General features: G+C 61.1%; 91 protein-coding genes, 1 other RNA gene and 3 pseudogenes (2 of these 95 running past the window's edge). 45 read left to right on the forward strand and 50 right to left on the reverse strand.

The genetic code is table 11. The features are described from left to right. Positions 1 to 330: the 5' end (the start) of a lipoprotein-releasing ABC transporter permease subunit gene (locus KI237_RS20390; RefSeq protein ID WP_212796793.1), read on the reverse strand. Its footprint begins 921 nt before the window's first position; 330 of the gene's 1,251 nt are visible here — the first part of the coding sequence; it begins with the start codon at positions 328 to 330; its stop codon lies beyond the left edge, outside the window. A gap of 94 nt (positions 331 to 424) precedes the next feature. Here KI237_RS20390 and KI237_RS20395 point away from each other — a divergent pair, with 94 nt between their 5' ends. Together KI237_RS20395 and KI237_RS20400 are read left to right on the forward strand one after the other, a co-directional pair. After that, entirely contained in the window at positions 425 to 1,021 is a 597-nt protein-coding gene (locus KI237_RS20395) for a PilZ domain-containing protein (protein ID WP_212796794.1), read from the forward strand. After that, positions 1,018 to 1,740 (forward strand): glycerophosphodiester phosphodiesterase, encoded by a 723-nt coding sequence (locus KI237_RS20400; RefSeq protein WP_212796795.1) that lies wholly within the window; start codon positions 1,018 to 1,020, stop codon positions 1,738 to 1,740. The genes KI237_RS20395 and KI237_RS20400 overlap by 4 nt, the downstream gene beginning before the upstream one ends. Before the next feature lie 42 nt (positions 1,741 to 1,782). On the opposite strand, the gene sthA is transcribed toward KI237_RS20400, so the two are convergent. Together sthA and KI237_RS20410 are read right to left on the reverse strand one after the other, a co-directional pair. After that, on the reverse strand, positions 1,783 to 3,177 hold the full coding sequence (gene sthA / locus KI237_RS20405; RefSeq protein ID WP_003183399.1) for a Si-specific NAD(P)(+) transhydrogenase: 1,395 nt from the start codon (positions 3,175 to 3,177) through the stop codon (positions 1,783 to 1,785). A 210-nt stretch (positions 3,178 to 3,387) separates the two neighbouring features. Next, a complete protein-coding gene (locus tag KI237_RS20410; RefSeq protein WP_249410648.1) occupies positions 3,388 to 4,437 on the reverse strand; it encodes an FAD:protein FMN transferase in 1,050 nt (349 codons plus the stop codon). A 233-nt stretch (positions 4,438 to 4,670) separates the two neighbouring features. Here KI237_RS20410 and KI237_RS20415 point away from each other — a divergent pair, with 233 nt between their 5' ends. Continuing rightward, positions 4,671 to 5,969 (forward strand): MFS transporter, encoded by a 1,299-nt coding sequence (locus KI237_RS20415; protein WP_212796797.1) that lies wholly within the window; start codon positions 4,671 to 4,673, stop codon positions 5,967 to 5,969. A gap of 152 nt (positions 5,970 to 6,121) precedes the next feature. Here KI237_RS20415 and KI237_RS20420 read toward each other — a convergent pair whose 3' ends face one another. Further along, positions 6,122 to 7,585: a glyceraldehyde-3-phosphate dehydrogenase gene (locus KI237_RS20420; RefSeq protein WP_135844535.1), complete on the reverse strand. Its 1,464-nt coding sequence runs from the start codon at positions 7,583 to 7,585 to the stop codon at positions 6,122 to 6,124. Between the two features lie 168 nt (positions 7,586 to 7,753). On the opposite strand from KI237_RS20420, the gene mfd reads away from it, so the two are divergent. The 3 genes from mfd to KI237_RS20435 are packed head-to-tail and all read left to right on the forward strand — an operon-like array spanning position 7,754 to position 14,485. Then, positions 7,754 to 11,203 (forward strand): transcription-repair coupling factor, encoded by a 3,450-nt coding sequence (mfd, locus tag KI237_RS20425; RefSeq protein ID WP_212796798.1) that lies wholly within the window; start codon positions 7,754 to 7,756, stop codon positions 11,201 to 11,203. Between the two features lie 10 nt (positions 11,204 to 11,213). Continuing rightward, a complete protein-coding gene (locus KI237_RS20430; RefSeq protein WP_212796799.1) occupies positions 11,214 to 11,780 on the forward strand; it encodes a CsiV family protein in 567 nt (188 codons plus the stop codon). Positions 11,781 to 11,791: 11 nt separating this feature from the next. Further along, on the forward strand, positions 11,792 to 14,485 hold the full coding sequence (locus KI237_RS20435; protein WP_212796800.1) for a DEAD/DEAH box helicase: 2,694 nt from the start codon (positions 11,792 to 11,794) through the stop codon (positions 14,483 to 14,485). A 78-nt stretch (positions 14,486 to 14,563) separates the two neighbouring features. Here KI237_RS20435 and KI237_RS20440 read toward each other — a convergent pair. The 3 genes and pseudogenes from KI237_RS20440 to KI237_RS20450 form a co-directional block, all read right to left on the reverse strand. Continuing rightward, positions 14,564 to 17,854, reverse strand: a pseudogene (locus KI237_RS20440) (DEAD/DEAH box helicase). Between the two features lie 37 nt (positions 17,855 to 17,891). Further along, the gene (gene nagZ / locus KI237_RS20445) at positions 17,892 to 18,890 is read right to left on the reverse strand and encodes a beta-N-acetylhexosaminidase (RefSeq protein WP_212800667.1); all 999 of its coding nucleotides are present in this window, start codon (positions 18,888 to 18,890) and stop codon (positions 17,892 to 17,894) included. A gap of 183 nt (positions 18,891 to 19,073) precedes the next feature. After that, the gene (locus tag KI237_RS20450) at positions 19,074 to 19,781 is read right to left on the reverse strand and encodes a TetR/AcrR family transcriptional regulator (protein ID WP_212796801.1); all 708 of its coding nucleotides are present in this window, start codon (positions 19,779 to 19,781) and stop codon (positions 19,074 to 19,076) included. 241 nt (positions 19,782 to 20,022) lie between these two features. On the opposite strand from KI237_RS20450, the gene lexA reads away from it, so the two are divergent. Both lexA and sulA read left to right on the forward strand, forming a co-directional pair. Beyond that, positions 20,023 to 20,631: a transcriptional repressor LexA gene (gene lexA, locus KI237_RS20455; protein ID WP_003199651.1), complete on the forward strand. Its 609-nt coding sequence runs from the start codon at positions 20,023 to 20,025 to the stop codon at positions 20,629 to 20,631. A 10-nt stretch (positions 20,632 to 20,641) separates the two neighbouring features. After that, complete coding sequence (gene sulA, locus KI237_RS20460) at positions 20,642 to 21,115, forward strand: SOS-induced cell division inhibitor SulA (RefSeq protein WP_014339358.1); 474 nt, start codon at positions 20,642 to 20,644, stop codon at positions 21,113 to 21,115. Positions 21,116 to 21,186: 71 nt separating this feature from the next. Here the strand turns inward: sulA and KI237_RS20465 are convergent, their stop codons facing one another. The 7 genes from KI237_RS20465 to KI237_RS20495 form a co-directional block, all read right to left on the reverse strand. Next, positions 21,187 to 21,423 carry a hypothetical protein gene (locus KI237_RS20465; RefSeq protein WP_212796802.1) on the reverse strand — a complete coding sequence of 79 codons (237 nt, stop codon included), beginning with the start codon at positions 21,421 to 21,423 and terminating at the stop codon, positions 21,187 to 21,189. 106 nt (positions 21,424 to 21,529) lie between these two features. Then, positions 21,530 to 22,054, reverse strand: a complete 525-nt coding sequence (locus tag KI237_RS20470; protein WP_212796803.1) for a DUF6586 family protein — start codon at positions 22,052 to 22,054, stop codon at positions 21,530 to 21,532. A gap of 238 nt (positions 22,055 to 22,292) precedes the next feature. Further along, entirely contained in the window at positions 22,293 to 24,905 is a 2,613-nt protein-coding gene (gene topA, locus KI237_RS20475; protein WP_212796804.1) for a type I DNA topoisomerase, read from the reverse strand. A 115-nt stretch (positions 24,906 to 25,020) separates the two neighbouring features. Next, complete coding sequence (locus KI237_RS20480; protein ID WP_025212748.1) at positions 25,021 to 25,257, reverse strand: DUF1653 domain-containing protein; 237 nt, start codon at positions 25,255 to 25,257, stop codon at positions 25,021 to 25,023. A gap of 109 nt (positions 25,258 to 25,366) precedes the next feature. Further along, positions 25,367 to 26,542: an acetyl-CoA C-acyltransferase FadA gene (gene fadA, locus KI237_RS20485; RefSeq protein WP_024618393.1), complete on the reverse strand. Its 1,176-nt coding sequence runs from the start codon at positions 26,540 to 26,542 to the stop codon at positions 25,367 to 25,369. Between the two features lie 30 nt (positions 26,543 to 26,572). Further along, positions 26,573 to 28,720, reverse strand: coding sequence for a fatty acid oxidation complex subunit alpha FadB (gene fadB, locus KI237_RS20490; RefSeq protein ID WP_212796805.1), 2,148 nt, complete (start codon positions 28,718 to 28,720; stop codon positions 26,573 to 26,575). Positions 28,721 to 29,206: 486 nt separating this feature from the next. Then, a complete protein-coding gene (locus KI237_RS20495; protein WP_212796806.1) occupies positions 29,207 to 29,644 on the reverse strand; it encodes a hypothetical protein in 438 nt (145 codons plus the stop codon). A 102-nt stretch (positions 29,645 to 29,746) separates the two neighbouring features. Between KI237_RS20495 and KI237_RS20500 the strand changes: the two genes are divergently transcribed. Then, on the forward strand, positions 29,747 to 30,187 hold the full coding sequence (locus tag KI237_RS20500) for a universal stress protein (protein ID WP_003199636.1): 441 nt from the start codon (positions 29,747 to 29,749) through the stop codon (positions 30,185 to 30,187). A 166-nt stretch (positions 30,188 to 30,353) separates the two neighbouring features. On the opposite strand, the gene KI237_RS20505 is transcribed toward KI237_RS20500, so the two are convergent. Next, on the reverse strand, positions 30,354 to 32,270 hold the full coding sequence (locus tag KI237_RS20505) for an ATP-binding cassette domain-containing protein (protein ID WP_212796807.1): 1,917 nt from the start codon (positions 32,268 to 32,270) through the stop codon (positions 30,354 to 30,356). Between the two features lie 213 nt (positions 32,271 to 32,483). On the opposite strand from KI237_RS20505, the gene KI237_RS20510 reads away from it, so the two are divergent. Then, entirely contained in the window at positions 32,484 to 34,412 is a 1,929-nt protein-coding gene (locus KI237_RS20510; RefSeq protein ID WP_212796808.1) for a transglycosylase SLT domain-containing protein, read from the forward strand. Between the two features lie 59 nt (positions 34,413 to 34,471). Here KI237_RS20510 and KI237_RS20515 read toward each other — a convergent pair whose 3' ends face one another. Continuing rightward, on the reverse strand, positions 34,472 to 35,488 hold the full coding sequence (locus tag KI237_RS20515; protein ID WP_212796809.1) for a Fic family protein: 1,017 nt from the start codon (positions 35,486 to 35,488) through the stop codon (positions 34,472 to 34,474). A 58-nt stretch (positions 35,489 to 35,546) separates the two neighbouring features. Next, positions 35,547 to 37,325 carry an ABC transporter transmembrane domain-containing protein gene (locus KI237_RS20520; protein WP_212796810.1) on the reverse strand — a complete coding sequence of 593 codons (1,779 nt, stop codon included), beginning with the start codon at positions 37,323 to 37,325 and terminating at the stop codon, positions 35,547 to 35,549. A gap of 249 nt (positions 37,326 to 37,574) precedes the next feature. Between KI237_RS20520 and KI237_RS20525 the strand changes: the two genes are divergently transcribed. Beyond that, positions 37,575 to 37,754, forward strand: a complete 180-nt coding sequence (locus KI237_RS20525; RefSeq protein WP_003199629.1) for a PA1571 family protein — start codon at positions 37,575 to 37,577, stop codon at positions 37,752 to 37,754. A 100-nt stretch (positions 37,755 to 37,854) separates the two neighbouring features. Here KI237_RS20525 and pdxB read toward each other — a convergent pair whose 3' ends face one another. After that, positions 37,855 to 38,997 carry a 4-phosphoerythronate dehydrogenase PdxB gene (gene pdxB, locus KI237_RS20530; protein WP_212796811.1) on the reverse strand — a complete coding sequence of 381 codons (1,143 nt, stop codon included), beginning with the start codon at positions 38,995 to 38,997 and terminating at the stop codon, positions 37,855 to 37,857. A 294-nt stretch (positions 38,998 to 39,291) separates the two neighbouring features. On the opposite strand from pdxB, the gene KI237_RS20535 reads away from it, so the two are divergent. Further along, complete coding sequence (locus tag KI237_RS20535) at positions 39,292 to 40,695, forward strand: MATE family efflux transporter (protein ID WP_212796812.1); 1,404 nt, start codon at positions 39,292 to 39,294, stop codon at positions 40,693 to 40,695. Here KI237_RS20535 and tusA read toward each other — a convergent pair. Both tusA and rlmM read right to left on the reverse strand, forming a co-directional pair. Then, on the reverse strand, positions 40,692 to 40,943 hold the full coding sequence (gene tusA, locus KI237_RS20540) for a sulfurtransferase TusA (protein WP_212796813.1): 252 nt from the start codon (positions 40,941 to 40,943) through the stop codon (positions 40,692 to 40,694). The genes KI237_RS20535 and tusA overlap by 4 nt on opposite strands. 144 nt (positions 40,944 to 41,087) lie before the next feature. Beyond that, positions 41,088 to 42,175, reverse strand: a pseudogene (rlmM, locus tag KI237_RS20545) (23S rRNA (cytidine(2498)-2'-O)-methyltransferase RlmM). A gap of 172 nt (positions 42,176 to 42,347) precedes the next feature. Here rlmM and acnA point away from each other — a divergent pair. The 3 genes from acnA to KI237_RS20560 all read left to right on the forward strand — a co-directional run bounded on the left by acnA (position 42,348) and on the right by KI237_RS20560 (position 47,834). After that, complete coding sequence (gene acnA, locus KI237_RS20550; protein ID WP_212796814.1) at positions 42,348 to 45,089, forward strand: aconitate hydratase AcnA; 2,742 nt, start codon at positions 42,348 to 42,350, stop codon at positions 45,087 to 45,089. Between the two features lie 313 nt (positions 45,090 to 45,402). Then, positions 45,403 to 46,191 carry a CPBP family intramembrane glutamic endopeptidase gene (locus tag KI237_RS20555; protein ID WP_212796815.1) on the forward strand — a complete coding sequence of 263 codons (789 nt, stop codon included), beginning with the start codon at positions 45,403 to 45,405 and terminating at the stop codon, positions 46,189 to 46,191. A 77-nt stretch (positions 46,192 to 46,268) separates the two neighbouring features. Then, positions 46,269 to 47,834: a methyl-accepting chemotaxis protein gene (locus KI237_RS20560; RefSeq protein WP_212796816.1), complete on the forward strand. Its 1,566-nt coding sequence runs from the start codon at positions 46,269 to 46,271 to the stop codon at positions 47,832 to 47,834. 149 nt (positions 47,835 to 47,983) lie between these two features. On the opposite strand, the gene KI237_RS20565 is transcribed toward KI237_RS20560, so the two are convergent. Next, complete coding sequence (locus KI237_RS20565) at positions 47,984 to 48,676, reverse strand: alpha/beta family hydrolase (RefSeq protein WP_249410649.1); 693 nt, start codon at positions 48,674 to 48,676, stop codon at positions 47,984 to 47,986. 96 nt (positions 48,677 to 48,772) lie between these two features. Between KI237_RS20565 and ccoN (KI237_RS20570) the strand changes: the two genes are divergently transcribed. From ccoN (KI237_RS20570) to KI237_RS20625, 12 genes are all read left to right on the forward strand, one after another. Continuing rightward, positions 48,773 to 50,197 (forward strand): cytochrome-c oxidase, cbb3-type subunit I, encoded by a 1,425-nt coding sequence (ccoN, locus tag KI237_RS20570; protein WP_212796817.1) that lies wholly within the window; start codon positions 48,773 to 48,775, stop codon positions 50,195 to 50,197. A gap of 10 nt (positions 50,198 to 50,207) precedes the next feature. Then, the gene (gene ccoO / locus KI237_RS20575; RefSeq protein WP_212796818.1) at positions 50,208 to 50,816 is read left to right on the forward strand and encodes a cytochrome-c oxidase, cbb3-type subunit II; all 609 of its coding nucleotides are present in this window, start codon (positions 50,208 to 50,210) and stop codon (positions 50,814 to 50,816) included. Positions 50,817 to 50,819: 3 nt separating this feature from the next. Next, positions 50,820 to 51,023: a cbb3-type cytochrome oxidase subunit 3 gene (locus tag KI237_RS20580; RefSeq protein ID WP_212796819.1), complete on the forward strand. Its 204-nt coding sequence runs from the start codon at positions 50,820 to 50,822 to the stop codon at positions 51,021 to 51,023. Further along, positions 51,020 to 51,973: a cytochrome-c oxidase, cbb3-type subunit III gene (gene ccoP / locus KI237_RS20585; RefSeq protein ID WP_212796820.1), complete on the forward strand. Its 954-nt coding sequence runs from the start codon at positions 51,020 to 51,022 to the stop codon at positions 51,971 to 51,973. Before KI237_RS20580 ends, ccoP (KI237_RS20585) begins: the two co-directional genes overlap by 4 nt. 480 nt (positions 51,974 to 52,453) lie before the next feature. After that, positions 52,454 to 53,896 carry a cytochrome-c oxidase, cbb3-type subunit I gene (ccoN, locus tag KI237_RS20590; protein ID WP_212796821.1) on the forward strand — a complete coding sequence of 481 codons (1,443 nt, stop codon included), beginning with the start codon at positions 52,454 to 52,456 and terminating at the stop codon, positions 53,894 to 53,896. Next, on the forward strand, positions 53,896 to 54,504 hold the full coding sequence (gene ccoO / locus KI237_RS20595; protein ID WP_003199605.1) for a cytochrome-c oxidase, cbb3-type subunit II: 609 nt from the start codon (positions 53,896 to 53,898) through the stop codon (positions 54,502 to 54,504). The genes ccoN (KI237_RS20590) and ccoO (KI237_RS20595) overlap by 1 nt, the downstream gene beginning before the upstream one ends. A gap of 6 nt (positions 54,505 to 54,510) precedes the next feature. Continuing rightward, positions 54,511 to 54,696, forward strand: a complete 186-nt coding sequence (locus tag KI237_RS20600; RefSeq protein WP_003183474.1) for a CcoQ/FixQ family Cbb3-type cytochrome c oxidase assembly chaperone — start codon at positions 54,511 to 54,513, stop codon at positions 54,694 to 54,696. Then, positions 54,693 to 55,676 carry a cytochrome-c oxidase, cbb3-type subunit III gene (gene ccoP / locus KI237_RS20605; protein WP_003199603.1) on the forward strand — a complete coding sequence of 328 codons (984 nt, stop codon included), beginning with the start codon at positions 54,693 to 54,695 and terminating at the stop codon, positions 55,674 to 55,676. The genes KI237_RS20600 and ccoP (KI237_RS20605) overlap by 4 nt, the downstream gene beginning before the upstream one ends. Positions 55,677 to 55,826: 150 nt before the next feature. After that, complete coding sequence (locus tag KI237_RS20610) at positions 55,827 to 56,081, forward strand: type II toxin-antitoxin system Phd/YefM family antitoxin (RefSeq protein ID WP_212796822.1); 255 nt, start codon at positions 55,827 to 55,829, stop codon at positions 56,079 to 56,081. Then, positions 56,082 to 56,492, forward strand: a complete 411-nt coding sequence (locus tag KI237_RS20615; protein ID WP_212796823.1) for a type II toxin-antitoxin system VapC family toxin — start codon at positions 56,082 to 56,084, stop codon at positions 56,490 to 56,492. Positions 56,493 to 56,676: 184 nt separating this feature from the next. Then, the gene (locus KI237_RS20620) at positions 56,677 to 61,074 is read left to right on the forward strand and encodes an RHS repeat-associated core domain-containing protein (protein ID WP_249410650.1); all 4,398 of its coding nucleotides are present in this window, start codon (positions 56,677 to 56,679) and stop codon (positions 61,072 to 61,074) included. Positions 61,075 to 61,080: 6 nt separating this feature from the next. Then, positions 61,081 to 62,091: a hypothetical protein gene (locus KI237_RS20625; protein ID WP_212796824.1), complete on the forward strand. Its 1,011-nt coding sequence runs from the start codon at positions 61,081 to 61,083 to the stop codon at positions 62,089 to 62,091. Between the two features lie 192 nt (positions 62,092 to 62,283). Here KI237_RS20625 and KI237_RS30600 read toward each other — a convergent pair whose 3' ends face one another. Then, complete coding sequence (locus KI237_RS30600; protein ID WP_249410651.1) at positions 62,284 to 62,526, reverse strand: hypothetical protein; 243 nt, start codon at positions 62,524 to 62,526, stop codon at positions 62,284 to 62,286. Positions 62,527 to 62,571: 45 nt separating this feature from the next. Between KI237_RS30600 and KI237_RS20630 the strand changes: the two genes are divergently transcribed. The 9 genes from KI237_RS20630 (at position 62,572) to KI237_RS20670 (ending at position 72,055) form a co-directional block, all read left to right on the forward strand. Then, a complete protein-coding gene (locus tag KI237_RS20630; RefSeq protein WP_249410652.1) occupies positions 62,572 to 63,303 on the forward strand; it encodes a metallophosphoesterase family protein in 732 nt (243 codons plus the stop codon). Positions 63,304 to 63,560: 257 nt separating this feature from the next. Further along, positions 63,561 to 64,976: a cytochrome c oxidase accessory protein CcoG gene (gene ccoG / locus KI237_RS20635; protein WP_212796825.1), complete on the forward strand. Its 1,416-nt coding sequence runs from the start codon at positions 63,561 to 63,563 to the stop codon at positions 64,974 to 64,976. An 11-nt stretch (positions 64,977 to 64,987) separates the two neighbouring features. Beyond that, on the forward strand, positions 64,988 to 65,527 hold the full coding sequence (locus KI237_RS20640; protein WP_212796826.1) for a FixH family protein: 540 nt from the start codon (positions 64,988 to 64,990) through the stop codon (positions 65,525 to 65,527). A gap of 141 nt (positions 65,528 to 65,668) precedes the next feature. Next, a complete protein-coding gene (locus KI237_RS20645) occupies positions 65,669 to 68,119 on the forward strand; it encodes a heavy metal translocating P-type ATPase (RefSeq protein ID WP_212796827.1) in 2,451 nt (816 codons plus the stop codon). Positions 68,120 to 68,143: 24 nt separating this feature from the next. Next, on the forward strand, positions 68,144 to 68,362 hold the full coding sequence (ccoS, locus tag KI237_RS20650) for a cbb3-type cytochrome oxidase assembly protein CcoS (RefSeq protein ID WP_212796828.1): 219 nt from the start codon (positions 68,144 to 68,146) through the stop codon (positions 68,360 to 68,362). Next, positions 68,355 to 69,038 carry a sulfite exporter TauE/SafE family protein gene (locus KI237_RS20655; RefSeq protein ID WP_072407868.1) on the forward strand — a complete coding sequence of 228 codons (684 nt, stop codon included), beginning with the start codon at positions 68,355 to 68,357 and terminating at the stop codon, positions 69,036 to 69,038. Before ccoS ends, KI237_RS20655 begins: the two co-directional genes overlap by 8 nt. 180 nt (positions 69,039 to 69,218) lie before the next feature. Next, entirely contained in the window at positions 69,219 to 70,601 is a 1,383-nt protein-coding gene (gene hemN / locus KI237_RS20660) for an oxygen-independent coproporphyrinogen III oxidase (RefSeq protein WP_212796829.1), read from the forward strand. Between the two features lie 94 nt (positions 70,602 to 70,695). Beyond that, positions 70,696 to 71,430 (forward strand): fumarate/nitrate reduction transcriptional regulator Fnr, encoded by a 735-nt coding sequence (gene fnr, locus KI237_RS20665; protein ID WP_079302138.1) that lies wholly within the window; start codon positions 70,696 to 70,698, stop codon positions 71,428 to 71,430. A 76-nt stretch (positions 71,431 to 71,506) separates the two neighbouring features. Next, entirely contained in the window at positions 71,507 to 72,055 is a 549-nt protein-coding gene (locus tag KI237_RS20670) for an adenine phosphoribosyltransferase (RefSeq protein ID WP_003199587.1), read from the forward strand. Positions 72,056 to 72,184: 129 nt separating this feature from the next. On the opposite strand, the gene recR is transcribed toward KI237_RS20670, so the two are convergent. The 4 genes from recR to dnaX all read right to left on the reverse strand — a co-directional run bounded on the left by recR (position 72,185) and on the right by dnaX (position 76,659). After that, on the reverse strand, positions 72,185 to 72,787 hold the full coding sequence (gene recR, locus KI237_RS20675; protein ID WP_003199585.1) for a recombination mediator RecR: 603 nt from the start codon (positions 72,785 to 72,787) through the stop codon (positions 72,185 to 72,187). 66 nt (positions 72,788 to 72,853) lie between these two features. Then, positions 72,854 to 73,888 (reverse strand): NADPH-dependent curcumin/dihydrocurcumin reductase, encoded by a 1,035-nt coding sequence (gene curA, locus KI237_RS20680; protein ID WP_212796830.1) that lies wholly within the window; start codon positions 73,886 to 73,888, stop codon positions 72,854 to 72,856. A gap of 292 nt (positions 73,889 to 74,180) precedes the next feature. Beyond that, positions 74,181 to 74,519 (reverse strand): YbaB/EbfC family nucleoid-associated protein, encoded by a 339-nt coding sequence (locus tag KI237_RS20685; protein WP_003183512.1) that lies wholly within the window; start codon positions 74,517 to 74,519, stop codon positions 74,181 to 74,183. Between the two features lie 64 nt (positions 74,520 to 74,583). Next, the gene (gene dnaX / locus KI237_RS20690) at positions 74,584 to 76,659 is read right to left on the reverse strand and encodes a DNA polymerase III subunit gamma/tau (protein WP_212796831.1); all 2,076 of its coding nucleotides are present in this window, start codon (positions 76,657 to 76,659) and stop codon (positions 74,584 to 74,586) included. 143 nt (positions 76,660 to 76,802) lie between these two features. Between dnaX and KI237_RS20695 the strand changes: the two genes are divergently transcribed. Continuing rightward, positions 76,803 to 77,573, forward strand: coding sequence for a substrate-binding periplasmic protein (locus tag KI237_RS20695; RefSeq protein WP_212796832.1), 771 nt, complete (start codon positions 76,803 to 76,805; stop codon positions 77,571 to 77,573). Here the strand turns inward: KI237_RS20695 and KI237_RS20700 are convergent. Beyond that, on the reverse strand, positions 77,519 to 79,267 hold the full coding sequence (locus KI237_RS20700; protein ID WP_212796833.1) for a putative bifunctional diguanylate cyclase/phosphodiesterase: 1,749 nt from the start codon (positions 79,265 to 79,267) through the stop codon (positions 77,519 to 77,521). The genes KI237_RS20695 and KI237_RS20700 overlap by 55 nt on opposite strands. 338 nt (positions 79,268 to 79,605) lie before the next feature. Between KI237_RS20700 and KI237_RS20705 the strand changes: the two genes are divergently transcribed. After that, a complete protein-coding gene (locus KI237_RS20705; protein WP_212796834.1) occupies positions 79,606 to 79,920 on the forward strand; it encodes a helix-turn-helix domain-containing protein in 315 nt (104 codons plus the stop codon). Between the two features lie 187 nt (positions 79,921 to 80,107). Here the strand turns inward: KI237_RS20705 and ffs are convergent. The 7 genes from ffs to KI237_RS20740 all read right to left on the reverse strand — a co-directional run bounded on the left by ffs (position 80,108) and on the right by KI237_RS20740 (position 90,672). Beyond that, positions 80,108 to 80,204, reverse strand: an RNA gene (gene ffs / locus KI237_RS20710) — signal recognition particle sRNA small type. A 365-nt stretch (positions 80,205 to 80,569) separates the two neighbouring features. Beyond that, positions 80,570 to 80,920, reverse strand: coding sequence for a hypothetical protein (locus tag KI237_RS20715; RefSeq protein WP_212796835.1), 351 nt, complete (start codon positions 80,918 to 80,920; stop codon positions 80,570 to 80,572). Between the two features lie 671 nt (positions 80,921 to 81,591). After that, complete coding sequence (locus KI237_RS20720; protein ID WP_212796836.1) at positions 81,592 to 82,752, reverse strand: zinc-binding metallopeptidase family protein; 1,161 nt, start codon at positions 82,750 to 82,752, stop codon at positions 81,592 to 81,594. A 112-nt stretch (positions 82,753 to 82,864) separates the two neighbouring features. Beyond that, positions 82,865 to 85,222: an NAD-dependent DNA ligase LigA gene (ligA, locus tag KI237_RS20725; protein WP_212796837.1), complete on the reverse strand. Its 2,358-nt coding sequence runs from the start codon at positions 85,220 to 85,222 to the stop codon at positions 82,865 to 82,867. Positions 85,223 to 85,418: 196 nt separating this feature from the next. Further along, on the reverse strand, positions 85,419 to 86,264 hold the full coding sequence (zipA, locus tag KI237_RS20730; RefSeq protein WP_212796838.1) for a cell division protein ZipA: 846 nt from the start codon (positions 86,262 to 86,264) through the stop codon (positions 85,419 to 85,421). 257 nt (positions 86,265 to 86,521) lie between these two features. Continuing rightward, entirely contained in the window at positions 86,522 to 90,010 is a 3,489-nt protein-coding gene (smc, locus tag KI237_RS20735) for a chromosome segregation protein SMC (RefSeq protein ID WP_212796839.1), read from the reverse strand. Between the two features lie 2 nt (positions 90,011 to 90,012). Further along, entirely contained in the window at positions 90,013 to 90,672 is a 660-nt protein-coding gene (locus KI237_RS20740; RefSeq protein ID WP_212796840.1) for a GntR family transcriptional regulator, read from the reverse strand. 382 nt (positions 90,673 to 91,054) lie between these two features. On the opposite strand from KI237_RS20740, the gene xdhA reads away from it, so the two are divergent. The 4 genes from xdhA (at position 91,055) to guaD (ending at position 97,247) form a co-directional block, all read left to right on the forward strand. Next, on the forward strand, positions 91,055 to 92,509 hold the full coding sequence (xdhA, locus tag KI237_RS20745; RefSeq protein ID WP_212796841.1) for a xanthine dehydrogenase small subunit: 1,455 nt from the start codon (positions 91,055 to 91,057) through the stop codon (positions 92,507 to 92,509). After that, positions 92,502 to 94,901: a xanthine dehydrogenase molybdopterin binding subunit gene (gene xdhB, locus KI237_RS20750; RefSeq protein ID WP_212796842.1), complete on the forward strand. Its 2,400-nt coding sequence runs from the start codon at positions 92,502 to 92,504 to the stop codon at positions 94,899 to 94,901. Before xdhA ends, xdhB begins: the two co-directional genes overlap by 8 nt. A 179-nt stretch (positions 94,902 to 95,080) precedes the next feature. Next, positions 95,081 to 95,923, forward strand: coding sequence for a xanthine dehydrogenase accessory protein XdhC (gene xdhC / locus KI237_RS20755; RefSeq protein ID WP_212796843.1), 843 nt, complete (start codon positions 95,081 to 95,083; stop codon positions 95,921 to 95,923). Between the two features lie 19 nt (positions 95,924 to 95,942). Further along, on the forward strand, positions 95,943 to 97,247 hold the full coding sequence (gene guaD / locus KI237_RS20760) for a guanine deaminase (protein ID WP_212796844.1): 1,305 nt from the start codon (positions 95,943 to 95,945) through the stop codon (positions 97,245 to 97,247). A gap of 123 nt (positions 97,248 to 97,370) precedes the next feature. On the opposite strand, the gene KI237_RS20765 is transcribed toward guaD, so the two are convergent. After that, positions 97,371 to 98,135, reverse strand: coding sequence for a GntR family transcriptional regulator (locus KI237_RS20765; protein WP_212796845.1), 765 nt, complete (start codon positions 98,133 to 98,135; stop codon positions 97,371 to 97,373). A 244-nt stretch (positions 98,136 to 98,379) separates the two neighbouring features. On the opposite strand from KI237_RS20765, the gene KI237_RS20770 reads away from it, so the two are divergent. After that, complete coding sequence (locus tag KI237_RS20770; RefSeq protein ID WP_212796846.1) at positions 98,380 to 99,570, forward strand: benzoate/H(+) symporter BenE family transporter; 1,191 nt, start codon at positions 98,380 to 98,382, stop codon at positions 99,568 to 99,570. Positions 99,571 to 99,730: 160 nt separating this feature from the next. On the opposite strand, the gene KI237_RS20775 is transcribed toward KI237_RS20770, so the two are convergent. Both KI237_RS20775 and KI237_RS20780 read right to left on the reverse strand, forming a co-directional pair. Then, the gene (locus tag KI237_RS20775; protein ID WP_212796847.1) at positions 99,731 to 100,075 is read right to left on the reverse strand and encodes a YggL family protein; all 345 of its coding nucleotides are present in this window, start codon (positions 100,073 to 100,075) and stop codon (positions 99,731 to 99,733) included. Further along, a complete protein-coding gene (locus KI237_RS20780) occupies positions 100,065 to 100,265 on the reverse strand; it encodes a hypothetical protein (protein WP_212796848.1) in 201 nt (66 codons plus the stop codon). Before KI237_RS20780 ends, KI237_RS20775 begins: the two co-directional genes overlap by 11 nt. A gap of 41 nt (positions 100,266 to 100,306) precedes the next feature. Between KI237_RS20780 and dacB the strand changes: the two genes are divergently transcribed. Continuing rightward, a complete protein-coding gene (gene dacB, locus KI237_RS20785) occupies positions 100,307 to 101,773 on the forward strand; it encodes a D-alanyl-D-alanine carboxypeptidase/D-alanyl-D-alanine endopeptidase (protein ID WP_212796849.1) in 1,467 nt (488 codons plus the stop codon). Positions 101,774 to 102,016: 243 nt separating this feature from the next. On the opposite strand, the pseudogene KI237_RS20790 reads toward dacB, so the two are convergent. Together KI237_RS20790 and rlmKL are read right to left on the reverse strand one after the other, a co-directional pair. Beyond that, positions 102,017 to 104,400, reverse strand: a pseudogene (locus tag KI237_RS20790) (sensor domain-containing diguanylate cyclase). Between the two features lie 143 nt (positions 104,401 to 104,543). Next, positions 104,544 to 106,814 (reverse strand): bifunctional 23S rRNA (guanine(2069)-N(7))-methyltransferase RlmK/23S rRNA (guanine(2445)-N(2))-methyltransferase RlmL, encoded by a 2,271-nt coding sequence (gene rlmKL, locus KI237_RS20795; RefSeq protein ID WP_122567895.1) that lies wholly within the window; start codon positions 106,812 to 106,814, stop codon positions 104,544 to 104,546. Between the two features lie 531 nt (positions 106,815 to 107,345). Between rlmKL and rmf the strand changes: the two genes are divergently transcribed. Further along, entirely contained in the window at positions 107,346 to 107,561 is a 216-nt protein-coding gene (gene rmf / locus KI237_RS20800; protein WP_003223300.1) for a ribosome modulation factor, read from the forward strand. A gap of 310 nt (positions 107,562 to 107,871) precedes the next feature. On the opposite strand, the gene KI237_RS20805 is transcribed toward rmf, so the two are convergent. The 11 genes from KI237_RS20805 to KI237_RS20855 all read right to left on the reverse strand — a co-directional run. After that, entirely contained in the window at positions 107,872 to 108,891 is a 1,020-nt protein-coding gene (locus KI237_RS20805; protein WP_212796850.1) for a quinone-dependent dihydroorotate dehydrogenase, read from the reverse strand. Between the two features lie 97 nt (positions 108,892 to 108,988). Continuing rightward, positions 108,989 to 110,368 (reverse strand): hypothetical protein, encoded by a 1,380-nt coding sequence (locus KI237_RS20810; protein WP_212796851.1) that lies wholly within the window; start codon positions 110,366 to 110,368, stop codon positions 108,989 to 108,991. Between the two features lie 45 nt (positions 110,369 to 110,413). Next, on the reverse strand, positions 110,414 to 110,839 hold the full coding sequence (locus KI237_RS20815) for a hypothetical protein (protein WP_212796852.1): 426 nt from the start codon (positions 110,837 to 110,839) through the stop codon (positions 110,414 to 110,416). Then, entirely contained in the window at positions 110,829 to 111,536 is a 708-nt protein-coding gene (locus KI237_RS20820) for an oxygen-regulated invasion protein OrgB (protein ID WP_212796853.1), read from the reverse strand. Before KI237_RS20820 ends, KI237_RS20815 begins: the two co-directional genes overlap by 11 nt. Further along, the gene (locus KI237_RS20825; RefSeq protein WP_212796854.1) at positions 111,508 to 112,074 is read right to left on the reverse strand and encodes an OrgA/MxiK family T3SS sorting platform protein; all 567 of its coding nucleotides are present in this window, start codon (positions 112,072 to 112,074) and stop codon (positions 111,508 to 111,510) included. Before KI237_RS20825 ends, KI237_RS20820 begins: the two co-directional genes overlap by 29 nt. Next, the gene (locus KI237_RS20830; protein ID WP_212796855.1) at positions 112,061 to 112,780 is read right to left on the reverse strand and encodes an EscJ/YscJ/HrcJ family type III secretion inner membrane ring protein; all 720 of its coding nucleotides are present in this window, start codon (positions 112,778 to 112,780) and stop codon (positions 112,061 to 112,063) included. The genes KI237_RS20825 and KI237_RS20830 overlap by 14 nt, the downstream gene beginning before the upstream one ends. Continuing rightward, entirely contained in the window at positions 112,777 to 113,085 is a 309-nt protein-coding gene (sctI, locus tag KI237_RS20835) for a type III secretion system inner rod subunit SctI (protein ID WP_212796856.1), read from the reverse strand. Before sctI ends, KI237_RS20830 begins: the two co-directional genes overlap by 4 nt. 59 nt (positions 113,086 to 113,144) lie before the next feature. After that, positions 113,145 to 113,405: a type III secretion system needle filament subunit SctF gene (gene sctF / locus KI237_RS20840; protein ID WP_212796857.1), complete on the reverse strand. Its 261-nt coding sequence runs from the start codon at positions 113,403 to 113,405 to the stop codon at positions 113,145 to 113,147. Positions 113,406 to 113,412: 7 nt separating this feature from the next. After that, on the reverse strand, positions 113,413 to 114,588 hold the full coding sequence (locus tag KI237_RS20845; RefSeq protein WP_212796858.1) for a PrgH/EprH family type III secretion apparatus protein: 1,176 nt from the start codon (positions 114,586 to 114,588) through the stop codon (positions 113,413 to 113,415). A gap of 119 nt (positions 114,589 to 114,707) precedes the next feature. Next, positions 114,708 to 115,181 carry a transglycosylase SLT domain-containing protein gene (locus KI237_RS20850; RefSeq protein ID WP_212796859.1) on the reverse strand — a complete coding sequence of 158 codons (474 nt, stop codon included), beginning with the start codon at positions 115,179 to 115,181 and terminating at the stop codon, positions 114,708 to 114,710. Next, positions 115,178 to 115,343, reverse strand: the 3' end of a protein-coding gene (locus KI237_RS20855; protein WP_212796860.1) for a winged helix-turn-helix domain-containing protein. Its footprint extends 1,094 nt past the window's final position; the window shows 166 of its 1,260 coding nt (coding positions 1,095-1,260); the start codon falls outside the window, past its right edge; it ends in the stop codon at positions 115,178 to 115,180. The genes KI237_RS20850 and KI237_RS20855 overlap by 4 nt, the downstream gene beginning before the upstream one ends.

The raw sequence follows: 115,343 nt of genomic DNA on the forward strand, positions 1-115,343 counted from the left end.
GGATACCTTGCCATCGTTGGTGAGCAGCCCCTGCATCTGGGTGAACGGCGCGACGGCCAGCACCTGCGGGTTCTGCTTGACCTTGGCGGCCAGGCTCGGCCAGTCACTGATGGCTTCGCCGGATTCGAGTGTCGCGTGGGGCACCATGCCCAGCACGCGGGTGCGCATCTCATGGTCGAAGCCGTTCATCACCGAGAGCACGACGATCATCACGACCACGCCAAGGGCCAGCCCGATGATGGACGTCAGGGAAATGAACGATACGAAATGATTGCGACGCTTTGCACGGGTATAACGCGTGCCGATAAATACGAAGAGAGGTCTGAACATGTCGGGGCTTGTTCGGAGGGAAAAGGAACGTCCTTGTGGCGGGGGTCACAAACCAGCTTTACACTCAGACCACCGCCGCTACCATGGGTTCGCCATGTCGACATTAGATGAAGAAGATCGCCGCGAATACTACCGTATCGAGGACACGATCGCACTGGAAATTCGGCCCCTGTCCATTCCTGAAGCTGCTGGCCAGGAAGTGTTGCAGGATGCTTCTCCATTGTTCAATCTGCTCAGTGAATTACACCTGAGCGAATTCGAGTCACAGCACCTGCTGCGCCAGATCAGCGAGCGCGAACGCAGCATCGCGGCGTACCTCAAGGCAATGAACAAACGCATCGACCTGCTCAGCCAGGTCATTGCCCTGACGGTGCTCGGCGAAATCGGCGAACCGCAACCGGTGATCATTTCCGAAGGCGGCGTCGACTTCCAACACCCCACGCCGATAGCGGTCGGCACCCACTTGTCGATCAAACTGGTGCTGATGCCCCAAGCCCTCGGCTTGTTGCTGCGGGCGCGGGTCACCCACTGCGACCCCAAGGGCGACGACTTCGACGTGGGCACTGAGTTCGAACGCCCGACCGACGCCCAGCGCCAGTTGCTGGCCCGCTACATCCTGCAGAAACAGGCGCAAGAACGACGCCTGGCCCGGGAACAGAACGACTCAGGTATCAATAAGGAAGAACCGTGACCCTCATTTATGGCCACCGCGGCGCCAAGGGCGAAGCACCGGAAAATACCCTGACCGGCTTTCAGGAGTGCCTCAAGCACGGCGTACGCCGTTGCGAGCTGGACCTGCATCTTTCGATGGACGGCGAGTTGATGGTGATCCACGACCCGACCCTCAAGCGCACCACCGACCGGCGCGGCAAGGTGGTGGAGCATTCCGCCGACGAACTGGTGACCTACGATGCGCGCAAGGGCGGCCCGGGCTGGATCAAGCCGTGCCCGATCCCGCGCCTGGAAGAGTTGTTCGAAAAGTGTGATTTCGAGCATTGGCAACTGGAGGTCAAGAGCGCCTCGCGCACCCGCGCCGCAGCCACCGTGCTGGGCATCCGCGAAATGGCCCAGCGTTTCGGGCTGCTGGACAAAATCACTATCACGTCCAGCTCCCGGGAAGTGCTAAAAGCGGCCGTGGACCTGACCCCGGACATCTCCCGCGGACTGGTGGCCGAATACGCCTGGCTCGACCCGTTGAAGGTCGCCCAGAGTTACGGCTGCGAGATTCTGGCGCTGAACTGGACCCTGTGCACGCCGGAACGCCTGATCAAGGCGCAGCGCCAGGGGCTGCATGTGTCGGTGTGGACCGTCAACGAGCCCGCGCTGATGCGCAGGCTCGCCGATTTTGGCGCTGACAGCCTGATTACAGACTTTCCCGGTTTGGCCACTGCCACCCTTGGGAAGGGCTGAAATCGGTCTCCCCGGCCGGCTCAGGCCACCGGCCGGAGCCGCTCAAAAAAGCCGGTTTAGCCCGTCATAGGCCGCTACCCGATAGGCTTCGGCCATGGTCGGGTAGTTGAACGTGGTGTTGACGAAGTACTTCAACGTGTTCAGTTCGCCCGGCTGGTTCATGATCGCCTGGCCGATGTGCACGATCTCAGACGCCTGGTAGCCGAAGCAGTGCACGCCCAGCACTTCCAGGGTCTCGCGGTGGAACAGGATCTTCAGCATGCCTTGCGGCTCGCCGGCAATCTGCGCGCGCGCCATGCTCTTGAAGAAAGCCTTGCCCACTTCGTATGGCACCTTGGCCTGGGTCAGCTCCTGTTCGTTCTTTCCGATCGAACTGATCTCCGGGATGGTGTAGATGCCGGTCGGCACGTCGTTGACGAAGCGCCAGCTGCCGTTGTCGACAATGCTGCCGGCGGCCGAACGGCCCTGGTCGTGGGCGGCACTGGCCAGGCTTGGCCAGCCAATCACGTCACCGGCACCGTAGATGTTCGGTACGCAAGTGCGGTAGTTCTCGTCGACTTCGATCTGGCCGCGGCTGTTGACCTTCACGCCGATGTTTTCCAGGCCCAGGGTGTCGGTGTTGCCGGTACGGCCGTTACACCAGAGCAAGGCGTCGGCCTTGATCTTCTTGCCGGACTTGAGGTGCAGGATCACGCCATTATCGACGCCTTCGACGCGGTCGTAGTCTTCGTTGTGGCGCACGGTAATGTTGTTGTTGCTGAAGTGATAGCTCAGGGCCTGGGAGATTTCCGAGTCCAGGAAGCTCAGCAACTGGCCGCGGTTATCCACCAGCTCCACCAGCACACCCAGGCCGCTGAAGATCGAGGCGTATTCGCAACCGATCACGCCAGCACCGTAGACGATGAGCTTACGCGGGGTGTGACCCAGGCTCAGGATGGTGTCGCTATCGTAGATGCGCGCGTGGTTGAAATCGATATCGGCCGGACGATACGGGCGCGAACCGGTGGCGATGATGATGTGCTTGGCCACCAGCTTCTCGACCACGCCATTGCCGCAGACCACTTCAACCGTCTGCTCGTCGGCAAAGCTGCCGGTGCCGAAGAACACATCAACGCGATTACGGGCGTAGTAGCCCGTACGCGAGGCCACTTGCTTGGAAATGACCTTCTCGGCGCTCTTGAGCACGTCCGGGAAGGAGAACCAGCGCGGCTCGCCGATGGCCCGGAACATCGGGTTGGTGTTGAACTGCATGATCTGCCGGACCGAGTGACGCAAGGCCTTGGACGGGATGGTACCCAAGTGGGTGCAGTTGCCGCCGACCTGCCGACGGCTGTCGACCATCGCCACCTTGCGCCCTGCCTTGGCCGCGTTCATTGCCGCGCCTTCCCCCGCCGGGCCGGAGCCCAGTACCACCACGTCGTAGTTGTAGACAGCCATGCGTACTCCTCAGAACAGGCCGCGGTACCACACTGGCACCGACGGCTAAATCATGCCGGCCTGCGGCATGAAGGAACAATTTGGGGCCGGTTCACGCGCCCGGCCACAGTCTATAGAAGCGTCAACGCCGCGCACATTACCCCTTGGTCGCGTCGTAGGCTAGTTTTGCCTGCGCTATTTCGCCACAGGTAGCCTTTCATGACGCTGTCATCATTGGGTTTTTCCGCCAGTCATCCGTTCAAAGGCTTCATTGGTGCGAACGACGAAACGCTCCCCGTCCCGCAACACGAAAAATACCCCGACGCCGTGTTTCTCGGCATAGTCCCAACCCCGCTCAGGACCGAGAATAAGCAACAGCGTCGATAGTCCATCGGCCATTAGCGCCGAAGGATGAATCACCGTGACTGACGCCAGGTTATGCAGGACCGGTGTACCAGTGCGCGCATCAAAGGTGTGGGAATAACGCTTGCCGCCCTGCTCGAAATATTTACGGTAGTCGCCCGAGGTGGAAACCCCGTAGCCGTTGACCTCGATGACACGCTCGGCCACTTGCCGGTCATCCCGCGGCTCTTCCAGGGCAATCCGCCAGGCCGAACCATCGGGTTTGTGCCCGACGGCCTTGAGTTCGCCGGTGGCTTCGGCCAGGTAGCTGTCGATGCCCAGGGCCTGGAGCCTGGCGGCGATGCGGTCGACGGCATAGCCTGCGGCGATACTGTTGAAGTCGACTTCCGCCGCAGCGTCTTTGCACAGCCGGTCGCCGTCGATGCGCAAATGACCATGACCGACGCGCTGGCGCACCAAGGCCAAGGCTTCGACGGTCGGTACTTTTTCTTCGCGAGACTGGGGGCCGAAGCCCCACAGGTTCAGCAGCGGCTCCACGGTCAGGTCAAAGGAGCCGTCGCTTTGAACCGACAACTGCTCACCCACTCGGACCAACTCCAGGACCGAGCCAGGCATGACCTGACAGCTATTGGCCGGCAGTGCATTGAAACGCTCGATGTCCGAGTCGCTGCGATAAGTCGAGAATTGCTGGTCCACTTCGGCGAGGATGCTTTCCACCTCGGCCTGCACCGTTTTCGCAGTGGGCCCGGCGGAATGTCTGACGTACTGAATCGAATAATGACTGCCCATGGTCGGGCCGTCGAAGCGCTCCAGGGTGTCGCCGTTGCCGCAACCCGACAACACGCCGGCCAGCACCACAAGCCCAATCCATCGTCCAGTTAACAAATCTTCATCTCCCCTCAAAACCGCGCCCGCCATTATGAACTCCAGCGCACGCAAAAAACCTGCGGGAGCCAATGGAGCCCTGAGGGAGCAAAGCTTGCTCGCGATGCAGGCGACACGGTTCAACTGCTAAGACCGAGTCATCGTTCATCGCGAGCAAGCTTTGCTCCCTCAGGCCCCAAGGCCCTCATATTCCCACAAGGTTCCTGCAAGGCTCCCACCGGGGCGCAGCGCTTCCATACAAGATTTGCCAGAGTGAGTACCTACACATGTCTTCCCAAACGAGCAACGGCAAGGCGATTTTTCGCGTTGTCAGCGGCAACTTCCTGGAGATGTTCGACTTCATGGTCTATGGCTTTTACGCCACGGCCATCGCCAAGACGTTCTTCCCGACCGACAGCGCGTTCGCCTCGCTGATGCTGTCCCTGGCCACGTTTGGTGCCGGGTTCCTGATGCGTCCCCTCGGAGCGATTTTTCTCGGTGCCTACATCGACCGCCACAGCCGTCGCAAAGGCTTGATCATCACCCTGGCGCTGATGGCCATGGGCACCATACTGATCGCCTGCGTGCCGGGCTACGCCGTCCTGGGCGTGGCGGCACCGCTGCTGGTGTTGCTGGGTCGCTTGCTGCAAGGCTTCTCCGCCGGTGTCGAACTGGGCGGTGTGTCGGTGTACCTGGCGGAAATCTCCACGCCGGGGCGCAAGGGCTTCTTTGTCAGTTGGCAATCGGCCAGCCAACAAGCTGCCGTGGTGTTTGCCGGCCTGCTGGGGGTGGGTCTCAATCACTGGCTGAGCCCCCAGGAAATGGGCGAATGGGGCTGGCGCGTACCGTTCCTGGTGGGGTGCATGATTGTGCCAGCCATATTCGTGATCCGTCGTTCACTGGAAGAAACACCTGAGTTCCAAGCGAGAAAACATCGTCCCAGCCTGTCGGAGATTGTCCGTTCCATCGGTCAGAACTTCGGCATTGTCTTGGCCGGCATGGCGCTGGTGGTGATGACCACGGTGTCGTTCTATCTGATCACCGCCTACACGCCGACTTTTGGCAAGGCCGAGCTAAACCTGTCGGACCTCGACGCGCTGCTGGTCACGGTGTGCATCGGCTTGTCGAACTTCTTCTGGCTGCCGGTGATGGGGGCGCTTTCAGACAAGATCGGACGCAAGCCGCTGCTGCTCGCCGCCACGATCCTGGCCATCCTGACCGCCTATCCGGCGCTGTCCTGGTTGGTGGCGAACCCTAGCTTCAGCCATTTGCTGATCGTCGAATTGTGGCTGTCGTTCCTGTACGGATCGTACAACGGCGCCATGGTGGTGGCCTTGACGGAAATCATGCCGGTTGAAGTGCGTACCACCGGGTTCTCCCTGGCCTACAGCCTGGCGACCGCGACGTTCGGCGGGTTTACCCCGGCGGCTTGTACCTATTTGATTCATGTATTGGATAACAAGGCGGCGCCTGGGATCTGGCTCAGCGGCGCGGCCATATTGGGGCTGATTGCTACCTTGGTGTTGTTCAGGGGTAATCGTCATGAGCTGCGGACTGCGCAAGCTTCAGTCGTCGGCGGCGCCTGACACATCGCTATCGCGAGCAAGCTCGCTCCCACAGGTGACCGCGTATACCCTGTGGGAGCGAGCTTGCTCGCGATGAGGGCAGCCCAGTCGACACAAACTCCAGACAAAAAAACGCCCCGACAAGTCGGGGCGTTTTCACAAGCAGCTAAGGCTTAGCGTGGGAATGCAGGCGGGTTCACACCGGCCATGTCTTCCATCACGCGAACCACCTGGCAGCTGTAGCCGAATTCGTTGTCGTACCAGACGTACAGAACAACGCGGTTGTCTTGGCTGATGGTCGCTTCAGCATCCACGACACCGGCGTGGCGCGAGCCGACGAAGTCGGTGGACACCACTTCCTGGGAATTGACGAAGTCGATCTGCTTGTGCAGGTCGGAGTGCAGCGCCATGTAGCGCAGGTACTCGTTCATCTCTTCACGGGTGGCGGCTTTCTCAAGGTTCAGGTTGAGAATGGCCATCGACACGTTCGGCGTCGGCACACGGATCGCGTTGCCGGTCAGCTTGCCAGCCAGCTCAGGCAGGGCCTTGGCAGCGGCGGTGGCAGCACCGGTCTCGGTGATGACCATGTTCAGCGCGGCGCTGCGGCCACGGCGGTCGCCCTTGTGGAAGTTGTCGATCAGGTTCTGGTCGTTGGTGTACGAGTGAACCGTTTCGACGTGACCGTTGACGATGCCGAACTTGTCGTTCACCGCCTTGAGCACCGGCACGATGGCGTTGGTGGTGCAAGAAGCAGCGGAGACGATCTTGTCGTCAGCGGTGATTTCGCCGTGGTTGATGCCGTGAACGATGTTCTTCAGCTTGCCCTTGCCAGGCGCAGTCAGCACGACGCGGTCGATACCCGGGCAGGTCAGATGCTGGCCCAGGCCGTCGGCGTCACGCCATACACCGGTGTTGTCCACCAGCAGTGCGTCCTTGATGCCGTACTGGGTGTAGTCCACCTCTGTCGGGTTCTTCGCGTAGATCACCTGGATCAGGTTACCGTTGGCGGTGATGGTGTTGTTTTCTTCGTCGATGGTGATGGTGCCGTTGAACGAACCATGCACCGAATCGCGACGCAGCAGGCTGGCGCGCTTGGTCAGGTCGTTCTCGGCGCCCTTGCGCACCACGATGGCCCGCAGGCGCAGGCCGTCGCCGCCACCGGTTTTTTCGATCAGGATGCGCGCCAGCAGACGGCCGATACGACCGAAGCCGTACAGGACCACGTCGGTGCCTTTGCGAGCCGAAACGTTCTGCTGGCCAACTACATCAGCCATCTCTTCACGCACGAACTGCTCGGCGCTACGGCCATTGCCTTCGTTGCGGAACTTGAACGCCAACTTGCCCAGGTCCACCGAAGCCGCGCCGAGCTTGAGCTCGCTCATGGCTTTGAGCAGGGGGAATGTTTCGTGGACGGAGAGTTCGCTGTCGTCGGAAGAACGGTGGCGAGCAAAGCGGTGGGCTTTGAGGATCGCGATGACAGACTGGTTGATCAGGCTGCGGCCATAGATCGAGCTCACCACGTTGTTATTGCGGTAGAGCTGACCGATGAGAGGGATCATCGCTTCGGCAAGCGCTTCACGATCAATCCATTCACCAAGACACTGGTCGGGCTTCTGAGTCACGGTAACCTTCCACATGTAGGGGCTGAAAAAAGGGGCTACATTATGCCGCCGAGTCCTCGGCGGAGCAATGCGCGCCTGTCGCACCGTGGTTTTCCTGTCGGCCTGGGTAGTCTGCGACTGACAGCAGCCCCCTTCCCCCGCTACACTTGTCGACTTTGTCGCAACGCTGGAGCTCAACCTTCCGTGCCCGTTCTGCGTCTTCCGCTTCTCCCTGCCGCGGCAGGTAAACAGCACTGGGGCAACCTGCCCGGTGCCGCCCTGAGCCTCGCCATCGCCGAGGCTGCCAGCGCTGCAAAGCGTTTCACCCTGCTATTGACCGCCGACAGCCAAAGCGCCGAGCGGCTGGAACAGGAGCTGAGTTTCTTCGCTCCAGATTTGCCGGTCTTGCATTTCCCGGACTGGGAAACCCTGCCCTACGATCTGTTTTCGCCGCACCAGGACATCATTTCCCAGCGAATCGCCAGCCTTTATCGGCTGCCGGAACTCAGTCATGGCGTTTTGGTAGTGCCGATCACCACGGCCCTACATCGCCTGGCACCGACCCAATTCCTGCTTGGCAGCAGCCTGGTACTGGACATCGGCCAGAAGCTCGATGTCGAGCAAATGCGCACTCGCCTTGAGGCCAGTGGCTATCGCTGCGTCGACACAGTGTACGAGCACGGCGAGTTCGCGGTACGCGGCGCCTTGATCGACCTGTTCCCGATGGGCAGCAAGCTGCCTTATCGCATCGACCTGTTCGATGACGAAATCGAGACCCTGCGCACCTTCGATCCGGAAAACCAGCGTTCCATCGACAAAGTGCAGTCGATCCGCCTGTTGCCGGCCAAGGAGTTCCCGCTGCAGAAAGACGCCGTGACCCGCTTCAAGGCCCGCTTTCGCGAGCGCTTCGATGTGGATTTCCGGCGCTGCCCGATCTTTCAGGACCTGAGCAGCGGAATCACCCCCGCCGGCATCGAGTATTACCTGCCGCTGTTTTTCGAAGAAACCTCAACCCTGTTCGATTACCTGCCCCAGGACACCCAGGTATTTTCCCTGCCGGGCATCGAGCAGGCCGCGGAAAACTTCTGGAACGACGTGCGCAACCGCTACGAAGAGCGTCGCGTCGATCCTTCCCGGCCTCTATTACCGCCGGCCGAACTGTTTTTGCCGGTGGAAGACTGTTTTGCCCGCCTCAAGAGCTGGCCACGGGTGGTGGCGAGCCAGCAGGACGTCGAAACCGGCGTCGGCCGCGAACGTTTCCCGGCCAAGGCATTGCCGGACCTGGCCATCGAAGCCAAGGCCACGCAACCCCTGGCGGCACTGGCTGGCTTTCTCGATGCATTCCCCGGTCGCGTGTTGTTCACCGCCGAATCCGCGGGTCGTCGCGAAGTCCTGTTGGAGCTGCTTGAGCGGTTGAAGCTGAGACCGAAGACGGTGGACAGCTGGCCGGACTTCGTCGCCGGCAAGGATCGCCTGGCGATTACCATCGCGCCGCTGAACGACGGCATGGTCCTGGATGACCCGGCCCTGGCCCTGGTCGCCGAAAGTCCTTTGTTCGGCCAGCGCGTCATGCAGCGCCGCCGTCGCGAGAAACGCGCCGACGCCGCCAACGACGCCGTCATCAAGAACCTCACCGAACTGCGCGAAGGCGCCCCCGTGGTGCACATCGACCACGGCGTGGGCCGCTACCTGGGCCTGGCAACCCTGGAAATCGACAACCAGGCCGCCGAATTCCTGACCCTGGAATACGCCGAAGGCGCCAAGCTCTACGTGCCGGTGGCGAACCTGCACCTGATCGCCCGCTACACCGGCAGCGACGACGCCCTGGCCCCGCTGCATCGCCTGGGCTCGGAAACCTGGCAGAAAGCCAAGCGCAAGGCGGCCGAACAGGTGCGCGACGTGGCCGCCGAGCTGCTGGACATCTATGCCCGTCGCGCGGCCCGCGAAGGCTATGCCTTTGCCGATCCGAAAGTCGACTACGAAACCTTCAGCGCCGGTTTCCCGTTCGAAGAAACCGTCGACCAGCAGACCACCATCGAAGCCGTGCGCGCCGACATGCTCGCCCCCAAACCCATGGACCGGCTGGTGTGTGGCGATGTGGGCTTCGGCAAGACCGAAGTGGCGATGCGCGCCGCGTTCATTGCCGTGCACGGTGGCAAGCAAGTGGCGATCCTGGTGCCGACCACCCTGCTCGCCCAGCAGCACTACAACAGTTTCCGCGACCGTTTTGCCGACTGGCCGGTGACCGTGGAGGTGATGAGCCGTTTCAAATCGACCAAGGAAGTGAACGCCGCCGTGGCCGACCTGGCCGAGGGCAAGATCGACATCGTCATCGGTACGCACAAGCTGCTGCAGGACGACGTGAAGATCAAGAACCTGGGGCTGGTGATCATCGACGAAGAGCACCGCTTTGGCGTGCGCCAGAAAGAACAGCTCAAGGCCCTGCGCAGCGAAGTCGACATCCTCACCCTGACCGCCACGCCGATCCCGCGCACACTGAACATGGCCGTGTCGGGCATGCGCGACCTGTCGATCATCGCCACGCCGCCGGCCCGCCGCCTGTCGGTGCGCACCTTTGTCATGGAGCAGAACAAAAGCACGGTCAAGGAAGCCTTGCTGCGTGAGTTGCTGCGTGGCGGCCAGGTCTATTACCTGCACAACGACGTGAAGACCATCGAGAAATGCGCCGCCGACCTGGCCGAACTGGTGCCGGAAGCGCGGATTGGCATCGGCCACGGGCAAATGCGCGAGCGTGAACTCGAACAGGTGATGAGCGACTTCTACCACAAGCGCTTCAACGTGCTGATCGCCTCGACCATCATCGAGACCGGCATCGACGTGCCGAGCGCCAACACCATCATCATCGAGCGCGCCGACAAATTCGGCCTGGCCCAGCTGCACCAGTTGCGCGGCCGGGTCGGTCGTAGCCACCACCAGGCCTATGCCTACCTGTTGACGCCACCGCGCCAGCAGATCACCCCGGATGCGGAAAAACGCCTGGAAGCCATCGCCAATACCCAGGACCTGGGCGCCGGCTTCGTGCTGGCCACCAACGACCTGGAAATCCGCGGTGCCGGCGAATTGCTCGGCGACGGCCAGAGCGGCCAGATCCAGGCCGTCGGCTTCACCCTGTACATGGAAATGCTCGAACGGGCGGTCAAGTCGATCCGCAAGGGCGAACAACCGAACCTCGATCAACCCCTGGGCGGCGGGCCGGAAATCAACCTGAGGGTGCCGGCGTTGATCCCGGAAGACTACCTGCCGGACGTCCACGCGCGACTGATCCTCTACAAACGCATTGCCTCGGCCAGCGACGAAGAAGGCCTCAAGGACCTGCAAGTGGAGATGATCGACCGCTTCGGCCTGCTGCCGGAACCGACCAAGAACCTGGTGCGCACCACGCAGCTCAAGCTCAAGGCCGAGCAACTGGGCATCAAGAAAGTCGACGGCGGCCCCAACGGCGGCCGGATCGAGTTCGAAGCCCAGACGCCGGTCGATCCACTGGTGCTGATCAAGTTGATCCAGGGCCAGCCCAAACGCTACAAGTTCGAAGGTGCCACGATGTTCAAGTTCATGGTGCCCATGGAGCGCGCGGAAGAGCGCTTCAATACCGTAGAAGCGCTGTTCGAGCGCCTCACTCCGACCACTGCTTGAAGGACGCCACATGCGCCTGTTTCGCTCACTGACCTTGTTGTTGACCCTGGTCGCTCCCCTGGCGTTTGCCGACGACCTGTATCAGGTTGAAATGATTCTGGTGCGCCAGAATGCCGAGCCGGCGATTGTCAGCCGCGCTGCACCGGAAGACTGGGACGCCGGCGCGCAACGCCTGGGCGCGGATAGCCAGCGCACACCGGCTATGGGCAATATCGTCGAGAAACTCACCGCCAGCGGCCAATACACGGTATTGATGCACAAGGCTTGGCAGCAGACGCTCGGTGAACAGGGGCGCAAAGTTGCCATCAGCGACGGTACCGAACAGTTCGGGCAATTCCCCATCGAGGGCACCCTGGAGCTGAAGCTGGGCCGCTTCACCGACGTGGATGCCGATTTCTGGATCAACCAGATCAACGCCAACGGCCTGGTCACCGCCAGCGAGCGCCTCAAGCAGCAGAGCCATACCAAGAATGGCCAACTGAATTTCCTCGACAACGGGCATCTTGGCCTGCTGATCAAGATCACCTCGTTGACCGCGCCCGCGCCACGGCAGGCACCTGAAGTCATTCCGGACTGATTGGCGCGCCTATGCCCTCGCCCCTGAGCAAACCCCTGGCACCTTCCTGGGTCAATCGATTCAAGGAACAGAGCCTGGAGCGCGGGCGCCGTTATGCGCTGGAAAACCGCGCCAGGATCGTCGAGGCCGGCGACAGCACCATCACCGCCAGCTGCGAAGGCTCTGGCGGTAACGTCTACCGTCAGACCATTCGCCTTAAAGAGTCAGCCAAGGGCACGCTGATTCTGCTCGAAGCCGCGTGCTCATGCCCGGTGCGCATCAACTGCAAGCACTGCGCGGCAGTGTTGCTGCAAGTCCAGGAAACCCTAGCCTACCCGGCCGCCGAAAAAGACGCGCAGTTGCTGGAAAAACTCCAGGCGGTGCTGGACAACCGCAGCCCCAAGGCCCCGCCACAAGTGCTGGTGGACAACGTGCAACCGGTGCCGCGCCTGTGGCTGGCCAGTATCGAGTTCAGCGCCTTCGAGCCGCGCAATGGCAAAATGCAGCGCTACATTCAACACCGCGCAGCCCTGTCCTTCAGCTATCTGGACGAATATGTCAGCGGCCAGCGCAACACCGACGTACTGATTCGCCAGGAAACCCAGACACTGCGGATAAAACGCCACACCGATGTGGAACAGTCCTACCGCGAACAACTACGGATCCTCGGCTTCAAGGTCGCGACCCGACAAAGTAAGGCCCTGCCGGAAAGCGCAGGGGAACTGTACGAAATGGTCAACGACAGCGCCTGGCTGACCTTCACCCTCAACGACCTGCCGAAACTGCGTAGCCAGGGTTGGGAATTGCAAATCGACGAGGATTTCGGCTTCGATCTGACGGCGGTGGACGAGTGGTACGCCACTGTCGAGGAAACACCAGAGCGGGACTGGTTCGACCTGGAGCTGGGGATCATCGTCAACGGTGAGCGCCTGAGCCTGCTGCCAATCCTGCTGAACCTGATGCGTTCGCACATCGAACTGTTCAACCCGGAACGCCTGGCCCGGCGCCGTGACGACGAACTTATCCTGGTCAACCTGCCCAACCGCCCGAACTCGGAGTTTGGCCCGCAGCAAGTGGCGCTGCCCTATGGCCGGCTGAAACCGGTGCTGGCGACCCTGGGCGAGTTTTACCTGCAAGAGCCCGGCACCACCAAACTGCGCCTCAACAGCGCGGACGCCCTGCGCCTGAACCCGCTGCAGGACATGCCGTTGACCTGGGAAGGTGGCGAACACATTCGTGGCCTGGCGCAACGCCTGCGGGACATCAAGGATTACACCACCACCGCGCCAGAGGGCCTGAACGCGACGCTGCGGCCTTATCAACTCGAAGGCTTGAGCTGGATGCAATCGCTCAGGCAGCTGGAAGTCGGCGGCATTCTCGCGGACGACATGGGCCTGGGTAAAACCCTACAGACCCTGGCGCACATTCTCAGCGAAAAAAACGCCGGACGCCTGGACCGGCCGTGCATGGTAGTGATGCCCACCAGCCTGATCCCCAACTGGCTCGACGAGGCCGCTCACTTCACGCCGCAACTCAAGGTATTGGCGCTTTACGGCCCGGGGCGCAAGAAGCATTTCGACCGACTGGCCGATTACGACCTGGTCCTCACCACCTACGCCCTGCTGCCCAAGGATGTCGAGCGTCTGGCCGCGCAGCCGTTGCACGTGCTGATCCTCGATGAAGCCCAGTACATCAAGAACCCCACCAGCAAAGCCGCCCAGGCCGCCCGCGAGCTCAATGCCCGCCAGCGGCTGTGCCTGTCCGGCACGCCCCTGGAAAATCACCTGGGCGAACTCTGGTCGCTGTTTCACTTCCTGCTGCCGGGCTGGCTTGGGGACGTCAAGAGTTTCAACCGCGACTACCGAGTACCTATCGAAAAACGTGGCAGCGATGTACGACTGCAGCACCTCAACGGTCGGATAAAACCTTTTTTGCTACGCAGGACCAAGGAGCAGGTGGCGACGGAACTGCCACCCAAGACCGAGATCATCCATTGGGTCGAACTCAGCGACGCCCAGCGGGACGTCTACGAAACCATGCGCCTGGCGATGGACAAGAAGGTCCGCGACGAGATCACCCGCAAAGGCGTGGCCCGCAGCCAGATCATCATTCTTGAGGCGCTGCTCAAACTGCGCCAGGTCTGTTGCGATTTGCGCCTGATCAACGACGCCGCCCCGCCTGCCCGAGGCAGCACCTCGGGCAAGCTCGACAGCCTGATGGAAATGCTCGAAGAGCTGTTTGAGGAAGGCCGTCGGGTACTGCTGTTTTCCCAGTTCACATCCATGTTGGCGCTGATCGAAGATGAGCTGAAAAAACGCAATGTCGACTACGCAATCCTGACCGGCCAGACCCGAGACCGACGCACGCCGGTCAAGGAATTCCAGAGCGGCAAGCGTCAGATCTTTCTGATCAGCCTGAAGGCCGGGGGCGTAGGCCTGAACCTGACCGAGGCCGACACGGTGATTCATTACGACCCGTGGTGGAACCCGGCCACCGAGAATCAGGCAACCGACCGTGCGTACCGCATCGGCCAGGAAAAGCCGGTGTTCGTCTACAAGCTGATTGCCCGAGGCACCGTGGAAGAGAAAATCCAGCTACTGCAAAAGGAAAAGTCCGACCTCGCCGCCGGTGTGCTGGACGGACGCGTGGCCGGCGACTGGAAACTGCAAAGCGACGATATCGAGGCCCTGTTCGCACCGCTGCCGGACAAACTGGAAAAACGCTAACCCCCAATCCTTGTGGGAGCCGAGCTTGCTCGCGATAGCTGACTATCAGGCGACATAGCCCGTGAATGTGTCGGTGAATCAGGTCTTGGGCAACGGTGCAAACAACGCTTCGATATCGCTCTGCTCAAGCTTCCACCCCCCCATTGTTCCACCGTCCAGCACACTGCCAGCCAACGCAGCCTTATCCTGCTGAAGGGCTTGTATCTTCTCTTCCACGGTGCCTCGGGCAATCAGTTTATAGACGAACACAGGGTTGTTTTGCCCAATCCGGTAAGCTCGGTCGGTGGCCTGGTTTTCCACCGCCGGATTCCACCAAGGATCAAAATGAATCACCGTGTCGGCAGCCGTCAGATTGAGCCCTGTACCGCCCGCCTTCAGACTGATCAGGAAAAGCGACACCTTGCCGCTTTGAAAGTCCCTCACCGGGGTGCGGCGATCCGTGGTGGAGCCGGTCAATAACGAATAGGTAAGGCTTCGCTTTTGCAGCTCCTCTTCAATCAAGGCCAACATCGAGGTGAATTGGGAAAACAGTAGAATCTTGCGCCCCTCGCTGAGCAACTCATCGACCATTTCCATCAAACTGGCCAGCTTGCCACTGCCGGAACGCAACGCTTTGGCCGTCTGCACCGTATTGAGCAACCTCAGGTCGCAGCAAACCTGACGCAACTTGAGCAATGCATCCAGAATGATGATTTGGCTACGCGCCACGCCGCTGCGGGCGATTTCGTCGCGGACCTTCTTGTCCATGGCTACGCGCACGGTTTCATAGACATCCCGCTGCCCCTCACTGAGTTCGACCCAATGCACTACTTCAGTCTTAGGTGGCAGCTCAGTGGCGACTTGCTCCTTTTTGCGCCGTAGCAGAAACGGTTTTATCCTCGCCGTCAGATGGCGCATTCGCTCGCTATTACCGTGCTTTTCGATCGGCGTTCGATAGTCCCTATTGAAGCTTTTGCTATCCCCCAACCAGCCTGGCAGCAGGAAATGAAACAGCGACCAGAGTTCGCCCAAATGATTTTCCAGGGGCGTACCGGACAGGCACAGGCGCTGCCGGGCATTGAGTTCGCGGGCAGCCTGGGCGGCCTTACTGGTGGGGTTCTTGATGTTCTGTGCTTCATCGAGAATCAGCACACTCCAGGCCTGGGGCTTTAACACCTCCAGATCCCGTGGCAACAAGGCATAAGTCGTCAATACCAGATCGTACTGTGCAAGACTGGCGAAATCTTTTTGCCGGGCTGCGCCATGCAGCGCCACGACGTTGAGCTGCGGTGCAAAGCGCGCGGCTTCGTCAAGCCAGTTGGGAATAAGACTGGTGGGCATGACCGCAAGCGCAGGGACATCCAGGCGTCCGGCTTGCTTCTCGCAGAGCAGGTGAGCCAGGGTCTGCAAGGTTTTACCCAAGCCCATGTCATCGCCCAGGATGCCGCCGACTTCCAGCTCGCGCAGCGTCTGCATCCAGTTGAGCCCTTGGAGTTGATAAGGTCGCAGCGTGGCTTTGAGCCCTGCTGGCGCAGGAACATGCGCGTGAGTCGACTCATGCAATCGCTTAGCGAACGTGCGCAATCGCTCCCCGCCCTGCCAGGTCAACGGCACGCCTTCCAGCACATTCAACCTGGCCGCATCAAAGGCGCTCAGCCGTATCGAGTCCCCCCGATGCTCCTTCATGTACAACTCGCCAAGCGTTGCCATCAACGGCTTGACCCGCCCATACGGCAACGCGACCTTCACGCCAGGACCCGCGGTGAGTTTTCCACCGTTGAGATCAATCAACATCAACTGATCATCACTGCGCTGATCGAGATTGCCCGGATCCATCATCTCGGGGCTTGAGCGAAGCAAGTCAAGCAAGATCGGCAGCAGACTGTGCCGTTTGCCATTCACGACGATGCCCAGTTGTAAGTCGAACCACTCTCGGCCGGGAGACTCCTCGATGTCGGCGTACAACTGCTCCACCGGTTGCAGATCGAAATGAAAGCCCGCTTCGATATCGACCTGCCAATTGGCAGCATGCAATTGCGGCAGGCCTTTATCCATGAATGCCAACCAGGCCGCGTCATCCGCCATTCGGAACAGCTCACCACCGCTACCCGCCAGCGCAAGACTTTTGCGATTGGCTTTCTTGAAACCTAACTTACGCAGAACGGTGCGAAAGGCTTGCTCGACATCCGGCTTACGCTCAATGCGCAAGATTTCGGTCCTGGACAGGACCAGCAGTTCGCTGGGTGCTTTATCGTCCGCCACATGACCATCATAAATAAAGGTCAATGCCGCGCGATGTTCCGGAACAGAGTTCCAGTGCCGGAACTCGAGCGCACTTCCCAACGTCAACACCGCTCGCGGCTCAACACCTTCGATGAGGCGCTCAGTCAGTTCTTTAGGAGGCGGGATTGAGTGGTCAATAGCGTTGATCCGGTGACTGAAGAGCACGACATCTCGAACGGGCACCTCCGGAGCACGGCATAAATGGCACGCCAATTAGTCGTCCATTTCATAGGACAGCCGGCCAAGCTCCCTGCGCGACAAATCCAGATAATGAAGCGGCTCAAGCACCAGAACGTTTTCAAGCACCTGATCGCCACTTCGCCACCGAGGCCGATAATTGCCGTTGGCCTGCTCTTCCCAGACGAACTGCGCATTTTTTTGCGGCCCTGCGCCCAATGGCTGCGGCGGGTCGAAATCCAGGAACAGGCGTGAGGACTGTAATGCCAGCGCCAGCACCTCGGCGCCACTGCGCTCTTGCAACGGGAAACTGTTCTGATTGGGATAATGCTGATTGCTGATAAGCGACTGACCAATCTGCTTGTCGACGTCGGACATATAATTCGGAAAACGATTCAGCATGTCCGTCAGTTGGCCAAACGCTTTCAGATCCTTCAGGGAACCATCATCGAGTTGGCGCCCCTTGAAGAGCTCCAAAATCCATTGCCCTATGTACGTCTTCTTGAGTTTGTAGAAGATCCGGACATCGGCGTCTTTTTTGCTGGGTAGCGAATCGGCGCCCCGCTCGGGAATACCCTTGATCCAGGTTTCAAGTTCAGAATTCAGGCGCTCGCTGACGGATCCGTCCCCCAATGCTTGGGGATTCGCAATTAAATGGAACATGACGGCAGCGCAGTGCTTGCAGCTGTCACCGACCGGGCACGAGCATTCGTAACGAACGCCGTCGTATCCCCGATAACGAGTGAGCTCGATCACCTGCTGATAGACATTATCGTCGCCACCCGCGCATTCGGCGTGAATCGACTGCTCGTCTATCCGCAGTATTCGTACTCGCTCTCTGTCGGCGTAGTCGAACCCGCGCTCAAGGGAACGCTGATGGAAGCATTCGCCCCAATCTGTCTCAAGCAGTGCTTCAATTGATTGGGTCATGGGAACTACCAATCTTACGCATACCGTCACACCCTCCTCAATCAATCAGTTGGGCAGCCCTAAGCACGCTGATCGCCGTCAGCCAGCGTGGATCCTGACGGTATTGGGTGGAGGCAAAGGCCCGGCCGCGCATGCGGGCGATCCGCGCCGACGGCTTGACCTTCAGGCGTTGGGCGGCACTCAGGGCGAGCTCCGCGGCAGCGCGATCGTTGCACACAAGGCCCATGTCGCAACCCGCCGTCAACGCCGCCTCGATACGACTGGCAGCATCACCGACCACATGAGCACCGGCCATCGACAGGTCATCGCTGAAGATCACACCCTCGAATTGCAACTCACCGCGCAGGATGTCCTGCAGCCAGCGGCGGGAAAATCCAGCGGGATTGGCGTCAACCTGCGGGTAGATGACATGGGCCGGCATGACCGCGGCCAGTTGCTTGCTCAGCCTGGCAAACGGTACCAGGTCGTTGGCGCGAATCTGCTCCAGGCTACGCTCATCGTTCGGAATCGCCACGTGGGAGTCAGCCTCGGCCCAGCCATGCCCCGGGAAATGCTTTCCAGTGGCGGCCATTCCGGCGGCGCTCATGCCGCGGATGAAGGCACCGGCCAACAACGCAGCGCGCTCGGGGTCGCCTTCGAAGGAACGACTGCCGACGACGGCGCTGCGCTGGTAATCGAGGTCCAGCACCGGGGCGAAACTCAAGTCGAGACCAACCGCCAACACTTCGGTGGCCATGATCCAGCCGCACTGTTCGGCCAGGTATTCGGCATTCGGGTTGTCGGCTATCGCCCGCATCGCCGGTAACCGCACAAAACCCTGGCGCAGGCGCTGGACGCGGCCGCCTTCCTGGTCCACCGCCAAAAGAAGGTCGGGACGGATGGCGCGAATCGACGCACTCAGCTCGCGCACCTGACGCGGATGCTCGATATTGCGGGCAAAGATGATCAGGCCGCCTACCTCGGGCTGGCGCAACAGGTGGCGATCTTCGGCCGTCAGCCAGGTACCGGCGACGTCCACCATCAACGAGCCTTGCAGGCCAGCAGTCATAGCAATTCCTTAATAACGATGAACCGGCAGGATGACACAGACACGGCCACGCCGCAGGGCCCAGGGCCCGACAGGTCGCGGTCATGCAATGAATGATAGAGCGGGTTCGAAACGAGAGTCGGCATGGGCGGCTAGCTTAGCGGATGTAGGCAGTCGCGCCCACCCGTGCACTTACGCCTTGGCCAGCGCCGGCGTCGATTTACTACGCGGACGCAATTGCGCGGCAGCCATGGCTTCATCGGTGACGCCACTTTCGGCACGCATGCCGGCTGCCAGGAACGGCACCATCAGGCGCATGACCTGTTCGATCGAGGTGTTCACGCCAAAATCGGTTTCAGCAATGGCGCGCAACGCCTTGATACCGGACATGCTGAACGCCGCGGCGCCGAGCATGAAGTGCACCCGCCAGAACAACTCGATGGGCGGAATCCGCGGTGCGGCCTCATTGACCAGCAGCATGTAGCGACGGAAAACCTTGCCGTACATGTCTTCCAGGTAGCGTCGCAGGTGGCCCTGGCTCTGACTGAATGCCAAGCCTAGCAAGCGCATGAAAATGGAAAGATCGTTACCACTGCGTGGCTGTACGGCAAGCGCTTGCTCGACCAGCATTTCCAGCAGTTCTTCAAGAGTCGGCTTGACGTCAGGCTTGGCCTGCCGGCGCTCCAGCTCGCGATCGAGACTGAGGCAGAAAGGCCCGAGGAACCGCGAGAATACCGCCTGGATCAGGGCCTTTTTCGAGCCGAAATGATAGTTCACCGCCGCCAGGTTCACCCCGGCCTTGCTGGTGATCAGACGCAACGAGGTTTCAGCGAAACCTTTTTCCGCGAACAACTGCTCGGCAGCATCGAGAATGCGTTCAACGGTTTCCGACTGGGCCATGGTTACTCCGCCTGACAAACACTTGTTTGAAACATACGTTTCAGCCCAGGGGTTGTCAAGCCTGCCGGGGCGTATTGCGAACGCCCGGTCACGTATTTAACCACACCTTTTCACGGGTGGTAGCCATGTCGAATCCAACAGCCCGACCGACCGTCCAGCGGCCGGTGAAAAAAGGAGGATTGCCAAGCGGCGTCCACTGTATATAATCCCAGTCACTGTATAAAAAGACAGAGCGATCAATATGCTAAAGCTGACGCCACGCCAAGCAGAGATTCTGGCCTTCATCAAACGCTGCCTCGAAGACAACGGCTACCCGCCAACCCGCGCGGAAATCGCCCAGGAACTGGGTTTCAAGTCGCCCAACGCGGCTGAAGAACACCTCAAGGCGCTGGCGCGCAAGGGAGCTATCGAAATGACCCCGGGCGCATCCCGAGGCATTCGCATCCCCGGCTTCGAAGCCAAGGCCGACGAAACCACGCTGCCGATCATCGGCCGGGTAGCGGCAGGCGCACCGATCCTGGCCCAGCAGCATGTCGAGGAGTCCTGCAACATCAATCCTTCGTTCTTCCATCCTCGCGCCGACTACCTGCTTCGCGTACACGGCATGAGCATGAAGGACATTGGCATCTTCGACGGTGACCTCCTGGCCGTCCACACTACTCGCGAAGCCCGCAATGGCCAGATCGTGGTGGCGCGAATCGGCGACGAAGTGACCGTCAAGCGCTTCAAGCGAGACGGCAGCAAGGTCTGGCTCATCGCCGAGAACCCGGAGTTCGCGCCCATCGAAGTGAACCTGAAAGATCAGGACCTGGTCATCGAAGGCTTGAGCGTCGGCGTCATTCGCCGCTAAAGGAGGCTTTATGCAGTTCCCTCACACACCACAACACACACAACTTCCGCTGTTCGAGGCATTCATGGCCCAACCGCTGGCTCCAGTCCTGAAAGAGGTCATCGAGTCGCCCTGGGGCGTCGAGCCCGAGGCTTTCAGCGAACTGTCGTTACGTGGTGCAGCCGGAAACTGCCTGAACCTGCTGGCGCCGATTCTGCGAGAACTCAGCCAGGACCAGGATGCTCGCTGGCTGACGCTGATCGCACCACCGGCCAGCGTCACCCAGGCTTGGCTGCGGGATGCCGGCCTGAACCGCGAACGCATCCTCTTGTTGCAGCCGCGGGGCACCCAAAGCGCTCAACAGTTGACCTGCGAGGCCTTGCGCCTGGGCCGTAGCCACACCGTGGTCAGTTGGCTCAATCCGCTGACCGCGACCGCACGGCAACAGTTGATCAGCGCCGCCCGTACCGGGGACGCACAAAGTCTGAATATTCGATTGGGCTAAGACAAGCGCGGGGCTTCTCCAAGGCAGAGAAGCCGGCCCGTCACATTATCCAAAAAAGCCGATACACGGGATCAATGAAGAACCCGTGGCCCCTCTTCTTCCTTGTTGAATTCGCCTTCAACCAGGCGACCTGCCATCTGAACGCCCACGCTCAGCATCGCCTTGGCGACTTCGACGTGTTGGCCCTGGAGGAATACCTTGGCATCTTCGGAGAAGTTCAGGGTAACCAGAGACCCCTCGTCCTCAGCCCTGCGCAGCTCGATGCGGCCATCAGGAAGTTCGACAATTTCTAGAAAGGACGTAGGCATAAAAGTCTGTTCTCCACGAAAGGCGAGGATTATATAGTCATCGGCCAGGCTCCGCTCGGGATCTTGACCAAGCGTCATCAACGAACGTAACAGGCCGAGGGAAAACTCAGCACTCGTTCAAACCATCACGAAAACGTATCGCCAGGCTCTTGAGGTTTTGACGCCAGCTCTCCAACTCCTCCCGGCTCAACTCCTGCTCGGGTTCTTGTTCATCCAGATTGACCGCCACGATCAAAGGCTGGGTCACGTCCCCCTTGGGCTTGCGTGGGGCCCGCGGCGGCTCGAACAGCGCCGCATGGGCCGCCAATAGTTTCGCCAGCCAGGTTTGCGGGTTATGCGCCAGCTCGACCATTTCGGCCAATTCCGGGATAGCAATGGTTTCCAGCACTTCGCGGGTCAACAACAACTCGGCCCGCGGCGCATTCGCTTGCGGCAGGCGATAGTAACCGGCTATTTCATGGCACAACCCCAACAATGCACCGTACAGGTGAAACAGCGCGGATTCGCGCCCGGCCTGGAGCAACGCCGGGGAATTCATCGCACGCCCGTCTTCGGCCCTGGTGAGCGCTTCGAGCGACAGACCGGCGAAATAGATTTTCTGATTGGTGCGGGTATAGAGTTCGTGGGCCATGGCGGCATCTCCCCAACGAAATGAAAACGTCACGCAAGTGCGACAGTGTCGTGGATCAACCGAGGCCACTGCAAGCCAAAAACAAAAGGCCGCATGAAAACCTATGGGTTGTCATGCGGCCTTTTGTTCAGTCGGGCCCTGTTGGGACGGCTGCTTCCGAAACGTCGGACCGGTCCCGCGGGAGCAAGCTCCCTCGCCACAGGGAGCCTCCCTTGGCCTCTTAAACAGGCGCCATCAATCAGCGCTTGTCTTCAACCGTCCACTTACCGCCGTCGTAGTACGCCTTCCAACCGGTCGGCTTGCCGTCGACTTCGGTCTGCACGTACTGCTCCTTGGTCTTGCGGCTGTAGCGAATGACCGCCGGGCGCCCTTCCGGATCCTTCTGCGGCGCTTCGCAGAGGAAATGGTACTTCGGATCGATTTCGTCCTTGTGCGGCACGATCTCCATCACCAACGGTGCACGGGTCTCGCGGTTTTTCGGGAACTGGCTGGCCGCCAGGAACAGGCCGGAAGCGCCATCGCGCAGGATGTAGGTGTCGTTGACCTTCTCGCACTTGAGCTCAGGCATCTTCACCGGGTCCATCTTCGGCGGTGCCGCGTCACCGCTCTTGAGCAGTTTGCGGGTGTTCTTGCAGGTCGGGTTGGTGCAACCGAAGAACTTGCCGAAACGACCGGTCTTGAGCTGCATCTCACTGCCGCACTTGTCGCACTCCAGGCTTGGACCTTCGTAGCCCTTGATGCGATAAGTGCCCTCTTCGATCTCGTAGCCGGCACAGTCCGGATTGTTACCGCAGATGTGCAGCTTGCGCTTTTCATCCAGCAGGTAGGCGTCCATCGCCGTACTGCAGATCGGGCAGCGATGCTTGCCGCGCAGCACCAGGGATTCCGATTCACCCTCGTCGTCCGCGGCAATTTCGTCGCCCGGCACCAGGTTGACCGTCGCCTTGCAGCGCTCCTTGGGTGGCAGGCTGTAACCCGAGCAACCAAGGAACACGCCAGTCGAGGCGGTACGGATTTGCATCGGGCGACCGCAGGTCAGGCACGGGATATCGGTCATGACCGGCTGGTTGGCGCGCATGCCGCTGTCAGGGCTTTCGGCCACTTCAAGCTTTTTCTTGAAGTCGCCGTAGAACTCGTCGAGAACGCTTTTCCAGTCGCGCTCGCCCTGGGCCACATCGTCGAGGTTCTCTTCCATACCGGCAGTGAAGCCGTAGTCCATCAGGTTCGAGAAGCTTTCGGACAAACGCTCGGTAACGATGTCACCCATCTTTTCCGAATAGAAACGACGGTTGTGCAGCGCCACATAGCCGCGGTCCTGGATGGTGGAGATGATCGCTGCGTAGGTCGAAGGACGACCGATGCCGCGCTTTTCCATTTCCTTGACCAGGCTGGCTTCGGAGTAACGGGCCGGTGGCTTGGTGAAGTGCTGGGTAGGATCAAGCTTGATCAGCTTCATCACGTCGCCCTGGGCCATGTCCGGCAGCACATCGTCATCCCCTGGCTTGGCGATTTGCGGCATGACGCGGGTGTAGCCGTCGAACTTCAGGATGCGGCCCTTGGCGCGCAGCTCGAAGTCGCCGGCACCGACGCTGACCGTGGTCGACAGGTATTGCGCCGGCAGCATCTGGCAGGCCAGGAACTGGCGCCAGATCAGCTCGTAGAGACGCTCAGCATCGCGCTCCATGCCCGACAGCTTGCTTGGCTCGGTATTGGCGTCGGATGGACGAATCGCTTCGTGAGCCTCCTGCGCGCCTTCCTTGCTGCTGTAGACGTTCGGCGTGTCCGGCAGGTACTTCTTGCCGAACTCGCCTTCTATATAAGTACGCGCCATCGCCACGGCATCGGCCGAAAGGTTGGTCGAGTCGGTACGCATGTAGGTGATGTAGCCGGCTTCGTAGAGACGCTGGGCCATCATCATGGTTTTCTTCACGCCAAAGCCCAGGCGATTACTCGCGGCCTGCTGCAACGTGGAGGTGATGAACGGCGCCGACGGCTTGCTGCTGGTCGGCTTGTCTTCGCGCTTGACGATGCTGTAGCTGGAAGCCTTGAGTTTCTCCAGCGCAGCCATGGCCTGGGCTTCGTTGAGCGGCTTGAAGGCCTCGCCCTTCTCGCGGGCCACGTCGAAGCGCACGGTGGCGCCCTTGGCAGTGCCGAGGTCGGCGTGGACTTCCCAGTACTCTTCAGGGATGAACGCACGGATCTCCCGCTCGCGCTCCACCACCAGCTTCACGGCGACCGACTGCACACGACCGGCCGACAGTCCGCGGGCGATCTTGGCCCACAGCAGCGGCGAGACCATATAGCCCACCACGCGGTCGAGGAAGCGACGCGCCTGTTGGGCGTTGACCCGATCGATGTCCAGCTCGCCCGGCTGGGAGAAGGCTTCCTGGATGGCCTTCTTGGTAATTTCGTTGAACACCACGCGCTTGTAGCGGCTGTCATCCCCACCAATGGCTTCGCGCAGGTGCCAGGCAATGGCTTCCCCTTCGCGGTCCAAGTCCGTCGCGAGATAGATGGTGTCGGCATCCTTGGCGAGCCGGCGCAGCTCTTCAATGACTTTTTCCTTGCCCGGGAGGATCTCGTACTTGGCTTTCCAGCCGTGTTCCGGATCGACCCCCATGCGCGAGACCAGCTGCTTGCGCGCCTTGTCTTTGGGCGACAGCGCCGGCGCTTCACCGGCAGCAGCCTTGCCGCGCTTGGCGGCTGGCTCCTTGCTGGCGCTAGCCGAACCGCTGGTGGGCAGGTCTCGGATATGGCCGATACTCGACTTCACCACGTACTGGTTGCCCAGATACTTGTTGATGGTCTTGGCCTTAGCCGGGGATTCCACAATGACCAGCGATTTGCCCATGGATCAGAAAATTCCTGAATTCTAAAAAGTGAAAGGCGGTTGGCGCCTGACGCGGCACCGCTATATATAGTGGCTGCAAGGTGAGGTCAAGCGCAGGGTTGCCCGAATACCGGCCTCAAGGCTTGGAAAAAATGCTCTCCTCGGCCTGCACCAAAGCAAAGCGTGGCACCTGTTCGCCGTCAACCTCGACGGACTCCTGGAACATGCTCAAGGGACGCACCCAAAAGCCGTAATCGCCATACAGGGCTTGATAGAAGACCACTTCTTCCTCGGTCTCGGAATGCCGCGCAATGCTGAATACGCGGTACTGCGGACCTTTGTAATGCTGGTAGAGCCCAGGTTGTATCGGCATGCTTTGGCCCTCGCTGAAATCTTTTAAAAATAAAAACAAAATCTTTTTTTACCAAGCCCGAAAAAACAAAAACCGGGGCACTTGGCCCCGGCTTCCATCGACGCAACGCTTAGACGCGTTCGAAGACAGTGGCGATGCCTTGGCCGAGGCCAATGCACATGGTGGACACACCAAAGGTGCCGCCATTCTGCTTCATGACGTTGAGCAGCGTGCCGGAGATACGCGCACCGGAGCAACCGAACGGGTGACCCAGGGCGATCGCGCCGCCGTGCAGGTTAACCTTCTCGTTCATCTTGTCGAGCACTTTCAAATCTTTCAGCACCGGCAGGGCCTGTGCGGCGAAAGCTTCGTTGAGCTCGAAGAAGTCGATATCGGCAATGCCCAGGCCCGCACGCTTCAAGGCTTTCTGCGTAGCCGGTACTGGACCATAGCCCATGATCGCCGGGTCCACACCCGCCACGGCCATCGAACGAATCACCGCCATCGGCTGGATACCCAGGTCCTGGGCACGCTGGGCCGACATCACGATCATGCACGAGGCACCGTCGGTGATCTGCGACGAGGTACCGGCTGTCACGGTGCCGCCCTTCGGATTGAATGCCGGCTTGAGGGCCGCCAGGCTTTCCAGGGTGGTTTCCGGACGAATGGTTTCGTCGTAGTCGAACAGCTTCAGGAAGCCGTTCTCGTCATAGCCCTGCATCGGGATGATCTCATCCTTGAACTTGCCTTCCACGGTCGCCTTGTGGGCGAGCTGGTGGGAGCGCACGCCAAAGGCGTCCTGCTGTTCGCGGGTGATGCCGTGCATTTTGCCAAGCATTTCTGCGGTCAGGCCCATCATGCCCGAGGCTTTCGCCGCGTACAGCGACATGTGCGGGTTCGGATCGACGCCGTGCATCATGCTCACGTGGCCCATGTGCTCGACACCACCGACGACGAACACGTCACCGTTGCCGGTCATGATCGCCTGGGCGGCGGTGTGCAGTGCGCTCATGGACGAACCGCACAGGCGGCTGACGGTCTGGCCCGCCGCCGTGTGAGGGATCTGGGTCATCAGCGAGGCCATGCGGGCGATGTTCCAGCCCTGCTCCAGGGTCTGGTTCACACAGCCCCAGATCACGTCTTCGACTTCGTTGGGGTCGACCTTGACGTTGCGTTCCAGCAGCTTGCTGATCAGGTGCGCCGACATGTCCTCGGCGCGGGTGTTGCGGTGCATGCCGCCCTTGGAGCGGCCCATCGGCGTACGACCGAAGTCGACAATCACGACGTCTCTAGGATTCAAGCTCATAAATGTTCTCTCGCTCTAGTCGTTGGGCGCTTAACCGAAGAAGCGCTGGCCGTTCTTGGCCATTTCACGCAGCTTCGCGGTCGGGTGGTACAGCGCGCCCAAATCAGCGTACTGGTCAGCCAGGGCAACGAACTCGGCCACACCGATCGAGTCGATGTAGCGCAGCGCACCGCCACGGAATGGAGGGAAACCGATACCGTAGACCAGGCCCATGTCGGCTTCGGCGGCGGTTTCGACAATGCCGTCTTCCAGGCAACGCACGGTTTCGAGGCACAGCGGGATCATCATCCAGTTGATGATGTCCTCGTCGGTGACTTCGCGCTGCTCGTAGACGATCGGCTTGAGCACTTCCAGCACCGACGAATCGGCGACTTTCTTCTGCTTGCCGCGCTTGTCGGTCTCATAGGCGTAGAAGCCCTTGCCGTTCTTCTGGCCCAGGCGCTTGGCTTCGTAGAGCACGTCAACGGCCGAACGACGGTCGTCCTTCATGCGGTCCGGGAAGCCTTCAGCCATGACGTCGCGACCGTGGTGGCCGGTGTCGATGCCGACCACGTCCATCAGGTACGCCGGGCCCATCGGCCAGCCGAATTTTTCCATGATCTTGTCGATGCGAACGAAGTCCACGCCGGCGCTGACCAGCTTGGCGAAACCGCCAAAGTACGGGAACAGCACGCGATTGACCAGGAAGCCCGGGCAGTCGTTGACGACGATCGGGTTCTTGCCCATTTTCTTGGCGTAGGCCACGGTGGTGGCAACGGCATGTTCACTGGACTTCTCGCCACGGATCACTTCCACCAGCGGCATCATGTGCACCGGGTTGAAGAAGTGCATGCCGACGAAGTTTTCCGGACGCTTGAGGGCCTTGGCCAGCAGCGAAATGGAGATGGTCGAGGTGTTCGAGGCCAGGATGGTGTCCTCTTTGACCTTGTCTTCGACTTCAGCCAGTACCGCCTGCTTGACCTTCGGGTTCTCGACAACGGCTTCGACCACCAGATCGACATGGCCGAAATCGCCGTAGGACAGGGTCGGACGAATGCCGTTGAGCACTTCGGCCATCTTCGCAGCGGTCATGCGACCTTTGTCGACTCGGCCGACCAGCAGCTTGGCGGCTTCGGCCAGGCCTTGCTCGAGACCGTGTTCGTTGATGTCCTTCATCAGGATCGGCGTGCCTTTGGACGCCGACTGGTAGGCGATACCGCCCCCCATGATGCCGGCGCCGAGCACGGCGGCCTGCTTCACGTCACGGGCGATTTCGTCGTATGCCTTGGCCTTTTTCTTCAGTTCCTGGTCATTGAGAAACAGACCGATAAGGCTTTGCGCCGCCGAGGTCTTGGCCAGCTTGACGAAGCCGGCAGCCTCGACTTCCAGAGCCTTGTCGCGACCGAAGCTCGCGGCTTTCTGAATGGTCTTGATCGCTTCGACCGGCGCCGGGTAGTTCGGGCCTGCCTGGCCGGCGACGAAACCCTTGGCGGTTTCGAAGGCCATCATTTGTTCGATGGCGTTGAGCTTGAGCTTTTCCAGCTTCGGCTGGCGCTTGGCCTTGTAGTCGAACTCGCCGCTGATGGCGCGCTTGATCGTTTCAAGGGCCGCTTCCTGGAGCTTGCCAGGTTCGACCACGGCATCCACGGCACCGACCTTCAGCGCGTCTTCAGCACGGTTTTCCTTGCCGGCGGCAATCCACTCGATGGCGTTGTCGGCACCGATCAGGCGGGGCAGGCGCACGGTGCCGCCGAAGCCTGGGTAGATGCCCAGCTTGACTTCCGGCAGGCCAATCTTGGCCGTGGTGGACATGACGCGGTAATCCGCCGCCAGGCACATTTCCAGGCCGCCACCCAGGGCGATGCCGTTGATGGCCACGACGGTCGGTACGTTGAGGTCTTCGAAGTCGCTGAAAATACGGTTGGCTTCGAGGTTGCCAGCGATCAGTTCGGCATCGGGCAGCTTGAAGTTGTCGACGAATTCGGTGATGTCGGCGCCGACGATGAACACGTCCTTGCCGCTGCTGACGATCACACCCTTGATCGAAGCATCTGCCTTGATAGTGTCCACGGCCTGACGCAATTCATTCAGGGTTAGACGGTTGAACTTGTTGACGGACTCACCCTTGAGGTCGAATTTCAATTCGACGATGCCACTTTCAAGAGCCTTAACCGTGATGGCTTTACCTTCGTAAATCATCAACTGATCTCCACGATATGGAAGCTGAACAGTACACGTTGAACGCTGACCGCAGGTGTGGCATTGACGTTACCGTCGATGCTACGCCAATCCGCCAGGCACACCCGTCAACGCGATAGTCGGGGTCTGTAGGAGCATTCTGAAAATACAAACGCTCAATTCATACGCCCGTTTGATTTGGGTACGTCACCTTCACGGAATTTCCGACAATTGTCAATCGCCCTAAACACAGGCGTGAACGCGACTTCACGGTCATTTCCGTACCGTACGGATCCGCAACACGGCGCCGCATGAGCAGCTATTCATAGGATCAATAATTAGAAAAATCGCCCTAATTCCAGACAGACCGGATCCAGCCGTCTACGCTGTCGGGACGCGATTGAAGATTGGAAGCAAAGGACGATACGAACGCACGCCCTGGCATGGGATTGATTACCGGCCTGCCTGGCCAACCCGCCCGATGAGACTGTCGGGCTTTTTTATGCCTCAGGCCAACGCCTTGAGCACATCGGTAATGGCCAGTAATACACTGGCCTCGCCTTTTTCGCCCCAGTACAAGGCGATCATTTGCTGATCGGCCTCGACCTTGTAGACATTAGCCGGCAATTTTTCGAAATGATTGAGCAGGGACTCATCCTGGCAGACTTCCCGCCACTGATTGACCCAGACGCCCGGCGCCGTTTGCCAGTAGCTCCAACAGGCCGGCTGGCGGCCCCGCCGAGGCCGATGGTACTGGGCGCAGGGGTTTGGCGGCTGCTGGCCGAGCCAGTGCGGCCACTCCTGCGGCGCCAGCTGCATGGCCAAGCCCAGTCGTCGCGCCTCCATGCGCAGGGCCATGCGACCGCTCTGAACACGGGACGGCCGCAACCATGCCAGCGGACTTAACACCACCAACAGGATTGACACCACTATCCAGACCGTCATATTCGTACTCCCGAATTCTGATGAGTGCATTGACCCAGGTTGCCGTCAATGCGCTTGAAACCAGCCATACTTACCGTATCGCAATTCTCTGGAGTGCCTTCCATGTACTACGAACACGTTCTGGTCGCCGTCGACCTCACTGAAGAATGCGATCCGGTCGTCAAACGCGCCCTCGCCCTTTGCGAAAGCCGGGACACCAAGCTGTCGCTGGTGCATATCGTCGAACCGATGGCCATGGCCTTCGGCGGCGACGTGCCCATGGACCTTTCCCAGTTGCAGCAGCAGCAATTCGACCAGGCCAAGGAACGCCTTGATCGACTGATCGTGAAATACCCTGCCCTGAAGAAGGAGTTCAGCCACCTGACCTACGGCCAGCCGCGCCAGGAAATCCATCACCTGGCCAAGGAACAGGGTTGCGACCTGATTGTGGTCGGCAGCCATGGTCGCCACGGCTTGGCACTGTTGCTGGGCTCGACCGCCAACGACGTGCTGCATGGCGCGCCTTGCGATGTGCTGGCAGTGCACCTGGTCAAGCGCACCTAAAACCTGGACTGTGGGAGCGAGCTTGCTCGCGATAGCGGTGTGACAGTCAGCATCAATGCTGCTGATCTACCGCTATCGCGAGCAAGCTCGCTTCCACAGGGGATGGTATTTCAAATAAAAATCCCGGCGTTCATTGCTGAACTCCGGGATTTTTTTCAACAGCGGATCAAGCGTCCAGCTCAGCCCAGCGCTCGACCAGGGCATCCAGCTCGGCCTGCAACTGCTCCAGGCGCGCAATGACCTTCGCGGTTTCAGCCGCAGGTCGCTGGTAGAAGCCGGCGTCAGCCATCTCGGCCTCCACGGCGGCGATCTGCTGCTCCTTCGCATCGATCTCCCCCGGCAGGGCTTCCAGCTCGCGCTGCAGCTTGTAGCTGAGCTTTTTCTTCGCCGGAGCCGCAGCCGCTGCGGCAACTGGCGCGGCCTCGGCCTTGACCACCGCCGAATTCAGGTCGGCCTTGCCGGACTTGCTCTCGGTCACGCCCAGAAGACGCGGCGAGCCGCCCTGGCGCAGCCAGTCCTGATAACCACCGACGTATTCGCGAACCAGGCCTTCGCCTTCGAACACCAGGGTGCTGGTGACCACGTTGTCGAGGAATGCCCGGTCGTGGCTGACCATCAGCACCGTGCCGTTGAAGGTCAGCAACACCTCTTCCAGCAATTCCAGGGTTTCCACGTCCAGGTCGTTGGTCGGTTCGTCGAGCACCAACAGGTTCGCCGGCTTGCTGAACAACTTGGCCAGCAACAGACGGGCACGCTCGCCACCCGACAGCGCCTTGACCGGCGTGCGGGCACGCTGGGGACTGAACAGGAAATCGCCGAGGTAGCTCAGCACATGGCGGCTCTGGCCATCGATGTCGATGAAATCGCGACCTTCGGCGACGTTGTCGATCACGGTCTTTTCCAGGTCCAACTGATGGCGCAACTGGTCAAAGTAGGCGACGTCGATCTTCGTGCCCTCCTCCACCTTGCCATTGGTCGGCACCAGGCCGCCGAGCATCAGCTTGAGCAAGGTGGTCTTGCCGGTGCCGTTGGCACCCAACAGACCGATGCGATCGCCACGTTGCAGGACCATGGAGAAGTCCTTGATCAGGAACGGGCCGCCCGGATGCGCGAAACTCACGTTCTCAAGGACCATCACCTGTTTGCCGGACTTGTCGGCGGTATCCAACTGAATGTTGGCCTTGCCGGTACGCTCGCGACGTTCACTGCGCTCCATGCGCAAGGCCTTGAGCGCCCGCACACGGCCTTCGTTGCGGGTGCGACGCGCCTTGATGCCCTGGCGAATCCAGACTTCTTCCTGGGCCAGTTTCTTATCGAACAATGCGTTAGCGGTTTCTTCCGCTGCCAGCGCCGCTTCCTTGTGCACCAGGAAGCTGGCGTAGTCGCCATTCCAGTCGATCAGGCCGCCACGGTCCAGTTCAAGGATGCGGGTCGCCAGGTTTTGCAGGAAGGAACGGTCGTGGGTGATGAACAGCACCGCCCCCTGGAAGTCCTTCAAGGCTTCTTCAAGCCAGGCGATGGCGCCGATGTCCAGGTGGTTGGTCGGTTCGTCGAGCAGCAGCAGGTCCGGCTCGGAGACCAGGGCCTGGGCCAGCAGGACGCGGCGACGCCAACCACCGGACAACTCGGCCAGGGTCTTGTCGGCCGGCAATTGCAGGCGGCTCAGGGTGCTATCGACCAGTTGCTGCAGACGCCAGCCGTCACGGGCTTCAAGGTCGTGCTGCACGTGCATCAACTTGTCCAGGTCGGCATCGGTGACGATGTTCTGGCTCAGGTGGTGATACTCGGCCAACAGCGCGCCGACACCGTCCAGGCCTTCGGCGACCACGTCGAATACGGTCCGCTCGTCGGCCACCGGCAGTTCCTGGGGCAACTCGCCGATTTTCAGGCCGGGCGCGCGCCAGACCGAGCCGTCATCGGGCTTTTGATCGCCCTTGACCAGCTTCATCATGCTGGACTTGCCAGTGCCGTTGCGGCCGATGATGCACACCCGCTCACCACGGGCGATCTGCCAGGACACCTTGTCCAACAACGGCATAGCGCCGAAAGCAAGGGACACATCGCTGAATTTGAGCAGGGTCATGAGCTTCTCCAAAAACCGGGCGCGCATTCTACCTGAGATGAGGCCTCAGGGGTCCGCCAATTTCGCCACCGAAGCACTCTGCATAACAAATGTTGCGAACTTGCACCGACGGCCCTGCAAAGCTTTCGCCCGCTGCTGGCAAAAGGCTAAGCTACAGACAGTTTCCCTGGGTTACCCCTTGGGCTTGTCATGTTTTTTATGCCCGGACGTCTCATGCGCAGTCGCCTTTTCAGTGTTTTATCGTGTCTTTTTGTATGTGCCACTGCCGTTCAATCCGCGCAGGCGGTGGATATCTCCACTCAACGCCAATATTACGACGAGGCCAAGCGCGCCTTGGCCAAGGGTGATTCCGGCCCTTACTTTCGCTACAGCCAGGCCCTGCGTGATTATCCGCTGGAGCCCTACCTGGCCTACGACGAATTGACCGCTCGCCTCAAGAGCGCCAGCAACGCCGAAATCGAGAAGTTCCTCGCCGAACACGGTGACTTGCCACAGGCCAACTGGATGAAGTTGCGCTGGCTGCGTTGGCTGACCGAGCGCGGCGACTGGGAGACCTTCGTCAAGTATTACGACCCCAAGCTCAACTTCACCGAACTGGACTGCCTTAACGCCCAGTACCAGCTCAGCCATGGCTTGAAGGCCGAAGGCTATGCCAATACCGAAAAGCTGTGGCTCTCCGGCAAAACCCAGCCCCAGGCGTGCGATACATTGTTCGGCCTATGGGCCTCCCAGGGCCAGTTGACCGAACAGAAACGCTGGGAACGCACAAAACTGGCGGCCCAGGCCCGCAACTACCCGCTGGCCAACAGCCTGGTCAGCGGCCTGACCACCCTCGCCCCCCGCGGCAAGTTGCTGGTGGACGTGGCGCAAAAGCCCGAGTTGCTCAACCAGCCCTCGCGCTTCACCCCGGCCGATGAACCGATGTCCGATATCGTCAGCCTCGGCCTGCGTCGCCTGGCCCGCCAGGATCCGGAAAAAGCCATGGCGCTGTTGGATGACTACGCCAGCACCATGCATTTTTCCCGCGATGAAAAAGTCGCGATTGCCCGGGAAATCGGCCTGACCCTGGCCAAGCGCTTCGACAGCCGGGCCTTGGATGTGATGACGAAATACGACCCGGAACTGCGCGATGACACCGTTTCGGAATGGCGCTTGCGCCTGCTGCTGCGCCTGGCCCGCTGGGACGATGCCTACCAGCTGACCCGTCGCCTGCCCGAGTCGCTGTCCAGCACCAATCGCTGGCGATACTGGCAAGCCCGTACGCTGGAACTGGCGCAACCGCAGAACCCCGAGGCGCTGGTGCTCTACAAGCACTTGGCCCGTGAACGGGATTTCTATGGTTTCCTGGCTGCCGACCGTTCCCAGTCGCCGTACTCGCTCATCAACAAGCCGCTGGTGATGAGCCAGGCGCTGATCAACAAAGTGCGCAACACCCCCGGCGTGCGTCGGGCGCTGGAATTTCATGCCCGCGGGGACATCGTCGACGGACGCCGCGAGTGGTATCACGTCAGCCGCCATTTCAACCGGGACGAAATGGTCGCCCAGGCCAAACTGGCTTATGACCTCAAGTGGTATTTCCCGGCCATTCGCACCATCAGCCAGGCCAAGTATTGGGACGACCTGGACATCCGCTTCCCGATGGCCCACCGCGATACCCTGGTGCGCGAAGCCAAGATCCGCGGCCTGCATCCAAGCTGGGCATTCGCCATTACCCGCCAGGAAAGTGCCTTCATGGACGATGCCCGCTCCGGCGTCGGTGCCGCCGGCCTGATGCAACTGATGCCGGGCACCGCCAAGGAAACCGCACGCAAGTTCAGCATTCCCCTGGCGTCACCACAGCAAGTGCTGAACCCGGACAAGAACATCCAGTTGGGCGCGGCCTACCTGAGCCAGGTTCACAGCCAGTTCAACGGCAACCGCGTCCTGGCCTCGGCGGCCTACAACGCCGGCCCCGGTCGCGTGCGCCAGTGGCTGCGCGGCGCCGACCACTTGAGCTTCGACGTCTGGGTCGAAAGCATTCCTTTCGACGAAACCCGCCAATACGTGCAGAACGTGTTGTCGTACTCGGTGATCTACGGCCAGAAACTCAACTCGCCGCAACCGCTGGTGGATTGGCATGAGCGGTATTTCGATGATCAGTGAGTAAAAGATGCTTATGTGGGAGCACGTTAGCGCCACATTGTTTTGTGTACGGACAAGCCTCAGCGAGGCTGCACCAGTGCTTGTTTACCTTGCGAGGTGAGACGATACCGCTGCACCGGGCTATTGGGCGATTGGGGGTTGGTCATTTCGATCAATCCGGCCACCAATGCCGGCTTGAGGTAATTAGCCCGGAACGTCGCTCTATGAGCCGATCCCAACTGAACCATCAGTTCATTGACCTTTAACGAATGGCCATCACGTAGCGCCTGAAGCAGTCTTGCTACTTGGTCGGTTACTTGGTCGGTAGCCGGCTCGTTACGGATCGCCTCGCCAAGTGCGATGCTCAGCGACTGCAACATGAACTCGACAAAAGGTGTCGCCTCAGCCAACCGGTCGGCCGCTGATAATGCAGCGTAATAGGCATCCTGCTGATCACGTATGACGGCCTCGACTGGCAGATAGGCCAGTACAGGTCGCCATCGACTGAGGATCAAGGTTTGCCACAGACGCCCCATTCGCCCATTGCCGCCCGCAAAGGGATGGATAAATTCAAATTCGTAATGAAAAACACAGCTGATGATCAAAGGGTGCCAATCACACGTTCCGGCCCACTCCAACAAATCGTCAATCAAATCCGTCACCCGACTGGGCGGCGGCGCCATATGTACCAGCTGATCACAGCGATAAATGCCCACGCCGGCACGGCGTAACTGCCCGGCATCGTCAATCAGGCCGTGCATCAATAGTTCATGCCCCTCAAGCAGGTCGATACGGCTATCAGGCTGCCAGCCAGGCATGGCTTCGTAGGCGGCAAAGGCATTGCGCACCTCCTGGATTTCACGGGGCAACCCTAGTACTCGTTGCCCAGCAAGAACCGCAGTTACCTGTTCGACACTCAAGGTATTGTTTTCGATTGCCAGGGAAGCATGAATCGTGCGAATCCGATTTCCTCGGCGCAGTTGCGGGGTCTGCTGATTATCACTTACAGCCGAAAGCTGGCCGATCTGCTCGCTGATGTCAGCGATCAATCCCAGCATTCGGGTTGTCAGGGTTAACGGTGGCGAATAACGACTCATTCCCTCATTTCTACCAGAGGCTGGCCGACATAATGCCCCAACGTGCTGGCGCCAACACTCATCGAACATCCTGGCCATGCTGATTGAACTGCAACGCCGCCAACCGCGCGTACAACGCATTGCTGGCAACCAGTTCCTGATGCGTACCCACGGCCACCACCTTACCCTGATCCATCACCGCGATCCGGTCAGCGTTTTTCACCGTGGCCAGGCGGTGAGCGATGACCAGGGTCGTGCGGTTTTTCATCAGGTTGGGCAGGGCCTGCTGGATCAGGTGTTCGCTTTGCGCATCGAGGGCACTGGTGGCTTCGTCCAGCAGCAGGATCGGCGCGTCCACCAGCAACGCCCGGGCGATGGCCAGGCGTTGGCGTTGGCCGCCGGACAGGCCCAGGCCACCGTCGCCCAGGTGGGTCTGGTAGCCGTCGGGCATTTTTTCGATGAAGTCGTGGGCGTGGGCAATCTGCGCAGCCTCACGCACCTGCTCGGACGTTGCGCCAGGGTTGCCATAGCGGATGTTCTCTTCGACCGTGCCGAAAAACAGTGCCGGGTTTTGTGAAACCAGGGCGAAGTGACGGCGCAGGTCCAGCGGATCGAGTCGAGTCAACGGCACATCGTCGATCAGGATCTGCCCTTGCACCGGATCGTAGAAGCGCAGCAGCAGGTCGTAGACCGTCGACTTGCCCGCACCGGAAGGCCCGACCAGGGCCAGGGTCTCGCCGGCCTTGATGCTCAGGTCGAGGCCGTCGACTGCGTAACTGTCCGGTCGGGACGGATAGGAAAACCGCACGCCTTCGAGACGCAAATCGCCCCGGACCCGCTCCGGCAAGGTGACAAGGCCAGAAGCCGGCGGCTGGATGATATTCTGCGAACGCAGTAGCTCGGCAATGCGCTCTGCCGCACCCGCCGCCCGTTGCAACTCGCCGATCACTTCGCTCAACGTGCCGAAGGCACTGCCGACGATCAGGCTGTAGAACACGAACGCTGCCAGCTCACCGCCGGAAATCCGCCCGGCGATCACATCCATGCCGCCGACCCAGAGCATCACCCCCACCGCGCCCAATACCAGCACGATGACCAGGGTGATCAGCCAGGCCCGCTGGGCGATGCGCTTGCGAGCAGTGTCGAAAGCCTGCTCTACCGTCACGGAGAATCGTTGTTCGTCCTGGACCTGGTGGTTGTAGGCCTGCACGGTCTTGATCTGGCCAAGGGTTTCGGAGACGTAGCTGCCGACGTCGGCAATACGGTCCTGGCTCTGGCGCGACAAACTGCGCACCCGGCGACCAAAGACCAGGATCGGTGCCAAGACCAGCGGCAGGGCAATCACCACGATGCTGGTCAACTTGGGATTGGTGATGAACAGCAGCACGATGCCGCCCACCACCATCAAGGCGTTGCGCAAAAACAACGACAGCGACGAGCCGATCACCGATTGCAGCAAGGTCGTATCGGCCGTGAGCCGCGACTGGATTTCCGAACTGCGGTTGTTTTCGTAGAAACCCGGGTGCAAGTACACCAGATGGTTGAAGACCTGCCGCCGGATATCGGCCACCACCCGCTCGCCGATCCAGGACACCAGGTAGAAACGTGAAAACGTACCAATCGCCAGCCCCACCACCAGCACCATGAACAGGCCGATGGATTGATTGAGCAGGTGCGGCGAGCGAGTCATGAAGCCCTGGTCCACCAGCAACCGGATGCCTTGCCCCATGGACAAGGTAATACCGGCGGTGACAATCAGGGCCAGCAAAGCGCCGGCGACCTGTTTGCGGTAAGGGGCGATGAAGCCGCTGGCCAGGCGTATGGCACGGCGATGTCGGGAAGAAAGCATCAAGGGCATCCGTTAATGCAGCAGGGAAAAGACCGGCCAGCGCCGCCAAAGCGTAGCGGAACCAAATTGAATCAGAATGAGTCAGGTTAAATATGACCACAACGACTAGGGGCTAGATGTTATCGGTCTAAAGTCTGGCTGGAAACGCAACTGTGTTTCTGATTGAGTGGAGGTGTCGCCATGAACCTACAAGGAGTGTCATGGCTCGGTCACCTGGCGACATTAAAGTAGGCACACAACCTGATGAGGAGACAGGCAATGTCCTTGCAACACAGCAGCGACGACAAGATTCAAGTAATCCGCACGCAACCGGACCAGTCCCTGGGCTGCTCGTTCATCGATGCCCAAGGGCGCGAAGTACCGATCACCGAAGACATGATCCAGAAAGCCTGCAGCGAGCTGGAAAAACGACTGGTCAAGCCTGCCGAACAAAAGTGATACAGCCCGTCTCGATTGAACCCGACCTTGATGTCGGGTTTTTTATGCCTGCAAGAGCAAGGCTGCCGCTGATCCCCTCGCCACAGCACAAAGGCGGCGGCTAGATTGCGGTGGCGCCCAGCGCGGTCACGAGCTGTTGCAAAGCCGCCGACTGTCCTTCGATACGAACTTTCAGGCTGTCGATTTCCCGCCGTGGCGGATAATGCTTGCGCAAGGCGTCGAACGCGCTGCGTTGCTCGCCGATCGTGCCCACCAGGCTGCGGCGAAAGCTCGCATCGTCGCCACGCGGGTCGTACACGCTTCGGCACAACGCCGCCAAGGCCCAGGCCGGGTCGGTTTCGGCATCCAGGGTGATGCCACCCAGCCAGGGCCGAGGCAACAGGTCGCTGAGGCTGACTTCAACCGGCTGTTCCAGGAAAGCGCACAAGGCCTGGTAGATCTGGGCAGTGCCACGTTGGCGGCCATCGAGACTGTAACCGGCTATATGCGGGGTGGCGATCACGCACAAATCGGCCAGGTCCACATCCACGGTGGGCTCCTGCTCCCAGACATCCAGCACCGCTTGCAGGTCTTCGCGCTCCAGCAACACTTCGCGTAGCGCGGTGTTGTCGATCACCGGGCCGCGGGCCGCGTTGATCAGCCAGGTCCCGGGCTTGAGTTGGTTCAGCCGTGCTTCGTCGAACAGGTGCCACGTCGGTTGCTCACCGTCGCGGGTCAACGGTGTGTGCAGGCTGATCACATCGCACTGCTCGATGATCTGCTCCAGGCTCACATAGTCGCCCCCCTCCGCGGCCTGACGTGGCGGATCGCAGACCTTCACGGCCCAGCCAAGCCCCTTGAGCACCTCGATCAACCGCCCACCCACCTGGCCCGCACCGACCACGCCGAAGGTCCGCTGCTCAAGCTGCGCGCCTTCGATTTCTGCCAGGGTCATCAGGCTGCCCAGCACATAGTCCACCACGCCACGGGCATTGCAGCCCGGCGCGCTGGCCCAGCGGATACCCGCCTCGGCAAGATAGTCCAGGTCCAGGTGATCGGTGCCGATGGTGCACGTGCCGACGAAGCGCACCTTGCTGCCCTCCAGCAGGGCCCGATTGACCTGGCTGACCGAACGCACCAGCAGCACATCGGCTTGCTCGACCATCGTCCGGTCGATCCCCCGGCCCGGTACTCGGCGGATTTCGCCGAATCCTTGGAAAAATGCATCAAGCAGGGGGATGTTTTCGTCGGCGACGATCAGCATGGCAGAGCTCCTTTGGCGGGGATGGGCAGTGTAGGTGTTCCGAGGGTTCTGCGCATTAATAGGAGCGAATGACGTTGTGGCGAGGGGATTTATGTGGGAGCAAAGCTTGCTCGCGATGCAGGCACCTCGGTTCCTAGGGAGACCGCATCATCTTCATCGCGGGCAAGCCTTGCTCCCACAGGTGCTCGAAAATTGAAAAAGCGCTTACAAATCCCCAACACAGGTTTTTTCCTGACCACTGTGTCAAGGCGTAGAATGCGCCGCCTTGCGCTTAATCTTTCGGACGCTTGCCCTGTGAACCCTGTAACCGCTACCCCCACCACCCTCTCCCGCCCGGCCCGCGTTCGCCTTGAACTCAGGACCTTGCTGGCCCTGGCCTTGCCGATCATGGTGGCGCAACTGGCAACCACCGCCATGGGGTTTGTCGATGCGGTGATGGCCGGGCGCGTCGGCCCGCGGGACCTGGCAGCCGTGGCCCTGGGCAACTCGATCTGGGTGCCGGTGTTCCTGTTGATGACCGGCACGCTGTTGGCGACCACGCCGAAAGTTGCCCAGCGCTTCGGTGCCGGCACGTTCGACGAGATCGGGCCGCTGGTGCGCCAGGCGCTGTGGCTGGCCTTGGTGGTGGGGTTGATCGCCACACTGGTGCTGTTCAGCGCCGAACCGATCCTGCACATCATGAAGGTCGACCCTGAACTGATTGGCCCATGCATGGAATACCTGCGGGGCATCGGCACGGGCCTGCCGGCCGTGGCGCTGTATCACGTACTGCGCTGCTTCAGCGACGGCCTGGGGCGCACGAGGCCGGCGATGGTGCTGGGGCTGTGCGGGTTGGCGCTGAACATTCCGCTCAATTACATCTTCATCTATGGACACCTCGGCGTGCCTGCCATGGGCGGCGTCGGTTGTGGCTGGGCCACGGCCATCGTGATGTGGGTCATGGCCCTGGGCATGGCCGGTTGGGCCCGCTGGGCACCGGCCTATCAGTCGAGCCGATTGTTCAGCCGTTTCGACTGGCCGCAATGGGCGGTCATCAAGCGCCTGCTGGGCATCGGTTTGCCGATTGGCATAGCGGTGTTCGCCGAATCGAGCATTTTCGCGGTGATCGCGCTGCTGATCGGCAGCCTCGGCGCCACAGTGGTGGCCGGGCACCAGATCGCGCTGAACTTCAGCTCCCTGGTGTTCATGATCCCCTACTCCCTGGGCATGGCCGTCACGGTGCGGGTCGGCCAGGCCCTGGGCCGCCGTCAGCCTCGCGAAGCGCGCTTCGCTGCCGGGGTGGGCATGGGCACGGCCCTGGCGTACGCCTGCCTGTCGGCGAGCCTGATGTTCGCGCTGCGCGGGCCTATCGCGGCGATCTATACCGCCGATCCGGTGGTGATCGAGGTGGCCTCGATGCTGATCGTCTACGCGGCGCTGTTCCAGTTTTCCGATGCGATCCAGGTCACGGCGGCAGGCGCGTTACGAGGCTTGCAGGACACCCGGGTAACGATGATCCTGACCCTGTTCGCCTATTGGGGCATCGGCCTGCCGGTGGGTTACGCCCTGGGCCTGACCGACTGGCTCGGTGCCGCCAGCGGCCCGAGCGGGTTATGGCAAGGCCTGATCGTGGGCTTGAGCTGCGCGGCGCTGATGCTGTCGATCCGCCTGGCACGCAGCGCGCGCAAACAGATCCGCCTCAGCCGCTCGACGGATTAAGCGAGTTTCTTGCGGATCCAGTAGAAGTAAGTGCCCGCTTCCTCTTGCTGGGCCACCAGTTCGTGGTCCAGGAACACGCAAAACTTGGGGATGTCGCGGCGAGTCGAGGGATCGGTGGCGATCACTTTCAGCAGCCCTCCGGGAACCAGGTCGCGGATGTGCTGGTGCAGCATCATCACCGGTTCCGGGCAATTGAGACCCGAGGCATCCAGCGTGCCGTCCACCGGCGTATCGTTCATTTCACTCATGTTCTACTCCTGAAACTGGCCGGCATTGTCGCGCAATGTCGGTCCTGAGCAAAGCCTGTGGGGTAGCAAACATGTGAGAGCAAGACTGTGGGAGCAAGGCTTGCCCGCGATGCAGGCACCTCGGTCTCCTGACCGCGTCATCGTTCATCGCGAGCAAGCTTTGCTCCCACGGGGCTTTTTGGTGTCCAGCCGGCGCAAATGGCAGGTCACTTCCTCGCGGTCGTGGTACAGCTGCTTGCAACCGATCTCGACCTTGATCCCCCGAGCCTTGAAACCCTCGGCGATGCGTTCGAGCAGGCGCTTGACCTCGGCATAACGCTGTTTCATCGGCAGCTTGAGATTGACCACCGCCTCGCGACAGTGCCCTTCGCCAATCCACTCTTCGAGCATCGCCGCATTGCGCGCCGGTTTCTCGACGATGTCGCAGACCATCCAGTCCACCGGCTGCTTGGGCTTGAACGTAAAACCGTCCGCCATCAGGTGCTGAACCAGGCCGGTATCCATCAGACTTTCAGCCATCGGGCCGTTGTCGATAGCGGTCACCAGCATGCCGCGGTTGACCAACTGCCAGGTCCAGCCGCCCGGCGCGGCGCCGAGGTCCACGCCGGTCATGTCGCTGTGCAGGCGCTCGTCCCACTGGTCCCGGGGATGAAATGGTGCCAGGCCTCTTCAAGCTTGAGGGTGGAACGGCTCGGGGCTTCCCGGGGAAACTTCAGGCGGGGAATGCCCATGGGCCACATCGCCGAGTTATCGGATTCGGCCAGGCCCAGGAACACTTCGCGGCCACTCTTGAAGGTCAGCAGCAGGCGCGGCTTGTGCGGGTCGTCCACCAGCTTGCCGGCGCCGACCAGTGCCTTGCGCAAGGGGCCTTCGAACTTTTTGCAGAAGTTCGACAGTTCCTTGCCGTCGTTGGTATCCACCACTTCCAGCCACAGGCTGCCACAGGTCGGGAAAGCGGCCATGTGAGCCAGGATGACGCTGATGCGATCGGTTTCCGGCAAATCGATGAAGGTGCCGCGCGCCCACTGGCGCGGAAAAATCAGTTCGGCGAAACGCTGGCCGCCCATCAGCCGCTCGGCGCCGTCGTCTTCAGTGCAGACAAATTCAGCGCAGGCACTGGCCGGTTTGGCCTTGGCGTAGCCGGCCACGTTGAGCCGGGCCGCGTGTTCGGCGATCTCGGAACAGACCTCGCCTTCGAAGCCCGGCCGGCAGTGCATGAAAAGCGTGTTCATTGAAACTCCGTAGCAAAGCCTGTCACGAAAACCGCCGCATGATAGCGGACTTCGGAACCGCGAACCTGCCCATAGAGTCCAGTGATTAGTCATACGCTCAAAACAGGGCTAGGTTAAAGGCTCTGTCCGTCCCGTCAGTCCGTAGCCGTGCGGACTCAAAGGAGTCATTTCAATGCCGTCCCTCGATAGCCTGAAAACCCTTAAAACACTGCAAGTCGACGCCAGGACCTACCATTACTTCAGCCTGCCGGATGCCGCCCGAAGCCTGGGCGACCTGGACAAGCTGCCCATGTCGTTGAAGGTACTGCTGGAAAACCTGCTGCGCTGGGAAGATGAAAAAACCGTCACCGGCACCGACCTCAAGGCCCTGGCCGGGTGGCTCAAGGAGCGCCGCTCCGACCGCGAGATCCAATACCGCCCCGCTCGGGTGTTGATGCAAGACTTCACCGGCGTCCCCGCCGTGGTCGACCTGGCCGCCATGCGCGCCGCCGTGGAAAAGGCCGGCGGCGATCCCCAGCGAATCAACCCGCTGTCGCCGGTGGACCTGGTGATCGACCACTCGGTGATGGTGGACAAATTCGCCAGCAGCCAGGCGTTCGAGCAGAACGTCGACATCGAAATGCAACGCAACGGTGAACGCTACGCCTTCCTGCGCTGGGGCCAGAGCGCCTTCGACAACTTCAGCGTGGTGCCACCGGGCACCGGCATCTGCCATCAGGTCAACCTTGAGTACCTGGGCCGCACCGTGTGGACTAAAGAAGAAGACGGCCGCACCTACGCGTTCCCGGACACCCTGGTGGGCACCGACTCCCACACCACCATGATCAACGGCCTCGGCGTACTGGGCTGGGGCGTCGGCGGGATCGAGGCGGAAGCCGCCATGCTCGGCCAACCGGTGTCGATGCTGATTCCCGAGGTCATCGGCTTCAAACTCATCGGCAAGCTGCGCGAAGGCATCACCGCCACCGACCTGGTGCTGACCGTCACGCAGATGCTGCGCAAGAAAGGTGTGGTGGGCAAATTTGTCGAATTCTATGGCGATGGCCTTGCCGACCTGCCCCTGGCCGACCGCGCCACCATCGCCAACATGGCCCCGGAATACGGCGCCACCTGCGGTTTCTTCCCGGTGGACGATGTGACCCTGGACTACCTGCGCTTGTCCGGGCGTCCGGCAGAAACCGTGAAGCTGGTCGAGGCTTACTGCAAGGCCCAGGGCCTGTGGCGCCTGCCCGGCCAGGAACCGGTGTTCAGCGACACCCTGGAGCTGGACATGGGCAGCGTCGAGGCCAGTCTCGCCGGACCGAAACGCCCGCAGGATCGGGTTTCGCTGCCGAATGTCGGCCAGGCTTTCAGCGATTTCCTGGGATTGCAGGTCAAACCCACCAGCAAAGAAGAAGGTCGCCTGGAAAGTGAAGGTGGCGGTGGCGTCGCGGTGGGCAATGCCGATCAGGTGGGTGAAGCCGAATACGAATTCGAAGGCCACACCCATCGCCTGAAAAACGGCGCGGTGGTGATTGCCGCGATCACCTCGTGCACCAACACCTCCAACCCCAGCGTAATGATGGCCGCCGGGCTGCTGGCAAAAAAAGCCGTGGAAAAAGGCCTGGTCCGCAAGCCTTGGGTCAAGAGTTCCCTGGCGCCGGGTTCCAAGGTCGTCACCGACTACTACAAGGCGGCCGGCCTGACCGAGTACCTGGATAAACTCGGTTTCGACCTGGTGGGCTATGGTTGCACCACCTGCATCGGCAACTCCGGGCCGTTGCCGGAGCCCATCGAAAAAGCCATCCAGAAAGCCGACCTGACCGTGGCCTCGGTATTGTCGGGCAACCGCAACTTCGAAGGCCGGGTGCACCCACTGGTGAAGACCAACTGGCTGGCCTCACCGCCGTTGGTGGTCGCCTATGCCCTGGCCGGCACGGTGCGCATCGACATCAGCAGCGAGCCGCTGGGCAACGACCGGGACGGCAAGCCGGTGTACCTGCGGGACATCTGGCCCAGCAGCCAGGAAGTGGCCGCAGCGGTGGCCCAGGTCAACACCAGCATGTTCCACAAGGAATACGCCGCCGTGTTTGCCGGTGACGAGCAATGGCAGGCCATTGAAGTGCCGCAAGCGGCGACCTATGTCTGGCAGGACGATTCGACCTATATCCAGCACCCACCTTTCTTCGATGGCATTGGCGGGCCGCCACCGGTCATCAAGAACGTCGAAGGCGCCCGGGTCCTGGCGCTGCTCGGCGATTCGGTCACCACCGACCACATCTCCCCGGCCGGCAACATCAAGACCGACAGCCCGGCCGGTCGCTATCTGCGCGAACAGGGCGTGGAACCACGGGACTTCAACTCCTACGGTTCAAGGCGCGGCAACCACCAGGTGATGATGCGCGGCACTTTCGCCAACATCCGCATTCGCAACGAGATGCTCGATGGCGAGGAAGGCGGCAACACGATCTACATCCCCAGCGGCGAGAAAATGCCGATCTACGATGCCGCCATGCTCTACCAAACCACGGGGACACCCCTGGTGGTGATCGCCGGCCAGGAATATGGCACCGGATCGAGCCGTGACTGGGCGGCCAAAGGCACCAACCTGCTGGGGGTCAAGGCGGTGATCGCCGAAAGCTTCGAGCGCATCCACCGCTCCAACCTGGTAGGCATGGGCGTGCTGCCGTTGCAGTTCAAGCTCGACCAGAACCGCAAGAGCCTGAACCTCACGGGCAAGGAAACCTTGGATATCCTCGGACTGGATGGCGTCGAGCTGACCCCGCGGATGAACCTGCCCCTGGTGATTACCCGCGAGGACGGGCGCCAGGAGCGGATCGAGGTGTTGTGCCGGATCGATACGCTCAATGAAGTGGAATACTTCAAGGCGGGCGGGATCCTGCACTACGTCCTGCGGCAGTTGATTGCCGGATAAACGCAATCCCGTGGGAGTGGGCCTGTCCGCGAATACCATCGGTCACTCATGAAGGGTTGACGGATAAACAGCATTCGCGAACAGGCTCCACGCACCAGCCTGTCCTTGAAGGACGGTATCCATCACCGTTTTTGTATCAGCCTGCCTATAATCCCCTCCCACTGACGCTCAAGGAACGGCGTCAGCCCGCGAAGTGCCCACCCCTGCCCATGAGTCGGCGTGGACACAAATTGTGCTCTTTGCGCGACATGCCAGCGTCGTAGACCCGGCGGCCACGTTCGCCCAAAGCTCCACCGCCTAATAAGGATGTTGTATGCCTGCTCTCCCCTGGCCGTACCTGGCCCTCCTCTCCCTTGGCTATGCCTTGGCCCTGGCCTACGGGCAACTGGCTTGGACGGCCGCCATTACGGTTGCCTTGCTGCTGTTCGCCGGTTATGCCGTGCGCCAGCAACCGATGCCGATCGGCCGGTTTCTCGGCCACGCCCTGTTCGTGGTGATGGCCCTGGCATTGGCGATGCATTGGATGCCCGGCTTTTTCAACGGGCGGGCGATCCCGCCACAGCGCCTGACCGACGATGCCGCGCGATTCGCCATGTACCTGAACCAGGACAAACCCTTGATCGGCTTCTGGCTGCTCCTGGCCTGCCCCTGGATCGTCGGCCGCCGCTCGTTTCGCCTGTCGGTCTATGCCACGGTCCTGGGCCTGGCGCTGAGCGCGGTGCTGGCCCTCGGCGGGGCGATGCTGCTAGGCATGATCCACTGGGCACCAAAATGGCCAGATCACGCCTGGTTGTGGGCCCTGAATAATCTTTTATTGGTGACCCTGGTAGAGGAAGCGCTGTTTCGTGGCTACATTCAAGGAGGCCTGAGCCGGCGCTTCAAACAGTTGTCCTACGGCGACAATCTCGCCCTGCTCCTGGCCTCGCTGCTGTTCGGCCTGGTACACGCCGGCGCGGGGTGGCAATGGGTACTGCTATCGGGCCTGGCGGGGATCGGTTATGGCCTGGCATATCGTTTTGGCGGCCTGAGCGCAGCGATTGCCACCCATTTTGGCCTCAACCTGCTTCATTTCGCCCTATTTACCTACCCGATGCTGGCGTGATAGCGACAGGCAAAAATAACCTCAATTAAAACCTGACACCGCCGACAACCTTTCAAAGCCTTGCGGATCTAGACACCATGCGTAACAACCAACCCGTCACACAACGCGAAAGGACCTTCCCGGCCCAGCAACGACTGATTTCTACCACCGACGCCAAGGGCGTAATCACCTACTGCAACGACGCTTTCGTTGAGATCAGCGGGTACTCGAAGGAAGAACTGATCCGTTCGCCGCACAACCTGGTGCGCCATCCCGATGTCCCCTCAGCCGTGTTCGCGCACATGTGGGGCACGCTCAAACAAGGCTTGCCATGGATGGGCATCGTCAAGAACCGCAGCAAGAACGGTGACCATTACTGGGTCAACGCCTATGTCACGCCCGTGTTCGAAGGCAATCAGGTGGTCGGCTACGAATCAGTGCGGGTCAAACCTTCCGCCGAGCAGATCAGCCGCGCCGAAGCGCTTTACCAACGCATCAACCAAGGCAAGTCCGCGGTGCCGGGCAGCGACAAATGGCTACCAATGCTGCAGGACTGGCTGCCGTTTATCCTGGTCAGCCAACTGAGCTTCGTCGTGGGCGCATTCCTCAACTCCCACTGGGGCTTTGCCCTGGCGGCGGTGCTGTCGGTGCCCTTGGGCCTGATGGGACTGCAATGGCAGCAACGCGGGATCAAGCGCCTGCTGCGCCTGGCCGAGCAAACCACCTCTGACCCGCTGATTGCCCGGATGTACACCGACAGCCGCGGCGTCCAGGCACGCCTGGAGATGTCGATCCTCAGCCAGGAGGCGCGCCTGAAGACCTGCCTGACCCGTCTGCAGGACACCGCCGAGCACCTTAACGAACAGGCTCGCCAATCCAACACCCTGGCCCATGACAGTTCCAGTGGCCTGGAGCGCCAGCGGGTGGAAACCGAACAGGTCGCCACAGCCGTCAACCAGATGGCAGCAACGACCCAGGAAGTCGCCAGCCACGTACAGCGCACCGCCGATGCCACCCAGGAAGCCAACCGTCTGACCAGCCGCGGCCGCGACATCGCCGGCGAAACCCGAGACGCCATCGAGCGCCTGTCGGTGGTGGTCGGCGAGACCGGCCAGACCGTGACCCAGTTGGCCAAGGACAGCGACGAGATCGGCGGCGTGGTGGACGTGATCAAGGGCATCGCCGACCAGACCAACCTGCTGGCCCTGAACGCCGCCATCGAAGCGGCCCGTGCTGGTGAGATGGGCCGCGGCTTTGCCGTGGTGGCCGACGAAGTGCGGCAATTGGCACAACGCACCAGCGAATCCACCGGGCAGATCCACGCCCTGATCGCCAAGCTCCAGCAGACCGCCACCAACGCCGTGCACACCATGGACGCCGGCCATCGCCAGGCCGAAGAAGGCGTGGCACGGGTCATGGAGGCCGACCAGGCGCTGGTGGGGATCAGCGAAGCGGTGGCCCACATCACCGACATGACCACCCAGATCGCCGCCGCCACCGAGGAACAAAGCTCGGTCGCCGAGGAGATCAGCCGCAACATCAGCAACATCTCGGAGCTGGCCGACCAGACCTCGGGACAGGCCCACAGCTCGGCGCTGCTGAGCGAAGAACTGACCCGCACGGCCAATTCGCAGTATTCGTTGGTGGAGCGCTTCAACCGCTGACTTCAATTGGCAAACCAAAAACCCGGACAGTGAAAGCTCCCGGGTTTTTTATTGCCTGACAGGCCGCTATCGCGAGCAAGCTCGCCCACATTGGAATGCGCGCCCCTGTGGGAGCGAGCTTGCTCGCGATGAGGCCGGCACAGCCCCCCTTACCTCTGAACAAGAAACCCGGCAACTTTTTGCGCCGCGGCCTCCAGATGCTGCTCATGGCTGAACCCCGAAGCCTTCAGCGGCTTGAGGTCATGATCCCCCGCCACCAACCACGACACCTCGATGCTGGGTGACAAGCTATAGCCCTGCACCGCCTGCCGATTGCCCAGCGCGTCCCGCTCACCCTGGACGATCAAGGTCCGGGTCTTCAATGCCGCCAGGTGCTCGACCCGCGGTTTCTCCGGCTTGCCCACCGCATAGAAGGGATACCCCAGGCACACCAGCGCATCCGCGCCCAATTCATCGGCGAGCAGACTCGCCATGCGCCCGCCCATGGACTTGCCGCCAATGGCCAGCCTTCCAGCGACATAAGGCCGCACCGTGGCATACACCTCGCGCCAGCACTCCAGTAGCTTCGGTGCGGGGTTGGGTGGGCGCTTGCCCCCGTCCACCCGCCGCTGGGCCATGTAGGGAAACTCGAAACGCAACACGTTGACGCCCCGTGCGGCAAGGCGCGCGGCCATTTCCTCCATGAAGCCGCTGTCCATCGGCGCACCGGCGCCGTGGGCCAGGATCAAGGTCGCAGGCGTGGCTTCGACGCCCGGTTGCGCGGCCGTCCACAGCCAGCCATGTTGAGCCACGCACCGCGCCCATTGATCCCCGTCAATACTGGCCTTGTGCTGTTTGTCCATGCTTGCCTCGCTTTTAGTCTGCCTATAACTCCAGGCGAAGAACACCGCCCTGCCTTACGCAGGCGCTCACTTCGGCTGAACCGTGGATGGGGAACCATGAACACTTCTATCAGTACCGCCTACAACTACAAGGTGGTCCGCCAATTCGCCATTATGACGGTGGTGTGGGGCATCGTCGGCATGGGGCTCGGGGTTTTTCTCGCCGCCCAATTGGTCTGGCCGCAGCTCAACTTCGATTTGCCCTGGACCAGCTTCGGCCGCCTGCGCCCGCTGCACACCAACGCAGTAATCTTCGCTTTCGGCGGCTGCGCCCTGTTCGCCAGTTCGTTCTACTCGGTGCAACGTACCTGCCAGACTCAGTTGTTCGCGCCGAAAATCGCCGCGTTCTGCTTCTGGGGCTGGCAACTGGTGATCCTGCTGGCGGCCATCAGCCTGCCACTGGGCTACACCAGTTCCAAGGAATACGCCGAGCTGGAATGGCCGATCGACATCCTGATCACCATCGTCTGGGTTGCCTACGCCATCGTGTTCTTCGGCACCGTGGCCAAGCGCAACACCAAGCACATCTACGTCGGTAACTGGTTCTTCGGCGGGTTCATCCTGACCGTGGCGATCCTGCACATCGTCAACAACCTGGAACTGCCGGTGAGCTTCACCAAATCCTACTCGGTGTACGCCGGGGCTACCGATGCGATGGTGCAATGGTGGTACGGCCACAACGCCGTAGGCTTTTTCCTCACCGCAGGCTTTTTGGGGATGATGTACTACTTCGTGCCGAAACAGGCCGAGCGTCCGGTGTATTCCTATCGCTTGTCCATCGTGCACTTCTGGGCGCTGATCACCCTGTACATCTGGGCCGGCCCTCACCACCTGCACTACACCGCGCTGCCGGACTGGGCACAATCCCTGGGCATGGTGATGTCGCTGATCCTGTTGGCACCGAGCTGGGGCGGCATGATCAACGGCATGATGACCCTCTCGGGTGCCTGGCATAAGTTGCGCAGCGACCCGATCCTGCGGTTCCTGGTGGTATCCCTGGCGTTCTACGGCATGTCGACCTTCGAAGGCCCGATGATGGCCATCAAGACCGTCAACGCCCTCTCCCACTACACCGACTGGACCATCGGCCACGTCCATGCCGGCGCGCTCGGCTGGGTGGCGATGATTTCCATCGGCGCGCTGTACCACATGATCCCGAAAGTCTTCGGCCGGCCACAGATGCACAGCATCGGCCTGATCAACGCGCACTTCTGGCTCGCGACCATCGGCACCGTGCTCTACATCGCCTCGATGTGGGTCAACGGCATCGCCCAGGGCCTGATGTGGCGTGCAGTGAACGAGGACGGCACGCTCACCTACTCCTTCGTCGAAACCCTGGTGGCCAGCCATCCGGGCTTCGTCGTGCGGCTGGTGGGCGGGGCAGTCTTCCTCACCGGCATGCTGCTGATGGCCTACAACACCTGGCGCACCGTGCGGGCCTACCAGCCTGCCGAAGCCGCCGCTGCCGCGCAGATGGCTTGAGGAGTCCGCCATGAAACACGAAACAATCGAAAAAAACGTCGGCCTGCTGATGCTGCTGATGGTCCTGGCCGTGAGCATTGGCGGCCTGACCCAGATCGTGCCGCTGTTCTTCCAGGATGTGACCAATAAACCGGTGGACGGCATGAAGCCCTACACCGCCCTGCAATTGGAAGGCCGTGACATCTACATCCGTGAAGGCTGTGTCGGCTGCCACTCGCAGATGATCCGTCCGTTCCGCGCCGAGACCGAGCGCTACGGCCACTACTCCGTCGCTGGCGAAAGCGTCTGGGACCACCCATTCCTGTGGGGCTCCAAGCGTACCGGGCCGGACCTGGCACGGGTCGGCGCGCGCTACTCCGATGATTGGCACCGCGCCCACTTGTACAACCCGCGCAACGTCGTGCCGGAGTCGAAAATGCCGGCCTACCCGTGGCTGGTGACCCAAGCGGTGGACAGCAGCCATACCGAAGGCAAGCTGCGCGCCATGCGCACCCTCGGCGTGCCATACACCGACGACGACATCGCAGGCGCGACGGCATCGCTCAAGGGCAAGACCGAAATGGACGCACTGGTGGCCTACCTGCAAGTGCTCGGCACTGCCATCAAGAGCAAGAGGTGAGCCATGGTTCTTGAAATGAGTACTGGAATGATCCGCGGCCTGGGCACGGTCGTGGTGTTCATCGCCTTCATCGGCCTGACCCTGTGGGTATTCAGCAGCAAGCGTCGTCCAGAGTTCGCCGAAGCGCGCCTGCTGCCGTTCGCCGACGAGCCGTCTGCCGACATCGTCACCCCCCAAGACCCTGCAACAAGGAGTACCCGGCCATGACCACCTTCTGGAGTACGTGGATCTGCGTACTGACCATCGGCAGCCTCATCGGCCTGACGTGGCTGCTGATCGGCACCCGCAAGGGCGAGACCAAGGGTAGCGTCGACCAGACCATGGGCCACAGCTTCGACGGCATCGAGGAGTATGACAACCCGCTGCCGCAGTGGTGGTTCCTGTTGTTTGCCGGCACCCTGGTGTTTTCCGTCGGCTACCTGGTGCTCTATCCGGGCCTGGGCAACTGGAAAGGCATCCTGCCCGGCTACGAGAACGGCTGGACCGGTGCCCATGAATGGGAGAAGGAGATGGCCAAGGCCGACGCCAAGTTCGGGCCGATCTTCGCCAAATTCGCCGCCATGCCCGTGGAAGAAGTCGCCAAGGACCCACAAGCCTTGAAGATGGGTGGCCGTTTGTTCGCCTCCAACTGCTCGGTCTGCCACGGCTCGGACGCCAAGGGCGCCTTCGGCTTCCCGAACCTGGCCGACAGCAACTGGCGCTGGGGCGGCGCGGCCGACACCATCAAGACCACCATCATGGGCGGCCGCATGGCGGCAATGCCGGCCTGGGGCGAAATCCTCGGGGAAACCGGGGTCAAGAACGTGGCCGCGTATGTTCGCCACGACCTGGCCGGCCTGCCGCTGCCAGCGGACAGCGGTGCCGACCTGCAAGCGGGCCAGCAAACATTCAGCACCACCTGTGTCGCCTGCCACGGCGCCAACGGCCAGGGGACCGAAGCCATGGGCGCGCCGAACCTGACGCAACCGGCCGGCTTCATCTACGGCACCAGCCTGGCACAACTGCAACAGACCATTCGCCATGGTCGCCAGGGCCATATGCCGGCCCAGAGCGAACTGCTCGGCAATGACAAGGTGCAACTGCTTGCCGCCTACGTTTACAGCCTGTCCCACACCGCCGGTGCAGAGCGCCTGCAAGCCGAACACAAAAGCGAATAAATCTTGACCGCGTGAACAGCCGCATCCATCTGGATGCGGCTGCTTTGTGTCCCTGCGCGACGCATTGTCGCACCCTTCCATAGTCTTCCTTTCGGTTCCCCGCAATCGGGTCTAAGCTTGCCTTTGCGTGCGCTGGCGACTGCCGGTTTCAGGTCGACCCGACCCGATGCGTTCGACAATCGTTCGTCAAAAAGGCCGCAAAGGCCGGTGAATACCGGCTGTTGCGACAGTTGCCTGGCATCACCCGAACGCTGCGTTTGAACACACCCCGTTACAACCGACCTGCCCCCTCGCCTCGTTCCTTCGTAGCGACATTTTGCCGTGGGCCATTTTTGCCCCTACACAGAACATGGAAAGGCCGCAGAATCAGCTTTGGAAAGCATTGACCCAGGTCATGGCGCGTTGCAATGACCCCCCGCTTTCTCCATACTTGCGACCGATTTTTATCCTAATAAAACACCCAAACCGTGGAACCTTAGAATGAGCACAGCAATCAGTCCGACTGCTTATAACTATAAGGTAGTCCGCCAGTTCGCCATCATGACGGTGGTCTGGGGGATCCTTGGCATGGGGCTCGGTGTCTTCATCGCCTCGCAACTGGTCTGGCCGGAGTTGAACTTCGATCTGCCATGGACGACATTTGGACGCCTGCGCCCGCTGCACACCAACCTGGTGATCTTCGCCTTCGGTGGTTGTGCATTGTTTGCCACTTCTTACTACGTCGTGCAGCGAACCTGCCAAACGCGACTGATTTCCGACAGCCTCGCCGCCTTCACCTTCTGGGGCTGGCAAGCGGTCATCGTCGGTGCGATCGTGACCCTGCCACTGGGTTACACCACCACCAAGGAATACGCTGAGCTGGAATGGCCCCTGGCTATTCTGCTGGCCATCGTCTGGGTGACCTACGGTCTGGTGTTCTTCGGCACCATCGTCAAACGCAAGACCAAGCACATCTACGTCGGTAACTGGTTCTACGGTGCGTTCATCGTCGTGACAGCCATGCTGCACATCGTCAACCACGCCTCCCTGCCGGTCAGCTTCTTCAAGTCGTACTCGGCCTACTCGGGCGCGACGGATGCGATGATCCAGTGGTGGTACGGCCACAACGCCGTAGGCTTCTTCCTGACCACGGGCTTTCTGGGGATGATGTACTACTTCGTGCCGAAACAGGCCGAGCGTCCGATCTACTCCTATCGCCTGTCCATCGTGCACTTCTGGGCGCTGATCACCCTGTACATCTGGGCCGGTCCCCACCACCTGCACTACACCGCACTGCCAGACTGGGCGCAGTCCCTGGGCATGGCGATGTCGATCATCCTGCTGGCGCCAAGCTGGGGCGGCATGATCAACGGCATGATGACCCTGTCGGGCGCCTGGCATAAGCTGCGCACCGACCCGATCCTGCGGTTTTTGGTGGTGTCGCTGGCGTTCTACGGCATGTCGACCTTCGAAGGCCCGATGATGGCCATCAAGACCGTCAACTCCCTGAGCCACTACACAGACTGGACCATCGGCCACGTACACGCCGGTGCACTCGGCTGGGTTGCGATGATTTCCATCGGCGCCATCTACCACATGATCCCGAAACTGTTCGGTCGTGCGCAGATGCACAGCACCGGCCTGATCAACACGCACTTCTGGCTCGCGACCATCGGCACCGTGCTCTACATCGCCTCGATGTGGGTCAACGGCATCACCCAAGGCCTGATGTGGCGTGCGATCAACGACGACGGCACCCTGACCTACTCGTTCGTCGAAGCCCTGCAAGCCAGCCACCCGGGTTATATCGTCCGTGCCCTGGGCGGCGCGTTCTTCGCCAGCGGCATGCTGTTCATGGCCTACAACGTGTACCGCACCGTTCGTGCCTCTGACCCGGCTGAAGCTGAAGCCGCCGCCAAGATCGCCGTAGTTGGAGCTCACTGATGAAGCACGAAGCAGTAGAGAAGAATATCGGCCTGCTGGCCTTCTTCATGGTCATCGCCGTGAGCATCGGCGGCCTGACCCAGATCGTTCCGCTGTTCTTCCAGGACGTGACCAACAAGCCGGTCGAAGGCATGAAGCCACGTACCGCCCTTGAACTGGAAGGCCGTGACATCTATATCGCCAACGGTTGTGTCGGCTGCCACTCGCAGATGATCCGTCCGTTCCGCGCCGAAACCGAACGCTACGGCCACTATTCGGTCGCGGGTGAAAGCGTCTGGGACCACCCGTTCCTGTGGGGTTCCAAGCGTACCGGTCCGGACCTGGCCCGCGTTGGCGGCCGCTACTCCGATGACTGGCACCGTGCGCACTTGTACAACCCGCGCAACGTGGTGCCGGAGTCGAAAATGCCGGCCTACCCGTTCCTCGTAGAAAACAAGCTCGACGGCAAAGACACCGCCAAGAAAATGGAAGTCCTGCGCACCCTGGGCGTGCCTTACACCGACGAAGACATCGCCGGTGCCAAGGATGCCGTCAAGGGCAAGACTGAAATGGACGCGCTGGTGGCCTATCTGCAAGGCCTGGGCACCATCATCAAAAGCAAACGGTGATTCTTTATGGATATCGGGATGATTCGCGGCCTGGGCACCGTCGTCGTGATGGTGGCCTTCATCGGTCTGGCCCTGTGGGTGTTCAGCCCCAAGCGCAAGTCGGAGTTTGACGACGCGACCTTGCTGCCGTTCGCGGATGATCCCGAAGCCATCAAGCACGTCGAGCAAGCTTCTAGGAGTAACAAAGAATGACTACATTCTGGAGTCTGTACGTCACAGTCCTCAGCCTGGGAACGATCTTCTCCCTGACCTGGCTGCTGCTGTCGACCCGCAAGGGCCAGCGCGCCGAGCAGACGGACGAGACCGTCGGCCACTCGTTCGACGGGATCGAGGAGTACGACAACCCGCTGCCGAAATGGTGGTTCATGCTGTTCGTGGGCACCATCGTGTTCGCCCTCGGTTACCTGGTGCTCTACCCTGGCCTGGGCAACTGGAAAGGCCTGCTGCCCGGCTATAACTACCTGGACACAGAAAAGCAGACCGCCTTCGCCAACGGCCAGACCGGCTGGACAGGCGTTCACGAGTGGGAAAAGGAAATGGCTCGCTCGGACGCCAAGTTCGGTCCGATCTTCGCCAAGTTCGCCTCCATGCCGATTGAAGAAGTCGCCAAGGACCCGCAAGCCCTGAAGATGGGTGGCCGCCTGTTCGCCTCCAACTGCTCGGTCTGCCACGGTTCCGACGCCAAGGGTGCCTATGGCTTCCCCAACCTGACCGACGCCGACTGGCGCTGGGGCGGCGAGCCGGAAACCATCAAGACCACCATCATGGGCGGCCGTCACGCCGTGATGCCGGGTTGGGCTGCCGTGGTGGGCGAACAAGGCGTGGCCGACGTGGCTTCCTACCTGGTGACCAGCCTGCACGGCCGCAAGTTGCCGGAAGGCGCCAAGGCCGACCCGGCCAACGGCCAGAAACTGTTCGCGGCCAACTGCGTGGCCTGCCACGGTCCGGCCGGCAAGGGCACCCCTGCCATGGGCGCACCTGACCTGACCCACCCTGCTGCGTTCATCTACGGTTCGAGCTTCGCCCAACTGCAACAGACCATCCGCTACGGTCGCCAGGGCCAGATGCCGGCCCAGGCCGACCTGCAAGGCAACGACAAGGTCCACCTGCTGGCGGCCTATGTCTACAGCCTGTCCCACGGCGAAAAGGCTCCGGCCGCTGACGCCCAGTAAGGCAGCAGCCGAGACACAAAAGGCCCCGCCAATCTGATTGGCGGGGCCTTTTTGTTGCCGACCGAAAAACTGGGGTAAATCTGTTCCGCTTGCCGGCCACCCACCCAAGTAGTAACGTGCCTACATTAAAGCTCATACGAGGACGCCTTCATGTCCATCACCACCATCTCCAGCCGCGAATTCAACCACGACACAAGTGGTGCCAAAAAAGCCACTCGTGAAGGGCCGGTGATCATCACCGACCGTGGCAAGCCGGCCCATGTACTGCTAAGCATTGAGGAGTACCAAAAACTGACCGGCATTGGCACCAGCATTGTCGAATTGCTGGTCATGCCCGATGCGCCGGATATCGACTTCGATCCCGAGCGTGCCGTCATCGCCCCCCGCTCGGTGGACCTGTCCTGAATGTATTTACTCGATACCAATGTCATCTCGGAGCTGCGCAAGCCCCAGGCAGACAAAAACGTCCAAGCCTGGGCACGCAGCATCCCTGCTCCCAGCCTGTATGTCTCGGCGATCACCGTCCTGGAACTGGAAACCGGTGTGTTGCGCTTTGAACGCAAGGACCCGACGCAGGGCAGTCACCTGCGGGCCTGGCTGGATAATCACGTGATGCCTGCCTTTGCCGGCAGGGTCCTGGCCGTGGACCGTGCCGTCGCACTGCGTTGCGCTCGCCTGCATGTGCCTGACCGCAGCAATGAATGCGATGCGCTGATTGCCGCCACCGCACTGGTCCATGGCCTGACCGTGGTCACCCGCAACGTCGCGGACTTCGAGGCCAGCGGGGTTACGCTGCTCAACCCGTGGGTCGCCTGACACGGCGCGGCTACGTCTGCCCAGAATGATTGACCGAGCGATTGCCTGATGCGTCGCAAGCTGGTCCAATGCCCGCTCGAACGGATACGCAAGCCACAATTGCCAAGGAGACAAGGCGCAATGGAAGGCATCAAATTGCTTGAACCCACGGCCCCCAGTCACTCTGCCAGCCTGAGCACCCTGCATGTCTGACGCGCTCTGGGCCGCTCGGCTGGGCGATGCACTGAACCACACCTCGATGATGGCCGACATCCTTGGCGGCGTATTGGAGGTGGCGGCCAACATTGCGATCACCGCCCTGGCGACCGCCGCCGTGGTCGCGGCCACGGGCATCACCGTCGTCACCGGCGGCCTGGGCTGCTTCGTCCTCGGCCTGGTGGTGGGCACCGTCGTCGGCCTGGCGATGAGCAAGACCGGGGCCGACAAAGGCCTGAGCAATTTATGCGAGGGCATCGGCAACGCCCTCTTTCCGCCCACGGTGCAGGCCAACATCCTCACCGGCTCCAAGGACACCCTCACCAACAACATCCCCGCGGCCCGCGCCGCCGGGGCGATTGAATCCCACGTTGCCCCGGCCGGCACCGAGCTGGAGGCACCCACGCCTGAAGAAGAACCCAGCTACCTGGACATGGCCGGGAATTTTTTCTCGCAGATGTGGCGCCCCACCGTCGCCGTGCCCGCCCCTGGCGCCGTGCCCAAGCCGGAAGACCTGGTGATCTGCACCAAGCATCCACCGATGCCACCGCAGTTCATGGCCGAAGGTTCGGACAAAGTCACCATCAACGGCCAGCCCGCCGTACGCAGCGGCGACCGCAGCACCTGCGATGCGACGGTGGTGTCGGCCGGGCTGATCTCCCCCAACGTGACCATTGGCGGCGGCTCGGTGGTGGTGCGCGAGATCCGCAGCGGCAAGACCCCAGGCGTCGGCCTGGCGGTCACCGCACTGCTGATGCTCAAGGGTGGCAAGGGCAAGTTCTTCAGCAAGTTGCCGTGCATGCTGGTGGGCGGCGCGGTGTCCATGGCCGCCAGCAGCGCGGCGAACGCGGCCGCCAACGCCGCCATGGGTTCGTCGAACCCGGTGCATGCCGCCACGGGCGCCAAGGTACTGGGCGGTGACGAGGACCTGGATTTCGTTTTGCCCGGCCTCCTGCCGATTGACTGGCAGCGCGTGTACAACAGCCGCGACGAACGCCGCGACACTTTGTTCGGCGCCGGCTGGAGCGTGGCCTACGAAGTCTGCGTCGAGATCCTGCCCCACCCGGAGGGCGGCGAAACCCTGGTCTACACCGACGAACAGGGCCGGCCCATCGACATGGGTTCCATCCCCTTGGGCGGCGCGGTGTTCAGCGCCGGCGAAGGTTTGGCCGTGCGCCGCCATGTGAGCGGGCAATTGCTGATCGAGAGCGACGACGGCCTGTACCGTTTGTTCGAACCGTCGCCCGCCAACCCATCACACCTGCGCCTGAGCCAACTGGGTGACCGCAACGACAACCGCATCCACCTCGACTACGACGACGCCGGACGCCTGGTGCGGCTGCGCGACACGTTCTATCTGGTGCAGGTCGAGCTGGTGCGCGAACAGGGACGCGTCACCCAGATCGAACGCCTCTACCCCGACCAATCCCGGGAAGTGCTGGTCAGCTACACCTACGACGCGGCGAATACCCTCGCCGAAGTACGCGACGCCACCGGCCAGGTGCAACGGCGCTTCCGCTATGACGCCGGGCAAAGGATGGTCGAGCACCAGTTGCCCACCGGCCTGCACTGCTTCTACGAATGGGCCTTGATCGACGACCAGGAATGGCGCGTGGTGCGGCATTGGACCGACGAAGGCGACGCCTACCAGTTCGACTATGACCTCACCGCCGGCACCACCCGCATCACTGACAGCCTGCAGCGGGTCAGCACCCGGCAGTGGAACAGCCAACACCAGATCACCCAATTCAGCGACAACCTCGGCCAGACGTGGCTGTTCCAGTGGAACGATGAGCGCCAGTTGCTCAGTGCCACCGATCCACAGGGCGGCCAGTACCAGTTCAGCTACGACGAAACCGGCAACCTCATCAGCGAAACCGACCCGTTGGGCCGCAGCGAAACCACCCTCTGGCTCGAACACTGGGCCCTGCCGCTGGCGGACACCGACGCCGCCGGCAACAGTTGGAAGTACCGCTACGATCAGCGCGGCAACTGCATCGCCGAAACCGACCCGCTGGGGCATGTCACCCGCTACCGCTACGACGCCCACGGCCAGGTCGTAGAAATCATCGACGCCACCGGCAAGAGCAAAAAACTGCGCTGGAACCCGTTCGGCCAATTGGTGGAACACGTCGATTGCTCGGGTTACCCGACGCGCTTCAGCTATGACACGCGCGGTTACCTGCACACCATCACCGACGCCCTCGGCGAGCGCACCCAGTTCAGCTACGACGCCCAAGGGCGCTTGCTCGGCAGCCAATTGCCGGACGGCCGCACCGAGCACTACCAGCGCGACATCGCCGGCCAGTTGACCGGTTACACCGACCCGGCCGGACACACCACGCTCTACCAACACAACCGCCGCGGTCAGGTCCGCCAACGCACCGACGCCCAGGGCCGGCAGGTGCAATTCGCCTACGACAGCTTTGGCAGGCTGCAAACGCTGGTCAACGAGAATGGCGAAAGCTACCGGTTTGCCTGGGATGCCGGGGATCGGTTGACTGAACAACAAAACCTGGATGGCAGCGCCAAAGGCTATACGTACGACGCCCTCAACAACGTAAAACGAGTCGAAACCGTCGCAGCGCCGCGAGGTGATCATCAGCCCAGTGAAAAGACCATTGTTCATCATCTGGAACGTGATGCCATTGGCCGGCTGACCACCCGAATTACACCTGATGGACAGTCCCGGTATAGCTATAGCCCGTTGAATCAGCTAATCGAAGCCACCGTCATCGATAACGACGGCAACGAACAACGACTGGGCTTTGCTTATGACGCGCTGGGTTATCTGATTGAGGAGCAGAGTTCAGCAGGCGTTCTGAAGCATCACTACGACGAACTCGGCAACCTGATCCAGACCCAACTGCACGATGGTCGTTGGATCAACCGCCTGTACTACGGCAGTGGTCATCTGCACCAAATCAACCTCGACGGCCACGTCATCAGCGACTTCGAACGCGATCGGCTGCATCGAGAGGTGCTGCGCACCCAAGGCCAAATCAGCACACGGAGTGAGTATGACCGTAGCGGGCGCTTACGCAGCCGCCACCGTCGGCACACCAGCCAGCCGTCGTTGATGCCTGCCGCAGATCAAACCCATTTTGAGTTTGATCCTGGCGACCATTTGGTGGGGCGTCTTGAACGGCTGCCACAGGGCCAACAACGCCAATTGCTGCACTACGATGTGACAGGTCGGGTCCTGGCAAGCCAGGGAACTCGACAAGGCCAGAATGAAACATTTTCCTTCGATGCCGCAGCCAATCTCCTCGACAGTTCACCCGGTACGGGTGGGCGGGTTACGCACAACCAACTCAAGCGCTATCAGGATAAGCACTACCGCTACGATGGCTTTGGCCGAATGATTGAAAAGCGCAGCAGGCGGCATGGCCTGCAGCGCTTCAGTTACGACTCGGATCATCGGCTGGTTGAAGTTCGAACGCACAAATCCGACGGTGAAAACATTGTCAGGATGCGCTATGACCCTTTGGGCCGAAGAATTGAAAAAACCCAACATGACCACAACGGGCGGCTCATCGCCTGCACGCGTTTCGACTGGGACGGCCTGCAATTACTCAAGGAACATAAAAATAGCCTGACCAGCCTGTACCTCTACATTGGCGACAGTCACGAACCCTTGGCCCGGGTCGACGGCATCGGTGAGCATCAACGCATCCGCTATTACCACAACGACTCCAATGGTCTACCACAAGTCTTGACGGAAAGTGACGGCCACCCGCTATGGCATGCTCACTATCAGGTATGGGGCAACAGCCTTGATGAAGTCCGTGAACCGTACTACATCGAAGAACAGAACCTGCGCTTTCAGGGACAATACCTGGACCGGGAAACAGGCCTGCACTACAACACCTTCCGCTTCTACGATCCCGACATAGGCCGCTTTACCACACCCGACCCGTTGGGCCTGGCCGCAAGCCTGAATCTTTATCGCTACGCACCGAATCCATTTACCTGGATCGACCCGCTGGGGCTCAAAGAGAATGAGATTATCCGCTACATGGGCGAGAGCGAAACGGTCTCATCCAAGGCTGCCAACGGAGGCAAAGGCGGTTTGGTTCCGAATATCAGGGGAGAAAAAGCAGTCTGGGTCAATCAGGACAGCAATCCTGGATTCAACCCAGGCAATGAAAAGTATCGGGTAGTGGCCACCGTCAATAACGAAGGGGTCAGCATGCTCAATAACCACAAGGACATCTCTACCGTTGACTATAAAGAGACAGGTCTGAAAGATGGCGTGCTGTCCAAGACGAATGAGCCCAAGGCCAGAGGCATCGGTTTCCGATTATTGGATAAATTCAATAAAACCATTACGTCATTTCGGGTCGAGAAGAAAGGCCCGAACGGAAAATGGAAGACCTGCGGATAAAACCAGATGGACATATTCGATCTTCTCTCATACAAGCTTGAAAACTTCCTGAACGCCCGGCCCTGTCCGAAGGCGTTGGAGGCTGTTTTTTACAAAGAAGAGGAGCCTTCGCTGCTAAGCGTTGTCGCCAGAAAACACAATGGCACCCCCTTCAGCGTTAGCCGCTGGCATGATTTGTTTTCCGTCGGCGCTTTCGAAAAATCCATGTTGAAAAATGGCTTCACGGAACCCGACTGCTACGCCCTCGTCCTGGTCCTGTCGCGCTTTGGCTATCTGCTGGAAATCGACAACCGTCAAAGAACCAACAAGGAATACTTTATTTTCTTCTATCTGATCCAACTGATCAGCTTGAAGAACAGCACTGAGGATGCGGATGCGCAACTCAGGAACTACATGCTCAGGTTCCTGCTCTTCGAATTGAGTATTGATGACGAGGCGTATCGTCGGTTCAGCATAGAGGGCAACCAGCTGATGATGACTACCGATGAATCAGGGGTCGTGACTTTTCTGGATGTGATTGATCTGGTCTACCAAACGATCAAGGCAGACACCCGGAAAGAGCATGAACTGTTCGGTACGTTGAAAACGTTTCAAACAAACACAGTCAGATTACTCACCGAGCCCGACGATACCCCTTACCGTTTCGCAATCAATGATCGTCACAGCGAACTCATGTACCCCGACGTATTTCTGCTCGCGTATGCTCAGGCCCCCGAAAAAATATTTAATGCGTTGATCGACGCGGTCAATCCGCTTCAGTCCACGGCAAATCTGTTCGTTTCCAATATGATTGTGATGAATTACGCCTTTCACATCCTGAAAGACAAGCCTCGCGAAATCCTGAAACTGAAAAAACACGTCCGTGATGAAACGTTGTTCGGACAATTGCTGGAGGTGATCCTCAAGCGTCGGATGGCGGTCAGCAAGGCACTTTTCAAAAAAGTCCCAACGGGTCACGATCTCTCCTCGATCGAGGATGGGCAAACCACGTTCTACAACATCTTGTACAGCCAGTAGAACTTGGCCTGAATTCGCATGAGTTCAAAGAAACCGTGGCGAGGGAGCGTGCTCCCGCAAGGATGGCGGTGGGTATCTGGTTTTTGAGGCTCATCCCGCGCTCACCGACACAAACACTATCAATGCAATCGCGACCCGCTCTGGCGGGCGCAAGTGCACCTCGCTAGAGTCACCCCAGGAACAAAACACTCATTATTCATAGAAAAGGATTTCCATGAAAAAACTGACCTGCTTGAAACTTCTATCTGCCCTGTTGCTTGGTTGCAGCGTGCCCCTCACGCACTCATTGGCGGCAGACATACCACCAAGCCACATTGTATTGGCCGCCAGCCCGAAGTATCCCTCCAGTGAAAAATCCGAAAACAGCGAGACCGAATCAACTGGCGACACGGCATCTCGCTCGCGCTGGCTGATCGAGGCCCAGTACGCCAGCATCGCCGAATTCCGTGCGCAGTCGGGGGGCCGGCCGCAGTGCCCGTCATGATCAACGGCAACCTGACACGATCAGGCCACGCCAGTGAGCGTGCCTATATCAAGGCTGTCTTGCAGAACAAACTGAACAATCTCTATGACTACGGCCTCGGCCGTCATGACTACGACTTCAACGTCGACAGTTGCGCCAGTTGCGCGGCCGGCAGTATTGACGACCTCAAGGAACGGTACTGGGGAAAGGTCCGGAACATGGACTTGTCGGCCCGGGCCGCGGGCCTGACGAAAACCTGGTATGGCAGCCTGGCCTATGCCCGGGACTTTGGCGATGTCCACCTGGTCCAGGTGCATAACCAACCCACCTACTCGGTGAATTTTTCCACCCACGCCGTTTTCAACACCACCGCCTATGAAATCACGACATCCCTCGACTGGCTGGAGCGCGACCTGCAACAAGCGCGCTCCCAAGGCAAGATCATTCTGCTGAACCTGCACCAGCCATTTCATTGGCCGGTCCGGGAAACGGAAATCGCGCGTTTCAAGCAACTGATCGAGGACCATGGCGTCACCGCCGTGTTTTCCGCCGATGCAAACAGCAAGCCTGGGCTGTACCCGCCCAACTACACCTACGGCGACGTGCCGTTGTTCACCAGTGGCTCGGCCGCCCGGAAAACCTGGCTGTACGCCAAGGTCTCCGACGACCGGAAACACCTGACCGTCAACGTCATTGCCAACAACGATTGGCGCAACCCGGTCGCCAGCCACACCGTCGTCGTCCGATAGACCTTCAAGTGGCGCCAATGGAGGTTCCCATTGGCGCCGTCCGCGACGACTGGACGGCTATACTCGACAAGTCAATTGATCTGGGTCATGACTTGTTACATCCGCTACACCATTCGACCCCTGCACCCAACGCGACCAAAGGTCGCACCCTTGAGCTAGAGCGACAAGCGTATCATTGCGCCACTGCAACACCCTTTGTGACCGTGGTCGGCACGTACTGGCCTTGGCACTTTTCCACTGCCGTGGGATGCATTTTGATGAGCAACCAGATTCCGGTACATGACGTTACCCCGCCAGCCAAGGACGCGAACAAAAGCGTCGACTTGTATGCCTCTCGGGAAAAAATCTACACCCGCGCCTTCACCGGCCTGTTCCGCAACCTGCGGATGCTCGGTGGTGCGTTCTTGTTCCTGTTGTATTTCGGTACCGTCTGGTTGAACTGGGGCGGCCACCAGGCCGTCTGGTGGAACCTGCCGGAGCGCAAGTTCTTCATCTTTGGCGCCACCTTCTGGCCCCAGGATTTCATCCTGCTGTCCGGGATGTTGATCATTGCCGCCTTCGGCCTGTTTTTCATCACGGTCTATGCCGGACGAGTGTGGTGTGGCTACACCTGCCCACAGAGTGTGTGGACCTGGATCTTCATGTGGTGCGAGAAGGTCACCGAAGGCGACCGCAACCAGCGCATCAAGCTCGACAAGGCCCCCTTGGGCGCCAACAAATTCCTGCGCAAGTTTGCCAAGCACAGCCTGTGGCTGCTGATCGGTTTCGTCACCGGCATGACCTTTGTCGGTTACTTCACGCCCATCCGCGAGCTGGTGTTCGAGTTCTTTACCGGCCAGGCCGATGGCTGGTCGTATTTCTGGGTGGGCTTCTTCACCCTCGCCACCTACGGCAACGCTGGCTGGCTGCGTGAGCAAGTGTGCATCTACATGTGCCCTTACGCACGCTTCCAGAGCGTGATGTTCGACAAGGACACCCTGATCGTTTCCTACGACCCGCGTCGCGGCGAAAGCCGTGGCCCGCGCAAGAAGGGCGTTGACTACAAAGCCCTGGGCCTTGGGGATTGCATCGACTGCACCATGTGCGTCCAGGTCTGCCCTACCGGCATCGACATCCGCGATGGCCTGCAGATCGAGTGCATCGGCTGCGCAGCCTGCATCGATGCCTGCGACAACATCATGGACAAAATGGATTATCCACGCGGCCTGATCAGCTACACCACCGAACACAACCTTTCGGGGCAGAAAACCCATAAACTGCGCCCGCGCCTGATCGGTTATGCCTTGGTGCTGCTGGCCATGATGAGCCTGTTGGCGGCGGCGTTCTTCATGCGCTCGCTGGTGGGTTTCGACGTCAGCAAGGACCGCGTGCTCTACCGCGAAAACGCCGAAGGCCGGATCGAGAACGTCTACAGCCTGAAGATCATGAACAAGGACCAGCGCGACCATACGTACGTCCTGGAAGCCGCCGGCCTGCCGGACCTCAAGCTGCAAGGCCGTCGGGAAATCAAGGTCGCGGCCGGCGAGATCTACAGCCAGCCGGTCGAACTGTCCAGCGCACCGGAACAACTGCCATCGAGCACCAACGAGGTGACCTTCATCCTCAAGGACGCCGATGACGAAAACGTACATGTCGAAGCCAAGAGCCGGTTCATCGGCCCCCAAACTCGTTGAGAGAACTGAACATGCCTGCAGCAACCGCCACCAGCCCTTGGTACAAGCACCTCTGGCCGTGGATCATTATCGCGATCCTGACCTGTTCGGTGACACTGAGCCTGACGATGGTGACCATTGCGGTGAAGAACCCGGATAACCTGGTCAACGACAACTATTACGAAGCCGGCAAGGGTATCAACCGCTCGCTGGAGCGCGAATTGCTGGCCCAGACCCTGCAATTGCGTGCCAACGTGCAACTGGACGAGCTCACCGGTGAAGTGAACCTGCGCCTGAACGGCAACAGCCGTCCCCAGACCCTGGAACTGAGCCTGATCTCGCCGACCCAGCCGGAAAAGGACCGCAAGATCGTCCTGACTCGCAACGACAGCGAACCGGGGCGCTACGTTGGCCAGTTGACAGACAAGATCGAAGGCCGGCGCTTTGTCGAATTGCTGGGGGTGGAAAACGACAAGACCTGGCGCCTGTTCGAAGAAGAACAGATCAATCACGGCCAGGACCTCTTGCTGGGCGATGAACCGCTGCAAGGCGCTGAAGACCTGAAAAAATAAATGACTGCGCTTCGCGCAATCGCGAGCAAGCTCGCTCCCACAGTGGGTCGCGGATGGCCATGCCTGCGCAATCTCCTGTGGGAGCGAGCCTGCTCGCGAAGAGATTTCAGACACCCAGAAAGCTGCGATACGTGAATACCCATGACCACTCCACAGCCCTGCTACCACTGCGCCCTGCCCGTCCCCCCCGGCAGCCGCTTCACCGCCGTTGTCCTCGGTGAAACCCGTGAGCTGTGCTGCCCGGGCTGCCAGGCGGTGGCCGAGGCCATTGTCGCCGGTGGCCTGGAAAGTTATTACCAGCATCGCAGCGAAGCCTCGGCCAACCCCGAATCCCTGCCCGTCCAGTTGACCGATGAGCTGGCGCTCTACGATCGCCCTGACGTGCAGCAATCATTCGTACGCCATGAAGGCGAACTGGCCGAAACCACCCTGTTGATGGAAGGCATCAGTTGCGCCGCCTGCGGCTGGTTGATTGAAAAACAATTACGCAGCCTGCCGGCCGTGGCCGAGGCGCGATTGAACCTGTCCAATCATCGCCTGCATGTACGTTGGGCCGACGCTCAACTGCCGCTGAGCACGCTGCTCGCCGAGTTGCGCCAGATCGGCTACGTTGCCCACCCGTACCAGGCCGACCAGGCCTGCGAACAACTCGCCGCACAAAACCGCCTGGCCCTGCGCCAATTGGGTGTGGCCGGGCTGCTTTGGTTCCAGGCGATGATGGCGACCATGGCCACCTGGCCGGAATTCAACATCGACCTGAGCCCCGAGATGCACACCATCCTGCGCTGGGTCGCGCTGTTCCTCACCACCCCCATCGTCTTCTACAGCTGCGCGCCATTCTTCAAAGGCGCAATGCGCGACCTGCGCACCCGTCATCTGACCATGGACGTTTCGGTGTCCCTGGCCATCGGCAGTGCCTACGTTGCCGGGATCTGGACGTCGATTACCGGCGTCGGCGAGTTGTACTTCGATGCCGTGGGCATGTTCGCCTTGTTCCTGCTGGCCGGCCGTTACCTGGAGCGCCGGGCCCGGGAGCGCACGGCTGCCGCCACCGCCCAACTGGTCAATCTGTTGCCGGCCTCATGCCTGCGCCTGGAGGATAACGGTCAGAGTGAACGCATCCTGCTCAGCGAATTGCGCACCGGCGACCGGGTGCTGGTGCATCCCGGGTCGGTCCTGCCGGCCGATGGCAGGATCCTGGATGGGCAATCCAGCATCGACGAATCGCTGCTGACCGGTGAATACCTGCCACAACCTCGCCAGGTAGGCGACGCGGTCACCGCCGGCACGCTGAACGTCGAAGGGGCGTTGACGGTCGAGGTGCTGGCTCTCGGGCAAGACACCCGGTTGTCGGCCATCGTGCGGCTGCTGGAACGGGCCCAGGCCGAGAAGCCGCGACTGGCGGAAATCGCCGACCGCGCCGCCCAATGGTTCTTGCTGTTCTCCTTGATCGCCGCTGCCGTCATCGGGCTGGTGTGGTGGCAACTGGACGCTTCGCGCGCGTTCTGGATCGTCCTGGCGATGCTGGTCGCCACCTGCCCTTGCGCGTTGTCCCTCGCCACGCCGACCGCCCTCACCGCCGCTACTGGCACCTTGCACAAGCTCGGCCTGCTGCTGACGCGCGGTCATGTGCTCGAAGGCCTGAACCAGATCGACACGGTGATTTTCGACAAGACCGGTACCCTCACCGAAGGCCGCCTGGCGTTGCGCGCCATTCGGCCATTGGCGGCTCTGGACAGTGATCAATGCCTGGGCTTGGCCGCCGCCCTGGAAAACCGCTCGGAACACCCCATCGCCCGCGCCTTCGGCCGCGCGCCATTGGCCGCCGAACAGGTGCAAAGCACCCCGGGGCTGGGGCTCGAAGGCTTGGTGGCCGAACAGCGCCTGCGCATCGGCCAGCCCGGTTTTGTCTGCCAACTGAGTGGCGCCGCCGTACCGCAAATGCCGGACGAACCCGGGCAATGGCTATTGCTGGGCGATGAGATCGGGCCATTGGCCTGGTTCGTCCTCGATGACCGCTTGCGCGCCGATGCCCCGGCGCTGCTGGCGGCTTGCAAGGCACGGGGCTGGCGGACACTGCTGTTGTCGGGTGACAGCTCGCCCATGGTTGCCAGCGTCGCCGCCGAACTGGGCATCGATGAGGCTCGCGGCGGCCTACGCCCGGACGACAAATTGGCCGCGTTGCAACAGCTACACCAACAGGGCCGCAAGGTGCTGATGCTCGGCGATGGGGTGAACGACGTGCCCGTGCTGGCGGCGGCGGACATCAGTGTCGCCATGGGCTCGGCCACCGACCTGGCCAAGACCAGCGCCGACGCGGTGCTGCTGTCCAACCGCCTCGACGCCCTGATCCACGCCTTCAGCCTGGCCCGACGCACCCGCCGGGTGATCATTGAAAACCTGGTGTGGGCAGGGCTGTACAATGGCCTCATGTTGCCGTTCGCCGCCCTCGGCTGGATTACGCCAGTGTGGGCGGCGGTCGGCATGTCCATCAGTTCGTTGACCGTGGTGTTGAATGCGCTGAGGCTGACCCGTCAGCCCAAGACGCAGGTTTTCGACGCCACGCCCGATACCCGCCCGCTGCCGGCCTGAGCCGCGCGGGCATGGAGTTCCGACATGCCAGCTCTTTACGTGATGATTCCGGCCGCGCTGCTGATCGTGGCCATCGCCGTGTACATTTTCTTCTGGGCCGTGGACAGCGGCCAGTACGACGACCTCGACGGTCCGGCCCACAGCATTCTGTTCGACGATCAGGACCCGAACCACACGGCGGCGGTGGACGAAGCCAGTGGCGAAGCCCGCAAGCCGGACGACAAGGCCCCGCCCCATGCTTGACCTGGCGCCCCTGTTGGTTTCGGCGGTCATCCTTGGCCTGCTCGGTGGCGGACACTGTCTGGGCATGTGCGGCGGCCTGATGGGTGCCCTGACCCTGGCGATTCCCAAGGAACAGCGCAGCCGGCGCTTTCGGTTGCTGCTGGCGTACAACCTGGGGCGGATCCTGAGCTACGCCACCGCCGGGTTGCTGATCGGCCTGGCCGGTTGGGCCGTGTCCAACAGCCCGGCGGCGATGATCATGCGGGTGCTGGCCGGCCTGCTGTTGATTGCCATGGGCCTTTACCTGGCGGGCTGGTGGAGCGGCCTGACCCGCATCGAAAGTGTGGGACGTGGCTTGTGGCGACACATCCAGCCCGTCGCCAACCGTTTGCTGCCGGTGTCGAGCCTGCCTCGGGCCTTGCTGCTCGGCGCGCTATGGGGCTGGCTGCCGTGCGGCCTGGTCTACAGCACCCTGTTATGGTCCGCCAGCCAGGGCAATGCCCTGGACAGCGCGCTGCTGATGCTCGCCTTCGGCCTCGGCACCTGGCCGGTGCTCCTCGCCACGGGCCTGGCCGCCGAGCGCATCACCGCCCTGCTGCGCAAACGCAGCGTGCGCATGGCCGGTGGGCTGCTGGTGATTGTTTTCGGGATCTGGACACTGCCGGGGCCGCATCAGCATTGGCTCATGGGGCATTGACCGAGTCGCCCCCAATCGCGAGCAAAGTCGCTCCCACATGGAGGGTGCCCTGTGGGAGCGAGCCTGCTCGCGATGAGGCCAGCATCGACAACTCCCGATGCCCCGTTGACGCAAATCAAAACGGCCACACCCACGCGCCCCTAGACTCGCCCCATGCCAGTCTATCCGGGGAATGCCCGCATGTTCGACACCCTTTGCTGGGACTCAGATCTCATCCGCCGTTACGACCTGGCGGGACCACGCTACACTTCGTACCCCACCGCCGCTCAGTTCGCCAGCCAGGTGGGCACCTTCGACCTGCTCCACGCCCTGCGTGACAGCCGCAAAGCCCTGCGGCCGCTGTCGCTGTACGTGCACATACCGTTCTGCGCGAACATTTGCTACTACTGCGCCTGCAACAAGGTCATCACCAAGGACCGCGGCCGCGCCCACGCCTATCTGCAGCGCCTGGAACAGGAAATCCAACTGATCGGCTGCCACTTGAACCCCACCCAGCGCGTAGAACAGTTGCACTTTGGCGGTGGCACCCCGACGTTCCTCAGTCACGACGAACTGCGCCAACTGATGGCCAAGCTGCGCCAGCACCTGAACCTGCTGGACGACGATTCCGGCGACTACGGTATCGAAATCGACCCTAGGGAAGCCGACTGGTCGACCATGGGTCTGTTGCGCGAACTGGGTTTCAACCGGGTCAGTATCGGCCTGCAAGACCTTGACCCGTCGGTGCAGCGGGCCGTCAATCGCCTGCAAAGCCTGGAAGAAACCCGTGCCGTGATCGAAGCCGCCCGGACCTTGCAGTTCCGCTCGATCAACATCGACCTGATCTATGGGTTGCCCAAGCAGACGCCGGAAAATTTCGCCCGCACCGTCCAGGAAGTCATCCACCTGCAACCGGACCGGCTCTCGGTGTTCAACTACGCCCACCTGCCGGAACGCTTCATGCCCCAGCGGCGTATCAACAGCCAGGACTTGCCGAACCCGGAGCAGAAACTGGCGATGCTGCAAGGCACCATCGAACAACTGGCCGCCGCCGGCTACCGCTATGTCGGCATGGACCACTTCGCCCTGCCCGACGACGAACTGGCAATCGCCCAGGAAGAGGCCACATTGCAGCGCAATTTCCAGGGCTACACCACCCATGGCCATTGCGACCTGATCGGCCTTGGCGTGTCAGCCATCAGCCAGATCGGCGATTTGTACTGCCAGAACAGCAGTGACCTGAACCATTACCAGAACACCCTCGCCGACGGGCAACTGGCGACCAGTCGCGGGCTGATCTGCAACGCTGACGACCGGCTGCGGCGCGCGGTGATCCAGCAGTTGATCTGTCATTTCCACCTGCCTTTCGCCGAGATCGAGCAAACCTTCAACATCGATTTTCGCGGTTACTTCGCGTCGCAGTGGCCGCAATTGCAGGCCATGGCCGCGGATGGGCTGATCGAGCTGGATGACACCCACATCCGGGTACTGCCCGCCGGACGCCTGCTGGTGCGATCCGTGTGCATGGTGTTCGATGCCTACTTGGACCAGCACAATCGACAGCGCTTCTCCCGAGTCATTTGAGCGCGACAATTTGACGACGAAACCGCACTGGCCGGAGTGCCGTCTCTGGGGTACCCTTACGTCTTATGCGTGATTTCCCACAAGGATTTAAGAAATGTCCGAGCCAGTCAAACTGCGCGCCCACAACCAGGCCCATTGCAAGGATTGCAGCCTGGCCCCCCTCTGCCTACCACTTTCGCTGAACCTGGAGGACATGGACGCGCTGGATGACATCGTTAAACGGGGCCGCCCGTTGAAAAAAGGTGAATTCCTCTTTCGTCAGGGCGACACCTTCGATTCCGTCTATGCGGTGCGCTCGGGCGCCTTGAAAACCTTCAACCTGAGTGACGGTGGCGAAGAGCAGCTCACCGGCTTCCACCTGCCCAGCGAACTGGTGGGCCTGTCCGGCATGGACACCGAGTCGCATCCGGTCTCCGCCCAGGCGCTGGAAACCACTTCGGTGTGCGAAATTCCCTTCGATCGCCTGGACGAGCTGTCCATACAGCTGCCGCAACTGCGCCGCCAGTTGATGCGGGTCATGAGCCGGGAAATCCGTGACGATCAGCAAATGATGCTGCTGCTCTCGAAAAAAACCGCCGACGAGCGTATCGCCACGTTCCTGGTCAACCTCTCGGCACGCTTCCGCGCCCGCGGGTTCTCGGCCAACCAGTTCCGCCTGAGCATGTCGCGCAACGAAATTGGCAACTACCTGGGCCTGGCGGTGGAAACCGTGTCCAGGGTATTCACCCGCTTCCAGCAGAACGAGTTGATTGCCGCCGAAGGCAAGGAAATTCACATTCTCGACCCGATCCAGCTCTGCGCCCTGGCCGGCGGCTCGATCGACGGCTGATGGGCTCGCGCGGCTGAGGGATTTGCCTCGCCGCGCTATACTGCCGCGTTTGTAGCCCTGCCAGGACACCTCCACGATGGTCTTTGACTCCTTCGACATCAAATCCCTGATCCGCCCCGTGATCGACTTCCCCAAGCCCGGCGTGATCTTTCGCGACATTACCCCACTCTTCCAATCCCCGACCGCCCTGCGGCTGGTCATGGACAGTTTCGCCCACCGATATGTCGAGGCCGAGTTCACTCATATCGGCGCGATGGATGCTCGGGGTTTCCTGATTGGCTCAATCCTGGCCTATCAGTTGAACAAGCCGCTGATCTTGTTCCGCAAGCAAGGCAAGCTGCCGGCCGATGTGCTGGCCGAGGGTTACCAGACCGAATACGGCGAAGCCTTCCTTGAAGTGCACGCCGATAGCTTGTGCGAGGGTGATTCGGTGGTGATGTTCGATGACCTGATCGCCACGGGTGGCACGCTGATCGCCGCTGCCAACCTGATCCGCCGCATGGGCGCCAAGGTCCATGAAGCCGCGGCCATCATCGACCTGCCGGAGCTGCTCGGCTCCCAGCGCCTGGAAGACATGGGGATCCCCACGTTCTGCCTGACGCAGTTCTCGCTCAGCGAAAAATAACGGGCAAATAACAACCGAACCTGTGGGAGCGAGCTTGCTCGCGATGGCGGTGTGTGTCAGTCAACGTGAATATTGGCTGATCTACCGCTATCGCGAGCAAGCTCGCTCCCACAGGGTTTTGGGTGGCCGTTACAAGGCGATCGGCTTGCGCCCCGCAAACGAATGCGCCAGCGTCCCGCCATCCACCAACTCAAGCTCCCCACCCAGCGGCACGCCATGGGCGATGCGGGAGGCAATCAGGCCTTTGTTGTTGAGCAGTTGGGCAATGTAGTGGGCGGTGGCTTCGCCTTCGACCGTCGGGTTCGTAGCCAGGATGACTTCCGTGAACGTACCCGCCTCTTCGATTCGCGCGATCAACTGTGGAATGCCGATGGCTTCAGGCCCCAAGCCGTCGAGCGGTGACAAGTGGCCCTTGAGCACGAAATAACGGCCACGAAAACCGGTCTGCTCTACCGCATACACATCCATCGGCCCTTCCACCACACAGAGCAGGCTGTCGTCCCGACGCGGGTCGGCACATTGTGGGCAGAGGTCGTCTTCGGTGAGGGTGCGGCACAAACGGCAATGCCCTACCCCTTCCATGGCCTGGCTCAGGGCCTGGGCAAGGCGCGAACCGCCGCTGCGATCACGCTCGAGCAATTGCAACGCCATGCGCTGGGCAGTTTTCTGACCTACACCCGGCAACGTTCGCAGGGCATCGATCAGTTGGCGAATCAAAGGGCTGAAGCTCATGGAGGAAATGTCCGACATAACAACGAGACGCGGTTTATACCCGCGCCTCCGATTAGCGTCAAATACTCAATCCCGCGCGACCCGCACCACCAACTTGCCGAAGTTGCGCCCTTCCAGCAACCCGATAAACGCCTCTGGCGCATTTTCCAGGCCATCAACCACATCCTCGCGGAACTTGACCTTGCCATCGCGCACCCAAGGGGCCATGGCACTGATGAATTCCGGCTGACGGTCACCGTAGTCATCAAACACAATAAACCCCTGGATCCGCACGCGCTTGGTCAGCAAGGTGCGCTGCAGTTGTGGCAAGCGGTCCGGGCCACTCGGCGCCTGGTGATCGTTGTAGGACGCGATCAGGCCACAGAGGGGGATCCGCGCCTTGGCGTTGAGCAGCGGCACGACGGCATCGAAAACCTTGCCACCGACGTTTTCGTAATAGATGTCGATGCCCTTGTCGCAAGCCTGCGCCAGTTCCTCGGCAAAGCGCTCGCTGTGGTGATCGACGCAAGCGTCGAAGCCGAGTTCGTCGACCACGTACTTGCATTTTTCGCTGCCGCCCGCGACGCCGACGACACGCAGCCCCTTGATCTTCGCCACCTGGCCGACCACCGAGCCCACCGCACCCGAGGCCGCCGCGACCACCAGGGTTTCCCCGGCCTTGGGTTGGCCAATGTCCATCAGCCCCATGTAAGCGGTCATGCCCGGCATGCCCAGCACGCCCAGGGCCATCGACGGGCTGGGTAGCCCGGACGGAACGGGGATCACGTTGCGCCCGTCGCTGATGCTGTGGCTCTGCCAACCGGTCGCCCCCACCACCAGATCACCCTCCTGGAATTTCGGGTGCATCGAGCGTTCCACGCGGCTGACGGCGCCGCCGGTCATCACCTCGTCGATTTTTACCGGAGCAGCGTAGGAAGGCGCGTCGCTCATTCGTCCGCGCATGTAGGGGTCCAGGGACAGGAACAGCGTCTTGAGCAGGATCTGTCCGTCCGCCAGGTCAGGCAGTGTCACTTGCTCAAGGCGAAAATTCTCCGCCGTGGGAGCGCCCTTGGGGCGGGACACGAGGACGATGCGCTGGTTGGAGGTCGATGCTTGTGACATGGAAACGTTCTCCTTGATCGTTGAGTGGCACGTATAGGGAGCAGACCATTGCCGAGGCGGCGGCGTTCGATGTTTGTTCAGTGGGTGCTTGTGGGAGCAAGGCTTGCCCGCGATGAACGATGGCGCGCAGTTCCGACAAACCGAGGCGTCTGCATCGCGGGCAAGCCTTGCTCCCACAGAGCCTTGCTCCCACGGATAAGATTTCCGCCAGCGCTCGCTCCTATGGCACAAACAAAAATGCCAGGCGCGATGCCTGGCATTGTGTGTAGCCCATCCCGACCGGGATGGCGAATCAGAACGGCAGCTTCATGCCCGGCGGCAGTTGCATGCCGGCCGTCATGCCAGACATCTTGTCCTGGCTGTTGGCTTCAATCTTGCGCACCGCGTCGTTGACGGCGGCAGCGAACAGGGCTTCGAGCATTTCCTTGTCGTCTTCGCTCAGGCCTTCGACCACGCTAGGGTCGATGCTGACGCGCTTGATGTCGTGGCGACCAGTCATGACCACGGTCACCATGTCGCCGCCGGACTTGCCGGTGACTTCGGCGTTGGCCAGTTCTTCCTGCATCTTGGCCATTTTTTCCTGCATCTGCTGCGCCTGCTTCATCAGGCCGGCCATGCCACCTTTCATCATGGGAATCACCTCGAAAGTACTTGGATAAACAACGCGCCCGGCCCGTCAGGCCCGGCGCCTTCAGTTATGAGCCCTGGGTGACCGGGGCCTCGACAGGTTCGATAGTATCGTGACGGACCACGGCGCCGAACTGTTGCATCATCTGCTGGATGAATGGATCACCGTGGATCGACTCCTCGGCTTCGCGCTGACGGTCCGCACGGCGCCGGGACGCAGCCTGGGCCGGGGTCTCCTGCTCGGGCTTGATCAGCTCGATGGTCAGCGTCAGGGTGCGCTCGTGATACTGGTTCAGCGCATCGTTGAGGCGACGTTGCTGGGTCGCATTGAACAGTGCGCTATGGGCCGGGTCCAGGTGCAGCAGCCAGTGGTCGCCCTCCACGGCCATCAGCGTGCAGTTAGCGGCGATGCTGCCGGTCATGCCGCTGATCGGCAGTTTAGGGAACAGTTCCAGCCATTGCAGGGCCAGCCCGGTGGCTGGCATCGCCGCAGGTTCCGGCTCGGGCTCGGGGGCCGGCTCAGCGGCGTGCTCACTGGCCAGGTCGTCCAGGTAGCTGTAGGCCGAGTCCATGTCTGGCTCGATGTAATCCTCGTCCAGCGGCGGTTCGTCGTCCTGGTCGAGGCCCGGCGTGGCAACATCGACGTCGGCCACTGTCGGTTCGGGCACCGGCGCGGCGACCCACTCCGGCGCATCGGGCACCACGCTGTCGGGCGTCGGCAAAGGCATCGGCGGCAATTCTGGCTGCTCGGCGATGGTCTCCAGAACCGGCTCCACGGCAGGTTGCTGGATAACCTCGGGCTCGATCGGATCGTTCCAGGGCAGGTCAACGACGGCTTCGACGACCGGTTCGGGCAGCGCCTCGACGACCGGTTCAGGTTCTGGCTCAGGGGCCGCGACAATGGGTGTCGGGGTCGGCGGTGCCACAGGTGCCGGCGCTACCGGAGCCGAAGCCACTGCCGGCGCAACGACGGGCGCGGCAGCCACTGGCTTGGCGGAATCAGCTGTGGCCTGGCTGATCCCCACTGGCTTTAGCCCTTGCCTCGGAGCGTCCACCGTGTCGGCTGGCCGGAACGCCAGCATTCGCAGCAGGACCATTTCGAAACCGCCGCGCGGATCCGGTGCCAGGGGCAGGTCGCGACGGCCGATCAGGCCCATCTGGTAATAGAACTGCACGTCTTCGGCCGGCAGCGCCTGGGCCAGGGCCAGTACTCGATCACGGTCGCCGTGGCCGTTGTCGACGCCCTCGGGCAAGGCCTGGGCGATGGCGACACGGTGCAGCACATTAAGGATTTCCGAGAGCACGCCATTCCAGTCCGGGCCCTGCTCGGCCAGGTGACGCACCGCTTCGAGCAACGCCTTCGCGTCGCCTTCGATCAGCGCATGCAAAACGTCATAGACCTGGCCGTGATCGAGGGTGCCGAGCATGGCCCGGACATCCGCGGTCATGACCTTGCCTTCACCGAAAGCGATGGCCTGGTCGGTCAGGCTCATGGCGTCGCGCATCGAACCATCGGCGGCGCGGCCCAGCAGCCACAGCGCATCGTCCTCGAAGGGCACGTTCTCGACGCCCAGTACATGCGTCAGGTGCTCGACGACCCGTTCCGGCGTCATATTCTTGAGGGAGAACTGCAGGCACCGCGACAAAATCGTTGCAGGAAGTTTCTGCGGATCGGTGGTCGCCAGGATGAACTTGACGTAGGGCGGCGGCTCCTCAAGGGTCTTGAGCAGGGCATTGAAGGAATGGCTGGAGAGCATGTGCACTTCGTCGATCAGGTAGACCTTGAAGCGCCCACGGCTCGGCGCGTACTGCACGTTGTCGAGCAGTTCACGGGTGTCTTCGACCTTGGTGCGGCTGGCGGCGTCGATCTCGATCAGGTCGACGAAACGGCCCTCGTCGATTTCCCGGCAGACCGAGCATTCGCCGCAAGGCGTGGAGGTGATGCCGGTTTCACAGTTCAGGCACTTGGCGATGATCCGCGCGATGGTGGTCTTGCCCACGCCGCGAGTACCCGTAAACAGGTAAGCATGGTGCAGCCGCTGGCTGTCCAAGGCATTGATCAGGGCCTTGAGCACATGGGTCTGGCCGACCATTTCGCGGAACGAGCGCGGACGCCATTTACGTGCAAGAACCTGATAACTCATCGAAAACCGTCGCATCGAAGGAACATAAGCGGCTAATGCTAGCGGAGCAGGGGCGAAATTGCATCCGGTGTGGTCGTCTAATCTGACTAAGATTGGGTCTGGGACTCGGTTGTCGACACGGTTTTGTACAGTCAGGAGAGTTTATGCGCTCAGCCATGGGGGCTTTGCTGTTGTTGGGTAGCAGTTGCTTTGCCGAGGAAGGCCCCTTGCGCGTCGCCATTACCGACGGCTGGGCGATGCCCATGGTGCAGATCGAACGGGGGCGCCCGACCCAGGGCATCCTTCCCGATATAATGACCAGCCTGGCGACCCAGGTGGGACTGCCGGCGCAATTCCATGTCCTGTCCCGCGCCCGACTGGACGACGCCATGAAACACGGCGAGATCGACCTGCGTTGCTACGTCAGCCCCGACTGGGTAAAGAATAGTGGTGATTACCTGTGGAGCATCCCGTTGTTTTTCCAGCGCGACCTGCTCGTCGCCACGGCAAGCCCCCCTGCGGCGGTAACACCCGCAACATTGCCGGAACAAGCCATCGGCACGGTGCTCGGCTATACCTACCCAACCTTGCAACCCTTGTTCGACAGCGGCCAACTGCGCCGCGACGATGCCCGCAGCCAGGAACAAGTGCTGGCGAAACTGCTGGCCGGGCGTTATCGCTACGGGATCAGTAACCAATGGGCGCTGGACTGGTTCAATCAACGCCATACCGCTGATCGACAACTTAATGAAGTGGCCGTGCTCCAGGAACAGCAGTTGAGCTGTTACGTGCGCAACGATCCGAACATTCCAGCGCAACGCATCCTGAGAACCTTGCTGAACATGAAGACGTCCGGGGAGATCGACGCAATCATCCAGCTTTACACCGGCCGCAGTGACGTATCGCAGGCCAGGAGCGAGGCACCCTCCCCCTGATCACTTGGCCGCTGCTGCCATTGCGACGGCGGGATGAACCCCCGCACCCAGCCGGGTATCTGTTCGGGCGGCATGGGCCGGGCGATGAAATAACCTTGTGCCACCTCGCAGCCCAGGTTCAACAGCAGTTGGCCGTGCTCAAGGCTGTCCAAGCCCTCGGCGACCACCTCGCGGCCAAACGCCCGGGCCAGGCCGATCACCGCTTCGGTCAGTGCCAGGTCGTCGCGGTCGTGGAGAATGTCGCGGACAAAGGTCTTGTCGATCTTGATGGTTTGCGTGCGCAGGTGCTTGAGGTCATTGAGCGAGCAGTAGCCCGTGCCGAAACCACCCAGCGAAAACCCCACGCCCAAGGCATGGCAAGCCTGGAGGCAGGCGCTGACGTGGGCAAGGTTCTCCACCGCGACGGATTCGACAATCTGCAGATCCAACAGGCGCGGCGGTACCGCCGGATGCCGTTCCAATACCTGTCGCAGCCGTTCGACAAAATCCGCCCGCTGGAAATGCCGCGCCGAGATATTGATGCTCACCGGCCAGCCCTGTCCCGCGTGCTGCCATTGCTGCAACTGGGTCAATACCTGCTCCATGACCCACTCGCCGATCTCGACGATCAGGTCGGTCTCTTCCACCAGCGGCAGGAACTCCCGAGGCGGCACCAGGCCACGTTGCGGATGCTTCCAGCGCAGCAGCGCCTCCAGGCCGACCACGGTGCCATGACGCATATTGACCTTGGGCTGGAAATGCAGCCGCAACTCGTTGCCGGCCAGTGCCTGGCGGACCCGCTCGACGGTCTGGTAAGTAGCTCGCACTTCCTTGTCCCGGGACACATCGAACAAGTGGAAACGATTGCGACCGCTTTGCTTGGCCACGTACATCGCCTGGTCAGCGTGGCGCAACAAGGTCTCGGCGTCTTCGTTGTCCCACGGGAACAGCGTGACGCCAATGCTGGCGAAGACCTTGATGTCCTTGCCGTCAATGCCATACGGCATGGAAACGGCGATCAAGACCCGATTCAACGCAGCATGCAACTCATCCATCCCACGCACATGGCGCAGCACCAGCACGAACTCGTCCCCGCCCAGCCGCGCCACCACATCCTCGCCACGCACGATACTGCGCAGGCGCCTGGCGACCTCCACCAGCAGCCGATCACCACTGGCATGACCGTAACCGTCATTGACCGCCTTGAAGCCATCGAGGTCGAGCATGCACACCGCCAGGGGCAAGTTTTCCGCACGGGAAAACTCCAGGGCCTGGTCCAGCAGATCGGACAGATAAGTGCGGTTGGGCAACCCGGTCAGCACATCGTGACCGACTCGCCATTGCAGGGAATGCAGCAGGCGGCGTTTTTCGCTGACGTCGAAGCGAATCGCCAGGTAGCGTTCGATTTGCCCCGTCTCGTCGTCGGTGACCGGCACCAGTGTGGTGTCGACCCAGTGCAGCGAACCGTCCCTGGCCCGGTTGCAGATCTCTCCTTTCCAGACCTGCCCCAGGGCAATAGTGCGCCACATGGCGCTGAAGAACTCGTCAGGGTGTTGGCCGGAATTGAGCAGGCGATGATTCACGCCCAGCAACTCATCGCGCCGGTAACCAAAAAGGTTGCAAAATTGATCGTTGACGTAGGTGATGCGCCCGCTCAGATCGGTTTCGGAAAAAATCGCGGCGGCGTCAACGGCTCTGCGGTACTTCTTATCCATCGAAGCAGTCATCCATGAGTCAGGCTCATTTGTCGCGCGCGGTTGCACCGCCTTCAAGACAGGCGAAAATCAACTAGGCTCAAACACTTTGAGAAAAGCTGGAGCGCGGGCCCTGGCGGTGCTAAGGGAGAGCTTCAGCCCTTGCCTAGTATTGCGGCAAGAAACACAAGGCCCGGTCTCTGTACGCACCCCGGCTTCTGAAGCAGGTCACCAAATACCCGTGCCAAAGGCCGATTCTACGAAACACATCACACTTTGCAAAGCAAGGTGATGGATCACGCGGTTGCCTAATGCGAAAATCTATCGTTAAGTTCTTGATTCTAAATGGGAATTAAGCGATGCAAATTTCAAGTTTGGGTCCAGCCATCAGACGCTACCGCAAAGTAGCGGGGCTTACTCAGGCTGAACTTGGCGAAAAAACCGGTTTTGACCCCAAAACCATCAGCCGCTTCGAAACCGGCACCTACACCCCCAGCGTCGAAGCCTTGTTCCTGCTTGCCAATGTGCTAGGCGTACAACTGAAAGCCTTTTTTGCCGACATGGGCGATGAGGACGAACAGCGGGCGTATCTGTTCGGTGTCATACACAAAGCCACCTCCAAGGACCTGGGAAAGTTGATCGCAGCGGTCGACCAGGCCTTGTCCAAGCCTTGATGCAGATGTGAAGGAGAAGCCTGGCCGGTCGATGCTGGACGGGCCGCACCTCTGCTTCAGCGCTGGCTTGCCCTGCCCGCAACAAAATCCGGACAGCAGAAGGCACCAATCGATATCGATCAGCAAAAAAAAGGAATTTTTGATTTGGCAAACCTTGCGAACGAAGGCCTGGGCGTTATGGAGGCAACCCCACCAGCCACACCCCGGCACACAATGTTCCCGCTGTGGCTGCTTCCTTCCGGATCTGACCAGGTTCACGGGTAATCGTTGCGGGGGGACCGATGGGGTCACCATAACGACGCCCGCCTGACGGCGAGCCGCGCCATTGTACCTATCTGGCAAGAAGTTACAACCGTTCGTGCCGGATAAAAAAACTTAAGGTGTTCAAGTACTTGCTGTGGGAGCAAAGCGTGCTCGCGATGGCTTCGGCACATTCGACATGGATGCAAGCCAACCTGCCGCTATCGCGAGCAGGCTCGCTCACATGAGTCACTGATGTTCATAAATCCACTGTTCGTCCCAGATCCCTTGTGAGAGCGAGCTTGCTCGCGATGCCGCAGGCGCATTCAACATCATTGCAACCTGATACACCGCCATCGCGAGCAGGCTCACCTACGAACCTACATCAGTGTCGATATTAGATGGCCACTCAAGACGAGGTATTACAAACTACCACTGGGCAGAACGGCCCATATTCGCCATTGAGCGCCTGAGCGCGAACTTGAACATTGAAATAGACAGGTCGGGATCCCCCACTGACGCCAATCTCATGTCGGTACCAGCCACGCCCGTCCGGCCTCACTTGGGTTGCAGGAACAAACTGCGCCTGTCCAGTGGCTACCGCGGTTACTTTAAACGTGTGAGCCGCAACCTGATCGGGCCGGACATTATCTGAGATTTGCCAGGCCAATATAATGGTGTACTGGCTTTGACCGGCTTGGGAAAGTCTGCGAGGCGCATTGGGAATAATTGTCGCTTTATCCATCTCATCAAGTTTCATAGTATCTTCCATAATAAATATAGCCATCATCCATGGCGGTTTTCATGCTAACGGAAAACATGAATGGCAGACACAATAAAAACAAATGGTATCACTTAACTTTGAGACCCAGCACAGCCCTGTCGCCGCCACTGCATTGAACAATACGAACAGACCAGAAAACCTAATGCGGTCTTTACAACCTATTAACGATCATTATGCCGAGGTGCTACAGACCAACACCGGACAGAATGGCCCATGTTCGGCATTGAGGGCCATAGCCCGAACCTGAACATTGTAAAAAACCGGTCGTGTGCTCCCATCGACACCTATTTCATGCCGATACCAGCCACGTTCGTCAGGCTGCACTTGGGTTCCAGGGACAGGTAGCGATTGCCCACCCTCCACCTTAGTCACTCTGAACGTATGCCCGGCGACCTGATGGGGCTCGACATTATCCGAGATTTGCCAAAACAATATAATCGAGTATGTGGTCTGTCCAACCTGAGAAAGGTTTCGAGGCTCATTGGGAATGACCACCGACTTATCCGCATTATCAGTCTTCACAGTATTTTCCCTCTACAAAATAGAGCGCTCATTCATGACTATTTTAGAGTAGAAAAAAATTTGAGTGAATGGAACTATCAGAACAGATAGTGTTAATTCAGCACCACCTGACACTTTATCAGATGCTACAACAGCACCTCATCCGCCCGCCCCCCCTCTTCCTGGATCACCAGGTGAATGAAATGCAACTTGGTAATAACGGCGGCCGGTACGACGAACGGGTAGAAATCCGGCTGCCCCATGCTGCGGGAGAGTTCGTTGAGCATGCCAGCCAACTCGATCCAGGCGTTGACGAACGACAGGAACGCCGTGCCGCCTGCGTGCTCAGAATCGTACAAGGTCTCGGACGGGAACGGCTGGTAGTCGAAATCCATCTCCCGGGCGCTCATGCCAAAACCCAAAGCGGTGTCCACCGCGTCCATCATGTGCAGGTAATGGGCCCAGGTTTCAGCCCAGTCTTCCCAGGGGTGCATAGTGGCGTAAGCGCTGACGTAATGGGCTTGCCAGCCCAGCGGCGCGCCTTGCTGATAATGCCGCTCCAGGGCTTCGTCGTAGCTGGCGCGCTCGTCCCCGAACAGCTCGCGAAAAGCCTCCAGCCAGTGGCTGTTGGCAATCAGCCGATCCCAGTAATAGTGCCCCACCTCATGACGAAAGTGCCCGAGCAAGGTGCGATACGGCTCGCGCATCTGCTGGCGCACGTGTTCACGATGGGCATCGTCCGCTTCCTTGATGTCGAGGGTGATCAGCCCGCTGGCATGACCGGTCATCGGCGGTTTGCCATCGGGATCGACGCCGATGAAGTCAAATGCCAAGCCGGTGTTTTCGTCGATGGTTTTCGGGATCACCGGCAAGCCGAGAGTGATCAGTTGCGCCACCAGCCGACGCTTGGCGGTTTCGACCTTGCACCAGCGCTCGGGGTTTTCCGGAATCGACAAATCGGGAATGGTGCGGTTCAGGCTGCAGGCAATGCACAAGGCATCGTGTCCGTTGGCCGGCAACAGCCAGTTGCACGCCGCCGGCGTGTCGAGGTTGGCACAGCGGCGCAACAGTCCGGCTTGCGGGTCGGCGTCCAGTCTCCAGGTGTCGGGTTGCTCGCCCGGTTGCAGGGACGACAGGCGGCTCTGTTCAGGCTGATAGCCCAGCGCCGCCAGGCAAGCCAGGCATTGGCTGTTGCGAAAAAACAGCGACTGGCCGCAACGACACGGCCAGACCTTGCTGTTACGCGAACGATCACCGATGAAAGGCGCGGCGATGCGTGAGCTCAGTTGTTCGAAGAAGCGGTACATGGCGATCTCCCCTTGGATCCTGCAAGACTAGATCGCCCCTTGTACGGGATCGTTCCCACGCTCTGCTTCGTAGCGCCACAAGAGCCAGAGCGGTCAAAGACAACGTTCGCGACTAAACCGTGATGCCATGCTGACTCAGAAAAACGATGAACGCCTCTTCATCCAACACCTTGAGCCCCAGCTCATTGGCCTTGGTCAACTTCGAGCCCGCGCCTGGCCCAGCCACCACGCAATGGGTTTTCGCCGACACGGAACCTGCAACCTTGGCCCCCAGGCTTTCCAGCTTGTCCTTGGCGACGTCGCGGCTCATCAGCTCCAGCGAACCGGTCAGCACCCAGGTGTGCCCTGCTTCGGGTAGGCCTTCGACGACTTTCTTCTCGCTCTGCCAATGCATGCCAAAGTCCCGCAGCTGTTGTTCCGCGGCTTCAGCCTGCTGGCGATTGGCGGCGACAGCGAAGAACTCGCGCACGGCATTGGCCTGTTTTTCCGGCAACGCCTGGCGCATGTCCAGCCAGTCAGCGCTCATCACCGCTTCGAGTGAACCGAACTTGTCCGCCAGCTTCTGCGCCCCGCCCGGTCCGACCGACGGAATGTTCAGCTTGTCCAGAAAACCACCCAGGGTGGTGCTGGCAGAAAATTCGGCGCCCAACTCGCCCTGATCCTGGATATCCAGGCCATGGCGCAGCAGGTCCTTGATCACTTGGCGATTGTGCGGGTCTTCAAAGAAGCTGTGGATCTCATGGGCCACTTCCAGGCCTACGTCGGGCAAGTAGGTGAGCACCTGAGGCAAGGCCGCCTGCACGCGCTCCAGCGAACCCAGGGAGCGCGCCAGGACCTTCGCGGTTTCCTCGCCCACGTCCGGAATGCCGAGGGCGTAGATGAACCGCGCCAGGCTCGGCTTCTTGCTGTCGACGATGGCCGCCAGCAGGTTCTTGCTCGACAGTTCGGCGAAGCCTTCCAGGTCGACCACCTGCTCAAAGGTCAGGGCATACAGATCGGCGGGCGAACCTACCAGGCCCTCGTCCACCAGTTGCTCGACGCTCTTCTCGCCCAGGCCCTCGATGTCCATCGCTCGGCGCGACACGAAGTGAATGATGGCTTGCTTGAGCTGCGCGCCACAAGCCAGGCGACCGACGCAGCGATACACCGCGCCTTCGCTGATGGTTTCACGGCCCTTGCTGCGCTTGATCAGCTGTGTGCGTTCCACGTGGGAACCACAGACTGGGCATTTTTGCGGGATTTCAACGGCCCGGGCGTTTTCCGGGCGACGCTCGGTGACGACTTGCACCACTTGCGGGATCACGTCCCCGGCGCGGCGGATGATCACGGTATCGCCGATCATCAGGCCCAGGCGCGCCACTTCGTCCATGTTGTGCAACGTGGCGTTGGCCACGGTCACGCCGGCGACCTTCACCGGCTTGAGGCGGGCCACGGGTGTGACAGCGCCGGTACGGCCAACCTGGAACTCGACGTCGAGCAACTCGGTGAGTTCTTCGCTGGCGGGGAATTTATGGGCAATGGCCCAACGCGGCTCGCGGGCGCGAAAACCGAGCTCGCGCTGGGAGGCGATGCTGTTGACCTTGAACACTACCCCGTCGATTTCATAAGGCAACGCGTTGCGCCGCTCGCCGATGTCACCGTAATAATCCAGGCATTCGTCAATGCCGTGAGCCAGCTTCAGTTCGCGACTGATAGGCAAGCCCCAGGCCTTGAGCTGCTTGAGATTGCCGATGTGGGTATCGGCAATGTCCGCGGTCACCTGACCGATACCGTAGCAGCAGAATTCCAGCGGGCGGTTGGCGGTGATCTTGGAATCCAGCTGGCGCAGGCTCCCCGCCGCCGCGTTGCGCGGGTTGGCGAAGGTCTTGCCGCCCGCTTCCAGTTGCGTAGCGTTGAGGCGCTCGAAGCCGGCCTTGGACATGAACACCTCGCCGCGCACTTCCAGCAATGGCGGCCAGCCGCTGCCCTGCAACTTGAGGGGGATATTGCGCACGGTACGCACGTTGACGCTGATGTCCTCGCCCGTGGTGCCATCACCGCGCGTGGCTCCGCGCACCAGCATGCCGTCCTGATATAACAGGCTGACCGCCAGGCCATCGAGCTTCGGCTCGCAGCTGTATTCAACCGCCGCGCCACCGCCCAGTAAATCGCCCATGGGCAGATCGAGGCCTTCGGTCACCCGGCGATCGAATTCGCGCAGGGTGGTTTCGTCGAAGGCGTTGCCCAGACTGAGCATCGGGATCTCATGACGGACCTGGCTGAACGCCGACAGCGCCACGCTGCCGACCCGCTGGGTCGGGGAATCGCTGGTCACCAGCTCCGGATGCTGCTCTTCCAGGGCCTTGAGCTCGTGGAACAGGCGGTCGTACTCGGCGTCCGGGATGCTTGGCTCATCGAGGACGTGATAGCGGTAGTTGTGCTGGTCCAGCTCGGTGCGCAGCTGTTGGATGCGGGTTTGAACGGTGTTCATGGGTGTTCTCTCATAAAGCAAAAGAGCAGCCGAGGCTGCTCATTCTCAATACTTCAATCGCGCGTAGGAGCCGTAGGAGCTGACGAGTGCAACGAGGCTGCGATCTTTCCCCAGACACTTGAATCTCAAGCGAAAGATCAAAAGATCAAAAGATCGCAGCCTTCGGCAGCTCCTACAAGGCCAGCGATCTTTGGCCTCAGCGCTTCTGAGTCAGTGCCCGGCGCTCGAATTCGACGATACGCTGACGGTAGTGCTCGATGGTCTGGGCGGTCAGCACACTGCGCTGGTCATCCTTGAGTTCGCCATTGAGTTCCTGGGACAGCTTGCGCGCCGCGGCCACCATCACGTCAAAGGCCTGCTTGGGATGACGTGGGCCTGGCAGGCCGAGGAAGAAGCTCACTGCCGGCGTGCTGAAGTGGTCGATGTCGTCCAGGTCGAACACGCCTGGCTTGACCGCGTTGGCCATGGAGAACAGTACCTCGCCGTTGCCAGCCATGCTCTCGTGACGGTGAAAGATGTCCATCTCGCCGAAACGCAGGCCGCTTTCCAGGATGTTCTGCAACAACGCCGGGCCCTTGAAGCCAGCCGGGTCGCGGCAGATCACGCTGATCACCAGCACTTCTTCAGCCTGGGCCTGGTCTTTGTCGGCGCTCGAGGTTTTGTTCTCGTCCGGGAAATCGCTGTCACGACCGCTGAAGCTCGGGCCACCATCAAGGTCCAGGTTCAGGTTCAAATCACCCTGGGACGGCTCGCTGTTGCGCTTGCCACGCTTGGAACCCGACTCCCGTGGCTCACGAGCAGGCGCGCTCATCGACGGCAAGTCGTGTTCGTCCAGCTGCGGCTCCTTGTGGGTGTCCAGCACCCGCGGCGGGCCCAGCAGTTCGGCGCTGTCATCCTCATCGGGCAGGTTCGACAGGCTGCGATCCAGGCGAAACTTCAGTTTCCCCTTGCCGCCGCGCATGCGACGCCAGCCGTCGAAAAGAATACCGGCAATGACAATGATGCCGATGACGATCAGCCACTCGCGCAGACCGATTTCCATGTAATCCCGTGCCTCTATAAAAATGCTGAAAAATAAGGGGCTTAGCTATTTGCAAACCGCTTTAAAACGTGGCGCCAACTCTATGTTCTGAATGGCCTTTTGCCCACGCATACGAAAAATTGACATTAAACTAGCACGACCAAAGATAACTTTACACCGTCTGTCGCACAGGCTTGTGCCCAATCTGTGATTTGAACAACAGGCCCAGGGTAAAAAATACCTACAGCGTTCCAAGTAGAAGCCCTACAAACCGTTCTTCAGGCGTCCACCATTGCCATGGCCTCCTCCACATCCACCGCCACCAACCGCGAACAGCCCGGCTCATGCATGGTCACCCCCATCAACTGATCGGCCATTTCCATGGCGATCTTGTTGTGGGTGATGTAGATGAACTGCACCGTTTCAGACATCTCCTTCACCAGCCGTGCGTAACGGCCTACGTTGGCGTCGTCCAGTGGTGCATCGACTTCGTCGAGCATGCAGAACGGCGCCGGGTTCAATTTGAAGATGGCAAAGACCAGGGCCAGCGCGGTCAGCGCCTTTTCGCCACCGGAGAGCAAATGGATGGTGCTGTTCTTCTTGCCAGGAGGACGCGCCATGATTGTCACCCCTGTATCGAGTAAATCTTCGCCCGTCAGTTCCAAGTAAGCGCTGCCGCCACCGAAAACTTTTGGGAAAAGTGCCTGCAAACCGCCGTTGATCTGATCAAAGGTATCCTTGAAGCGATTGCGGGTTTCCTTGTCGATCTTGCGAATGACGTTTTCCAGAGTCTCCAGCGCCTCCACCAGATCGTCGTTCTGGGCGTCCAGGTAGCGCTTGCGCTCGGATTGCTGCTGGTACTCGTCGATGGCCGCCAGGTTGATTGCTCCCAGGCGCTGGATGCGCTGGGCAATGCGCTCCAGTTCCTCCTCGGCGTCCTTCTCGTTCGCCCCGGCCACCAGGGTGGCGAGCACGCCGTCAAGGTCGTAGCCGTCTTCCAGCAATTGGTCCTGCAAGGCTTTGCGCCGTACCGTCAAGGCCTGCCATTCCATGCGCTGCTGTTCCATCTGGCCGCGGATCAATTGCGATTGCTGCTCGGCCTGGCTGCGGCGCTTCTCGGCGTCGCGCAGTTCGCGGTCGGCGTCCTCCAGAGCGATCTGCGCCGTCTTGAGCTCCTCATCGACGCTCATGCGCTTGTCGAGCAACTCTTCGAGCTTGAGGCGCAGCTCTTCCAGCGGCGCTTCGCCCTCCTCCAGATTGAGGCTCAACTGCTCGCGTTTTTCGGTCAGGCGTTCGGACTGCATCTCCAGTCGTTCCAAGGCCTGGCGGGTGGAATCGTGCTGGGCCTTGAGCGAGCCCAGGCGTACCGCCAACTGATGGGCATGATCCTTGTGCTGGCGTGCTTCCTGGCGCACCCGGTCCAAGCGCTCGCGCAAGCTGTCACGTTGGGCCAGCAACAGTTCACGCTGCTCGGTGTCCAGCGCCATGGCGTCGAGGGCGTCTTGCAGTTGCAAGCGCGCCTCGCCAATCTGTTCGTGCTCCAATGCCCGCTGCTCGCCCAGTTCGGCGATCTCTTCTTCAAGGCGGGTGCGGCGCAGCGCCAGTTGTTCGACCTTGGCCTTGCCAGCCGATAACTGCGCCTTGAGTTCGCCTTGCTGGCGCGCTTCATCCTGCAACAGCCGCCGCAGGTGTTCGCGACCGTTCTCCTGCTGACGCTGTTGCGCCCGCAGGTTCTGCAATTCGGTTTCCAGGGCTTCGACGCTGGCTTCGCGCTCTTCGCGCTCGGCGCCCAGGCGCTGAATTTCCTGGCCACGGGCGAGCATGCCGCTCTCGGCTTCGCTGGCCCGGCGCACCCGCAGGAAATGCCGGCCGACCCAATACCCGTCACGGCTGATCAGGCTTTCGCCGGCCGCCAACTGCCCACGCAGGGCCAAAGCCTGTTCAAGGCTGTCCACCGGTTTGACCTGCCCCAGCCAAGGCGACAGGTCGACCTGGGCCTCGACCTTGTCCAGCAAGCTGCCGGGGATTCGTACCCCGTCGCCAGCCGGGCTGAGCAAGCGCAGATCGCCCTGGGTGAAACCCGACAGGTCGAAGCCAGCGAAGTCATCCACCAACACCGCTTGCAGGTCGGCACCCAGCACGGTCTCCACCGCCAGCTCCCAACCGGCATCGACCTTCAGGCCCTCAGCCAGTCGCGGACGCTCGGCCAGATGCTGGTCGCGCAGCCATTCGGCGGTGCCGGTGCCCGGGTCCAGCGCGGCTTGCTGCAAGGCTTCCAGCGAGGCCAGGCGCCCATTGAGCCGCTGCAATTCGCCCTGGCCCTGCTGCTGGTTCTGCAAGGCCAGCTGCAAGGCCTGGCGCAGTTGCTCGAGCCGTTCGACCTGAGCGTCTTCGCTGGCCTGCAAGTCTTCGAGGGTGGCTTCGCTGGCGGCCAGTTGCTCGCTCAGATCGAGGATCGCCGCATCTTCCGGGTCCGCCGCGAGCAAGGCGCGTTCTTCGGCCAGGCGGCGTTGACGGTCGGCCAGGCGCTCCATGCTGGTTTCCAACTGCTGGATGCGCGACTGCTGGACTTCAGCCTGGCGCCGTGGCTCGGCCGAGGTCAGGTTGAAGCTGTCCCACTGCTCTTGCCAACCGTGCATGGTCAGCTCGGCTTCTTCCAGGGCGGCAGCAGCCTCTTCGGCGGCGGCGCTGGTGACTTCCTGCTCCGGCGTGAGCCGGTCCAGCTCTTCGCCGAGGGTCAGCAGCAAGGTGCGGTCGTGGCCCAGGTGCGATTCGGTTTCCAGGCGCGCCCGCTCGGCTTCCTTCAAGTCATCCTGCAACTGCCGCAGCCGCTGCTGGCCATGCTGGATGCTCTGCTCGACCCGGGCGATGTCGCCCCCCACGGAATAGAAGCGCCCCTGCACCAGATTGAAGCGCTCGGACAGGTCGTGGTGCCCATCACGCAGGCGCTCGATGGCGGCGTCGGCGTTGCGTTGTTCGGCTACCAGGGCTTCGAAGCTGACTTCCTGGTTGCCAATGACCGCCTCGCGCTGGCCGACCTGCTCGTTCAACGCCTGCCAACGCAGGGCCGAAAGCTGGGCCTTGAGCTGGCGCTCCTCGCCCTTGTATTCCTGGTACTTTTTCGCGGCCTCGGCCTGACGGTGCAAACGCTCGAGTTGGCGTTCGAGTTCTTCGCGCAGGTCGGTCAGGCGCGCGAGGTTTTCGTGGGTGCGACGAATGCGGTTTTCAGTCTCGCGCCGCCGCTCCTTGTATTTGGAAATACCGGCGGCTTCTTCGATGAAGTTGCGCAGGTCTTCGGGCTTGGCCTCGATCAACTTGGAGATCATGCCCTGTTCGATGATCGAGTAGCTGCGCGGGCCCAGGCCGGTGCCGAGGAAAATATCGGTGATGTCGCGACGCCGGCACTTGGCGCCGTTGAGGAAATAGCTGTTCTGGCTGTCGCGGGTCACTTTGCGACGAATGGAGATTTCCGCATACGCCGCGTATTCACCCACCAGGGTGCCGTCGGAGTTATCGAACACCAACTCGATGCTGGCCTGGCTCACCGGCTTGCGGCTGGTGGAGCCGTTGAAGATGACGTCGGTCATCGACTCGCCGCGCAGGTTCTTGGCCGAACTCTCGCCCATCACCCAGCGCACGGCGTCGATGATGTTCGACTTGCCGCAACCATTGGGCCCGACCACCGCCGCCATGTTACTGGGGAAGTTCACCGTAGTCGGGTCGACGAAGGATTTGAACCCCGCCAGCTTGATGCACTTGAGCCGCACGTTCAGGCCTTCGTCAGTGCAGAGACCACCAGATCGCAACTGCGCTGGGCGTAGGCCGTGAGCACGATGCGGATCTGCGGCAAATCACGGGCCAGCACGGCGGCGAGCAGGCGCTGGAACAGGTCGAGGAACTCGCTCATTTCCGCCTTGCGCTGGTCCAGGGCCAGGAAATAGGCACGGCTCATGGCCGGTTGCAGGTTCTCGACGGTTTCCTGCAAATACGGGTTGTTGGCGAAGGGATAGGCGGCGCGCATCACGCTGAAGCTTTCATCGACGAAGGTGCGGATGTCCTGACGCGCGTAGGCGTCGTTGAGACGCTGCTGGATGGCCACGAACGGCGCCATGTCGGCCTGTTCTTTCCAGCCATGGGCCACGGCGTTGCCCAGCAGGATGTACAGCTCGCTCATCAGCGTGCAGAGGCTGCGCACCTTGTGCTCGGTGAGTTCGGTGACGTGGGCGCCACGGCGCGGCAGGATCGCGACCAAGTGACGCCGCTCCAGGATCAGCAAGGCCTCGCGGACCGAGCCGCGGCTGACGTTGAGCGCCAGCGTGACCTTCTGCTCCTGGATGCGCTCTCCCGGTTTCATTTCGCCGCGAATGATGCGTTCGGCGAGGTGATGGGCGATTTGCTCGGCGAGGCTGTCCGGGGCCTTGAACGTCATGGTTGTCCTTCAAACTCTTCGATTTGCACAAGCGGCGCAGTGTAGCGCACTCGATACGTCATGGCGCAGGGCCTGTACCGGGTTTTTGGCACGATATAAGCAAAATATTTAATCAAAAAAGCTTAAGTCCTCACCCTGAAACCAAACCTGTGGGAGCGAGCTTGCTCGCGATAGCGCCAGGTCAGTTGCTGCATTCATCGACTGGGACTGCGCCATCGCGAGCAAGCTCGCTCCCACAGGGTCCATACTTAACAAACTCGGGCAGTTGATCGACCCAGCGGATTTTCCTGACCCTTAAGTCAGAAAATCATTGACCGAAAAGTCAGACCTGATAAATTCAGGCCCACGTCGATACAACAATAATGAGTCTGCGAGGCCTTCCGTGATCCAGTTTTTACTCAACCAGGAACTCCGTAGCGAGCACGCCCTGGACCCGAACCTGACCGTGCTCAACTATTTGCGCGAACACGTTGGTAAACCAGGCACCAAAGAAGGCTGCGCCAGTGGCGACTGTGGCGCGTGCACCGTGGTGGTGGGCGAATTGCACACGGACGAAAAAGGCCAGGCGCGCATGCGCTATCGCAGTCTCAACGCGTGCCTGACCTTCGTTTCGTCACTGCATGGCAAGCAACTGATCAGCGTCGAAGACCTCAAGCACCAGGGCCAACTGCACAGCGTCCAGCAGGCGATGGTCGATTGCCACGGCTCACAATGCGGCTTTTGCACGCCAGGCTTCGTCATGTCGCTGTTCGCCCTGCAAAAAAACAGCGAACAAGCCGACGCCCATAAAGCCCACGAAGCCCTGGCGGGCAACCTGTGCCGTTGCACCGGCTACCGGCCGATCCTGGCCGCCGCGGAGCAGGCCTGCCGTGGCAAACAGCCAGACCAGTTCGATGCCCGCGAAGCCGAGACCATCGCCCGCCTCAAAGCCATCGCCCCGACCGAGACCGGTGAGCTCAACAGTGGCGACAAACGCTGCCTGGTGCCGCTGACCGTCGCCGACCTGGCCGATCTCTACGATGCTTATCCCCAGGCGCGTCTGCTGGCCGGCGGCACGGACCTGGCCCTGGAAGTCACGCAGTTTCATCGCACCCTGCCGGTGATGATCTACGTGGGCAACGTCGCCGAACTCAAGCGCATCGAACGTTTCGACGATCGCCTGGAGATCGGCGCCGCCACGGCGCTGTCCGATTGCTACGAGGCCTTGAAAGCCGAGTACCCGGACTTCGGCGAACTGTTGCAGCGTTTCGCCTCGCTACAGATCCGCAACCAGGGCACCTTGGGTGGCAACATCGGCAACGCCTCGCCGATTGGCGACTCGCCGCCCCTGCTGATCGCCCTCGGCGCGCAGATCGTGTTGTGCAAGGGCCAGACCCGTCGCACCCTGGCGCTGGAAGACTATTTCATCGATTACCGGGTCACCGCCCGCCAGGAAAGCGAGTTCATCGAGAAGATCATCGTACCCCGGGCCAGCGCCGAGCAGGCGTTCCGCGCCTACAAGGTGTCCAAGCGCCTGGACGACGACATCTCCGCCGTGTGCGCGGCATTCAACCTGCGTATCGACAACGGCGTGGTCCGCGACGCTCGCGTGGCCTTCGGCGGCATGGCCGCGACGCCCAAACGCGCCACGCATTGCGAAGCCGTATTGATCGGTGCGCCGTGGAACGACAGCACCGTCGAACGCGCCTGCGCCGCCCTGGCCGAGGATTTCACGCCACTGTCGGACTTCCGCGCCAGCAAGGAATACCGCCTGCTCAGCGCCCGCAATCTGCTGCGCAAATACTTCATCGAACTGCAAACGCCGCACATCGAGACTCGGGTGACCGCTTATGTCTAACCATCACGCCGTAGAGAAGACCCAGGCCGAACTGGCGGAACTGTTCGCCAAGGACCTGACCACCGGTGTCGGCCGCAGCGTCAAGCACGACAGCGCCGCCAAGCATGTGTCCGGTGAGGCCCAGTACATCGATGATCGTCTGGAATTTCCCAATCAGCTGCACGTTTACGCACGGCTGTCAGACCGCGCTCACGCGAAAATCATCAGCATCGACACCAAGCCCTGTTATGCCTTCGAAGGCGTGCGCATCGCCATCACCCACGAAGACGTGCCAGGCCTGAAAGACATCGGCCCGCTGCTGCCGGGCGATCCGTTGCTGGCCATCGATGACGTGCAATTTGTCGGGCAACCGGTACTCGCGGTGGCCGCGAACGACCTGGAAACCGCGCGCAAAGCCGCAATGGCCGCGATCATCGAATACGAAGACCTCGAACCCGTTCTGGACGTGGTGCAAGCCTTAAGAAAACGCCACTTCGTACTCGACAGCCACACCCACCAGCGCGGTGATTCGGCCACGGCACTGGCGAGCGCCGAGCACCGCATCCAGGGCTCGCTGCACATCGGCGGCCAGGAACACTTCTACCTGGAAACCCAGATTTCCTCGGTGATGCCCACCGAAGACGGCGGCATGATCGTCTATTGCTCGACCCAGAACCCCACCGAAGTGCAGAAACTGGTGGCCGAAGTGCTGGGCGTGCCGATGAACAAGGTGGTGGTGGACATGCGCCGCATGGGCGGCGGGTTTGGCGGCAAGGAAACCCAGGCCGCCAGCCCGGCTTGCCTGTGCGCGGTCATCGCGCACCTCACCGGCCAGCCGACCAAGATGCGCCTGCCCCGGGTCGAGGACATGCTGATGACCGGCAAGCGTCACCCTTTCTATATCGAATACGACGTCGGCTTCGACAGCCGCGGGCGCCTGCACGGGATCGCCTTGGAACTGGCCGGCAACTGCGGTTGCTCGCCGGACCTGTCGGCCTCGATCGTCGACCGGGCGATGTTCCATGCCGACAATGCCTACTACCTGGGCGATGCGACCATCAACGGCCACCGTTGCAAGACCAACACCGCGTCGAACACCGCTTACCGCGGTTTCGGCGGGCCCCAAGGCATGGTCGCCATCGAAGAGGTGATGGATGCCATCGCCCGGCACCTGGGGCTCGATCCGCTGGCCGTGCGCAAGGTCAACTATTACGGCAAGACCGAGCGTAACGTCACCCACTACTACCAGACCGTCGAGCACAACATGCTCGAGGAAATGACCGCCGAGCTTGAAGAAAGCAGCCAGTACGCCGAGCGCCGAGAAGCGATCCGGCGCTACAACGCAGGCAGCCCGATCCTGAAAAAAGGCTTGGCGCTGACGCCGGTGAAATTCGGCATTTCATTCACTGCCAGTTTCCTCAACCAAGCCGGGGCGCTGATCCACGTCTACACCGACGGCAGCATCCACCTCAACCACGGTGGCACCGAAATGGGCCAGGGCCTGAACACCAAGGTCGCGCAAGTGGTGGCCGAAGTGTTCCAGGTGGAAATGGACCGCGTACAGATCACCGCGACCAACACCGACAAGGTGCCGAACACTTCGCCCACCGCCGCCTCCAGCGGTGCCGACCTGAACGGCAAAGCCGCGCAGAACGCCGCCGAAACCATCAAGCGGCGCCTGGTGGAATTTGCCGCGCGACAGTACAAGGTCAGCGAAGAGGACGTGGAATTCCACAACGGCCATGTGCGGGTGCGCGATCACATCCTGACCTTCGAGGCGCTGGTGCAGCAGGCATATTTCGCCCAGGTCTCGCTGTCGAGCACCGGCTTCTACAAGACCCCGAAAATCTACTACGACCGCAGCCAGGCCCGTGGCCGGCCGTTCTACTACTACGCCTACGGCGCAGCCTGTGCCGAGGTGATCGTCGACACCCTCACCGGCGAGTACAAGATGCTGCGCACCGACATCCTTCACGACGTCGGCGCCTCGCTGAACCCGGCCATCGACATCGGCCAGGTCGAGGGTGGTTTCATCCAGGGCATGGGCTGGCTGACCATGGAGGAACTGGTGTGGAACGACAAGGGCAAGTTGATGACCAATGGCCCGGCCAGCTACAAGATCCCCGCCGTGGCCGACATGCCGCTGGACCTGCGGGTCAAGCTGGTGGAAAACCGCAAAAATCCCGAAGACACCGTGTTCCACTCCAAGGCCGTGGGCGAGCCGCCGTTCATGCTCGGCATCGCCGCGTGGTGCGCCATCAAGGACGCCGTGGCGAGCCTGGGGGATTACCAGCACCAGCCGAACATCGACGCCCCGGCGACACCGGAGCGGGTGTTGTGGGGATGTGAGCAGATGCGCGGGTTGAAGGCGGTTGCGGCTGAGCCCATTGAAGCCGAGTTGGCCCCGCTCTAAGACCGCGTCGCGCCCCATCGCGAGCAGGCTCGCTCCCACAGGGATTGATGGACACAGGTCCAGTTTTGGACACTGGTCCAGTTTTGGACACAGGTCCAGTTGTGGACACAGATCCAATGTGGGAGCGAGCCTGCTCGCGATGAGGCCGGAACAGACAACACAAGATGTCGAGGTGAATTATGTATAACTGGATCAGCGCCCTCGCCGACCTGCAAGATCGCGGTGAACCGTGCGTGCTGGTGACGATCATCGAAGAACTCGGCTCCACCCCGCGCAACGCCGGCTCGAAGATGGTCATCAGCGCCAGCCAGACGTTCGACACCATCGGTGGCGGACACCTGGAATACAAGGCCATGGAAATGGCCCGGCAGATGCTCGCCAGCGGCCAGCAGAACACCCATCTGGAGCGCTTCAGTCTCGGTGCGAGCCTGGGCCAGTGCTGCGGCGGCGTCACCGTGCTGCTGTTCGAACCCATGGGCCAGGTCCAGGCACAAATCGCCGTGTTCGGCGCGGGCCACGTCGGCCGCGCCCTGGTGCCGCTGCTGGCGAGCCTGCCCTGCAAGGTGCGCTGGATCGACTCCCGAGAGACAGAGTTCCCCGAACACCTGCCCCACGGCGTGCGCAAGATCGTCAGCGAAGACCCACTGGATGAAGTCGACGACTTGCCCGCCGGCAGCTACTGCATCGTCATGACCCACAACCATCAGCTCGACCTGGAACTGAGCGCCGCGATCCTCAAGCGCAACGACTTTGCCTACTTCGGCCTGATCGGTTCGAAGACCAAACGGGTCAAGTTCGAGCATCGCCTGCGTGATCGTGGCTTTGACAGCAGCACCTTGCAGCGCATGCGTTGCCCGATGGGCATTGGCGAGGTCAAAGGCAAGTTGCCTGTGGAAATCGCCATCTCCATCGCCGGCGAAATCATCGCCACCTATAACGCCGATTTCGGCCAGCACACCACCCGCGCCGAGCCGATTGCCAAGCTGCTGCCGGCCTCGCGCCGCAGCCAGGCGAACCGCTGAACACTCGTTGAGAATTCCCATGCCCCTGACACGCAAAGCCTACCGCGCCGCTCTGCTCCACAGCCTCGCCGACCCAGCCGAAGTCGGTATCGAGGCGTCCTATGAATATTTCGAAGACGGCTTGCTGGTGGTGGAAAACGGCCAGATCAGCGCCATCGGCCACGCCCATGACCTGCTGCCGACCCTGGCAGCGGACATCGAAGTCACTCATTACCAGGACGCGCTGATCACCCCTGGCTTGATCGACACCCACATCCACCTGCCACAGACCGGCATGGTCGGCGCCTATGGCGAGCAATTGCTGGACTGGCTCAACACCTACACCTTCCCCTGCGAAAGCCAGTTCGCCGACAAGGCCCACGCCGATGCCGTGGCCGATATTTTCATCAAGGAATTGCTGCGCAACGGCACCACCACCGCGTTGGTGTTCGGCAGCGTGCACCCGCAATCGGTGAATTCGTTTTTTGAAGTGGCCCAGAAACTCGACCTGCGGATGATCGCCGGCAAAGTGATGATGGATCGCAACGCCCCGGACTACCTGGTCGACACCGCCGAATCCAGCTACACCGAAAGCAAGGCGCTGATCGAGCGCTGGCACGGCAAGGGCCGCCTGCACTACGCCGTGACTCCGCGTTTCGCCCCTACCAGTACCCCGGAACAACTGGCCCTGGCCGGTCAGTTGCTGGGGGAATACCCAGACCTGTACATGCAGACCCACATCAGCGAGAACCTGCAGGAGGTGCAGTGGGTCAAGGAGCTGTTCCCGGAGCGCAAGGGTTATCTGGACGTCTACGACCACTACCAACTGCTCGGCAAACGCTCAGTGTTCGCCCATGGCGTGCACTTATGTGACGACGAATGCGCACGCCTGGCAGAGACCGGTTCGGCCATCGCCTTCTGCCCGACCTCGAACTTTTTCCTCGGCAGCGGCCTGTTCAACCTGCCGATGGCCGAGAAGCACAAGGTGAACGTAGGGTTGGGCACGGACGTAGGCGGCGGCACCAGCTTTTCGCTGCTGCAAACCCTGAACGAAGCCTACAAGGTCATGCAGTTGCAGGGTGCGCGGCTGAGCCCGTTCAAGTCGCTGTACCTGGCCACCCTCGGCGGCGCCCGGGCCCTGCGCCTGGACGACAGGATCGGGACTTTGCAGCCGGGTTCCGACGCGGACTTCCTGGTACTGGACTACAACGCCACGCCGCTGCTGGGCTATCGCCTCAAGCAGGCCAAGGACATTGCCGAGCGGTTGTTCGTGTTGATGACACTGGGGGATGACCGGACGGTGGCGCAGACGTATGCGGCCGGCCGGTTGGTGCATCAGCGATAGATGCTTGTTGCCTGCTGAGTCGCTATCGCGAGCAAGCTCGCTCCCACAGTGGATGTGTGTCGTTCACATAGCCCCTGTGGGAGCGAGCTTGCTCGCGATTAGCGGTATGACTGATTCAACCCATCAAAGCTTGGCCGTCGAGCGCCCAGGCTTCTTGCTCTGCAACAGGTGCGAGAACACCGCATGCAAGTCATCCGACGCGCTTTCCTCGTCGAGGTTGAGCTTGCTGTCGATGTGATCCATGTGATGCATCATCAGGTCCACTGCCAACGTGGCATCGCGAGCCTCGATGGCGTCGATCAACTGGGTGTGTTCGTCATAGGAACAGTGGGAACGGTTGCCGCTTTCGTACTGGGCGATGATCAGCGACGTCTGCGACACGAGGCTGCGCTGGAAGCTGATCAGCGGGGCATTCTTCGCCGCTTCGGCCAGCTTGAGGTGGAACTCGCCCGACAAACGGATGCCGGCGCCGCGGTCGCCACGGGAGAAACTGTCGCGCTCGTCGCTGACCATCTGCCGCAGTTCAGCCAATTGTTCGGCCGTGGCATGCTGCACCGCCAATTCGGTGATTGCCCTTTCCACCAGGCGCCGGGCCATGAATACCTGGCGCGCCTCTTCGACACTCGGGCTCGCCACCACGGCACCGCGGTTGGGCCGCAGCAACACCACGCCTTCGTGAGCCAGGCGTGACAACGCCCGGCGAATGATCGTGCGGCTGACCCCGAAAATCTCCCCCAGTGCCTCTTCGCTCAACTTTGTACCGGGCGCCAGGCGTTGTTCGAGGATGGCCTCGAAGATATGCGCATAGACAATATCGTCCTGGGTTCCGCTGCGAGCGGCTTTACCGGCTCGCGGTTGTTTCTTGAGGGGTTGCAACTGTTCGTTCATGGGCACTCGAGTCGGGAGAACTGCGGCGAATTGACCGTGACTGTAATACGGCACAGCGGGTCGCTGGCAAGTATCGCGTAAAAAACAGCTCGATTGTACACAACCTCTGATGGCAACACGACTGTACGGCTGTTTGCGGGCATGGCTGTATTGCAATCGGCTACTGCGTTGAGTTTAGGCTTCAAACCCAAAATCTGCGGCGCGATCAAGCCCAGTCAATCTACAACAAGGACCACCGCCCACCATGACCGAAGTCACGACCCCACCACTTCGTCCATTGGCCGATACCTCGCCTTCAGCCATCGTCGCCGGGTTCATTGCGATGATGACCGGCTACACCAGCTCCCTGGTGCTGATGTTCCAGGCCGGGCAGGCAGCCGGGCTGACCAGCGGGCAGATTTCCTCGTGGATCTGGGCGATTTCCATCGGCATGGCGGTGTGTTCCATCGGGCTGTCGCTGCGCTATCGCACACCGATCACCATCGCTTGGTCGACACCCGGCGCAGCGCTGCTGATCACCAGCCTGGGCGGCGTGAGTTATGGCGAGGCCATCGGAGCCTATATTACCTGTGCAGTATTGGTGACGATCTGTGGCCTGACCGGCAGTTTCGAACGCCTGGTCAAGCGTATTCCAGCCTCGCTGGCGGCGGCGTTGCTGGCGGGAATCCTGTTCAAGATCGGCAGCGAGATCTTCGTCGCCACCCAGCATCGCACCGGCCTGGTGCTGGGGATGTTCTTCACCTATCTGATCGTCAAGCGCCTGTCACCGCGCTACGCGGTATTGGCGGCGCTGTTGATCGGTACGGCGCTGTCGGGCCTGCTGGGGCTGTTGGATTTCAGCGGCTTTGCCCTGGAAGTCGCGACGCCGGTGTGGACCACGCCGCACTTTTCCCTGGCGGCCACCATCAGCATCGGCATTCCGTTGTTCGTGGTGGCGATGACCTCGCAGAACATGCCTGGCATCGCCGTGCTGCGGGCAGACGGTTATAACGTGCCGGCCTCGCCGTTGATCACCAGCACCGGCATCGCTTCGCTACTGCTGGCGCCGTTCGGCTCCCATGGCATCAACCTGGCAGCCATCAGCGCGGCGATCTGCACCGGCCCCCACGCCCACGAAGATCGCAACAAGCGCTACACGGCGGCGGTCTGGTGCGGGGTTTTCTACGGGATTGCCGGGGTGTTCGGCGCGACGCTGGCGGCGTTGTTCGCGGCGCTGCCCAAGGAACTGGTGCTGTCCATCGCGGCCCTGGCGCTGTTCGGGTCGATCATCAATGGTTTGAGCATCGCCATGAGCGAAGTGAAGGAGCGGGAAGCGGCGTTGATCACCTTCATGGTCACGGCGTCGGGGCTGACGCTGTTCTCCATCGGTTCGGCGTTCTGGGGGATTGTGGCGGGGGTGCTGACCTTGCTGATCCTGAACTGGCGCAATGCCTGAAAGCTTTAAAAGCATCGCGAGCAAGCTCGCTCCCACAGTAGAGGCATGCATTCCTCCTGTGGGAGCGAGCTTGCTCGCGATAGCGGCCTGAAGCACACCACAATACCCAACAGCCAGGCACAAAAAAGCCGGCGCCCCTAAGGGCTGCCGGCTCAGATCATCACGCCTTGGCGTTGATCGGCTTTTCCGGGTACCAGACGTCCATCAGCGGGCTGACTTCAACGCTGGTCAGCTCAGGACGTGCCTTGAGCCAAGCTTCAACGGCAGCGCGCTGCTCTTCGGTGACCGAGCCACGCTTCTGCAGGCAAACCAGACCGTAGTCGTCGCCGCCGACGTAGCCCAGGCCGTTGGCTTCCATGGCTTCTTTCAGGAAAGCGTCGAGGAAAGCGTCAATAGCCTCATCGGCCAGATCTTCTTTGAAATCCAGGTTCAGTTCGAAACCCAGCTCTTGAAATTCATCCACGCACAGTTTTTTGCGCAGACGCTGGGAACGGTTAGTCGCCATTGGAACAATCCTCATAAGTAATAACGGCCGGCACTTTACCAGTTTGGTGCGCCGATTGCCCGACTGATCGGGTGTATCGACCTACCGTCGGTAAAAAATAGCAGCCGAAGGGCTCAGGCAGGGCCCAAGCCGTTGCGGCTTGGGGCATAATGCCGACACTTTCATGACCGTTGAGGGCGTTCATTTTCATGCCCTCGTCTTTTCCCCCTCGCCCGTAGGGTTTTATTTCAAATGATCAAATCTTTGCGTCCACTGCTTCTGGCCAGCCTTCTTCTTCCCCTGGCCCTCCCTGTCACCAGCCACGCCGCCACGATCAACACCGCCCTGTCGCCCAACGTGCAAAAGGCCCTCAAGGCCAGCAAGCTGCAGGACGACGCCCTGTCCCTGGTGATGGTGCCGCTCAACGGCCCCGGCACCCCGACCCTGCACAACGCCGACGTCTCGGTCAATCCAGCGTCCACCATGAAACTGGTGACTACCTACGCGGCCCTGGAAATGCTCGGCCCCAATCACCAGTGGAAAACCGAGTTCTACACCGACGGCACCCTCAGCGGCGGGATCCTCAACGGCAACCTGTACCTCAAGGGCGGCGGCGACCCCAAGCTGAACATGGAAAAACTCTGGCTGCTGATGCGCGACCTGCGAGCCAACGGCGTACAGCAGGTCACTGGCGACCTGGTGCTGGACCGCAGCTTCTTCATCCAGCCGCAACTGCCCGAGTTCAACGACGACGGCAACGACGAAAACAAACCGTTCCTGGTCAAGCCCGACTCGCTGCTGGTCAACCTCAAGGCCCTGCGCTTCGTCGCCCGCAATGACGGCGGCCGGGTGCTGGTGTCGGTGGAGCCGCCGATTGCGAGCATTCGCATCGACAATCAGGTCAAGGCCGTCAACTCCAAGCAATGCGCCGGCGGCGTGCGCTACAACCCGGTGGCCCAGGCGGACGGCAGCGTGACGGTGACCGTCGGCGGCCAGCTCGGTGACGGTTGCAGCTCCCAGACCTACCTGTCGCTGCTGGACCATGCTACCTACACCGCCGGGGCGGTGCGGGCGATCTGGAAAGAGCTGGGCGGCAGCATTCAGGGCAAGGACCGCCTGGCCGCGACCCCGAGCAACGCCAAGGTCCTGGCCCGGGCATTCTCCCCGGACCTGGCGGAGATCATCCGCGACATCAACAAATACAGTAACAACACCATGGCCCAGCAGCTGTTCCTGAGCCTTGGCGCGCAGTTCCGTAACGACGCCGACGGCGACGACGCCAAGGCCGCGCAACGGGTCGTGCGCCAGTGGTTGGCCAAGAAAGGCATCACCGCGCCGCACCTGGTGATGGAGAACGGCTCCGGCCTGTCCCGCGCCGAACGGGTCAGCGCCCGGGAAATGGCAGCCATGCTGCAAGCCGCCTGGCGCAGCCCGTATGCGGCGGAGTACATCAGCTCGATGCCGATTGCCGGCACCGACGGCACCATGCGCAAACGCCTGAAGACCACCGCCATGGCCGGCGAAGCCCACGTCAAGACCGGCACCCTGAACACCGTCCGCGCCATCGCCGGCTTCAGCCGTGACATCAACGGCAACACTTGGGTCGTGGTAGCGATCCTCAACGATCCAAAGCCCTGGGGCGCTTCGTCGGTGCTGGACCAGGTGCTCCTGGACCTGTACCGCCAGCCGAAACTGCCGCAGACGGCTTCGGTGCTCTAAGCCAGCAAGCCCAATGTGGGACGATTCGGTAGGTCAGCAGACATCGATGCTGAATGACACACCGCTATCGCGAGCAAGCTCGCTCCCACATTGGGTCGGCTTCGTACACGAGTTTTGTGCTTGCGGCAGATCAAGTGTGGGAGCGAGCTTGCTCGCGATAGCGCCAGGTCAATCGATGAAGAGGCTGAGTGTTACGACCCTATCGCGAGCAGGCTCGCTCCCACATTGGTTAGCCTGAAGCCTTTAGCCCAACTGCACCTCAACCCGATCCCGCCCGGCCTGCTTGGCCGCATACACGCCCGAGTCGGCCCTTAGCAGCAACGCATCGGCGCCCTCCCCGGCGCGCCAGGTGGCGATACCGAAGCTGGCGGTGACAAACCCCACACCCTCGATGGGCGCCGCCCGCAAGCCTTCCCACAGTTCCAATGCCAAGGTGTAGGCGCTGTCGCTGTCGGTATCCGGGCACAGCACCACGAACTCTTCGCCCCCCAGCCGGCAGAACACATCGGTGCGCCGCAATCGTTGGGCGACGCGCTGACAAACCGCCTGCAACACCCGGTCGCCCACTGCGTGGCCATGCTGGTCGTTGATGCGCTTGAAGTGGTCAATGTCGAGCATGATGACCGCCAACCCTCCGGAACCGCGCTCGACCCGAGCCATCTCCGAAGTCAGGCGTTCCTGGAAATAGCGGCGGTTGCGAATACCGGTCAGGGCGTCAGTCACGGACAGGGCCCGCAGCTCTTCTTCCACGCGCTTGAGGTCGGAAATATCCGAAATATAGCCGTGCCACAACACCCCACCACCGGGGAGCTCCTCGGGCGTGGCCTCGCCGCGTACCCAGCGCAGGCCGCGCAAAGGCAGTTGCACCCGGTACTCTTCCCGCCACGGGCTCAAGGTGCGGGCCGAAGCACGAATCGACGCGCGGACGCGCGTGCTGTCCAACGGGTGAATGCGCGAGAAAATCGCCTCGGCGTTCTGCACCAGCACATCGGGTTCCAATTCATAGATGTCGCGAATGCCGTCGCTGGCATAGATCACGCTGAAGCGACCGTTGAAATCCATTCTGAACTGGTAGATTCCCCGGGCACGTGGGCACTGAGCTTTTTCAGCAACAGGTCACGGGCAGCCAATGCTTCGTGGACGCGCTTGCGTTCGGTGATGTCGATGCAGATCGCCAGGTGCCCGATCCACAACCCCTGGTCATCAAGCATCGGCGTGGCGAGCATGTTCACGGTCAGGTGGCTGCCATCGCGGCGCACCAGGGTCCACTCCCGCGCCTGTTGCCCGCCCTGCTCGCCGCCCTCGAGCAGCATCGCGTGGCACGTCGGAATCGGCTTGCCAAAGCGCGCGCCGAGCTGGGCGGCGCGGGCCTGGAGTTCACGCGGTACATGCAGGCATTCCAGGGTCATGCTCTGCAGGACCTCGCAGCTCTGGTAGCCGAGCATCTGTTCGGCGCCAGCGTTGAAGGTGGTGATGACACCGCGCAGGTCAGTGGCGATGATCGCGACCTGGGTCGCGGCATCCAGTACACCGCGCAACTGGCCATGGGTACCGCGCAGCTCCTGCTCCCGGGCGCGCAATTCACGGGTGCGTTGCTCTACCAGTTTCAAGGCCCGCTGCCGCTGGCTGACCAGTACATAGAGCAAGGCGCTGAGCAGCAGGCTGAGCAAACCGCCGAGTATCACCATGCTGGTGACCGAAGAATGATTGGTGGACAGGAACACCCGGCTGGGCCGCAACTCCACCCGGTAGTCGCGATCGGCCAGGCGCAACAGGCGAGTTGCCGACAAATCGCTACGGCCTGGTGGGTTGTGGGATTCGAACAGCGCCTCCTCCGCGTTTTCGCTAGACAGGTCCATGACACGCATCGACAGATTATCGTGACCGGACGCTGGCAGCCCGTCACCCGCCAGTTGGCGCATGCTGATGGCCGCCATCACGTACCCGAACGGTTCGCTGGCCGATTCCCGGGTGACCGGCGCGACCAACAGTACACCCCGGGCAAATACCGGGTCGGCGCCCATCAGGTCCAATGGCTGCGAAACTACCAGGCCGCCTCTCTGGCGGGCCCGCTCAACGGTCGCACGGCGCAAGGGTTCGGAAAGCAGGTCCAGGCCCAGCGGTGTCCCGTAGGAAGTCTGGCTCTGGATGTAGCGCAGCGGTGCGTATTCATCCCGTTCGGCGGCCTGTCGCAGGCCACCGCGACCGTCCGGCTCACGGATCGTGAATTGAGTGGCCCCTTCGGCTTGCGCTTGTTGTTCGAACGATTGCCGTTCGTCGCGCAGCACCCTGGGCACCCAGGCGAAGGCCCGGGTACGGCGCAATAGCACGTCAGCGTAACCACGGAATTCGTTGTTGGAGACATCTTCGGAGTTGGCAAAGAAACGCCTGAGGCTGTCGAGGCGTTGCTCCTGGTCCTGGAAATGTTCCTCGATGCGGCTGAAACGTTCCTCGGCTTGCAGCTCGAAGCGCTGGTGCAATTGCTGATTGGACAGGCTCATCATCGCCCAGGCCAGCAACCCGGTCAGGAACAGACCGGCCAGCAGGACCAGCGAAGCGACCAGCCAGGCCGACACATCTTCGCTGATAAAGCCCAGGATCCTGGGACGCACCTGATGCAATGCCATAAATACAACCCAGAAAGGAACCAGGCATAGGTACAGCCCTGGACACAGCCTAAGTTATAGCTATTCGCCACCACTTTGACCAGTCCCCAAATGAGGCTAGAAGCCTTGAATTACAAGGCTTCGTGGATCCAATCAGCCCCGACTCAACGCGCCATGATCTTCCAGGCGCGGTGGATCTTGCCGTTGCGGGCGAAATCCGGATCGATCGTCTTGGCGGTGATCTCTTCCACCGCATAACGCTCGCCAAGGTTGTCCTCGAGCTGGAACTTGCGGAAGTTGTTGGAGAAATACAGCACACCACCCGGCGCCAGGCGCGCCATGGCCAGGTCCAGCAACTGCACATGGTCGCGCTGCACGTCGAACACGCCTTCCATGCGTTTGGAGTTGGAGAAGGTCGGCGGATCGATGAAGATCAGGTCGTACTCGTCACGACTGGCTTCAAGCCAGGCCATCACGTCGCCCTGCTCCAGGCGGTTCTTGTCCGAAAAACCATTGAGCGACAGGTTGCGCCGCGCCCAGTCCAGGTAGGTCTTGGACAGGTCGACGCTGGTGGTACTGCGTGCCCCACCCTTGGCAGCGTGGACGCTGGCGGTCGCGGTGTAGCAGAACAGGTTGAGGAAACGCTTGCCGGCCGCCTCTTTCTGGATCCGCAGGCGCATCGGCCGATGATCGAGAAACAGCCCTGTGTCCAGGTAGTCGGTGAGGTTGACCAGCAGCTTCACGCCACCTTCGTTGACCTCGGTGAACTTGCCCTGGGCGCTCTGACGCTCGTACTGTTTGGTGCCGCTCTGGCGCTCGCGACGCTTGATCACCACGCGGCTCTTGTCCACGTTCAGCGCCTGGGGAATCGCCGCCAGGGCGTCGAACAGCCGGGCCGAGGCTTTTTCCGGGTCGATGGACTTCGGCGCGACGTATTCCTGGACGTGCACCCAGTCGTGGTACAGGTCGATGGCCATGGAATATTCCGGCATGTCGGCATCGTAGACCCGATAGCAGTCCACGCCTTCACGCTTGGCCCACTTACTCAGCAACTTGAGGTTTTTTTGCAGGCGATTGGCGAACATCTGTCCACCTTCGCTCAACCGTGCCTGCTCGACCACAGGGGCTGGCGCCGGTGCCGGCTTGATCGGGTTGCCATTCTTGTTGTACTGGCGCTCTTGCGGTACTTCCGGGGCCTGATCGTAGGCGGCCTGCTCACGTTCGGCCTGGCGCTGTTCCGGGGTGCGACGTTCGCCGGTGACGAACTGGTCCGGCAATACCTTGATCAGCAGCAACTTGCACGGCAAGGCGCCGTTCCAGAACGAATACTGCTTGTGACTGCGAATGCCCATGCGCTTGCCCAGGTCCGGCGCGCCGGTGAACACCGCCGCCTCCCAGTTCAGGCAGGCCTGGCGCAGGCGCTCGCCCAGATTCTGGTAGAGGTAAAGCAGGCTGGCTTCATCACCCAGGCGCTCGCCGTACGGCGGGTTGCAGATCACCAGGCCCTTCTGGTTCTGGTCTGGACGTGGCTCGAAGGTGGCGACTTCGCCTTGATAGATCTTGATCCACTCGCTCAGGCCAGCACGTTCGACGTTGTTGCGGCCCGGCTGGATCAGCCGTGGGTCGGCTTCGTAGCCGCGAATCCACAACGGTGGCTTGGCCAGACCGGCGGCGGCGCGCTCGCTGGCCTCTTCGTGGAGCTTCTTCCACAGCGCCGGCACGTGGCCGAGCCAGGCGGTGAAGCCCCACTGCTGGCGACGCAGGTTCGGCGCCATGTCGGCGGCGATCATCCCGGCTTCCACCAGGAACGTGCCCACGCCGCACATCGGGTCGGCCAGCGCCCCGCCTTCAGCGGCAATGCGCGGCCAACCGGCGCGGATCAGGATCGCGGCGGCGAGGTTTTCCTTCAGCGGCGCGGCGCCTTGCTGCAGGCGATAACCGCGCTGGTGCAGGCTGTGGCCGGAGAGGTCGAGGGAGAGGATCGCTTCGCCGCGGTCCAGGCGCAGGTGGATGCGCAGGTCCGGGTTGAGCTTGTCGATGGACGGTCGCTCGCCCGATGGCGTGCGCAGCTTGTCGACGATGGCGTCCTTGACTTTCAAGGCGCCGAAATGGGTGTTGTCGATGCCCGAGCCGTGGCCGCTGAACTCCACTGCCAGGGTGCCATCGGCCAGCATGTGGTCTTGCCAGTCGACGTCCAGCACGCCGTGGTACAGGTCTTCGGCGTCCTTCATCGGGAAGCGCTTGAGCACCAACAGCACACGGTTGGCCAGGCGCGACCACAGGCACAGGCGATAGGCCGTTTCCATGTCGGCCATGCCGCGCACGGCGGAGGTGTGCTCGCGCGCTTCTTCAAGGCCAAGCCCGACGGCTTCCTCGATGAGCAGGCCTTCAAGACCCTTGGGGCAAGTGAGGAAGAGTTCGAAACGATCGGACATGGGAGTTCCAGAGCCTTTGGCTTAGTGGACCGGGCAACGCATTGCCGGGCCGGGTTCAATCAGGTGCTTTTCTCAAGAGCACCCGCGTGGCACGAAAGTGTGCCGTACCACCCTCGCCGCTCAGGTTAAAAGAGCTTAGATGCGAAGGCAGAAAAAAAATTCTGTGCGACAAATTGTAAAAACTCGACCCTTTCGTCGAATAGTACCCGAGTGCAACAGGGGGACATTCTCATTCGAGAAAAGGCCGCCCTGTTTGGCGCAGGGCCGATCATACAGGGGTCTTGCTCAAAAGCGGTCAACGAACATCAAGTTACTTATCGCCCTAACATCTTTATTGTTACGTGCTTATGACAAAACGATCATTCCATCCCTGTGACGCTTTGGTTAGAACTCAACACAGGTTGACGTCGCAACGGCGTCAACACCTCGGCTCGTCACGCCGGCAACGAGCCACCAACGGCAGAATGATTCTGCCCCGGCCTCGATAGAGGCCGACGCTAAGTAACAGTCAACAAGTGAGGGCAACACCCTATGAGAAGACTTAAGCGTGATCCGTTGGAAAGAGCATTTTTACGTGGTTACCAATATGGCGTTGGTGGTAAATCCCGTGAGCTTTGCCCCTTTACTCTACCGTCGGTACGTCAAGCCTGGATCAATGGCTGGCGAGAAGGACGCGGCGACAACTGGGACGGTATGACCGGCACTGCGGGTATCCATAGACTCAACGAACTTCACGCCGTCGGCTGACACAGGGCTTAATACTCAAGAACTCGACAATTTGACATCCATATCGATTTAACCACGCACGTCCCATCCGGACGGCGGGCTACGGCCCAGGGGGCTCCTTCGAGGAGCCCTTTTTAATGCCTGGGGTTTCTGAACACTGTGAATACCTGGACTGTAAACACTCTTGTGGGCGAGCCCACCTTTTGTGGGAGCAAGGCTTGCCCGCGATGAACACGACACGGTCTATCTGGAACCGAGGCGCCCGTATCGCGAGCAAGCTTTGCTCCCACAAAAAAACCTGCTCGCCACAATAGAGCCGACCGCTCCTGAATCAACCCAACGCCGCAATCGCATCCACCGACTCACGAATCAATGCCGGCCCCTTGTAGATAAAGCCCGAATAAATCTGCACCAGGCTCGCCCCTGCGGTGATCTTCTCGGCGGCATGCCGGCCTTCGGTAATCCCGCCCGCAGCGATGATCGGCAAACGCCCCGCCAATTCATCGGCCAGCACCTTCACGGTATGAGTGCTCTTGTCACGCACCGGCGCTCCAGACAAGCCGCCCGCCTCGTCACCGTGCTCCAGCCCTTCAACGCCTTCGCGCCCCAGGGTCGTGTTGGTGGCGATCACCGCGTCCATGCCCGTATCGATCAGGGCCTGGGCCACCTGGATGGTCTCTTCGTCGGTCATGTCTGGCGCGATCTTGATCGCCAGTGGCACGTGCCGGCCGTGGGTCAACGCCAGCTCGGCACGACGCCGGGCCAGGTCGGCCAACAGTTGCTTGAGGGAATCACCGAATTGCAGGCTGCGCAGCCCCGGGGTATTGGGGGAGCTGACGTTGACGGTCACGTAGCTGGCGTGGGCATAGACCTTGTCCAGGCAGATCAGGTAATCGTCGACGGCACGTTCCACCGGCGTGTCGAAGTTCTTGCCGATATTGATGCCCAGCACGCCCTTGTACTTGGCCGCGGCCACGCGGGCCAGCAGATGATCGACGCCCAAGTTGTTGAAGCCCATGCGGTTGATGATCGCCTCGGCCTGCGGCAGGCGAAACAGCCGCGGCTTGGGGTTACCCGGCTGCGGCCGAGGGGTGACGGTGCCGATTTCGACGAAACCAAAACCCAACTGGGCGAAACCATCGATGGCCGCGCCATTCTTGTCCAACCCCGCCGCCAACCCGACCGGGTTGGGGAATTCCAGTCCCATGACCGTCACCGGCAATTTCGCCGGGGCCTTGCACAACAAACCGTTGAGGCCCAAACGCCCGCCCGCGCCGATCAGGTCCAGGGACAGATCGTGGGAGGTTTCCGGGGAAAGTTTGAACAGCAGCTCACGGGCCAGGGTGTACATGGGTGGGTTTGACTCGTTTGAAGAAATGAGGCGCGGATTATAGCGGGGTGAAGGGATGGGAGCGAGCGACCGATGGTGGCCCGCTCCCGGGCTTGACTCAAGACGTGGTCGTTTCCTGCAGTGCATAAGTGTTGTTGGTTTGCTTCAGGTTGGCAAAGATCAGTGGGAAGTAAAGAAGCGCCACCATCATGGCGAAACAGCCATTGAGAATATGGCCTTGGGTATCCTCACCGTTCTCGCTGTTACTCAACCAGGCCGTTGCCGCCCCCATGAACAGGCTGACAGCGTGACCAAACGAGAGGCGTGCCCCCGCAACATTCACAAATGCGTCGGCCAATTGAGTTCGGGTGGGCCACTGAACACCAGTGCGTACCTCCAGGGCCATTTGTTGTAACGATTCCGGATCGGAAAAGACTGAGTCCATTCCTCGCTGGGGTGAAAGCACATGCCAACTTTTGCAGGCAATCAAAGTCGCCACATCGGCTACCATGCCGAGCGCATTCAGCCCGGCTTGAATCGCGTCCGCGCCAAAATCGTGACCAAGCCCCTCGGCGGCCCTGGCAGGGCCACTCAATGGCATGGCCTTACCCAATTCCGCCAGCGCAAATTGGCCTGCGCCATAAGCTGCGGCTGTAACCCCGGTTGCCACGGCGTTCGCGGGACCCGCGTTATCTTTCAAAGGGAAGAAGGCTTGAGCCACGGCCCTGGCCGTGATGTAGACGAGTCCGCCGGTCATCGTTGGGAAGAGCTTTGACGCTGCTCCCGTGAGAACGGCCCCGAGCGCGCTTCCCATCACAGCACTCGCCATGCATAGACACCCCAGCCTCGACTTCCAGCTCGCCTCCCCTGAAAACTCCCTACGGATGGCCCCCATCAGCGTCAACGCTGGCCCCACCATCGCCACCGCAACGGCCGCCCACGCCCGGGAAGCCTCAGGTGTATCACCTTCGCGCATGGCGTTCTCGACGAGATAGCCGACGTACTGGCGCAAAGCGGTGGCCAACGCAATGATCATCCCTGTGTGCCCGGCGACATTCAGCAGATTGAGCCCGGGGCCCTTGGCGGCTTCGAGCAGTTCCATGCCTGCCTCGATCACAGCTTTCAAGCGACCTTCACTGCTGCCGTTGCCTGCGGCGCCTTCATCTATGAAGTTAAAAATCTCGTGTTGTTCAGGGCCGGGGGGCATTTTGCCCGTTTGGATGTAGCCTTCCATTTGGTCTTTGATAGTGTGAGCTGGCTCACCCAAATCGCCCGACAATCCCTCCAAAGAACACTCTATCGCTCGACCTAGACGCGCAAAACCCGCAGTGACTTCCCTGTCTGTTCCTAGCGCAGTCACCGTCACTTCAATGCCCTCAACGTTTAACGGCACAAGATCAAGCGCGCCTGACTGCCTGGCCGAAGTGGTGTGTAGAGATGCAACGCTTCCATGCAACTGAGAAACAGCAAAGGTGTCATTTCCTCCCGCAATTTTCATGGGTCTTTCTCCTGCTGGTTGTCGTTAAACTGCTCGGAGCGATTCTCACCACTCACTCTTCTCCCAAACCTCATCCCCCATCGGCTGGAACACCTCACGCATCACGCCCATGACAAAAACTTCCATGGCGAACGCCAAGCCATTGGCCCCGAGGATTTCCTTATAGAGCTGCGACTTTTCCAGCCCCTCTTCCTTCAATCGATACAGAACCTGTAGCGTGACCGCCTTCAACGCCGAGGCGGTGCGATACGCCGCCGTTTCTCCGTCCGCCCCGCGCAGGGTGCGGAGAAACTCATGAATCGCCTTCTCGCCCTGACCTTCCATGGCCAACAGCAATCGATACACGTGCTCGAACTCAGGATCTGGCCGTTTCTCCTGTAGGGCAGCCAGCAGCCGCGACTCCAGCGTCTCGGCCGCCGTGCTGGTGTCAGGCCCACGAGGGCTGAGAACATTCAAGGGCTCAATCTGCATGGGGGACTTGTCCGGCGGCGATCTTTTTGGCGTCGACGAAGCTCAAGCACAGTTGCTTCAGCGCCTGCTGCGAGGCCTGGTCCAGGACACGCACCGATTCCGGCAGATCAGCGATGCTCGCCAATAACCTGGGTGCCAACCGTTCCCGAGCCGTTTCAACGTCGAACTCCAGCAGTTGATCCGCCAGCCGCAGCACATAGCGATCCTGCGGGTGATATTCCAGAAGCAGCTGGCCGGGCCATCGCTGACGCAAGCGCTCACGCCATTCGTTGCCGCGCGCACGGCAATGCTGCGGCAACAACAGGTGCAATGCCGCGCCCGCATCACTCGATTGCCCGGCCAGCCAGTTTTCCAGCATGTCGTCCAGCCACTGGGGCTGACTCAAGACTTGGGCAAGCAGATCGTGCGCGGCCCGGGCCAACTCGTTGTGCAATTGAAGGCCGAGGGTTTGCGAGTTCAACAAGCCGTCCGCCAGATGCCCGGTCGCGCGCAGGACGCCCTCGGCATAGCCCTGTTGAAACGCCTGGGCATGCACCGCTTCGGCATCGCGCCGGGCCTGTTCGACACTCTCACGGGCCCGGCGCTGGGCCTCGAGTTGCAAGCACCGACGACGGCGCGCCGCGGCGATGTCCTCGCGGGCCAGGTGCACGTCTTCGCCAACAGGCAAGTCAGCCAGGGAGCGGATAGAGTCGAGCATGCTGCACCGCCAGAAAGAAAAGGGTTGGATCAGGTTTCGTGACCGGCCATTGCCGCTGCAAGCGCACGACCGGCTCGGTGAATTGCAAGGCCAGGCGCTCAAGCAGAAAAGGTGGGACCTGCCCATGCCAGCTCCACAGCGCATTGAGGCCGGCCGCTTCGACCCGCTCCACTGAAACAGCCGAGCTTTCCATCCACAGCTCGCTTCGAGGGCCCAGGCGGTAGTTGGCGAACCGCCGAACCGCCATCGGCAGGCAGCGCAACGCCCCGCCACGCGCCAGGGCGGGCTTCAAGCGATAGGCGCCCATCAGCAACGCGATGTAGGGCAATTGTCGCCAATGGCGAACCCACTGTTTCGCCACGCCGGTCAGCGCCGTCGACGGCCATGGCCCTTGCAACTGCAGGCCTTCGAGCACTATGCGGTTGAGCAGGCTGCGCGCCTCCAGCCCCTCGAATCCCGCCGGTACCACCAGGCGCTGAGGGTTCAGGTACCCCAGGGGCTCAGTTAGAATCTTCTGCAAGCGGTCAATGTCCGACATCACGCCGCCCAACCCTTGACTGTCGATAGGCCCAGGCGCCGCCGACCAACAGCAACCCGCTTATCACCGCCAGCAACCACGGCCAGTTCGATGGCTTCCGGCTAGCGGTGACAGTCGGCGCGACATGCTGGGTCGGCGAGCGCTTGGACAGCACCACCGAGATGTTCTCGTACTCCACCGTGGCAAAACTGTTCTTGAGAAAACGCTTGATGTCGGTGATCAGCAATTGCGCCTCGACATCTCGCTCATGCAGCACGACCGCCGAGAGGTGGATAGGCGCCGGCTTGCGCCCACCCTCGCCAGCATCCAGGTCGTAACTGACATGCACCCGCGCTGAAACCACACCTTCGAGCACAGCCAGCGACTGTTCGATGCGCTGCTCCAGCGCCGAATACAACCGAGCTTTTTCCGCTCGCGGCGAAGCCACCAGGGAACCGGCGGGAAACAGCTCTGCCACCTGCAAACGGGGCCGGGACGGCAACGAATAAAGATTAAGCAAGTCGACGGCGGCGGAAAAATCCGGTTGATCGATTTTCACCGCATAGCCGGCTTTGCCACCGTCAACTTTCACCGCCGCGATGTTGTTGCGTTGCAGGACCGACAGCACTTCATTGGCCTGCTGCTGATCCAGCCCTTCCAGCAGACTCGGCTGGCGACACCCCGCCAGCACCAGGCACAACAACAGCCACAACAGGCCTGGCTTCATGACGCACGCAACAGGGTTTCTGCCGTGCCCACGGCTTTGCGTACCAGCACGTTGAGCAAATTGATGTCGACGTTGTATTGCCCGGTCAGCTCCTGCAGCTGGGCCAATACTTGCGGGTCGGTGATATCCGGGCGCTGGAGCAACTGATCGATCGCCGAGACGTCTTGCGCGCTGTCGACGGCCGAACCGGCAAACGCTTCGATCAAGCGTGACTCCAAAGAAACGACTGGGCCTTCCTGCGGCCCGTGCAGTTCCACGAAGGCCGACCGCGCGATAAGCGACGGGGAAATACTGGGGATGGACATACAAGGCACTCATGAAAAAGGCCACTGTCACGCGCAATGGCCAGCCGGAAGAGAAAGCGTCAGCGAGCCGCCTGGATGATCGCCATGTCGATATCCTTGAAGCCCTTGATGGTGTTGGTCTGGGCATTGCGGAAGACCGTGTACGAAGAAAACGCGGTCTGATAGGCCGCAAGCAGCCCTGGGTCAGAAGCATCTTTTTTCAGATCTTCAAGCGCTTTATCCAAGACGTCTTTGAGTTTCTGTGCGCCGGCCTCGAACGCCGCAGCTTGCTCGCCGAGAAAATCGTCGGGAAATGTGATGGGTAAACCGATACCAGCCATTGCTCACCTACTGTGTCTGTTTAGAAAAATGCCAGGACGAAGTACTCGTCTTGACGTAGCCCTGCGGGCCGGTTTGAAACGACTTGCCCTTGAGCGCGTCGTCCTTGAGCTCGACAGTGAAATGCACGTAGCGATCACCCCACTGTCGGTAAAAACTGTCGACGTACTGGCGGGCGGCGGCCAGCTCGGCATCCTGCAGGTTGCCCTCGACGGCGAACGTGACACTGTCCTCGTGATCGATCCGCGTGAAGGCAAGTGCCAAACGCTGCAAGCCTCCCTGCGCCAGCTCGGCGAGCAACGAGTCATCCTGACTCTGCACCACGACGTCGCGTGCATAAGGTGCCGCCGCGAGCAGCGTATCGAGCAGTTGTGCCTGCCTGTCGGGCGTGAGCAGATTGCGTTGTCCGCTGAGCAGCAGGCGCGGCGTCGTCGGGTCCTTGAGGTCCAGGAAATGCCAGGCCAATTGCGGATCATGGTCAACCAGCACCTGCTCCAGCCGTCGGCGCTCCTGTTCCCTGAGCAGCACCTTGCCACTCAGGGCGTTGTGACGCGTCAGCACTTGTCGGCTCCAGCCGGCATCGCGTTCGGAATCCACAACGACATACACCGAATGATCGCGCCCCGGCAGCACCTGGACCTGGGCACTGGCGCCGCTGATCAGCGCGCGAATATCGGTTTCTGGCGCAGGCGCAGGTGTCGACCAGAGCCCCACCGCGGCAGCCAACACAACCAGTGCCAGAGCGCCGGCGCCCCATCGCATCCAAGGGGCACGCCAGCTCACCGAAGCCGCGGCATCGAGCGGGGTGTCGTGTGCTTGAGCGAGACACTCGGCATCCCAGGATTGATGTTCAGGACGTAACGCGATGTGCAGGCTGCCGATCTGCACCCTGTCCTGGAAGGCACAATGGCGTACCTCTAGCGCATCGCCGAGCAGCCGCACCGGCAAGCCGTCCGCCGTGGCCTGATTGGCCAGCACCTCGAAATTGCAGCCACCTTCCTCCAGGGGAACGAAGATGGCCGCCTCTGGAATGCTGGCAGAAATTGCTTCGCTCCCGAGCAACTCCACAGCCCCTACCACGAACAGGGTTGTGCCCTCACCAAGGGGAAATTCACAGCCCTGCAACGGCCCATTGAGTATCCGCAGAATGCAGGGCTGTAGAGTGGGGGTCGTCGGGACTGTCACCGTCCTAACTCCAGGGCAATCGAATGAGCGGACAGGTTAGAAAGGCCAGCCACACAGTTCCTGATCCAATTCTGCCGATGACCTCCTGCAAAGGATCAGAATCCCCGGACCGACCCGGTTCACGGAGCCGTCATTCGCGCCTGGATGAACGCCTGGTAGCGTTGCCAGACTTTGCGTGCATAACGAAGCCGTGCGGCTTGACGGTGAGGTGAATGGCCGGCGTTATAGGCACCGACCGCCGTCCAGTTATAGCCGTAGCGCGCGATAAATTCGGCCAGCACCTGCGCACCGACTTCTACCGACAGACAAGGCTCGTCCAGCAGGCGCTGCTCGGTAATGCCTTGGGCATTCAATCGAGGCAAATGGATGCTGTTGATCTGCATCAGCCCGATATCGCGAGTGCCGTTGCTGTTGTGGTTGATGGCGTCCGGCAGCATGCCTGATTCCACATCAGCAATCGCTTGCAGCAACTCCGGTTCGATGGCGTGCAACTGCCCCGCCCTGCTCCAGCACCAGGCGTGCGCCTGGGCCATGCCAAGCCCCAGGCCCAGACACACCGGCCAGTACAACCATTTGCTCCTGCGCTGCTTCATGCCAGGCGCCGCTCGCGGATCCATGTCGGCTGTTCGTGAATGCGCACCCGCATGATCTGCGCTCGCACACACCCTGGGTCGTGTTCCAGGCACTGATCGATCATCCGCTCCGCCTGCTCGTTGCGTTGCCAGAACCAGTGATGCCAGGCATGGAAATACAGC

The organism is Pseudomonas sp. St316 (genome assembly GCF_018325905.1).
GTDB lineage: Bacteria > Pseudomonadota > Gammaproteobacteria > Pseudomonadales > Pseudomonadaceae > Aquipseudomonas.

Bases quoted from the DNA above. Each gene is read 5' to 3' on its own strand.
- dacB (WP_212796849.1), top strand. From the start codon at position 100,307: ATGATCAAATCTTTGCGTCCACTGCTTCTGGCCAGCCTTCTTCTTCCC.
- KI237_RS20560 (WP_212796816.1), top strand. From the start codon at position 46,269: ATGCGTAACAACCAACCCGTCACACAACGCGAAAGGACCTTCCCGGCC.
- KI237_RS20695 (WP_212796832.1), top strand. From the start codon at position 76,803: ATGCGCTCAGCCATGGGGGCTTTGCTGTTGTTGGGTAGCAGTTGCTTT.
- KI237_RS20610 (WP_212796822.1), top strand. From the start codon at position 55,827: ATGTCCATCACCACCATCTCCAGCCGCGAATTCAACCACGACACAAGT.
- KI237_RS20630 (WP_249410652.1), top strand. From the start codon at position 62,572: ATGATCAACGGCAACCTGACACGATCAGGCCACGCCAGTGAGCGTGCC.
- pdxB (WP_212796811.1), bottom strand. From the start codon at position 38,997: ATGCTGATCGTCGCCGACGAAAACATCCCCCTGCTTGATGCATTTTTC.
- acnA (WP_212796814.1), top strand. From the start codon at position 42,348: ATGCCGTCCCTCGATAGCCTGAAAACCCTTAAAACACTGCAAGTCGAC.
- KI237_RS20715 (WP_212796835.1), bottom strand. From the start codon at position 80,920: ATGAAACTTGATGAGATGGATAAAGCGACAATTATTCCCAATGCGCCT.
- dnaX (WP_212796831.1), bottom strand. From the start codon at position 76,659: ATGAGTTATCAGGTTCTTGCACGTAAATGGCGTCCGCGCTCGTTCCGC.
- recR (WP_003199585.1), bottom strand. From the start codon at position 72,787: ATGAGCTTCAGCCCTTTGATTCGCCAACTGATCGATGCCCTGCGAACG.
- KI237_RS20810 (WP_212796851.1), bottom strand. From the start codon at position 110,368: ATGAAAATTGCGGGAGGAAATGACACCTTTGCTGTTTCTCAGTTGCAT.
- fadB (WP_212796805.1), bottom strand. From the start codon at position 28,720: ATGATTTACGAAGGTAAAGCCATCACGGTTAAGGCTCTTGAAAGTGGC.
- tusA (WP_212796813.1), bottom strand. From the start codon at position 40,943: ATGAGTGAAATGAACGATACGCCGGTGGACGGCACGCTGGATGCCTCG.
- KI237_RS20450 (WP_212796801.1), bottom strand. From the start codon at position 19,781: ATGGCCCAGTCGGAAACCGTTGAACGCATTCTCGATGCTGCCGAGCAG.
- ccoS (WP_212796828.1), top strand. From the start codon at position 68,144: ATGCCAGCTCTTTACGTGATGATTCCGGCCGCGCTGCTGATCGTGGCC.
- KI237_RS20655 (WP_072407868.1), top strand. From the start codon at position 68,355: ATGCTTGACCTGGCGCCCCTGTTGGTTTCGGCGGTCATCCTTGGCCTG.
- ccoN (WP_212796821.1), top strand. From the start codon at position 52,454: ATGAGCACAGCAATCAGTCCGACTGCTTATAACTATAAGGTAGTCCGC.
- hemN (WP_212796829.1), top strand. From the start codon at position 69,219: ATGTTCGACACCCTTTGCTGGGACTCAGATCTCATCCGCCGTTACGAC.
- fadA (WP_024618393.1), bottom strand. From the start codon at position 26,542: ATGAGCTTGAATCCTAGAGACGTCGTGATTGTCGACTTCGGTCGTACG.
- KI237_RS20600 (WP_003183474.1), top strand. From the start codon at position 54,511: ATGGATATCGGGATGATTCGCGGCCTGGGCACCGTCGTCGTGATGGTG.
- rmf (WP_003223300.1), top strand. From the start codon at position 107,346: ATGAGAAGACTTAAGCGTGATCCGTTGGAAAGAGCATTTTTACGTGGT.
- xdhB (WP_212796842.1), top strand. From the start codon at position 92,502: ATGTCTAACCATCACGCCGTAGAGAAGACCCAGGCCGAACTGGCGGAA.
- xdhC (WP_212796843.1), top strand. From the start codon at position 95,081: ATGTATAACTGGATCAGCGCCCTCGCCGACCTGCAAGATCGCGGTGAA.
- KI237_RS20645 (WP_212796827.1), top strand. From the start codon at position 65,669: ATGACCACTCCACAGCCCTGCTACCACTGCGCCCTGCCCGTCCCCCCC.
- sctI (WP_212796856.1), bottom strand. From the start codon at position 113,085: ATGTCCATCCCCAGTATTTCCCCGTCGCTTATCGCGCGGTCGGCCTTC.
- lexA (WP_003199651.1), top strand. From the start codon at position 20,023: ATGCTAAAGCTGACGCCACGCCAAGCAGAGATTCTGGCCTTCATCAAA.
- ccoN (WP_212796817.1), top strand. From the start codon at position 48,773: ATGAACACTTCTATCAGTACCGCCTACAACTACAAGGTGGTCCGCCAA.
- KI237_RS20480 (WP_025212748.1), bottom strand. From the start codon at position 25,257: ATGCCGATACAACCTGGGCTCTACCAGCATTACAAAGGTCCGCAGTAC.
- KI237_RS20685 (WP_003183512.1), bottom strand. From the start codon at position 74,519: ATGATGAAAGGTGGCATGGCCGGCCTGATGAAGCAGGCGCAGCAGATG.
- curA (WP_212796830.1), bottom strand. From the start codon at position 73,888: ATGTCACAAGCATCGACCTCCAACCAGCGCATCGTCCTCGTGTCCCGC.
- KI237_RS20520 (WP_212796810.1), bottom strand. From the start codon at position 37,325: ATGCCCTTGATGCTTTCTTCCCGACATCGCCGTGCCATACGCCTGGCC.
- KI237_RS20640 (WP_212796826.1), top strand. From the start codon at position 64,988: ATGCCTGCAGCAACCGCCACCAGCCCTTGGTACAAGCACCTCTGGCCG.
- ccoO (WP_212796818.1), top strand. From the start codon at position 50,208: ATGAAACACGAAACAATCGAAAAAAACGTCGGCCTGCTGATGCTGCTG.
- KI237_RS20410 (WP_249410648.1), bottom strand. From the start codon at position 4,437: ATGGCGGGCGCGGTTTTGAGGGGAGATGAAGATTTGTTAACTGGACGA.
- KI237_RS20415 (WP_212796797.1), top strand. From the start codon at position 4,671: ATGTCTTCCCAAACGAGCAACGGCAAGGCGATTTTTCGCGTTGTCAGC.
- KI237_RS20580 (WP_212796819.1), top strand. From the start codon at position 50,820: ATGGTTCTTGAAATGAGTACTGGAATGATCCGCGGCCTGGGCACGGTC.
- KI237_RS20435 (WP_212796800.1), top strand. From the start codon at position 11,792: ATGCCCTCGCCCCTGAGCAAACCCCTGGCACCTTCCTGGGTCAATCGA.
- ccoG (WP_212796825.1), top strand. From the start codon at position 63,561: ATGAGCAACCAGATTCCGGTACATGACGTTACCCCGCCAGCCAAGGAC.
- KI237_RS20825 (WP_212796854.1), bottom strand. From the start codon at position 112,074: ATGTCGGACATTGACCGCTTGCAGAAGATTCTAACTGAGCCCCTGGGG.
- KI237_RS20510 (WP_212796808.1), top strand. From the start codon at position 32,484: ATGCGCAGTCGCCTTTTCAGTGTTTTATCGTGTCTTTTTGTATGTGCC.
- KI237_RS20500 (WP_003199636.1), top strand. From the start codon at position 29,747: ATGTACTACGAACACGTTCTGGTCGCCGTCGACCTCACTGAAGAATGC.
- KI237_RS20615 (WP_212796823.1), top strand. From the start codon at position 56,082: ATGTATTTACTCGATACCAATGTCATCTCGGAGCTGCGCAAGCCCCAG.
- KI237_RS30600 (WP_249410651.1), bottom strand. From the start codon at position 62,526: ATGCTGGCGTACTGGGCCTCGATCAGCCAGCGCGAGCGAGATGCCGTG.
- KI237_RS20720 (WP_212796836.1), bottom strand. From the start codon at position 82,752: ATGTACCGCTTCTTCGAACAACTGAGCTCACGCATCGCCGCGCCTTTC.
- KI237_RS20850 (WP_212796859.1), bottom strand. From the start codon at position 115,181: ATGAAGCAGCGCAGGAGCAAATGGTTGTACTGGCCGGTGTGTCTGGGC.
- ccoO (WP_003199605.1), top strand. From the start codon at position 53,896: ATGAAGCACGAAGCAGTAGAGAAGAATATCGGCCTGCTGGCCTTCTTC.
- KI237_RS20555 (WP_212796815.1), top strand. From the start codon at position 45,403: ATGCCTGCTCTCCCCTGGCCGTACCTGGCCCTCCTCTCCCTTGGCTAT.
- KI237_RS20815 (WP_212796852.1), bottom strand. From the start codon at position 110,839: ATGCAGATTGAGCCCTTGAATGTTCTCAGCCCTCGTGGGCCTGACACC.
- KI237_RS20525 (WP_003199629.1), top strand. From the start codon at position 37,575: ATGTCCTTGCAACACAGCAGCGACGACAAGATTCAAGTAATCCGCACG.
- sthA (WP_003183399.1), bottom strand. From the start codon at position 3,177: ATGGCTGTCTACAACTACGACGTGGTGGTACTGGGCTCCGGCCCGGCG.
- KI237_RS20670 (WP_003199587.1), top strand. From the start codon at position 71,507: ATGGTCTTTGACTCCTTCGACATCAAATCCCTGATCCGCCCCGTGATC.
- guaD (WP_212796844.1), top strand. From the start codon at position 95,943: ATGCCCCTGACACGCAAAGCCTACCGCGCCGCTCTGCTCCACAGCCTC.
- KI237_RS20430 (WP_212796799.1), top strand. From the start codon at position 11,214: ATGCGCCTGTTTCGCTCACTGACCTTGTTGTTGACCCTGGTCGCTCCC.
- KI237_RS20420 (WP_135844535.1), bottom strand. From the start codon at position 7,585: ATGTGGAAGGTTACCGTGACTCAGAAGCCCGACCAGTGTCTTGGTGAA.
- sctF (WP_212796857.1), bottom strand. From the start codon at position 113,405: ATGGCTGGTATCGGTTTACCCATCACATTTCCCGACGATTTTCTCGGC.
- KI237_RS20765 (WP_212796845.1), bottom strand. From the start codon at position 98,135: ATGAACGAACAGTTGCAACCCCTCAAGAAACAACCGCGAGCCGGTAAA.
- KI237_RS20465 (WP_212796802.1), bottom strand. From the start codon at position 21,423: ATGCCTACGTCCTTTCTAGAAATTGTCGAACTTCCTGATGGCCGCATC.
- KI237_RS20820 (WP_212796853.1), bottom strand. From the start codon at position 111,536: ATGCTCGACTCTATCCGCTCCCTGGCTGACTTGCCTGTTGGCGAAGAC.
- KI237_RS20700 (WP_212796833.1), bottom strand. From the start codon at position 79,267: ATGGATAAGAAGTACCGCAGAGCCGTTGACGCCGCCGCGATTTTTTCC.
- fnr (WP_079302138.1), top strand. From the start codon at position 70,696: ATGTCCGAGCCAGTCAAACTGCGCGCCCACAACCAGGCCCATTGCAAG.
- rlmKL (WP_122567895.1), bottom strand. From the start codon at position 106,814: ATGTCCGATCGTTTCGAACTCTTCCTCACTTGCCCCAAGGGTCTTGAA.
- sulA (WP_014339358.1), top strand. From the start codon at position 20,642: ATGCAGTTCCCTCACACACCACAACACACACAACTTCCGCTGTTCGAG.
- zipA (WP_212796838.1), bottom strand. From the start codon at position 86,264: ATGGAAATCGGTCTGCGCGAGTGGCTGATCGTCATCGGCATCATTGTC.
- KI237_RS20625 (WP_212796824.1), top strand. From the start codon at position 61,081: ATGGACATATTCGATCTTCTCTCATACAAGCTTGAAAACTTCCTGAAC.
- KI237_RS20495 (WP_212796806.1), bottom strand. From the start codon at position 29,644: ATGACGGTCTGGATAGTGGTGTCAATCCTGTTGGTGGTGTTAAGTCCG.
- KI237_RS20515 (WP_212796809.1), bottom strand. From the start codon at position 35,488: ATGAGTCGTTATTCGCCACCGTTAACCCTGACAACCCGAATGCTGGGA.
- KI237_RS20775 (WP_212796847.1), bottom strand. From the start codon at position 100,075: ATGGCGACTAACCGTTCCCAGCGTCTGCGCAAAAAACTGTGCGTGGAT.
- KI237_RS20770 (WP_212796846.1), top strand. From the start codon at position 98,380: ATGACCGAAGTCACGACCCCACCACTTCGTCCATTGGCCGATACCTCG.
- KI237_RS20740 (WP_212796840.1), bottom strand. From the start codon at position 90,672: ATGACGTTCAAGGCCCCGGACAGCCTCGCCGAGCAAATCGCCCATCAC.
- topA (WP_212796804.1), bottom strand. From the start codon at position 24,905: ATGGGCAAATCGCTGGTCATTGTGGAATCCCCGGCTAAGGCCAAGACC.
- KI237_RS20470 (WP_212796803.1), bottom strand. From the start codon at position 22,054: ATGGCCCACGAACTCTATACCCGCACCAATCAGAAAATCTATTTCGCC.
- KI237_RS20620 (WP_249410650.1), top strand. From the start codon at position 56,677: ATGTCTGACGCGCTCTGGGCCGCTCGGCTGGGCGATGCACTGAACCAC.
- KI237_RS20805 (WP_212796850.1), bottom strand. From the start codon at position 108,891: ATGTACACCCTGGCCCGTGAGCTGCTGTTCAAACTTTCCCCGGAAACC.
- KI237_RS20565 (WP_249410649.1), bottom strand. From the start codon at position 48,676: ATGGACAAACAGCACAAGGCCAGTATTGACGGGGATCAATGGGCGCGG.
- ccoP (WP_212796820.1), top strand. From the start codon at position 51,020: ATGACCACCTTCTGGAGTACGTGGATCTGCGTACTGACCATCGGCAGC.
- KI237_RS20830 (WP_212796855.1), bottom strand. From the start codon at position 112,780: ATGAAGCCAGGCCTGTTGTGGCTGTTGTTGTGCCTGGTGCTGGCGGGG.
- ligA (WP_212796837.1), bottom strand. From the start codon at position 85,222: ATGAACACCGTTCAAACCCGCATCCAACAGCTGCGCACCGAGCTGGAC.
- KI237_RS20780 (WP_212796848.1), bottom strand. From the start codon at position 100,265: ATGAAAATGAACGCCCTCAACGGTCATGAAAGTGTCGGCATTATGCCC.
- KI237_RS20395 (WP_212796794.1), top strand. From the start codon at position 425: ATGTCGACATTAGATGAAGAAGATCGCCGCGAATACTACCGTATCGAG.
- ccoP (WP_003199603.1), top strand. From the start codon at position 54,693: ATGACTACATTCTGGAGTCTGTACGTCACAGTCCTCAGCCTGGGAACG.
- KI237_RS20505 (WP_212796807.1), bottom strand. From the start codon at position 32,270: ATGACCCTGCTCAAATTCAGCGATGTGTCCCTTGCTTTCGGCGCTATG.
- KI237_RS20705 (WP_212796834.1), top strand. From the start codon at position 79,606: ATGCAAATTTCAAGTTTGGGTCCAGCCATCAGACGCTACCGCAAAGTA.